A 113779-nucleotide genomic window follows, 5' to 3' on the forward strand; every position below is an offset into this window, starting at 1 on the left:
ATCATAGCGCCACGTATTTATCGATCATGACTTCGGAAGAACTCCCGCAATGACCACCCCTCCTCGCCGCCTGGCATCCGCATTGTTTCCGATCGGCCTGCTATTGATCGCCATGGCGTCCATCCAATCCGGTGCGTCATTGGCCAAAAGCATGTTTCCTATTGTTGGCGCACAAGGCACCACTGCTCTGCGTTTGATTTTCGCCAGTGTGATCATGCTGGTGCTATTACGCCCATGGCGCGCCACGCTGACGGCCAAGTCCTTACGCACGGTGATCATTTACGGGATGGCGCTGGGCGGCATGAACTTCCTCTTCTATATGTCCCTTCGTACCGTACCGCTGGGGATTGCAGTAGCACTCGAATTCACAGGCCCGCTTGCCGTCGCTATCTATGCCTCGCGCAGAGCTGTCGACTTCCTGTGGATTGCCCTGGCGATCATCGGCCTGCTGCTGTTAATTCCGATGGGCGAGGCCAGTAGCGGTATCGACTGGGTCGGCGCGGCTTACGCACTGGGCGCAGGCGGATGCTGGGCCCTCTATATTTTATTCGGCCAAAAGGCTGGGAACGACAATGGTGTTCAGACCGCTGCACTCGGCGTGATGATTGCGGCCCTGTTCGTCGCACCGATCGGCATCGTGCATGCGGGCGCCGCGCTGCTGACGCCCGCCCTGATCCCTGTCGCCATTGGCGTCGCAATTCTGTCCACCGCCTTGCCCTACACCTTGGAGATGGTCGCACTGACTCGCCTTCCCGCTCGCACATTCGGCACGTTGATGAGTATCGAACCGGCGTTCGGCGCCCTCTCCGGCCTGTTCTTTCTGCATGAGCATTTATCCCTGGCCCAATGGCTGGCCATCACCTGCATTATCCTGGCTAGCGTAGGCGCGACGTTGACGATGCGCAACGAATCCAAACCACTGGTGCCTGCCGACTGATCATCTTTAAAGCCAGCTCTGGTATTTGCCGCTCATTTAGGCCATGTTTAGGCCGTAACCGAATGTCATTCATGGAGAATTTCGACACGGACAGCATGAACGCTTCGCTCGAGAGCGAGTAAAGCGGCTCTGTTCTTTTGCAGGGCGGCTATTAAGGATGGGAATGAAACGAATTTTGATACTGTTGCTGGTTGTGGGCATCGCTGGCTGTGCTGCAACCACAAAAACAGAAGTGAAACGGGGTAAAAAAGGGCTGCATATCAACTGTTCAGGCCTGTCCTCCTCCTGGGACCAGTGCTACACCAGTGCAGCCAACTCATGCGGTGCCAAGGGCTACCGGGTGATAGCCAAATCCGGCGATAACTCCGAAGAGCCTGGGGACTATCCCTTCGGCCTCAACCCAGCTGGCTATACCAGCCGCAGTATGATCGTCATCTGCAAATAGCTGCCCGAGCAGTCTTTCCTGACTGCTCATCTTAAATTCAGGCCAGTTGCGGCCCGAAGGCTAAACTCCTGCTCGACCATCGAGCCAATGGAGTTCCCATGCCGCACAACAAGAAAATCGTATTAGTAGTGGGTGCCGGTGACGCGACCGGTGGCGCCATAGCCAAACGCTTTGCCCGCGAAGGCTACATCGCCTGCGTCACCCGTCGCAGCGCCGACAAACTGCAGCCCCTGGTAGACAGCATTCAGTTGGCGGGCGGTGAAGCCCATGGTTTTGCCTGTGATGCACGTAAAGAAGAGGACGTGATCGCTCTGGTCGAGCAAATCGAAACCGAGCTGGGACCTATTGAAGCGTTCGTCTTCAACATCGGCGCCAATGTGCCTTGCAGCATTCTGGAAGAAACCGCACGCAAGTACTTCAAGATCTGGGAGATGGCGTGCTTCTCCGGCTTCCTGAACGCACGGGAAGTCGCCAAGCGGATGGTCACGCGTAACCGCGGCACTATCCTGTTCACCGGAGCCACCGCCGGCTTGCGCGGAAGCGCGGGGTTTGCCGCCTTCGCCGGCGCCAAGCATGGGATACGCGCCCTGGCACAAAGCATGGCGCGGGAGTTAGGCCCGATGAACATCCATGTCGCCCATGTGGTGGTGGACGGTGCCATCGATACCGACTTCATTCGCGAGAACTTCCCGCAAAAATACGCACTCAAGGATCAGGACGCCCTCCTCAACCCTGACCATATTGCCGACAACTACTGGTTCCTGCATCGCCAGCCACGGGACGCCTGGACGTTCGAACTGGACCTGCGCCCCTGGAATGAAACCTGGTGACTCCCTCTATAACAATAAGCAGTGAGTACAGACCATGAGTAAAACCCTGGAGTTCTTCTTTGATCTCGGCAGCCCCGCCACTTACCTGGCCTATACCCAGTTGCCGGCGCTGTGCGCTAAAACCGGCGCACAGGTGGTGTATCAACCGATGCTGTTGGGCGGTGTATTCAAGGCCACGGGCAATGCCTCGCCGATCATGGTGCCCGCCAAGGGGCGCTATATGCTCGATGACCTGGCGCGTTACGCCAAACGCTACAACGTGCCGCTCAGGTTCAACCCGCACTTTCCCATCAATACCTTGGTGCTGATGCGCGCCGTCACCGGCATTCAAATCCACCAGCCTGAGCGCTTCCTCGACTTCATCGACTGCCTGTTCCGCGCACTCTGGGTGGAAGGCCGTCACCTGGGCGACCCAGAGGTCGTGGCCAATGTGCTCACCGAACAGGGGTTCGATCCCGAGCAGGTACTGGCCCTGTCCAATGATGCAGCCGTCAAGGACGCTCTCAAGGACAAAACCGAACAAGCCATTAAGCGCGGCGTGTTCGGCGCTCCCAGTTTCTTTGTAGGAAACCAGCTGTTCTTCGGCCAGGATCGCCTGGACTTTGTGCGTGAAGCCCTCAGCTAGGTGTTGATTGCAGCCGGCAATGCCTTGGCTGCAACCGATCAAATCGCCGCAGTGCGCACCTGCAACCATTCAAGCGCTGCACCATTGAGCAGCGGGCTCAAACGCTCACGCACCTGGGCGTGATACGCGTTGAACCATTCACGCTCATCCGCCGTGAGCAACGACGGCACCAGGCAGCGGGTATCAATTGGGCACAGGGTCAGGGTTTCGAACTTGAGGAATTCGCCAAACTCGGTCTTGCCCGCTTCACGGTTCAACACCAGGTTCTCAATGCGCACGCCCCAACGGCCAGGGCGATAAGTACCCGGTTCAATTGAAGTAATCATCCCTGGCTGCATCGCCGTTTGTGGCGCCGCAGCAGCCTGATAGGCAATGACCTGCGGACCTTCATGTACGTTGAGGAAATAACCCACGCCGTGGCCTGTGCCGTGACCGTAGTCCACGCCTTCTGCCCATATCGGCGCGCGGGCAATGGCATCCAGCAACGGTGAAAGAATGCCCTTGGGGAACTGCGCACGGGACAGAGCAATCACCCCCTTGAGCACCCGCGTGCAATCGCGTTTCTGCTCCTCACTCGGTGTACCGATAGGCACCATCCGCGTGATGTCCGTGGTTCCGCCCAGGTATTGGCCGCCCGAGTCGATCAACAGCAAGCCATCACCTTCGATCAGCGCATGCTCTTCTTCGGTGGCGTGGTAATGCGGCATCGCGCCGTTGGCGTTGAAGGCGGCAATGGTGTTGAAACTTAGCGATACATAGCCTGGGCGGCGAGTACGTGCAGCGGTCAGGTGTTCGTCAATCGTCAGTTCGGTAATGCGCTCGCGACCCAGGGCGCTGTCGAGCCAGGCAAAGAATTCGCACAGCGCCGCACCATCCTGCTCCATGGCTTGGCGGATATGTTCCGCATCCGCCAGGCTCTTGCGGGATTTAGCCAGTGTGGTGGGGTTGAGGCCTTCAACCAGCTTGACGCCCGCGTCGAGGTTTTCCAGCAAGCCGGCGGTGACGCGGGCAGGGTCTACTTGCAAACTTGCGCCCGCCGGTACCGCTCGCAGCGCTTGCGCCACCTCGCTGTAATCACGCAGGGTCACGCCATCCTGCTCAAGCACCGCCCGCAGTTGCGCATCGACCTTGCCCAACGCCACAAACAAAGTGGCCTGTTGCTGATTGATCAAGGCAAAGGACACAAACACCGGATTGAACGACACATCAGCGCCGCGCAGGTTGAATAGCCAGGCGATGTCATCCAGCGTCGCGATGAAATGCCAATCGGCGCCCTTGTCTTTCAAACTGGCACGCAAGGCGGCCAGTTTCTCGCCACGACTGACGGTGGCTTGGGGCGGCAGATGCTGATAGATCGGCTGGTTCGGCAACGCTGGGCGGTCTTGCCAGACTTCATCGAGCACATCGATATCGGTACGCAGACGCGCGCCACGCTCGGCCAATTTGCCACCCAGGGTACGTGCCGAGGCCACGGCCATGACCGCACCGTCCACCGCCACCACGCCACCCTCAGGGGTTTGCTCGGCCAGCCACTCCAGCGGCCCGGGCTGACCCGGTTGCAGCTTCACCAGCTCGATACCGCTGCCCTTGAGCTCCTTGGTCGCCTGTTCCCAATAACGGCTATCCGCCCAGACCCCGGCGAACTCCGCCGTGACGATCAGAGTGCCCACCGAGCCATGAAAACCGGACAACCACTGGCGCCCTTGCCAGTAACCCGGCAAATATTCGGACAAATGCGGGTCCGCCGATGGCACCAGCAAGGCATGAATGCCTTCGCGGCGCATCAGTTCACGGGTGTGCGCCAGGCGCTGGGGAACCGTTCCATGGGTCAAAGGCTGCGTACTCATTGTGTCTCCTGCTAACCACTAATAATTGTTATGTATTGCGATGATAAATCAGACTGCCCAGAACGCTGGCGCACTCGCCAATGCGGCCTTGATCAACTGCGCGGCCTGGTCGATATCCTGTTCGGTGGTAAACCTGCCCAGGCTCAAGCGAATAGTGCGAGCGGCACTGCGAGCGTCATGCCCCAAGGCCAGAAGCACATGGGACGGCGCATTGCTGGCCGAATTGCACGCTGAAGTCGCGGAAAAGGCAATGCCTGCACTCAATGCGGCTGAATTGAATTCGCCTTCGCTGAAGGTAAGGCTCAATGTGTGTGGAATACGCTGGGTTGAGCTGCCATTAAGACGCAAGCCGGCAACCGACGCCAATTGATCCAGCAAGCGCTGGCGCAGCGCGACAATCGTGGCCTTCTCATCCTCGAAAGACGTCGCCGCCAGAGCAAACGCCGCGCCCATGCCGGCAATCTGATGAGTCGCCAGGGTGCCGGAGCGCAAACCGCCTTCGTGGCCCCCCCCGTGAATCTGCGCCAATACCTTCTGCTGCGCCCGAGGCCCGACATATAACGCGCCGATACCCTTGGGCCCATACAGCTTGTGAGCAGAGAACGACATCAAGTCCACCGGCCACCGGGCCAGGTCGATAGCCACTTTGCCTGCCCCTTGCGCCGCGTCCACATGGAACAACGCGCCGTGCTCACGTACCCGCGCACCAATGGCCGGGATATCGTTGAGGGTGCCCAGTTCGTTGTTGACCAGCATCAGCGAGACAAGAAAGGTATCCTCGCGCAAGGCTTCGCTGACCGCTTCGACGCTGATCAAGCCGTCTGCATCCGGTACCAGGTAAGTCACTGCCACTCCGGCTTCCTGCAATTGCCGCGCGGTGTCCAGCGTGGCCTTGTGTTCGATCTGGCTGGTGATGATATGCCCACCCGCCACACCACGGGCCTGGGCCACGCCCTTGAGCGCAAGGTTGTTGGATTCCGTGGCACCGGAGGTCCAGACTATCTGCTCGGGCTCGGCCACCACCAACTCGGCTACCTGGCGACGCGCCTGTTCAACCTTCTGCCGGGCCGCTTGGCCGAATGCATGGGAACTGGACGCAGGGTTGCCGAAGTGGGCGTTGAAACCCAGACACTCGACCATCACCTGGATAACTCGCTCATCCACCGGCGTGGTGGCGGCGTAGTCGAAATACAGCGGACGTTTATTCATGAGGTTAAAACTCGCAGAGCGTATTCCCAAGAACAGCGTCTCGGGGGGCATCGACCAGAACAGAGGTCGTCAGGTTTAACCGATCGAATGCCATTAAAGAAGGTAACTTTATTTAAATGTGCGTAGGAACGCTCCTGGAATTGAGCTTAACAGGCTGAAGTAGCCCCATGGCAAACAAAAAGCCCGAGGTTCCTTGTGGGAAACCTCGGGCTTTTTGCTGCATGAAGCGCGCTCAACTGGGCCGACCATGCAAAACCACGCTGCGCTCGGCGTTCATTTCACCCTGGTGATCAAAGCCGAAGGGCTTTGGCTGGCCAAGCAACGCGGCGCGTTGGCGTTGATAGTCGTCAAACGACAAGCCGCGACGGCCCAGGGCCTCCAAAGCCAACTGCTTGGTTTCCTCGGCCGTATAAGGGCGCATTTCCGGGGATGGCTGGGTCGCACACCCCGCAAGGACAGAGGTGACAAGTAAAAGGGAAACAGCGAGGAAACGGTTCATGGCGATGGCCCTGCGAAGATGGTTTCGAGTCAATGAACACAGGCTACTCCCGCCCCTTCTCGCTGAAAAATCATCGTCCGTGATAGTCGCTATCACGCGTATCGGCGTCCACAGGGGGAACGCCTTTATATTCATTTAAGTTCTATAAATATAGAAACACCTTCATTTACGAATTAAGACGATACCTCTATAAAGACCTTGCGCGCAGCCCACTGTCCACCCGGCAACAGCCCTTCAACAAAGCTTGAATTCCCATGAGAGGTCACCATGCAGCTGTTCACCCTGCCGCCCTCGCCTGCCCTCGCGACCTCGATCCGCGCCACAGCCCAGGTCTTCGAAGACCCAAAGTCCCAGGCCCTGCTCGACCATATCCAGCAAGTGGCCCCCAGCGAGGCCAGCGTGCTGATCATCGGCGAAACCGGCACCGGCAAAGAGCTTGTTGCGCGGCATATCCACCACCTCAGTACGCGGCGAAATCGGCCCTTCGTGGCAGTGAACTGCGGGGCTTTTTCGCAAGCACTAGTGGAAGCCGAGTTGTTCGGCCATGAGAAAGGCGCCTTTACCGGTGCCCTCAGCGCCAAGGCCGGCTGGTTCGAAGAGGCTGACGGCGGCACCTTGTTTCTGGATGAGATCGGCGATTTGCCGATGGCCATCCAGGTCAAACTGCTGCGGGTGCTACAGGAGCGTGAGGTGGTGCGCCTGGGTTCGCGCAAAAGCATTGCAATCGATGTGCGAGTCCTGGCCGCCACCAATGTACAACTGGAACAGGCCATCAACGCCGGGCATTTCCGTGAAGACCTCTACTACCGCCTCAATGTAGTCAGCCTGGAACTGAGCCCGCTGCGCGAACGTACCGGCGATATCCTGCCGCTGACCCGGCACTTCATCCAAACCTACAGCCAGCGCCTGGGCTACGGTCCGATCAGCGTGAGCCACGAGGCCGAGCACAAGCTCAAGCGCTACAGCTGGCCGGGTAATATCCGTGAGCTGGAAAACGTGATTCATCACACCCTGCTGGTCTGCCGCAACGCTGTGATCGAACCCGACGACCTGCGCCTGTCGAACCTGCGCATCGAACGCCAGAACGACAGCGACACCGATACCTGTGCAGAAGCCCTGCTGGCGCGGGCGTTTCAAAGGCTCTTCGAGGAACAGTCCGGCGCCCTGCATGAAAAGGTCGAGGACGCCTTATTGCGCGCTGCTTATCACTTCAGCCACTACAACCAGGTACACACCGCCACCTTGCTGGGACTGAGCCGCAACGTCGCTCGCGCTCGCCTGATCAAGATCGGCGAACTGGCGGTCAACAAGCGCAGGCCCGGGAAAAATGCGCAAGGCGAACGGATGCTGCACCTATCCATTTAGTCGGCAGTGCAAGGCATCGTCCTGACTGCGCTCAAAACTGCGCAGTACCTGGAATGCGCCAAAGGTCACGGCCGTGGCCCGGTGGGCGCGGATCAGCGTCCAGAAATCTTCGCCGCCCTGCTCAAAACATTTGAAGGCCGCCTCACCCTCTTCCCGCGATTGCCATTGCAAGTAATTGAGCACCCTGCGTCCGTCATCGCTGACCTGTACGCTGGCACTCAAGAAGCCGCCATGGCGCACGGCCAGACGCTCGCTCTGGGTGGTCAAGGCGGCCACCAGGGCGGATTGCTGACGGGGTTCGATGTGAAACTCGATCAGCTGAGTGAAGCTGCGACTCTTCTCTGATACCTGCATGAAAACCCCCTCTCTCTGTAGGAAGAATCTTGCGATTCGATGCCACGCAGGGTAAAACCTCTAGTTAAGTCGAGGTCAAGCACTGTTTGGGAGCCTTACATGCTCAGCAACGAACTCAGCGTCGGTCAGTTGGCCGCTCGCAGCGGCGTGGCGGTCACCGCGCTGCACTTCTACGAATCCAAAGGGCTGATCAAGAGCAATCGCAATGCCGGCAATCAACGACGATATCCACGGGATGTACTGCGCCGGGTGGTGCTGATCAAAATCGCCCAACGTCTGGGCATTCCGCTGGCGACCATTGGCGAGGCCTTGCGGGCCCTGCCCGATGGGCGCACACCGAACGCTCACGACTGGGAACGGCTGTCGGCGTTGTGGCGTGAAGATCTGGATGAGCGCATCAACAAACTGATGCTGCTGCGCGACAAGCTCAATGGTTGCATCGGGTGCGGGTGCCTGTCGATGGAGGCGTGCCCGCTGCGCAATCACGATGACCAGCTGGGTGAGCGTGGCCCTGGTGCGCAGTTGCTGGAGCCCACGCCTGATGCTGATCGGTAAAGCCAGTTGCGCAATGCAACGTGACCTATAGTGAAAAGGCTGTAACCCCATAACCACAATCAAAGGAGAACGTTATGAGCGTTAAACCTATTCCCGAGGGTTATCACGGCATTACCCCCTATCTGGGCATCAACGAGGCCGCAAAGGCGATCGAGTTCTACAAGAAGGCCTTTGGCGCCTCAGTGTTCATGCGCCTGGACATGCCCGACGGCAGGGTCGGCCATGCGGAGCTGCGTATTGGCGAAGCAGTGATCATGCTGGGCACGCCCTGCGACGAAACAGCCCTGCGCAATCCGGACGCACACCCCAGTGTCGGCCTGCACCTGTATGTGAATGACGTGGACGAACAATTCAAACAGGCGGTTGATGCCGGCGCCAACATAGTGTCTACGCCGCAGGATCAGTTCTATGGGGATCGCTCGGCGAGTGTGACGGATCCGTTCGGGCACCTGTGGTTCCTGGCCACCCATAAGGAGGACCTGACCGAGGAGCAAATCCGCCAGCGTGCCATGGAGATGTTCAAGCAACATTAACCCTGTGGGCGTGAGCTTGCTCGCGCCTGCAACACGCCACGCCTTGCCCCAGGTTCCAACCGGCCTGCTCCGGCAAAGTAAAGGCCTGCGTGGCGTTTGGAACACTTCAAGGGTTTGTCGATCTGACACCCCGGTAGGCATTGCGCCCCAGCCATATCGTCATGACCAACAAGGCGGTCAATGGCAGCCCATGGAACAACACGATCACCTGGGCCGGCGTCCACGTCACATAGAACGGCCCGACCACCAGCATGCCCACGCCAAAACCGGCCATCTGGATCAGGGTCAAGAGGCTGAACAGCGGCAAGCGCAAGCTATCGGGCTCGCTTTGCGCACGGGAGATCAACGCCACCTCGGACAATCCATCGCCCAGCCCCGCCCACACCACCAGCAACAGCGCCAGCCACAGTTCGGTCTGCTGGAATGTCAGGATAAAGCCGCTGGACATCAACGCCACACCGAGCATGAACAAGCGCTCCATGCCTTGGGTGCCACGACCTTTCAACACTGCACTGGCGATGCGCGCGCCAACAAACTTGCCACAGGCCCACACGGCCAGCAGATAGCCCATGACCGTTTTGGCCGTGTCCGGTGAAATGTACTGCGACAGCACTGGCCAACCGACGTTATGGGCCGCGCTGCCGAGGGTGTCTAACATGCTGATCAGCAACATCGCAGCCAGCACCGGCGCACCGCGCAACCCCTTGGTCAGCTCATGCCATTCGGCGGCGAGTCCGCGACGCGCGGCAACAGCAACGCTAAACAACGCGCGCAAGGGCAAGACCAGGCAAGCGGCAATCACATAGGTGCCGATGTTGACCGCAAACACCGCTTCAAATCCGCCCGTGGCGATCAGCAAGCCGGAGAGCAAACTGCCGAAGACCGCGCCGGTGGCGGCCGCCGAGGTGATCCATGCGTTGGTATTCACCCGCTGCTCAAGCGCGACCCAAGTGGGCAACTGACTGTTGAGGCCAATGGCAAACAGCGAATTGCACAGGCCGATACCGAAGGCGATAAAGGGAAGAAGGGTAAGTTGATGGGCCGGTAACAACACCAGCAGCGGCATCAGCAACAGCGCCCGGGCCAGGTCCAACCCCGCCAACGTCCCACGCCCGGCAAACCGCCGGAAAAACGGAATGCCAAACAGGCTCGCGACAATCCCGCCGGTGACCCGGCACGCCAGGAAGATGCTGACAAACACCACGCTCTGGCTGAGCCAGTACACATAAGTGGACAACGCCACCATGTTAAGGAATGCGCCAAAATCCGACACACCGCGGGCAAAGATGATCAGGCGAGCGTTGCGGGTCGACAGATTCAGTTGTTGATCGTGACTCATGCAGGCTGTGCCCCCTCGACACTGCGCAGGCTTACCAAGAGCACATCGCGCCAGGCCGGGTCCGTCTCTACCCGCGGTCGCACCTCCCCGGCCCGATGATAGAACCCACGGTCGTTGATCACGATAGTCTCCAGAAATTTCTCCATCGGCAGTTTCAGTAGCCGGCTGTGCTCCGTTTCGTCGGCAAACACCTCCGACACCACCGGCACCGTGTTGCATTCGCCAATAAAGTGCATGAACACCCAATCCAGGCCGTCCTGGTGAATCCCCGATGTGGTCGGGCTGCTCGATGACACGTCCGCCCGCACCCGGAACTGATGGATATCGATCGTATAGGTCTGTTCGCCCAGGTGCGGGGCAATCACCGCGAGGTCCGTCGCCAGCAGCTTGTGCATGAGGGGATGCTCGATAAAGCCCTCCTCGCTATAGCTCAGGTGATTCACGCCCTGGCGATAGTTCACCGCGTAGGTGACCGGCGATTTGAACGCCGTATTCCTGTCGATCTGCAATTGCCGTGACGGTAACAGACGATAGCGCAAGATGCGCCGTTCGCGGTGGGTGTAAGTCCTGAACGCCTCGTCGCGCACCAGGTTATCCCAATACGCGCGAAAGCTTTGTTCCTCACCGGGTTCAACGTTGACCAGTTCGCGAAAGTCCGGGCGATGACAGAAGTGATGTTCGCGCAAAAGCGCCGAGATCTGAGGGATGTCCATATCGCTATCCTGCAACCGGTGGATCGATGAGGATGCGCAGATGTTGCTGCAACGCATCGTGCAAGGCATGGGCGTCGGCGGCATTGCCAACCTGGGCCCAGCATTTGAGCAAATAATGCTCCTCGATATCCGCGTCAATGTAGTGGCCGGGGTCCTGCGGGGCGTATTCCAGCACCGAGCGGTGTTGGTCGAGGAACTGCAGGCCGTCAATGCCCCTGAAAAGGCCACTGTGCTGCGGATAAATCGCCAGCATCGCGTAGTGTTGCCCCGCATCGGCAACCTTATGTGCGCCAGCCTCCAACTGTGCATTGATGCCCTTCTCGCCCAACAACAATCCCATGTACAGCTGATAAGGATCGATACCGGCCAGGTCGCGGAACGCCGAGTTCACATACAGTCCGCCCAGACGCGGGTTGATCTCGATGGCCACCGGCCCTGCGTCCGTCATACGAAACTCGAAATGCACCACAGCGTTGGTCAGGCCCACCGCGTGCAGGCAGTCCACCGCGTACTGGCGGATCTGCTCGCACTGGGCCTGGCTGAACGACGTCGGCGGGGAAATCAGCAGGTTCTCCAGGACCGTGCCGCTGCGCTCGGTCAGCAGCAGTTTTTCATTGATCAGCAGCGGATGGACACGCTCGCCGACAATCACACATTCCACACTGCCTTCGATGCCAGGAATATAACCTTCCAGCAGAATGCTGTGGCCTGGCAAGTATTCACGCCGCAGCCCATCCTCAAGCGGCAGGGCGTGCGCACAGCCGTAGAAGTCCGCATAAGCGGCGGCGCCATGATCACTTACGAAATGCCAATAGTGGCTGCGTAGCTCCTCCCAGCTCGAGCATTTTTTGATAAACGCCGAAGCCCCCCCAAAGGGCGGTTTGGCGATCAGTGGATAACCCACGCGCTCGGCGCCTTGCTGGAGTTCCTGTTCGTTGTTGCACAGCACGAACGGTACCGAACGCAATTGATGCTGTTTCAACACGCGGCGCATCAAGAACTTGTTATTGCACGCGGCAATCGCCTCCGGGTGGCTGTAGACCAAGCCCAACCGCTGACACGCCTGCGCGACGATACAGCCCACCTCCCCTTGTGCGGACGGGTGCCCGGCCTGGCAGAAAATCCCACGCACCTGATAACGCCCGTCCAACTGTCCGACCAACTCCAGGACAGACTGCTCACTGAGCGTTTCGAGCAGGAACACTTCGTCACTGTCGTCCCTGAGACGTTGCAGGTGCTTGCGCCCCGCCACGGCGGCCGTCAAACACGCCAAACCGTGGGCGCGGGCCACCGTGAAATGCGGTTCCCGGTAGCGGTAGCGAGCGCAAGCACTGTCATCTACATCAATAAACAGAATCGCACCCTGTTTCATACCGCATCCTGCCAACTGCACCATTGGCCCTCCCAGTTGCGAAAACGGTAAGTCCGCTGCCCATCGCGGACTTCAAAATGCGGTAAGTCTTCAGGCTTTTCAAAGTCCAACAATGGCACGGTGAACTTGCCTTGTGCATGAGGCAGTACATACTCGGGCAGGGCAATATTCGATACACGGCGTTTGAGCCGATCCATGATGGCGATGGCTTGGCTGATCGACGCCTTATACTCTGAAGCACCGGGTGAAAACGGCATGAAGTGATATAAGTAATATGGCTTTACGCCCAAACGATAAAGATCAATGAATAATTTATGCAACGTCGCTTCATCATCATTCACGCCACGCAACAGCGGCATGTTAGAGAATACAATCGGGACCACACCCTGAATCCGTTTAACCGCGACGGCAAAATCAGCACTGAGCTCAAGCGGGTGGCAGACATGCACACCAAATGCATTGACCTTGTACTTCTCCAGCATCGCCACCAACTCATCGGTCACGCGAAACGGGTTGAAACTCAAGGCCCGCGAATGGATGCGTATCAGCAGATCATCACGAATGCCGCGCAATGCGGCCAGCATCTCCTCAAGCTTGCGGTCGGCCAGCATCAGTGGGTCACCGCCGCTGAGAATCACCTCTTCAATCGCTGGGTTACCGCGGATGTACTCCACCGAATCCTTGAACGAGTCAGTGTTGGCGTTAGCTTTGTCGGTGCCCACCTGCAGCGTGCGCAGCGCCTCGAAACAGAACTGGCAATAGGCATTGCACGTGTTGGTGGTGCGCAGGATCACGCGGTTGTCGTACTTGTGCTGGCAGATGGGCGTCTTCATCTCATGATTGAGTTCCCAGTTTTCGGAACTGCCGTCGTAGTCGCCCTGCACCTGTTCGCTCCAATACGGTACTACCTGGCGCCACAGGGGGTGGTCCATCACCTCTGCGCTGGTGAGTGAACGCTTGATTAAATCAATGTAATAAGGCGTGATCTGCATCTTGCGATCTTGCAAGTTGTGCTCGATATGCGCCGTTGTGGCCTCGTCCCATCCACCGCAGGCATTGCGCAGTGCAGGTTCATCGCGGATGGCATTCTTCTGCTGCCAACGCCAGTCTTGCCATTGAACTGAACGATGCATGGCTTGATCAAAAATCGACATGAGTTTGAACTCTCTGTTAAGGCATAGGGACGCGTACTTTTCCAGCACAGGAAAAGTATGATTCGCAACAATGACAATCGACGGGCAGGCGACAGACCACAATCAAGTAACTAACTTGATCACCGGCACCAGAGAGATATAACGGTTCACCACGTGATGGCGCGAATAAACGACTAGCACGGTCATGCGATTAACTTCCTTTTTATACTATTGCGACTTCCAAGTCCGCACTCACTAAAGCCGATGCCCGCCACTGTGTCAATACAATAACCTTGTCACTCCTCTGGAATTAACCTGCACCCGCGCCAACACCCCGTAATGACAAGGGGCGCTTTCGTTCAAGCCCAGCTATTTGAAAAACAAATAATACTGAAAGCAACACGCTCAGTGAGTATAGAGAGCGTTATTTCTACTTATATAACTACGTAGCCGCACTTCAGCTGAGCCAGGGGTTGGCCGCGAGGAAGTGGCGCTCAGATGCGTGGCTGCTGACGACATCACACAGCGGCATGATCACGTCCTTGGAGGTCTGCCCCGGCCTAACGCAAGCCGCTGAACGCCTGCGGGCTGGCGTACTGCGTGTTCGATCAGCGCATAAATGCGGCCTGAATGTGAACCTGAAACATTTTCTTTCATATCCACCTTAGGGATTTCTCATGCTCATCCGTCTTAACTTAGATACAGCCTGTCGCGTCAGCAAAAGCTACGACTGGCCTTTTCCGGGCCTCTATTGCCCCCTCCGATCAAGACCCTCATTCATATGTCGAAGAAGTCACGCTCCAAACTCTGGTTTCTCGTCCATAGCTGGCTGGCGTTGCCCATCTGGTTCTTTGTACTGATCGTCTGCGTCACCGGCACGCTGGCCGTGGTGAGCCAGGAAATCGTGTGGCTGGCCAACCCGGATATCCGCGCCAGCAAGCCGTCGGATGACGCTCAGCCGCTGAGCTTTGACCAGGTGATCGCGGCCATCAAGCACGATGAGCCCAAGGCCATCGTCCAGTCCATCATCCGCCCGGATGAATCGCACTTCGCGCTAAGCGTCGGCCTCAGCTACCCGGACGGGCGCTCCGTGGAGGTGTATGCCAATCCCTACACCGGCGCGCTCCAGGGCATCAGCCCCTCATTCAACTTCCAGCAATTCACCCGCGCCCTGCATGGTTGGTGGCTGGTGCCGTTCACCAATGGGTACAGCTGGGGCTGGTACCTGGTGTCTGCGTTGGGCTTGCCGCTGCTGGCTTCACTGGTCACCGGGCTGGTGGTGTACAAGCGCTTCTGGAAAGGCTTCCTGCGCCCTACCCTGCGCATCCGCCACGGTGCGCGGATCTTCTGGGGCGACTTTCACCGCCTGAGTGGCATCTGGTCGATCTGGTTTATCGCGGTCATTTCTATCACCGGCACCTGGTTCCTGATCGAGGCTGTCCTGGGCGACAACCAGATATCCATTTCCAGTGAACCCATCGTGCCAGTGATCGCACGGGATAAGGTGCCGCTGTCGGCGCCGGGCGTGCCGGCACCGATGATCCCTATCGACAAGGCGATCGACATCGCCGCCGAGCGGATCCCCGGCCTGGACGCCAGCTTTGTGTTCATGCCAAGCAACGCCTACAGCCACCTGCAGATCGGCGGGCGTGGCTGGTACCCGTTGATGTTCCAGACCGCACAGCTGAACCCCTATGACGGTGAAGTCGCGGTCTCGAACCTGTTGTCCGACCGTACCCCGCTGGAATTCGTCACCGAGTCGATGCGCCCACTGCACACCGGGGACTTTGGCGGTTTGTGGATCAAGCTGATCTGGGCATTCTTCGGCCTGGTGCTGAGCATGATGGTATTGAGCGGCTTGCTGATCTGGACCAAGCGCACCGCTCTGGCCACCCTCAACGCCCTCAAGCGCGAGGCCAAGACACAACGTCAGCACGCGCCCATCCCGACCATGCACGCCGACACCTCGGAGGCCCAGCGATGAGCAAGGTTGCAACCGTACCGCCGTCCCCGCTGCGCGCCTTTTGGCTGAAATGGCGTTTCCATATCAACATCCTGCTGTTGCTGGTGCCGCTGGGGTTCATGCCCAAATACTTTGCCGACGCCGCGTTGTTTCGCGGGGATACCGGCATCGGCGAGCGCGTGGCCGGGCAGGTGCAAGTCGGTCCCTGGAGCCTGACGCTGGCTGAGTTTCGCAACGAAGGCCCGAGCCCGAACCCGGCTGGCCCGATGAAGTTCTTCAACGCTGCCCTGTGCGATACCTGTGCCGAGCAGGTCAAGGCCACTTACCTGCGTATCGGCAAACCCCGCAGCCTGCGCGCCGCCGGAGTGATCTTCTTCGGCACGCCGTACCGCATGGGCGCCGCCCTGCCGATCCCAGAACGCACCCCGGCGGACGCCGAAATATGGGTGACCATGGAAGGGTGGGACGGCAGCATGCACCAGGGTTCCATCCCGCTGAGCCAGGCCTCGCCTGCCACCATTGCCTGGCTGAACAAGCAAGGAGTCAAACCATGACGTTCAAGCGCTTCACCCGCGCCGCGCTGTTGCTGTGCGCCGGCCTGAGCACCACCGCCTTCGCCCACAACCCGATGTGCGAATGCAAGGAAATCCCCGGCGAGCAGATCCAGTGCAAAGGCGGCTTCTCCGACGGCAGTGGCGCCCCCGGCGTAACCCTGGATGTGATCGGCTACGACGAAACCATCCTGGTGCCGGGCAAGCTCGGCGAAGATTCGACCCTGACCTTCAAGAAGCCCGCCGCCGAGTTCTACGTGCTGTTCGATGCCGGCCCCGGCCACGTGGTGGAAATCGACCAAGCGGATATCCCGTCGCAATGAGTACCACACAGGTTGTACGCCCCGCGGGCGCGGGCCATGAAACCCTTTATGTGTTGCTGTTGTGCCTGATCATCCTCGCGGTGGCGGGCACGGTCGTGGCGCTGCACGGGGAAACCCAGGAAGTCGCGGCAGTGCCCAGCCACCAGCTGGACGCCCGCCGCGACCTGAGCGCCGCCGAGCAAGGCATCTACGCCGACCTGCGGGTGACCCTGGATGAAATCCACCTGTTGCAGCAGGAACACAGCGCCCTGCCGACGCCTGAGCAACTGGCCGAAGAAGGCTTCGCGCCCTTTGCCCAGGATGCCAGTTCGGTCAGCCGTGGCGGCCATCGCTGGCAGCTGCTGGCACCCGCCGCCTACCTGGGCTTGAGCCAGGCGCCGGCCACCAGCGGTTCGCTGCTGATGCGCGTGCAAGGCAGTGAGCCGGATATCTGGCTCAACCGCAGCGCCAACCTTGCCGCCCCTTCCGACCTCACTGACCAGGCGCTGATCGCGGCCGGCTGGCAGCAGGTGGTCGCGCAATTCGATGCTGGCGTCACCCGCCAGCACCGTCACTGAACGAGAAGACCGATTGCCCATGTCCATGTCATCGCCCCTGTTGCGCCTTTTACTGGTTGGCCTGTTCAGCCTGATGCTCACCCCCCTTGCCAATGCCGAGGCGGCCAAGCGCCTGCGTATCGGCATTACCTTGCACCCCTATTACAGCTACGTGGCCAATATCGTGGGCGACAAGGCCGAGGTGGTGCCGCTGATTCCCGCCGGTTTCAACCCGCACGCCTACGAGCCGCGCGCCGAAGACATCAAGCGCATCGGCACCCTGGATGTGATCGTGCTCAACGGCGTCGGCCATGACGACTTCGCCGACCGCATGATCGCCACCAGCGAGCGCCCGGACATCCCGGTGATCGAAGCCAACGCCAACGTGCCGCTGCTCGCCGCTACAGGTAACGCGGCACGCGGTGCGGGCAAGGTGGTCAACCCGCACACCTTTCTGTCGATCAGCGCGTCGATTGCCCAGGTCAATAACATTGCCCGTGAGTTGGGCAAGCTCGACCCGGACAACGCCAAAACCTACACCCAGAACGCTCGCGCCTACGGCAAGCGCTTGCGCCAGATGCGCGCCGACGCCCTGGCCAAGCTGACCAGCGCGCCCAACCCCGACCTGCGTGTCGCCACCGTACACGCGGCCTACGACTACCTGTTGCGCGAGTTTGGCCTGGAAGTCACCGCCGTGGTCGAGCCGGCCCACGGTATCGAGCCAAGCCCCAGCCAGCTGAAAAAGACCATCGATGAACTGCGTGCTCTGGATGTGAAAGTGATCTTCTCGGAGATGGATTTCCCGTCCACCTACGTCGATACCATCCAGCGTGAATCCGGGGTCAAGCTGTACCCGCTGTCGCATATTTCCTACGGCGAATACAGCGCAGAGAAGTACGAAGTGGAGATGACCGGCAACCTCAACACCGTGGTACGGGCGATTCAGGAGTCGGGAGCATGACCGCCGCGCAGCACCTGAACGCCGTCAACGTCGGCCCCACCCTGAACTTCGACCAGGTCTCGCTGACCCTGGGGCGCACCGCAATCCTCGATGGCGTGAGTTTCCAGGTACAACCGGGCAGCATCCACGCACTGGTAGGTCCCAACGGCGGCGGTAAAAGCTCGCTGATCAAGACCCTGCTGGGGCAGACGCCGCACCAGGGGCGTTTGAGCCTGGAATGGCCAACCACACCCGGCACCATCGGTTACGTGCCTCAGGCGCTGGAATTTGACCGCGGCTTGCCGATGACCGTGGACGATTTCATGGCTGCCATGTGCCAGCGTCGCCCGGCGTTTCTGGGCCTTTCCAGGCATTACGCAGCGGCGATTGGCGATGCCCTTGAGCGCGTTGGCATGCAAGACAAGCGCAAGCGCCGCATGGGCGCGTTGTCCGGCGGTGAGCGCCAGCGCGTACTGCTGGCCCAGGGGCTGATTCCGGCGCCGCAGTTGCTGGTGCTGGATGAACCGATGTCGGCCCTCGACGAGGCGGGTATCCAGGTGTTCGAACGGCTGTTGAACGACTGGCGCCTGGCCGGGATTACGGTGCTGTGGATCGAGCACGACCTGGAGGCCGTGGGCCGCCTGGCCGACCGCGTCACCGGTCTTAACCGCCGCGTGCTGTTCGACGCCACACCGAAAGAGGCGTTGACCCCGGACCGCCTGCTCACTCTGTTCTCCACCCACCCTCGGAGCCCGGCGCCATGAGTTATGAAGCCTTTCGCTTGATGGTCCAGGGCTGGGCCTCTGCCGGTTACCTGCCCGAAGCCCTGGCCTACGGGTTTGTGGTCAACGCCCTGCTCGCCGGCTTGTTGATCGGCCCGGTACTCGGCGGCCTGGGTACGCTGGTGGTGGTCAAGCGCTTTGCGTTTTTCTCCGAAGCGGTCGGCCATGCCGCGCTGACCGGCGTGGCCGTGGGCATTCTGCTGGGCGAACCCTATACCGGGCCTTATGGCAGCCTGTTTGGCTACTGCCTGCTGTTCGGCATCCTGCTCAATTACCTGCGTAACCGCACCGGCCTGGCGCCCGATACCTTGATCGGCGTGTTCCTGTCCGTGTCCCTGGCACTGGGGGCAAGCCTGCTGCTGATCCTGGCCGGCAAGATCAACGTGCACATTCTCGAGAACGTGCTGTTTGGCTCGGTGCTGACGGTCAACGGCAACGACCTGCTGGTACTGGCCATTGTCGGCTCGCTGGTGATGGCCCTGGCATTGCCGCTGTACAACCGCATCATGCTGGCCAGTTTCAACCCGCAATTGGCAGCAGTGCGCGGGGTGGCGGTGAAAAGCCTGGACTACCTGTTCGTGATCCTGGTGACCCTGATCACCGTGGCCGCGGTCAAGGTCATCGGCGCAATCCTGGTCGGTGCCTTGCTGGTGATTCCTGCCGCTGCGGCGCGCCTGTTGAGCCAGTCACTCAAAGGGTTTTTCTGGATCTCGGTGCTGATCGCCACCGTCAGCACCCTGTGCGGCATCCTGCTGCCGATCATCTTCGACCTGCCCATCCCATCCGGCGCCGCCATCATTCTGGTTGCCGGTATCGCCTTCGCCTTCGCGGCCATCGCCCGTGGCGTTGTGCCCAGCCTCAAAGGGAATCTTGGATAATGCGCCCTGTCTTTCGCCCACTGGCCCTGGCCATCGCTTGCTTGATGAGTACGTCGGCACTGGCCGTCGACGGTTTCGACGCCAAGGACTTCAAAGTCAACCAGGGCCTCGGTCACGCAGCCCTGACCAAGACCAAGCCGCCGGTCAAGGTGCTGGCGTCGCTGCCGATTACCTACGGCTTGGCCGAGGCGCTGCTCACAGGCACCAACGTAGCGCTTGAACGCGCCGCACCGGCCAATCTGCCGGGTTCGCGGCAGGTGTCCTACTTCACCGGCCGCGGTGCTGCGGCATTGAACAAGTTGGCGCTGGACGCCGACGCGGCCATCGGCCTGCGCTCGCTGTGGGCCGATGACCCGCTGTACCCCGTGGCGCGACGCAGCAATATCCGTATCGTCGAAGTCGATGCCGCACGCCCGGTGGACGGCGGCTTGCCGGGTATCGCAGTACAACCGGGGGTCACCGATGGCTTGAACAGCCAACCCTGGCAATCGAGCAACAATATGGGGCGCATGGCCGACGTGATGGCCGCCGACCTGAGCCGCCTGGCGCCGGCTGCCAAACCCAGGATCGACGCTAACCTGGCCGCGCTCAAACAGCGTTTACTCAAGCTCACCGCCGACAGCGAGGCGCGCTTGGCCAAGGCCGACAACCTGAGTGTGCTCAGCTTGAGCGATCACTTCGCGTACCTGGTCAGCAGCCTGAACCTGGAAGTGCTCAGCACCGATGCACGGCCCGACGCCGAGTGGACGCCCGAGGCGCTGCAAAAACTTAGCAGCGCGTTGAAGGACAACGCTGTGGCGGTGGTGCTGCATCACCGTCAACCCAGCGATGCAGTCAAAACCGCCGTCACTGCCGGCGGCTCCAGACTGTTGGTGTTGAATGTGGACGGCGCCGACCCGGTAACGGAGTTGGAAACCAATGTAGACCAAGTGATCAAGGCACTCACACCCTAGGCAAGCCACCGATCCGTCAGAGAAAAACTCGGTTCAATGTGGGAGCTGGCTTGCCTGCGATGCGGACGCCTCGGTTTATCAGGCGCACCGAGTCGATGCCATCGCAGGCAAGCCAGCTCCCACATGGGTTCGCGGTGCACCAGCCGCTACACCACATCCACACCCACATGAATCGCATCATGCCGCCAGAACTCCAGGTCGCAGTCGATCAGGCGTTGATGCTGGTCGTAATTGACCCGGGCGATGCGCAAGCCCGGGCTGCCTGCCGAGACGCGTAGTGCAGCGGCCGCTTCCACCGGTAGCGAGGTGGGCACAATCTCGAAACGCACCCGCCCGTAGTGCAAGTCATATTTGCTGGCATACAGCTCAGTCATCGACTGATTCAAATCGCACGCCAGGATCCCCGGAAAATACTGCGGGTTCAGATAGTGCTCCACATACAACACCAGGCGCCCGTCAATCCTGCGCCCCCGGCAAATCTGGATCACGCTCGACAACGCCGGCAACTGCAACCACGCGCACACCGCCGCCGACGCCGGTTGCAAGCGTGCTGAGATGACCTGCGTGGAAGCCTCGCGCCCCTGGTCGCTGACCATGGCGTGAAAGTGGCTGCGCTGCATCAGGTTATAGGCCAGCCGTGGCGGCGAGACGAACCATCCCCGACGCTCTTCGCGGTAGATCTGCCCTTGAGCCTCCAGTTGTAACAAGGCTTCCCGCACGGTAATCCGAGTGGTACCAAACAACTCGCTGAGCTTGCGTTCGGCGGGCAGTTTGCTGGCAGGCGGCAACAGGCCGTGGTCGATCTGCTCCTGCAGCGCCAGGCCGATGGAAGTTACCGCCTTGATTGCCTCATCACGCATCAACGTTACCTATCTGGACTAGACCAGCACCGTTCAGGTGCATAAAACGCGCTCTATCTGGGCTTTTGCTGCTGGGTGCCAGCCTAGGCACTCCAGATGACCGACAGATGACAAAGGCTGTCGACTGCGTCTTCCACACCCTGCAATACATCGGCCAAGTCCAAGGCCTGCGGGCACTTGGGCATGGTCTACGCTAAGTCAGAGCTGAACGACATCAGCGCTTCAAAAACGACATCGACATGAAACTGTCATCCAGGGGGCCTAGATTGGCTCAGGTATTGCTGACCTAGACCAAACCACCGCTAACGTTCAGATAAAACGCCGCGTTGAAAACGCCCAAAGGAGCTTCGGATGAAACAGCTTTTCCTGGCATCACTGTTAGGCTCGACCATTGTCATGTGCACCGCCGCCATGGCTGCTGATACCGATCTAAAAACCTTGGAAGCCGCCGCCAAAGCGGAAGGCGCCGTCAACAGCGTCGGCATGCCCGATGACTGGGCCAACTGGAAAGGCACCTGGGAAGACCTGGCCAAAACCTACGGCCTCAAGCACATCGACACCGACATGAGCTCGGCCCAGGAAATCGCCAAGTTCAAAGCCGAAAAGGACAACGCCAGCGCCGATATCGGTGACGTGGGCGCGGCCTTCGGCCCGATCGCGGTAAAGCAAGAAGTGACCCAGCCGTACAAACCATCCACCTGGGCACAGGTGCCGGATTGGGCGAAAGACAAGGACGGTCACTGGGCCCTGGCTTACACCGGTACCATTGCCTTTATCGTCAACAAGAAGCTGCTGCACGGCTCCGAAGTGCCCACCACCTGGGCTGACCTGCAAACCGGTAAATACAAGGTATCGGTGGGTGACGTGAGCACCGCCGCCCAGGCTTCGAACGCAGTACTCGCCGCGGCCATCGCCAACAAAGGCGACGAGAAAAACATCGCGCCGGGCCTGCAATTTTTCACCAAGATCGCCCAGCAAGGTCGCCTCTCGCTGTCCAACCCGACCATCGCTACCATGGAAAAAGGCGAAGTCGAAGTGGGCCTCGTCTGGGACTTCAACGGCCTGAGCTATAAGGCCAAGATGGCCAACCCCGATGACTACGTGGTGCTGATCCCCTCGGATGGCTCGGTGAAATCCGGCTACACCACCCTCATCAACAAATACGCCAAGCATCCGAACGCCGCCAAGCTCACCCGCGAATACATCTTCAGCGATGCCGGCCAGCTCAACCTGGCACGCGGCAATGCGCGTCCGATCCGGGCTGAAACCGACTTGAAACTGCCGGCAGACGTTGCCAAAAACCTGATCCCGGGCGAGCAGTACACCAAGGCCAACCCGCAGCCGATCAAGGATGCCGATGCGTGGGAAGCGACGTCCAAGAAGCTGCCACAGATGTGGAACGAGCAAGTCATCGTAGAAATGAAGTAATCGGTCTCTCTGATCCAAAGGCGGTCAGTGTGGGAGCTGGCTTGCCTGCGATAGCGGTCTGACATTCAACATTTGTGTCCACTGATACACCGCCATCGCAGGCAAGCCATCTCCCACATTTGATCCCATTCCACGTTGATACTGAGCCATACCCTCTGTTGCGGAGCCCCAGCCCCCATGAAGCACACTGTCATCCTTGTGGTGCTCGACGGCCTCAACTTCGAGGTTGCCCGGCACGCCATGGGGCACTTGCAGGCCTATGTCGGCGCCGGACGCGCAGCCCTCTACACACTGGAATGTGAACTGCCTGCCCTGTCCCGCCCGTTGTACGAGTGCATCCTCACCGGCGTGCCGCCGATCCAAAGCGGTGTCGTGCACAACAACGTCTCGCGCCTGTCCACCCAGCGCAGCATTTTCCATTACGCCACCGACGCCGGCTTGAGCACCGCTGCGGCGGCTTACCACTGGGTCAGCGAGTTGTATAACCGCACGCCCTTTCTCGCCGCCCGCGATCGTCATACCGACGACAAGGCGCTGGCGATCCAGCATGGGCATTTCTACTGGAATGACCACTACCCCGATTCCCACCTTTTCGCCGACGCCGAAAGCCTGCGGCTCAAGCACGCGCCAAACTTTTTGCTGGTGCACCCGATGAACATCGACGACGCCGGTCACAAGCATGGCCTCGACACCGCGCAATACCGCAACAGCGCACGCTCGGCTGACATTATCCTGGCCGACTACCTGCAAGACTGGCTCGATGCCGGCTACCAGGTACTGGTCACCGCCGACCACGGCATGAACAACGACCGCTCCCACAACGGCCTGTTGCGCGAAGAACGGGAAGTGCCACTGTTTGTCATCGGTGACGCCTTCAGCCTGGACACCGACGCTGCGCCGAAACAAACCGACCTGTGCGGCACCATCTGCGAACTGCTGGGCGTGCCCCACAACAAGCCTGTGTGCCGGGAGCTGCTCAAGTGATTGCATTGACCCGCGGCAAATGGCTGGCCCTGCTATGCCTGCTGCCCTTCGCACTGTTCTTTATCGTGTTCGAGATCGCGCCGCTGGTGTGGGTGCTGATCAGCAGCCTGCAAACCGAAGAGTCCGGCTGGAGCCTGGAAAACTTCACCCGCATCTTCACCTCGAAGTTCTACCGGCAGGCCATCCAGTTCAGCCTGGAGATCAGTTTCTACTCCAGCATCTTCGGCATCATCATCGCCACCCTGGGCAGCTACTCATTGCGCCGAGTGGATTCGCCGCTGCGCAACTTCGTCACCGCATTCGCCAACATGACCAGCAACTTCGCCGGAGTCCCCCTGGCCTTCGCGTTCATCATCCTGCTGGGGTTCAACGGCAGTATCACCCTCATGCTCAAGCAGGCCGGAATCATTGAGGACTTCAACCTGTACTCGAAAACCGGCTTGATCATCCTCTATACCTACTTCCAGATTCCCCTCGGCGTACTGCTGCTCTACCCGGCCTTCGACGCATTGCGCGAAGACTGGCGCGAGTCGGCCGCCCTGCTCGGTGCGAATGGCTGGCAGTTCTGGCGGCATATCGGCCTGCCGGTGCTCACCCCGGCGCTGCTCGGTACCTTTGTGATCCTGTTGGCCAACGCCCTCGGCGCCTATGCCACGGTCTATGCACTGACCACCGGCAACTTCAACGTACTGCCGATTCGCATTGCCGGCCTGGTCTCCGGCGATGTGTCGCTGGACCCGAACATGGCCAGCGCCCTGGCCGTGGTGCTGGTGGCGCTGATGACCGTGGTCACGGTGGTGCATCAACTGCTGCTCAAGAGGAGCTACCATGTCTCGCGCTGAAGCCGGCTCGGCCTCCCTCTACCATCGGGTAGTGGTGTACCTGTTGTTCCTGATCCTGGTGCTGCCTTTGGTAGGCACCTTTGTCTACTCGATTTCCAGCAGTTGGTCGGCAACCATCCTGCCCGCCGGCTTCAGCGTGAAATGGTATGTACAGCTGTGGAGCGACCCGCGCTTTCTGATGGCCTTCGGGCAATCGTTGCTGGTGTGCGTGGGCGCACTGATCCTTTCGGTGGTGTTGATTTTGCCGCTGCTGTTCGTGGTGCACTACCACTTTCCCAAGCTCGACGCGTTGATGAACATCCTGATCCTGCTGCCCTTTGCGGTGCCGCCGGTGGTGTCCTCGGTGGGTCTGCTGCAACTGTACGGGTCCGGGCCGCTGGCGATGGTGGGCACGCCGTGGATTTTGATCGGCTGCTACTTCACCGTCGCGCTGCCGTTCATGTACCGCGCGATCACCAACAACCTGCAAGCCATCAACCTGCGCGACCTGATGGACGCTTCGCAACTGCTCGGCGCCAGCACCTGGCAGGCCGCGATCCTGGTGGTGCTGCCCAACCTGCGCAAGGGCCTGATGGTGGCGCTGCTGCTGTCGTTCTCGTTCCTGTTCGGCGAGTTCGTGTTCGCCAACATCCTCGTCGGCACCCGGTACGAAACCCTGCAGGTGTACCTCAACAACATGCGCAACAGCAGTGGCCATTTCACCAGCGCCGTGGTGATCTCTTATTTCTTCTTTGTGCTGGTACTGACCTGGGCCGCCACTCTCTTGAACAAGGACAAAAGCCAATGAGCTTCGTCAGCGTCCAACACCTGCAAAAAAGCTACGCCGGCACCCCGGTGTTCAGCGATATCAATTGCGAGGTCGCCAAAGGCGAGTTCGTCACCCTGCTCGGCCCGTCCGGTTGCGGCAAATCCACTTTGCTGCGCTGCATCGCCGGGCTTACGCCGGTAGACAGTGGCCAGATCCTCCTGGATGGCCAGGACATCGTGCCCCTGAGCCCACAGAAACGCCAGATCGGCATGGTGTTCCAGAGCTACGCGCTGTTCCCCAACATGACCGTGGCACAGAACGTCGCCTTCGGCCTGCGCATGCAAAAGGTCAACGCCGACGACAGCAACAAGCGCGTGCAAGAAGTGCTGCAACTGGTGGAGCTCAAGGACCTGGCCGGCCGTTATCCGCACCAGATGTCCGGTGGCCAGTGCCAGCGCGTCGCCCTTGCCCGCTCCCTGGTGACCCGCCCGCGCCTGCTGCTGCTGGATGAACCGCTGTCGGCATTGGATGCACGGATTCGCAAGCACTTGCGCGAGCAGATCCGCCAGATCCAGCGCGAGCTGGGGCTGACCACGATCTTCGTGACCCATGACCAGGAAGAAGCGCTGACCATGTCCGACCGCATCTTCTTGATGAACCAGGGCAAGATCGTGCAGAGCGGTGATGCCGAAACCCTCTATACCGCGCCGGTGGATGTGTTCGCTGCCGGGTTTATCGGCAACTACAACCTGCTCGATGCCGACAAGGCCAGCCAACTGCTGCAGCGGCCGATCAGCGGGCGCATCGCGATTCGCCCCGAGGCCATCGAGTTGAGCCGCAGCGGCGAGCTCGATGCGTTGGTGCGTAGCCACAGCCTGCTGGGTAACGTGATTCGCTACCGCATCGAAGCCCGTGGCGTCGAGCTGGTGGTGGACGTGCTCAATCGTTCGGCCGACGACCTGCACCCGGATGGCCAGCGCCTGGCACTTTCCATCGACCCCAGCGCACTGTGTGAAGTAGCCTGACAGGCAGCGACCTATTGAGAGAGAGCATCACCGATGGCATTGGTAATTTTTGATCTGGACGACACCCTGATCCACGGCGACTGCGCCACGCTGTGGAGCGAACAGATGGGCCGCCTTGGCTGGGTGGACCCTGAGTCGTTCATGCGCAGGAACAACGAGCTGATGGATGCCTACAGCCAGGGCAAGCTGCGGATGGAAGATTTCATGGATTTCAGCCTGGAGCCGATGATCGGCCGTACCCCGGAAGAAATCGAGCACTTGGTGGAGCCGTGGGTCGAGGACGTCATCGAGCCGCTGATCTACAGCGACGCCACCAAGACCATCGCCCGCCACCGCGCGAATGGCGACCGGATCCTGGTGATTTCCGCTTCGGGCACTCACCTGGTCACGCCGATTGCTGCGCGTATCGGTATCGAGGAAGTGCTGGGGATTAACCTGAGCGTCAGCCATGGGGTATACGACGGCAAGACAGAGGGTGTACTGACTTACCGTGAAGGCAAGATCACGCGGTTGCTGGAATGGCTGGAGCAGGAAGGCGAAACCCTTGAAGGTGCCTATTTCTATTCGGACTCGCGCAATGATTTACCGCTGCTGCTCAAGGTGGATCACCCGCAGGTGGTGAACCCGGACCCGGTGTTGCGCGCCCATGCCGAACAGGCCGGCTGGCCGATCCACCACTGGACCTGAATCAATAGACATCAACCTGTGGGAGCTGGCTTGCCTGCGATAGCGGTGCGCCAGATGAAGAATTCTTCACTGTTGCACCGCTATCGCAGGCAAGCCAGCTCCCACACTGACTGCATTTCAATCTAGGATTCGGTCAGGCTATTGGCAATATGGACTACACCGGACGTAGGACGAGGTTGTTCTAGCCCCCCACATCACCGTCAACGCCTTGCAATGCTTTCACAGTGCCTCCATAGTGAGTCTGGACTGAGCCCGGTGCTGTAGCGCCGGGCTTTTTGCATTATGCGACCGGACCATATGGAACCGGCTCCCTCAAAGACGGCCTAATATGCGTTATCAATTGCCCCCGCGTCGAATCAGCATGAAGTATCTGTTCCCCAGCACCGCCCTCGCTTTTTTCATTGGTCTCGGCTTCGCGTCGATGTCGACCAATACGTTCGCAGCCAATAGCTGGGACAACCTTCAGCCTGATCGCGATGAGGTGATTGCCAGCCTTAACGTCGTCGAGTTGCTCAAGCGCCATCACTACAGCAAGCCGCCGCTGGACGACGCTCGCTCAGTGATCATCTACGACAGCTACCTCAAGCTGCTGGACCCCTCGCGTAGCTACTTCCTGGCCAGCGATATCGCTGAGTTCGACAAGTGGAAGACCCAATTCGACGACTTCCTCAAGAGCGGCGACCTGCAGCCCGGCTTCACCATCTACAAGCGTTACCTGGACCGCGTCAAAGCGCGTCTGGATTTCGCGTTGGGTGAGCTGAACAAAGGTATCGACAAGCTCGATTTCACACAGAAAGAAACCCTTCTGGTGGACCGCAAGGACGCTCCTTGGCTGACCAGTACCGCGGCGCTGGACGACCTGTGGCGCAAACGCGTCAAGGACGAAGTGCTGCGCTTGAAGATCGCCGGCAAAGAGCCCAAGGCCATTCAAGAACTGCTGACCAAGCGCTACAAGAACCAGCTGGCACGCCTGGATCAGACCCGTGCCGAGGATATCTTCCAGGCCTACATCAACACCTTTGCGATGTCCTACGACCCGCACACCAATTATCTGTCGCCAGATAACGCGGAAAATTTCGATATCAATATGAGTCTGTCCCTGGAAGGCATCGGTGCCGTCCTGCAAAGCGACAATGACCAGGTGAAGATCGTACGTTTGGTGCCGGCAGGCCCTGCTGACAAAACCAAGCAAGTGGCACCGGCCGACAAGATCATCGGCGTGGCCCAGGCCGACAAAGAGATGGTCGATGTGGTCGGCTGGCGCCTGGACGAAGTGGTCAAGCTGATCCGTGGGCCTAAAGGCAGCGTGGTGCGCCTGGAAGTGATTCCGCACACCAATGCACCGAACGACCAGACCAGCAAGATCGTGTCCATCACCCGTGAAGCGGTGAAGCTCGAAGACCAGGCCGTGCAGAAGAAAGTCCTCAACCTCAAGCAGGATGGCAAGGACTACAAGCTGGGCGTGATCGAGATCCCGGCCTTCTATCTGGACTTCAAGGCGTTCCGTGCCGGTGATCCGGACTACAAGTCCACCACCCGCGACGTGAAGAAAATCCTGACAGAACTGCAGAAAGAGAAAGTCGACGGCGTGGTCATCGACCTGCGCAACAACGGCGGCGGCTCCCTGCAGGAAGCCACCGAGCTGACCAGCCTGTTTATCGACAAGGGCCCGACCGTGTTGGTACGCAACGCTGACGGCCGTGTCGACGTGCTCGAAGACGAGAACCCAGGGGCCTTCTACAAAGGGCCGATGGCGCTGCTGGTCAACCGCCTCTCGGCCTCGGCCTCGGAGATTTTCGCCGGCGCCATGCAGGACTACCACCGTGCATTGATCATCGGCGGCCAGACCTTCGGCAAGGGCACCGTGCAGACCATCCAGCCGCTGAATCATGGCGAGCTTAAACTGACACTGGCCAAGTTCTACCGGGTATCCGGGCAGAGCACCCAGCATCAAGGCGTACTGCCGGATATCGATTTCCCGTCGATCATCGACACCAAGGAAATCGGCGAAAGCGCCCTGCCTGAAGCCATGCCGTGGGACACCATCCGCCCTGCGATCAAGCCGGCGTCGGATCCGTTCAAGCCCTTCCTGGCGCAGTTGAAGGCTGATCATGACACCCGCTCCGCCAAGGATGCCGAGTTCGTGTTTATCCGCGACAAGCTGGCCCTGGCCAAGAAGCTGATGGAAGAGAAGACCGTCAGCCTCAACGAAGCGGATCGCCGTGCACAGCATTCCAGCATCGAGAATCAGCAACTGGTACTGGAAAACACCCGCCGCAAGGCCAAGGGTGAAGACCCGCTCAAAGAGCTGAAGAAAGAAGATGAAGACGCGCTGCCGACCGAGGCGGATAAAACCAAGCCGGAAGACGACGCTTACTTGGCCGAGACTGGCCGGATCCTGCTGGATTACCTGAAAATCACCAAGCAGGTGGCCAAGCAGTAAATGATGGCGATTTAATGTGATCGCTCCTCGGAGTGTCATCATATAGACATCATTCTGTCGTGAAATAAAAGGACCGCAGGTTTACGCCTGCGGTCCTTTTTTTTGATCGAGACCGCCATGACCATGACCGAACAGCTGAATGCATTGGGCTCAATCCTGGCTCAAGGCAGTTTGCACAGCCTGTTCCAACCGATCATCTGCCTGTCGGAGCGGCGCATCCTCGGTTATGAAGCCCTCAGTCGTGGCCCGTCCAACAGCCCGCTGCACTCCCCCGTTGCGCTGTTCTCGGTGGCCAGCCATGCCGGGCGCCTGAGCGAACTGGACATGGCGTGTCGAGAGAGTGCGTGCCGGCGCTTCAGCGAGCAGAAACTGCCCGGCAAGCTGTTCCTCAATATCTCGCCGGAATCCTTGATGGAGCACGCACATCAGCCAGGGCGCACCCTGCAACTGTTGCGCGACTTCGGTATTTCTCCCAGCCAAGTGGTGATCGAGCTCACCGAGCAAGCGCCCACCGACGATTTCGCGCTGTTGCAAACTGCCTTGCACCACTACCGCGACATGGGTTTTGCCATCGCACTGGATGACTTGGGCGCCGGTTATTCCAGTTTGCGGTTGTGGTCGGAACTGCGCCCGGACTACGTGAAGATCGACCGGCACTTTATCGACGGCATTCACCAGGACGCCCTCAAGCGCGAGTTTGTCGGCTCGATCCTGCAGATCGCCAGGGCATCCCGCGCCCAAGTGATTGCCGAGGGCATCGAACTGCCAGAAGAACTGGCGGTGTTGACCGAGATGGGCGTCGACCTGGTCCAGGGCTACCTGCTCTGCCGCCCTCAGGAAAAGCCGCCACAGGAAGCGCGCCTGATGCTGCCCAAGCCGGATAGCGCCACGCTGGCCCTCAATGACGAAGGCAGTGACCTGAGCGCACTGCTCAATGAGCAACCCGCCGTGGATCAAGACACCGCCACCGCCCAAGTGCTGGAATCGTTCCGCCGCCAGGCCAACCTCAACTCGCTGGCGGTGTTAGACGGCCGTGGTTGCCCGGTCGGCATTGTGCACCGGCACTCGTTGTCGGACGCGTTGCTCAAGCCGTTCGCGACCGATCTGTTTGCACGTAAACCCATCAGTCGCTTGATGAGCGATGATTTTTTGGCGGTGGAACTGAGCCAGTCCTTGCAACAGGTCAGCCGCTTATTGACCAGCCGCGCGCGGCAACGCATCGAAGAGGATTTCATCATCACCCTGAACGGTGATTACCTGGGGCTGGGTCGGGTCATTGACGTGCTCAAGTTGATCACGGAGCTGAAAATCCAGCAGGCCCGCTACGCCAACCCGTTGACCTTGTTGCCTGGCAATGTGCCGATCCAGCAATGCCTCACCCGGCTGCTGCAGCAACAGCGCGAGTCGGTGATCTGCTATGTGGATATCGACAGTTTCAAACCGTTCAACGACATCTACGGCTACGGGCGCGGGGATGAAGTGCTGCTGTGCCTGGCGCAGTGCCTCAACGACCGGGTAGACCCCAGCCGCGACTTTGTCGGGCACATTGGCGGCGATGACTTTCTGCTGGTGCTGGGCCCGCAGGACTGGCGCAAGCGGCTCAACCAACTGCTGGACGATTTCCACACCCAATGCCGACGCTTCTACCGCGCTGAACACCTTGAGGCTGGGTGCTTCGTGGCCCTCAATCGCCAGGGCGCGCGCCAGGAGTTTGCGTTGCTGTCGCTGTCCATCGGTGTAGTGCATTTGTATCCTCAGGCCTGCGCACAACTCGATGCCAGCCAGTTGGCAGAGCTGGCTTCACAAGCCAAGCACCATGCCAAGGATGTTGCGGGCTACAGCATCCACGTGATCGACAGCATGGACACCTGCGCCCAGGCGCTTTAGGCCTCGGCGGATTCCGGGTACTCGTACTCGAACACCCGCACCACTTCGGATGCATGCCAGGACGCGGCGGCCACACCATCGGAAGGCCCGCTGAACCGCCCCAGGCGCTCAACACACTCAAAAAAACCGGTGCGCGGCAGGCGGCTGGCACCCTGGCTGATCACCAGGGAACTGCGCAGCGGTTGCTCCGCCTTGGCATCCAGTGCCGCCAGGTGCTCCAGGGCCGCAGCCAGGGTCTGCATGGCCGGCGTCGGGAATTGCAGGCGCTCAAGCAGCGCACGGTAGGTGAGCAAATGGCGCTGGCGCCGCGCCTGATCCAGTTCGTTGAGCAACCCATCCCAGTGTTGACGACTAATACGTAAGCTCAAGACTCATCCCTCCAACCTGCAACGCCCAATTCCCAGGCCAGGCTGCGGCGAATGGCGGCATCCGGCTGGCGTTCACCACTTTCTATCAATCCAAGATACGAAGGGCTGATGCCCACGGTACGCGCCAGGGCCTCGATTGCCAGGCCCTTGGCCTCACGCAGGCCGCGCAGGGCTGCAAGCGGACGCAGGTCCTGCTCGATAGCGGTGGGTGCAACAGAAGGAGAAGCGCGTGTTGGTTGCAATTGACCGGCAGCTTTTAGCAGCGCCTGGTACTGGTCCCATGGCAACACCGCGTATTCGGGTGCGCCATCGCGTGAAATGATCTGGATATCCATGACTGCCCCGTAGGATAAAAACACTTACTAAGTAAGTTATTTCCTTAGGAGTGTAATCCTAACAGCCACAAAGGTCGCAGGGGATACCGGGCAACATTAGTTTTTTTGCGGGTTTTCCCGGGCCAGCAGCTCAGGCGTCGCTGGCAGGCGCTCAACCACCGCAAGTTTTTCCGGGCGCTGCCCATCGCGCCAGGCACGAAACGCGCTCAGTTCGCCGCTCAGGGTCTTCATGACCCATGCCAGCACGGCGATGTCATCGAGCATGCCGAACATAGGGAGGAAGTCCGGAATGGCATCAATCGGGCTGAGAAAGTACATCAGCCCCGCTACCACCGAAATCAGCGCCTTGGGGCTGATAGCACGGTATTCGCCACGCCAGTAAGCCAGGCAAAGGGCCTGAAGCAATTTGAGATCGTCCTTGAGCTGGCCGAGTCGATTGCCTTGGCTTGAACCTTTGGCAGCGACGGCAAACAGCAAGGTTGGCAAACGCCCCCGACCGAGCAAGCGTGCGGCCATAGGCAGGAAACGGGTGAAATTGAACGGTGGTTTCATAGGGCACTCCAGTTCCAGGCGACATAAAAGGTTATCCACACAAATTGTGGATAACCTTGTGAACAGAGCCTGTTTTATCGGCTGAAAGCCACGGACTACAAGGCCTACAGTCAGATCGGGCGTTTTTTGCGCACATAAAAAAAACCCAAGAATTCATTGACTTGGCATGTATGTGCGGCTACCCGTGCTCGAGTCTTATATCAGACTGTGTCCGGTTGCAGACGTTCGTTTGGATTTGCAGAGGCTTCAACGTAGGGGCTGGCTGGCGTGCGATAGCCATAGACATCTACACGACCCGGTACGACGTGGCAGCCTGCCAGCCGATGCCTATCTCCCAGACACCCCCGGCTCCAAATGTGGGAGCTGGCTTGCCTGCGATTGCCTTAGGCATCAACACAACTTTACAGGCTGTAGCAGCCAACGCTAACCACGATGCGAAGCGAGCCGCTCTTGATCTTGATCTGCTTTTGATCTTAGGCGCCCCGTTAAACCACGCTGGCCGGAATTCGACAGGGATTTGGGGGGTAAACCGGCAGGGATGCCGGTTTAGCCGCCCCGCGCCATGGATGGCGCGTGGCGGCGGCCCCCAAATCACTGGCGGATTACGGGCACACCGAGCCTAGGCGAGGTGCCGAGTGGTGGGGCAAGAGCGTTTTGCTTACTTTGCCGCTCTTGCAAAGTGAGCCGCCGTCAGGGCGGAACCCTATGTGGCCGTTACCGCAGCAATGGATATGTACACAATCCAACTATGTTGACTGCCAGGCCGCCTTCGCGAGCAAGCCCGCTCCCACAGGTTGATCGTGGTGTGTCAGTTAGTAGGTGTAGGCTGGCAGGCCGTCATCGCAGGCAAGCCAGCTCCCACATTTGGAGTGCTGAGCGTCTGGCGGTCATCACAGCGATGCGGCAACCCGACAAGCCAGCGCCCACAGAAGATTTTTGCATCCTTTGATACACACCCGAAAACAACAACGCCCCGTCGAGACGGGGCGTTGTGTGTTCAGGCGCCGATTACTTCTTGGCGGCTGGTGCAGCAGGTGCGTCAGCCGCTTCTGCCTTGGCTGGATCCTTGATGGCCAGCAGTTCCAGGTCGAATACCAGCACCGAGTTGGCCGGGATCGCCGGGCTCGGGCTCTGGGCGCCGTAGGCCAGGTCGGACGGGATGTACAGCTCGACCTTCTCGCCAACGTGCATCAGTTGCAGGCCTTCGACCCAACCCGGGATCACGCCGCTGACCGGCAGGTCGATCGGGCTACCGCGATCTACGGAGCTGTCAAAGGTAGTGCCGTTGGTGAGCTTGCCGGTGTAGTGAACAGTCACCACGTCGGTCGGCTTAGGCTGGGCGCCGTCGGCCTTCTTCACGATCTTGTACTGCAGGCCGGAAGCGGTGGTGACAACACCGTCTTTCTTGGCGTTGTCTTCGAGGAATTTCTTGCCAGCGGCTGCCGACTCTTCGCTCATTTTGGTCATGCGCTCTTCAGCACGCTTTTGCAGTGCGGCAAACGCTTCAACCAGCTCATCGTCCTTGAGCTTCTGCTCTTTCTTGCCGACGGCATCTTCGATGCCCTGGGCAACAGCTTTGGAGTCCAGGTCGTCCATGCCTTCTTGGGCAAGGCTCTTGCCCATGTTCAGGCCGATGCCGTAGGAAGCTTTCTGCGCCGGGGTTTTCAGCTCTACGCTGGTCTGCGAATCACAACCCGCAAGTACCAGGCTAACCAGGGCCACCGCCGCCGCCAACCGATGCTGTTTCATGCTATTTCCTTGTTCATGCGCCATAAGGGCATTCGAATAAAGTCGCGAGCTTATCAGGCGGCCACGACCAATGGCTACCGGCATGTGAGCAGGAAACTTCTGATAAGTTCACGTGTTTAAAAGCATTTCCATTTATCATGGGGCCCCGCGACGGATCGCGGAACCGCCTGATAGCGGGCCAATTGCTACTTGCCGCACCTGTGGCGCAGTGGCATAACAACGCGACAATTCGACAAGGATAGTTATCTTGCGCATTTTTTCCCGTGTTTTACTCCTGATACTGATCGCACTGGGCCTGATTCTGGCCGTGGTGCTCTACTACACCCTCAACCCCAAGCTGCCGGACTACGTGCCAGTAAAGCAGGTGCACTACCAGGAGCAATGGAGTGCCGACGACCGCCAGACCTACTACTTCACGCCCCAGGGCACCCAAGTAAAAGGCCTGCACTACGACTGGTTCACCGCCCTGGAACTGCCGTTTTCCGAGCAACGCTTTGCCGCGCCGGAGTACCTGGCGCGCTTTGGCTTCCTGGTCGACCCCAAGCAGACGCCCACCGCGCAAAACCCTGGCAACCTGCCAGTAGGGTTCGCCCGGCACCAGAACGCCGACAGCAGGGCTCAGTACCTGGATATCACCTGTGCGGCCTGCCACACCGGCGAATTGCACTACAAGGGCCAGGCCCTGCGCATCGACGGTGGCTCGGCGCAACACGTACTGCCCTCCAGCGTTCCCACGTTGCGCGGTGGCAGTTTCGGCCAGGCCCTGGTCGCGAGCCTGGCCGCTACCTATTACAACCCATGGAAGTTTGAGCGCTTTGCTCACAAGGTGCTGGGGGATCAGTACGATACCCAGCGCGATCAACTGCGCAAGGACTTCAAGCAATCGCTGAACCAGTTCCTCAAAGTCGCCTGGAATGACACCCACCGTGGCCTTTACCCCACCGAAGAAGGTCCGGGCCGTACTGACGCCTTTGGACGCATCGCCAACGCCAGTTTTGGCGACGCCATTTCCCCCGACAATTATCGCGTCGCCAATGCGCCGGTTGACTACCCGCAGCTGTGGGATATCTGGACCTTCGACTGGGTGCAGTGGAATGGCTCGGCACAGCAGCCCATGGCGCGCAACATCGGCGAAGCCCTTGGCGTAGGCGCGACTCTGGCGTTCTTCGACGCAGCCGGGCAACCGCTCAAGGGCGATGCCCGCTACCCATCCAGCGTACGGGTGCGCGACCTGCACCTGATCGAAGAAACCCTGCAACGGCTCAAGCCGCCGACCTGGCCGCAAGACTTGTTCGGTGCCATCGACAAACCCCTCGCCGCCCAGGGCCGCGCACTCTTTGCCGAGAACTGCGCCGGCTGCCACCTGCCCACCGTTACCGAAGAAAACGGCCGACCGGTGCAGCAGTTGAAAATGCTGCCGGTGGACTACATCGGCACCGACCCCGGCACAGCCAACAACATTGCCGACCAACGCTATGACCTCAGCGCGCTGCAATGGGACCCGGCCGAACTGGCCCGGCTCAATGTCGAACTGCACCCCACCCCCACCGCGCCGCTGGACCTGAAAAAAATGTCGGTGGCCCAAGGCCTGGCCTATGTCACCGCCTTCGTCGAAGAGCATGCCTACCGTGCGGCGGGCGTGACCCCGGCCGAGCGCCCGGGCCTGGACGGGTTCGGCCTGCCCATCGGCGTACGCGAGTTGCGTGCCTACAAGGCGCGGCCACTGGCAGGCGTATGGGCCACCCCACCGTTCCTGCACAACGGTTCGGTGCCGACGATCTACCAACTGCTCTCGCCCCAGGACGAACGCAGCACCACTTTCTATAAAGGCACCTTCAACTACGACCCGCGTCACCTGGGGTTTGAGACCACCGCCTTCAAGAACGCCTTCCTGTTCGATACCAGAGTCACCGGCAACCACAACAGCGGCCACGAATTCCGTGCCGGCGAACGTGGCAATGGCGTTATCGGCCGTGGCCTGCTGCCGCAGGAACGCTGGGCGCTGCTCGAATACCTCAAAGTGCTGGGCGGCCCGCTGGAGCAACAACTGCCATGATTATCCGATCGCAAAACAAGGACCGCTCCATGCTTGCTCGTCTCTGGCTGCGCCTTGGCGCCTTTGTGGGCAAAACCCTGCTGTGGCTGCTGGGCCTGGGCCTGCTGGGCTGGGTGTTGGCCACGGCCTGGTTCGCCTGGCAGCACAGGGGCCCGGTGTCGGTGAAGGAACAGATCCCGCCGGGTGAGGCGGCGATGACCCAAGGCATCATCCAGACCGCCGTGCGCATCGTTGACCAGCATCGCGAAGGCACTCGCTACCTGCGTGATGCCCATGCCAAGGCCCATGGGTGCGTGAAAGCCGAGGTCAGCGTTCTGGCGGATCTCGACCCGGCCTTGCGCCAGGGTGTGTTCGCCGAGCCGGGCAAGACCTGGCAGGCGACGATGCGCCTGTCCAACGGCAACGCCTACCCGCAATTCGATAGCATCCGCGATGCCCGCGGCTTGGCGATCAAGCTGTTGGATGTGCCGGGCAAGCAACTGATGGCCGACCAGCAAGCGCGCACCGAGCAGGATTTCGTGATGTTCAGCCATCCGAACTTCTTTGTCAGCGATGTCGCGGAATACGCGCAGAACATCGGTGCGCAAGCGGATGGCAAGAAGGTCCTGGCGTTCTTTCCCAAGCTCGATCCGCGCAGCTGGCAAGTGCGTCACTTGTTTATCGCCCTGGCAACCCTGGCGCCCGCCCCGGCCAGCCCGACGCAGACGACTTACTTTTCAGTGTCGCCTTATAAGTTTGGCGCGGCCAACGCCAAGTTTCGCGTGGCGCCCGACCCGCAAAGCTGCCCGGATTATGTGTTGCCCAAACAGAACCAGGACCTGCCCAACTTCCTGCGCAGCGCGCTCAACCAGCAACTGTCCACCGACCGCGTAGACGCGTGTTTTGTGCTGCAGATCCAGCGGCAAAACCCGCAGGCCTTCATGCCCATCGAAGACACCAGCATCGAGTGGAAGGAAAGCGACGCGCCGTATGAAACGGTGGCCAAGGTCAGGATTCCCGCCCAGGACTTCGACACGCCGGCGCAGAACCTGGCGTGCGATAACCAGTCGTTCAACCCCTGGTTCGGTTTGGAAGCGCACCGCCCCATCGGCGGGATCAACCGACTACGCAAAGCGGTGTACGAAGCCGTGAGCGATTACCGCCACAGCCGCAACGCGCCGTAAGGTGCGTTAAATCGCAGGCGAAAAAAAACCCGCTCAATGAGCGGGTTTCTTATGGCTACCTGGCGTTCAGCGTTCCAGGTGACCGAATATGGCGCAGCGGACGGGACTCGAACCCGCGACCCCCGGCGTGACAGGCCGGTATTCTAACCGACTGAACTACCGCTGCGCGTAACACTTGAAGCGAATGGTGGGTGATGACGGGATCGAACCGCCGACCCTCTGCTTGTAAGGCAGATGCTCTCCCAGCTGAGCTAATCACCCTTCGTTTCGGTGTGGGCGCATCATACACCAAAAAATCGTAATGTCTTGATTTAAATGCAATTTATTTAAAAAAAGTTTAGCGCACGATTTTTTGCCATATTTCGGACAGAAAAAAGCCCGCTCGATGAGCGGGCTTTCTTTGGCTACCTGGCGTTCAGCGTTCCAGGTGACCGAATATGGCGCAGCGGACGGGACTCGAACCCGCGACCCCCGGCGTGACAGGCCGGTATTCTAACCGACTGAACTACCGCTGCGCGTAACACTGAAGCGAATGGTGGGTGATGACGGGATCGAACCGCCGACCCTCTGCTTGTAAGGCAGATGCTCTCCCAGCTGAGCTAATCACCCTTCGTTTCGGTGTGGCGCGCATTCTACGGAGCGACCCTAAGTCTGGCAAGCACTTTCTTAAATCTTTTTTTTCAGCCCTTCCAATGGCTTAGGCAGGGTTGGCCTGCGGCGTGATCAAGAGAATAATGCCCCCCTTTGTATAGAGGAGAGACTCACCCCATGTGGTTCAAGAACCTGCTTATCTATCGCCTGACCCAAGATCTGCCTGTTGATGCCGAGGCGTTGGAAGCGGCCATGGCCACCAAGCTGGCGCGCCCTTGTGCAAGCCAGGAGTTGACCACTTACGGTTTCGTCGCACCTTTCGGTAAAGGTGAAGATGCTCCCCTGGTTCACGTCAGTGGAGATTTCCTGCTGATCGCCGCCCGCAAGGAAGAACGCATCCTGCCGGGCAGCGTGGTGCGTGATGCACTTAAAGAGAAAGTCGAAGAGATCGAAGCCGAGCAGATGCGCAAGGTCTACAAGAAGGAGCGCGACCAGATCAAGGATGAAATCATCCAGGCCTTCCTGCCGCGTGCCTTTATCCGTCGCTCGTCGACCTTCGCTGCAATCGCGCCGAAACAGGGCCTGATCCTGGTCAACTCGGCCAGCCCCAAGCGTGCCGAAGACCTGCTGTCGACCCTGCGTGAAGTGATCGGCACCCTGCCCGTCCGCCCTCTGACGGTAAAAACCGCACCAACTGCAATCATGACTGACTGGGTCACCACCCAGAAACCGGCTGATGACTTCTTCGTCCTCGACGAATGCGAACTGCGCGACACCCACGAAGACGGCGGCATCGTGCGCTGCAAACGCCAGGACCTGACCGGCGAAGAGATCCAGCTGCACCTGACCACCGGCAAGGTCGTGACCCAACTGTCCCTGGCGTGGCAGGACAAGCTGTCCTTCATGCTCGATGACAAGATGACCGTCAAGCGCCTGAAGTTCGAAGACCTGCTGCAAGACCAGGCGGAACAGGACGGCGGCGACGAAGCCCTGGGCCAACTGGATGCCAGCTTTACCTTGATGATGCTGACCTTCGGCGATTTCCTGCCGGCGCTGGTCGAGGCACTGGGCGGCGAAGAGACACCACAGGGCATCTAAGCAACACCGATCCAATGCGGGCACGGTCAGTGTGGGAGCTGGCTTGCCTGCGATAAAGGAGTGTCAGCCAGAGGAGTGCCGACTGACACTCCGCTATCGCAGGCAAGCCAGCTCCCACATTTGATTGCATCGACAACTCAGAAATCGAATAAAAAAGGACATCCCCATGCGCGCACTCGCCGCCTTGAGCCGCTTCGTCGGCAACACCTTTGCCTACTGGGTGTTGATCTTTGCCGTTGTCGCCTTTCTCCAACCCAGCTGGTTCATCGGCCTGAAAAGCGCCATCGTCCCACTGCTGGGCCTGGTGATGTTCGGCATGGGGTTGACCTTGAAACTGGAAGACTTCGCCGAAGTCGCTCGCCACCCCTGGCGCGTAGCGTTGGGCGTGGTCGCGCATTTCGTGATCATGCCGGGCGTGGCATGGTTGCTGTGCCAGGCGTTCCATTTGCCGGCGGAAATTGCCGTTGGCGTGATCCTGGTCGGCTGTTGCCCAAGTGGCACGTCGTCCAACGTGATGACCTGGCTGGCCCGGGGTGATCTGGCCTTATCGGTAGCGATTGCCGCCGTCACCACCCTCCTCGCCCCGCTGCTCACACCGGCGTTGATCTGGCTGCTGGCCTCGGCCTGGCTGCCCGTATCGTTCATGGAGCTGTTCTGGTCGATCCTGCAAGTGGTGCTGCTGCCGATCGTGCTCGGCGTGGTCGCGCAACGGGTGCTGGGAGAGCGGGTTCGTCATGCGGTGGAGGTGCTGCCACTGGTGTCGGTGGTCAGTATTGTGATCATCGTCGCGGCCGTGGTGGCCGCAAGCCAGGCGAAGATCGCCGAATCGGGCCTGCTGATCATGGCCGTGGTGATGCTGCATAACAGCTTCGGTTACCTGTTGGGCTACTTCACCGGGCGCCTGTTCAAGTTGCCACTGGCGCAACGCAAGTCGTTGGCGCTGGAAGTCGGTATGCAGAACTCCGGGCTGGGTGCCGCGCTGGCCAGTGCACACTTTTCACCGCTGGCGGCAGTGCCCAGTGCGCTCTTCAGCGTCTGGCACAATATTTCCGGAGCATTGCTGTCGACGTATTTCCGCCGTATGAGCGAAAAGGAAGACCGCCGCACGCTGGAAGCCGCGCCGTAACCTTGATCGCCTCAGCCGTTTTCGGCACTCTACCAAGCTTCGCGAGGACGACCTCGCGACGCTATCAAGCGCTTACCCGGGGACGACCCCACTTTGATAGAAGCGAGGTCATCATGTCCTGGATCATTCTGTTTTTTGCCGGGTTGTTTGAAGTGGGCTGGGCCGTCGGCCTGAAGTACACCGACGGTTTCAGCAAGCCACTGCCCACCGCCCTGACGATTGCCGCCATGGCTGTCAGCCTGGGGTTGCTGGGGCTGGCCATGAAGGAGTTGCCGCTGGGCACCGCCTATGCCATCTGGACCGGCGTGGGCGCCGTGGGCACCGTAATCGCCGGGATTATCCTGTTTGGGGAGTCCATGGCGTTGTTTCGGTTGGCAAGTGTGGCGTTGATTATTTGTGGGTTGATAGGCCTCAAGATCAGCGCCTGAGTCATTGGTCGCTCCCGGCATTGGGAGCGACTTCCTTTAATCAGCGAGCAAAGTACCGCTCACGCAACGAAGTTCCCAGCTCGTCAGCAAGGCCATTCTCAGTGGCCCATGCCGGGTTTGTATTCGTAGGTGGCGTTGAAGGATCGTTGTCGAAGTCGAAAGGTGGCGCATTAGTCGGCTGGCCTACTGCCTGCCGCTCCCTGTTTGACTCAAATTGCGGCCGGTCAGGATCAGCTTGATCAGCCCCTACAAAAGTTTCACCAGCCAATGCGGTGCCATTGACACCGTTATAGGCATGCCCCATCTCGTGAAACAGCGGAATAATGGGCGGCCGCTTATGCTCTTCCACCACAAATGAAGGGTCGAATAGAATCGTTGCGTCATCTGCCGGAGCGCCCGGGATACCGTCATTGATATAACCATGAGCCCAATCATTCGGTGGTTCTTGACGAGGGTCACCCGCGTCGACCCCTTTACGCCCATAGTTATAAAAAGCGCCCTCCCCTTCGGGCTGTTGCACAACCTTGATTCGCTCAGGCGTTTTATCCAATGCACCCAACATTTTCTGTCCCGTTGGAGAACTTTGCAAAAATTCAAGGTCGTCGTTAAAACGCTGCTTGAATTCCTCAGTCCCCTCGACATTAAAGGCCTTACTGCCGACTTCTGTTGGAGACACTATCTTCAACTGCGAACCGAACGTTCGCTTGATACCGTCGCCGTCTTTCGCATAGATAGAATCGACATCCGATACTGAGTTGATCGTGTCAAGCCCTCTACCGCTGTAAAAGATGTTACGCCCCTTCCCACCAATGAGAACATCATCATCCCTGCCACCGTGCATGACGTTATGTCCGGAGCCGCCCTCTAATAGATCATTTCCGCGCCCCCCATCCATGTAACTGCCGCCGCTCCCGCCACGTAGTTTGTCGTTGCCGTTACCCCCATACATGACGCTGTAACCTAGGCCTGCAGTAATGGAGTCATCACCGTCATCACCTTCGGCATAAGCAACCCCTGCGCCCAGCGTCAGCGTATCGTTACCTGCGCCGCCATATACATTGGTCCTGCCCCCGCCGGCTTTGAATCTGTCATTACCATCGCCCAGCTTGACGCTCACCGGCAGCTCAAGATCATCGGCAACAGACACGTCATCGTCTCCGCCATTGGTGTGGATTTCAATCTTTTGACGACTTCTTTCATCCTGATAAAGTGGAATCTCATAGGACTTGCCGTTAATGTCAGCAATCAGCCCTCCATCGTTAGATTTTTTTATATGGACTTTATCGGCTGCATTTCCCGTCGTGATGACCAAATTCTCTTCTTTTGGTGGCCCGAAAAATCCTTTGCCACCTCTAACATTCAGCTCTATCTGTATTCCATCCTCACTGAAAGGCATATTTGGAATGATCTTCACGGGTGCCGACGTCACGCCAGATTTACTTTGAGATTTATCAATACCCGTCAAATAATTTAGCTGGCCCGTAACGGTCCCTTGGGCTGGAGAGTGGTGAAGAGACGGAGAACCAACAGGCATATTCATAGAAAGTCATCCTTAGCATTAATTAGCTGCGATGACTATGTGGCGGGCCTGACGAAACCGTTCCGTCAGCTGAATGACTTTTTACCCTATGCAGTAAGTTTCGAGAATTTTCCGACAGCAACATTCACATTTCTCAGGGCCTTACTTGAAGCATTACAACAGGCCCTGAGCGTGCAGATCATGCGCAATGGTACTGATGACTATTCGAAATACCTAGGCCGTATCGGCAAACCGAATTCCGCCAGCAGCGCATTTTCATTATAGGGCCATGGGTTGTAAGTGGTGGCTGGCAGCCCAGGCCCGTTGAAGTGATAAGGTGAATGGTTGGACGGGAGTCCGACCGCCTGGCGCTCGTTATTGGCCTCGTAGGCAAATCTTGGATTAGAGTGGCCGATATAAGTGTTCCCTGACAGAAAGGTGCCTTCGCCACCATTGATCGCATGAGCCAATTCATGATGAAGCACAACGGCTGGAGGCCGCCCGGTTCCAGGCGTAATGAAATTACGCTGATGAGTCACCAATGGGTTTGTCGCCGGCGTACCCGCAACACCGCCTGATATATAGCCGTCTGCAAGTCCTATACGGCGATTCTCATCATCGCGCGCATTCCCACTGCCGGGATCACTGTAATGATAGAAACTGCCATTGAACCCCTCCCGGATAACGAGAGGTGCGGGAAGCGAATCAATCTTTGCTAGCGTATACTGCCCTACCGGTGAGCTGCGGTAAAACTCCAAGGTGTCTTCAATGTTTTGCTTGAACGCTTCGCTCCCCTCGATTCTGATACGGCCACCGTCATTTGAAATGGGCAGATGACGAACGCTCGCAGGTGAGCGCACACGGCTCAAATCATCAGTTCCGACTTGCCCGTATACGGTGTCGGACTGGCTATTAGTCTCGACAGTATCTTCTCCTCTGCCCGTGTAGATAGTATTGCTGTCACCACCAAAGATGAAATCGTCATCGCGCCCGCCATGCAAAATATTGCGCCCTCTCCCGCCGAATATTGAATCTCTCCCGTTTCCGCCATCCACGTAGCTCACTTTTGTGTCCGAGCCACCGCCCGCACGCAATTCATCACTACCATTGCCACCAAAAATAACCGTATTGCCGGTACCGCCCGTAATAAAGTCATTCCCGTCATTACCCTCTGCGTAGCTGTCACCGCTTCCCAAATTAATGATGTCAGAGCCATCGCTCCCAAACACACTCGTTCGGCCTGACCCGCCATAAAAAGAATCGTTACCCCGCCCGAGATCGACAATCGTGTCCTGGTCGCCGCCATAATCGATATTGACGGCATCCTTCCCATCGCCGGTACTGATGAGAACGCGTTGTTGATTAGCGGAGTTCTCAATGAACGGTATCTGGTATGACTGTCCATTGACGTGCGCAAGAATCCCGCCATCGCTGCTTCTTTCAACACTGACGTTGTCGTCACCCTGACCGGTAGATATTTGCAGAATTTCATTACGCTTGAGACGGGCGTTCGGGTCATTGGCTGAGACCGAGGAGAAATCAATACGAACATTGCCGTCCTGATAGTGAGGGGTGGTGATGGGAGTCGGCGGCTGCCCATCAAAGTTTATGGGACCTTGCTGGCCGCGGGCAGCGGCTCTAACCTGGTCTCGACTGGGAGCATTCCGGTTGTATGGCTCATCCTGCGACGCATCGGATTGCCTTGGCTGCCTCTGAAGCTCGTTATCGCCACCATAGGTCACCGGCCCCACCCGGGCAGAGCTGGTCTCTACCCGGGAAGCATCATGCTCATTGCTGTACATAAAGGGCACACTGGCCGTGTTCGGAGCAGCCTGAGCACCCTGCGCTGCAGGGTCAGCCGCCTGTCGATAGCCTGCGTCGTTTTTTTCATCTTCGCTGGAGCGTGAAGCAGTCGATGGTGCAACAGGCGACGTTTCCATCACTAACCTCCGAACATGCATTTGGGATTACGACGGTTAGGTGGTGCTACGGACCGAAAACGTTCCTGAAACCGAGTGGAAATTTACCGACGCCTGTGCAGAAGATACTCATCAAGCACCAGACCAGCGCACAATCCGGATCGTTGATGAGCCTCCATTACCGACGAAAAACTACCTTAAACTTCCGCGTAATTTTCCAACCAATGCGTGCAAAGCATTCGGTGTCACCGTCTCACTTTCCACCGGCTCACCCGCCACCAACACCACCCGCGACCAGATCCGATGGAAAAAGCCCTTGTTCGGATCGCGGCTGAAGAAACTCCCCCACAACCCCTGCAACGCCATGGGGATCACCGGCACCGGCGTCTCCTCCAGGATGCGTGTCACCCCGCCACGAAACTCATTCATCTCGCCATCGGCTGTCAGCTTGCCTTCCGGGAAGATGCACACCAACTCGCCATCCTTGAGGTACTGAGCAATGCGCGCGAACGCCTGTTCGTAGATCTGAATGTCTTCATGGCGCCCCGCAATCGGAATCGCACCAGCGGTGCGGAAGATAAAATTGAGCACCGGCAAGCGGTAGATCTTGTAGTACATGACAAAGCGAATCGGCCGACGTACTGCACCGCCAATCAACAGCGCATCGACAAACGACACATGGTTACACACCAGCAACGCCGCGCCTTCATCCGGGATGGCTTGCAGGTTGCGATGCTCCACGCGGTACATGGAATGGCTGAGCAGCCAGATCATGAAGCGCATGGTGAACTCGGGGACGATTTTGAAGATGTAAGTGTTAACTGCGATGTTGAGCAGCGACACCACCAGGAACAACTCGGGGATCGACAGCTTGGCCACGCTCAACAGCAGGATGGACACGATGGCCGAGACCACCATGAACAGTGCATTGAGAATGTTGTTGGCCGCGATCACCCGAGCCCGTTCGTTCTCGGCGGTACGCGACTGGATCAGCGCATACAGCGGCACGATGTAAAAGCCGCCGAACACACCCAGGCCGAGGATATCGAACAGCACCCACCAGGCTTGGCCGTAGCTGAGCACCGCGAGCCAATCGTTGGCTTGCACGTTCTGCGGGAAGCCGCCGGAGTGCCACCACAGCAGCAGGCCGAACACGGTCAGGCCAAACGAACCAAACGGCACCAGGCCGATTTCCACCTTACGCCCGGAGAGTTTTTCGCACAGCATCGAGCCCAGGGCGATGCCCACCGAGAACACCGTGAGGATCAAGGTCACCACGGTTTCGTCGCCGTACAGCCATTCCTTGGCATAGGCCGGGATTTGCGTGAGGTAGATCGCGCCGACAAACCAGAACCATGAGTTGCCGACAATCGAGCGCGACACCGCCGGCGTCTGCCCCAGGCCCATGCGCAACGTCGCCCACGACTGAGTGAAGATATTCCAGTCCAGGCGCAGCTGCGGTGTCGACGCCGCTGCGCGCGGGATGCTGCGGCTGGCCAGGTAGCCCAGCACCGCCACGGCCACAATCGCCACCGCCACCACCGGCGCGTAATGGGTGGAAGACATCATGATCCCGGCACCGATGGTGCCCGCCAAAATTGCCAGGAACGTGCCCATCTCCACCAGGCCGTTGCCGCCCACCAACTCATCGTCGTGCAAGGCCTGGGGCATGATCGAGTACTTCACCGGGCCGAACAGCGCCGAGTGAGTGCCCATGGCAAACAGCGCCAGCAGCATCAGTTCAAGATGATTGGTCAGAAAACCCGTCGCGCCCACCGCCATGATCACGATCTCGCCGATCTTGATCGCGCGGATCAACGCGTCCTTGTTGAATTTCTCGCCAAACTGCCCGGCCAACGCCGAGAACAGGAAGAACGGCAGGATAAACAACAAAGCACACAGGTTGACCCAGATGGAGCGGTCACCCTCGATGGTGAGCTTGTAAAGGATGGCCAGAATCAGCGACTGCTTGAAGATGTTGTCGTTGAACGCGCCCAGCAACTGGGTAATGAAAAACGGCAAGAAGCGCCGCGTGCGCAGCAAGGTAAATTGGGAAGGATGGCTCATCGTCGTCCGTGTTCCTGCGTGGCCTTTATTTATCAGGCCACGACTTTACCTAATCCTGCTTACTTATTCGCTAGCCCGGCAATACAAGGCGAAACAAAAAGCTCGCCTTTATAAGCGCCCTGCACGGTGCGCTTGGCCACGATCAGCCACATCAGCGCCAGCGCAACCACCAGCACACTGCCAAACACGCTGAAAAACGCCAGCTGTAACAGGCTCGCCAATTTAAGCGTGGCCAAGGCGTAAACCCCCAATGGGAAGGTAAAACCCCACCAGCCCAGGTTGAACGGGATACCGGCGCGCAGGTAACGCAGGGTGATCAACACCGCAATCAACATCCACCACAAACCGAAGCCCCACAGGGTAATGCCCGCAATCAGGCCCAGGCCGTGGGCCATTTCACCGACACTGGCCAGGCCATTGGCGGCGAAGATCCCAGGGGCATCCGTACCGAGCAGCAACATGCCCAAGGCACCGGTACCGATCGGGCCCAGGGCCAACCAGCTCGACGCTGCCATATTGGCGTGAGGCAACTTATGCAAGGCCATGCGCAGCATCAGGATGGTCAGAATGCTGAACGCTACCGGCAGGGAAAACGCCCACAGCACGTAGCTGGTCACCAACATCACCAGTTGCGAATGGGCACCGGCCAAGTGCGGCGCGAGCAAGCCACCGCTGGCCGCTGCCACTTCGGCCGCCACCACGGGCAACAGCCAGACGGCGGTCATCTGGTCGATGCTGTGCTCCTGGCGGGTGAACATCATGAACGGGATCAGCACGCCGCAGGCCAGGGACATGGCCACGTCCAGCCACCACAAGGCTTCGGCCAACGGGATCACATCACCGCCCCAGCGCGGCAGGCCGAACAGCAGCAAGCCGTTGAGAATAGTCGCCAGCCCCATGGGGATGGTGCCGAAAAACATCGAGACCGTTGAGTGCCCGAAGATGCGCCGCGCCTCGTGGAAAAACATCACCCAGCGGGCGGCATACAGCACGCTGAACAGCACAAACAGGCCAATGGTGAACAGCCACAGGCCCTCGGCGACGGCATGCAGGCCTGGCAGGCTGACTGGCAGCTGGGCCAAGGCCAGCGCCAGCACACCGGTGCCCATGGTCGCGGCAAACCAGTTCGGGGTGAACTGGCGAATCACTTCCCGGGGACGGGCCAAGTGACTGAAGGGTTTGTAGCGGTGAGTGGTCGAGCAGCTCATGGGTTAATCCTCTTCCTCATTTGAGGTTGGGGCCATGATAGAACCTGATCGAATATCTATATAACGGGTAATATCTCTAACTGTTATCTATTTCACCTATATTAATCGTAATCATGCGCTGGCCCTTGCCTGCGCCGTGTCCCGCCACAACAACCCAACAAGCGCGCCGAGAGACAGCAAGATAAGCACCGCACCGTAGCCGTCCGTGGTCGCGATCAGGCCAAAGACGCGGCTCAGGTTACCCGCCAACAGCGCCGGCACGCAGAACGCCAGGTAGCTCAATACATAGAACGCCGACATCAGGCCCGCCCGCTCATGGGGCAACGCCAGGCCCACGATACTGCGCACACTGCCCATGAAACCGCCGCCGAAGCCCAGGCCTGCGATCACACTGGCGACAAAGAACAGCCACAGGCTGGCGGTGTTTACGGCAACCAGCAGCAACCCCACGCCCACGGCCAGCAGTGCAGCCGACAAGCGCATCACCCTGTCAGCCGCGTGATTGCGCAGGCTGTAGATCATCACCGCGCCGCTCAAGGTCACCACCGCCACCAGCCCGCCGCCGATCAAGTGCGAGGTCGACCCGGTGGCGACGCGCACCAACGACGGCGCCAACGAGGAAAAGAACCCACCCAGCGCCCACACGGCCACATTCAATGGCATCGCCAGCCACAAGGCGCGGCGCGCCTGCGGCGGCACATGCAGGGTTGGCGCCAGGGACTGCAAGGCGCCGGGTATACGACTGACCGTTTCAGGCAGGCGCCATACATAGAGAGCCTGCAACACTATCAAGCCCAGCAGGGTGTAATAGATCAATTGGGTTGGCCATGGCGCGTACTCCACCAGTAACCCGCTGCCCAGGCCACCACTGGCCATGCCGAGCATCGGTGCAAGGCTGTTGAGCATCGGGCCGCGGACGCGGTCGGTATCGAGCAGCGTCGCACTCAATACCGCTGTGGCAGTGCCAGTCGCGAAGCCCTGTAACGCGCGGGCGGCCAGCAGGCAGGCGGTGCTCTCAGCGTGGATAAACAGCAGCATCGCCACACTATTGAGCAGCAGCGCGGCGAAGATCACCGGCTTGCGCCCCAGGTAATCCGAGAGCGACCCCACCGTCAGCAGGGCCGCCAGCAGGCTCACGGCATAGACACCAAAGATGGCCGTGAGCATGGCCGCCGAAAAATGCAGGTGGTCTTGGTACACCTGGTACAAGGGCGTCGGCGCGCTGGAGGCGGCGAGAAAGGTCAGCACCATGATCACTAGAAACGCCAGGCTGGACCGCTGAGAGATGACACTGGACATGGGCACGCTCCGCTAAAGCTAATATTTTGCTTTTGTGCAGTGTGCTATTCGCTGGCGCTTAAAGCAAATTCTTTGTGTTAAGGTCTTGCCCATGGCGATCAAAGAAGGCCTCCGCCCGGGGGGCCGCAGTGCCCGGGTACAAGAATCCGTCCACAGAGCGGTGCGCGAATTGCTGGAAGCCCATGAGCGTTCCAGTGTCACCGTGCCGATGATTGCGGCATGTGCAGGCGTCACGCCGTCGACCATTTACCGGCGCTGGGGCGATCTGTCAGTACTGCTCGCCGACGTCGCCCTGGCCCGAATGCGCCCCGATACCGAACCGGCCAACACCGGCAGCCTGCGTGGCGACCTGCAAGCCTGGGCCGAGCAATACCTGGATGAGATGAGTTCGGACGTAGGCCGCAACATGATGCGCGACGTGCAAAGCAGCCCGACGCCAGGGTATTGCGTGAGCATCCTGAGTGGGCAGTTGCAGGTGATTGTTGACCGCTACCCGCAGGAACAGCCACCGAGCGTTGACCATCTGATCAACCTGCTCGCCGCACCTACGGTGTTTCGTATTCTGTTTTCGGCAGAGCCTTTGGCGGTAGAAGAACTGCATGCCCTGATCGAGCTGGCACTGAAAAACTGAAGCGCGTGCGCCGACACAAAATGTGGGAGCTGGCTTGCCTGCGATGCAGACACCTCGGTACACCCGTCAAGCGAAGTCGATACCATCGCAGGCAAGCCAGCTCCCACATTTGTTCGGTGTGCATCCAATAAAAAACGGCCTCTGATGAGGCCGTTTTGTTATTTCCAATCCCACATCATGTACGCATCCCACGCCCACTCACCAGCAACCGCGCACAACCGATATACAGCACCACGGTCGCAACGATCATAAAGGTGATCGCCACACTGATCTTGATATCCGACACGCCCAGAATGCCGTAGCGGAAGGCGTTGACCATGTGCAGCACCGGGTTGGCCAGGGATACCGTCTGCCAGAACGGCGGCAGCAAGGTGATGGAGTAAAACACCCCGCCCAGGTAGGTCAGCGGCGTCAGCACGAAGGTCGGGATAATGGAAATATCATCGAAGTTGCGTGCGAACACGGCGTTGATAAAGCCCAGCAGCGAGAAGATCGTCGCCGTCAGCACGACCACCAGAATGGTGACCCCCAGGTGATGCACCTGCAGGTGGGTAAAGAACAGCGACAGCAGCGTCACGATCACCCCCACCATCAGGCCACGCAACACGCCGCCCAGGGTGTAGCCGATGAGGATGGTGTGCGGTGACACCGGCGAGACCATCAGCTCTTCGATGGAGCGCTGGAACTTGCTGCCAAAGAAACTCGACACCACGTTGCCGTAGGAGTTGGTGATCACCGACATCATGATCAGGCCCGGCACGATGTACTCCATGTAGGTGAAACCACCCATGTCGCCGATTTGCCGGCCGATCAGGTTACCGAAGATCACAAAGTACAGGACCATGGTGATCGCCGGCGGCAGCAGGGTCTGCGGCCAGATCCGGGTAAAGCGCTTCACTTCGCGATAGACAATGGTTTGCAGCGCGACAAGGTTGGGTTGCAGTTCGGAACTCATACCGCCACCTTCGCCAGATTTTTCTCCACCAGGGACACGAACAACTCCTCAAGGCGATTGGTTTTGTTACGCAGGCTCAACACTTCGATGTTCTGAGTCGCCAGCTGGGTGAACAGCGCGGTGATGCCCATGGCCTTATCCACCTGCACCTCCAGGGTGTGGCTGTCCACCAGCCGGCTTGGGTAGCCGAGCAACTGCGGCGCCACCGAGAGATTGTTTTTCAAGTCGAGCAGGAAGGTTTCCACATGCAACTGGCCCAGCAGGTTGCGCATGCTGGTGTTCTCGACAATGGTGCCGTGGTCGATGATGCCGATGTTGCGGCACAACTGCTCAGCCTCCTCCAGGTAGTGGGTGGTGAGGATGATGGTGATGCCCTTCTCGTTCAGTTCGGTGAGGAAGGTCCACATCGAGCGGCGCAGTTCGATGTCCACGCCGGCGGTAGGTTCGTCGAGGATCAACAGGCGCGGCTCATGCACCAGGGCACGGGCGATCATCAGGCGTCGCTTCATGCCACCGGACAGCGAGCGCGAAGGCACGTCACGCTTGTCCCACAGGCCCAGTTGGGTGAGGTACTGCTCGGCGCGTTCCTTGGCGACTTTCGCCGGAATGCCGTAGTAGCCAGCCTGGGTCACGACAATGTCGAAGGTCTTTTCGAACTGGTTGAAATTGAATTCCTGGGGCACCACGCCAATGGAGCGCTTGAGCGCCGCCGGGGATTTGTCCAGGTCATGCCCGAAGATATTCACCGTGCCGCTGGTCTTGTTGACCAGGGTGGAGAGAATACCGATGGTGGTGGATTTGCCGGCACCGTTGGGGCCCAGCAAGGCGAAGAAGTCACCTTCGGCAACGTCCAGATCGATACCACTCAGGGCCTGGAAACCGTTGCCGTAGGTTTTGGTTAGCTGCCGGATGGACAGAGCGGAACTCATATCGGAATACGCACCAAAGAAGGGAATAGAAAGAATAGATGAGGGCACACCGCAGGTAGTTCAACCGGCGATGCAATGCGAGCATGGTGCTTGCCCATGCCGCACAAGTACAGTCACCCGTATTAATAGTGTTTATTAAGTCAACGCGGTCATCACCGCCTTGCGGTAGGCCGGGCGCTGTTGCAAGCGCTGGTACCAGGCCTCCAGATTCGGCATTGCCGGGCGTTCGATGGGCATCTCGAACCAGGCGTAGATGAAGCAGCCCAAGGGAATATCGCCCATGCCGAACGCCTGGCCGGACAGGTAGGGTTGCTCGGCGAGGGCTTGTTCGACGGTTTTGAGCGCGTCGATACAGGCTTGGCGCCCGGCATTGATGCTGTCCCAGTTTTGCTGGTCAGCCGGGGTGCGCACGATGCCCCAGAACACCGCCTTGAACGGGTCGGCGAGCGTGGAAGTGGTCCAGTCCATCCACTTTTCGGCGTTGGCCCGGGCTTGCAAGTCGCTGGGGTAAAAGTCCGATGCCTGCTTGGCGCACAGGTAACGCACGATGGTGTTGGACTCCCACAGCACAAAGTCGCCATCTTCGATCACCGGCACCCGGCCATTGGGGTTCATGGCCCGGTATTGGGGGGTATCGACCACACCAAAAGCCCCGCCCGCATCAATTGCTTCATAGTCCAGGCCGAGTTCCTCGGCGCACCACAGTGCTTTCCTGACGTTTGATGAATTTTTACGACCCCAGATCTTCAGCATGACCGCGCCTTATTGTGGATGAACTTGGCTGGATGAAGGCAGCAGCATACGCCGGTTCAGCCGCGGCTTAAATCGCTCTGCATATCGCCGAGCAGGGTGGGCGCATCGTCGGCAAACAGGTGCGGGTAGCACTGACGGATATGCCCGAAGAAAAATGCTTCAGGCACGTCAGCAAATTGCCCGTGGTCCACCACGTACTCCATCGAACGCTGACCCTGGCGATTGAACGCGTGGAACACGCTGTCGTGCAGGCCATCGAATTCCAGCGGCGGCACGTCGAACACCTCGCACAGTTGCTGGTTGAACGCCGGAGTGGCCTTGACCCAGCGGCCGTTCAGGTAAAGCTCGGTATAACCGTGCATGGCGAACACGTCACTCTTGAGCAGCGCGAGCAGCCGCGGTGTGGACAAGTGGTTGCGCACGTCCGCCAGGCCAATGCGTGCGGGAATGCCGCAGTGGCGCGCGCAAGCGGCGAGCAACGTAGCTTTGGGCACACAGTAGCTTTCGCCGGCCGCCAGGGCGAAGCTGGCACTCAAGGTGTTGGGGTCACGGCTGAAGGTATAGGGGTTGTAGCGAATGGCCTCACGCACCCCGTAGTAAAGACTGACTGCCTGGTCACTTAAATCCGGGCGGGTTCCGCGATGTTTCTCGGCGAACTCCACCACCACAGGGTGGTCACTATCGATGAAGCGGCTGGGACTCAAGTACGTATTCATGAGCTTGATCTCCGAGGGGAGCCTGGAGTTTAACCACCAGGCCTGCCAGAGAGATAACGACGATTCGGCCAAATGCCGGCGCCGGCTGATGGGTTGCCCAGTACACCTTGTTACACCCTGATCACCCGGCTTGTTCGGATGCCGACTAAGCTCCCTGGTGGTTTCGCCCCTGGTTCACGGAGGATTGAATATGCTGTTGTTGTGGATACTGGTGCTGGTGGTCGGCATTGCCTACCTGGCACACCGCCGTACTGCCCCCCTGCCCGCCCTGGGCGTGGTCGCCGTCTACCTGCTGGCGATGGGCGCCTGGAGCCACGCACCGGGTTGGCTGCTGCTGATCTTCTGGGTGCTCCTGGCCGTGGTGGCCGCGCCTTTGTTGCTGCCCGACCTGCGCCGCCAATACTTCACCAAGCCGCTGTTCAGCTGGTTCCAGAAAGTGCTGCCGCCGATGTCCGAGACCGAGCGCGATGCGATCGATGCCGGTACCGTATGGTGGGATGGCGAACTGTTCAGTGGCCGCCCCGACTGGGACAAATTGCTGGCCTACCCCAAGGCGCAATTGACCGAGGAAGAGCAGGCGTTCATCGACGGCCCCACCGAAGAACTCTGCGCCATGGTCAGCGACTGGGAAATCGGCCAGGCCATGGACCTGCCGCCGCAAGCCTGGGAACACATCAAGACCCATGGTTTCTTCGCCCTGATCATTCCCAAGGAGTACGGTGGCAAGGGCTTCTCCGCCTATGCCCACTCCCAGGTCGCCATGAAGCTCGCGACCCGCAGCGGTGACCTGGCCTCCACCGTGATGGTCCCCAACTCCCTCGGCCCCGCCGAACTGCTGCTGCACTACGGCACCGACGAACAACGTAACCACTACCTGCCGCGCCTGGCCCGCGGCGACGACATTCCGTGCTTCGCCCTCACCGGCCCGCTGGCCGGCTCCGATGCGGGCGCCATGCCCGACACCGGGGTGATCTGCAAAGGGGAATGGGAAGGCAAGGAAACCCTCGGCCTGCGCCTGAACTGGGAAAAGCGCTACATCACCCTCGGCCCGGTCGCGACCTTGCTCGGTCTGGCCTTCAAGGCTTATGACCCAGACCACCTGCTGGGTGAGGAAGAGGACCTGGGCATCAGCCTCGCGTTGATTCCTACCGACACCCCTGGCGTGGAAATCGGCCGTCGTCACCTGCCGCTTGGCGCCGCCTTCATGAACGGCCCCAACTCCGGCAAGGATGTGTTTATCCCTCTGGAATACCTGATCGGTGGCCAGGAGATGCTCGGCAAGGGCTGGATGATGTTGATGAACTGCCTGTCGGTCGGCCGTTCGATCTCGCTGCCCGCCGTCGGCACTGGCGCTGCCAAGTTCACCAGCCTGGTGACCGGCCAATACGCCCAGGTGCGCGAACAGTTCAACGTACCGCTGTCGGCCTTCGAAGGGATCCAGGAAGCCCTGGCACGCATCGGTGGCAACGCCTGGCTGATGGACAGTGCGCGCATGCTCACCGCCAACGCCGTGGACCTGGGCGAGAAGCCGTCGGTGTTGTCGGCGATCCTCAAGTACCACCTGACCGAGCGTGGCCGTGAGTGCATCAGCCACGCCATGGACGTGCACGGCGGCAAGGGCATCATCATGGGCCCCAACAACTACCTGGGCCGCAACTGGCAGGGCGCACCGATCTTCATCACCGTGGAAGGCGCCAATATCCTCTCGCGTAACCTGATGATCTTCGGCCAGGGCGCCATTCGCTGCCACCCCTTCGTGCTCAAGGAAATGGCCCTGGCCGGCCGCGAAGACCATGACCAGGCGTTGAAGGAATTCGACGGCCTGCTGATGCAACACATCGGCTTTGCCGTCAGCAACGCCGCCAGCACCCTGGTGCTGAACCTGGGCTTCGGGCACTTCGAAAAAGCCCCGGGCAACCGGTTGAGCCAGGGCTACTTCCGTGCCCTGAACCGCCAGGCGGCTGCGTTTGCCCTGCTGGCCGACCTGAGCATGATGTTGCTGGGTGGCGAACTCAAGCGCCGCGAACGCCTGTCCGCCCGCCTGGGTGATGTGCTGAGCCACATGTACCTGGCCTCGGCGGCGCTCAAGCGTTATCACGACCTGGACTCGCCGGACCATCTGGAGCCGCTATTTGCGTGGGCCATGGAAGAAAGCCTGGGCGAATCGGAACGCGCACTGGATGAGCTGCTGAGCAACTTCCCGAACAAGGTGCTGGGCTGCCTGCTGCGGGTGATCGTGTTCCCATTCGGGCGTCGTCATACCGGCCCGTCCGATGCGCTGGATGCCGAAGTGGCAGCCGTGATCGGCCGCGCCAAGGGCGACCCGACCCTGGAAGAATTGCTGGCCGGCTGTTATCGCCCGCAATCAGCAGAAGATCCCGTGGGCGCCCTGCAACATGCCTACGACCTGCTCGGTGCCAGCCACCCCTTGCAGAAAAAACTCCACAGCGCGCTCAAAAGCGGCCAGGTCAAGCCGGCTGCCGGCGAGCATGCCATCGACGCGGCCCTGCAGGCCGGCGTGCTGCAACCGGCCGAGGCGCAAACCCTGCGCGATGCCGAGGCGGCGCGACGCAAGGTGATCGACGTGGATGATTTCAGCAAGGAAGAGCTGATGCAGGCAGAAGGTAAAGTCCGCTGAGTCGAGCGGTCATATAAAAACGGGCGCGAGAGGCTTATACTCTCGCGCCCGTTTTTGCTTTAGAGGCCTTATCTCGTGTCCAACGTCGTTGCCGATCATCTCGTCTTGCTCGACCACTTGCGCAGCATCCTGGTTGCCGTCGGCGAAGCCGAACAGGTACCCGAGGAAAGCCACTCGCTGTTCCTGGAGCGTTTCGACGAACTGCGCGCCCTGTTGCCAATCGACCCGATCGAAAGCCAGTACCTGGGCCAGGACCTGATGAGCCAGGTCATCCTGCGCTACCCGCAAATCGCCCACCTGGTGCCCCGCGACCTGCTGTGGTTCTTTGGCGGCGACTGCCTGCACTTCATGCCCGACGAAGAACTGGACCTGTACCAGGCCCTGGAAGAACGTCGCTATGAAGCCGAACAGAACGACGAACCGTTCGACTGGAACCAGGAAAAACAGCTGCTGGCGATGCCTCAGGACCAGAGCAAACACTGACGACTATGCTCGTTCCTACGCTCTGCGTGGGAACCTATCCTGTGACGCTCTGCGTCACCCGTGCACAGGCATAAAGGCAGGACGCGGAGCGTCCAAGGTGGCATTCCCACGCAGAGCGTGGGAACGAGCAACCGCGCTCCTACCGCCGCCGCAGCGTGGGCTCCTTGGCCATGCACTCCACCAGATAATCGATAAACACCCGCAACTTCGGCGGCAGGTACCGTGTGGGCGAATGCAGCAGCCACGCCTCGCCATGGTACGAGGCAATAAAATCCCACCCCGGCAACACCTGCACCAACTCCCCCGCTTCCAATGCACGCCGCGCGGTGAAATACGGCAAGCTGGCAATCCCGACATGCTGCAACGCCGCCTCCAGCCGCACCCCGGTGTGGTTCGCCGCATACCGGCCGCGTACGCCGACCGTTACCGCCTTGCCAGCCTGGCGAAACTTCCAGCGTGAATCTCCCGGTGTTTCACCCAGATAAATGCAACTGTGCCCAAGCAGATCATGGGGATGGCTCGGTGTACCGTGCTCGGCCAGATATTGCGGCGTCGCGCACAACAAATGTTCGATGGGCAACAGCTGGCGCCCGACCAAGCCTGGCGGTGGGCTGTCGGTGATGCGGATGCTCAAGTCGACGTTGTCGTCGATCAAATCCACATGCCTATCTTCCAGGATCAATTGCACATCCACCTTGGGATAGCGCCGCAAAAATTCCGGCATATGCGGGTGCACCACAAATCGCCCCACCGCCTTGGGCACACTGACCCGCACCAGCCCCTCGGCTTCATGGGTAAATTGCCCACTGATTTCCATCACCGAGCGCGCCGCATTGACCATCTCCTGGCAACGCTTGAACACCTCCTCGCCGCCCTCGCTCAGGCGCAGCTTGCGCGTGGTGCGTTGCAGCAGGCGCGTGGCCAGGGCTTGTTCCAGGCGCGAGATGCTGCGGCTCACCGCCGAAGGTGAAACGCTGAGTTGCCGCGCCGCTTCGGAGAAGCTGCCGGTTTCCACGACCTTGACGAAAATCGCCATTTCACCCAATAACGGTAAAGGAAGATTGATGCTCATGACGCACAGGTCCATTGATAATTGAGCGGATTATCACCCATCTGCGCACTATTTATACTGCCCACAGAACCCTGATGCGGATGTAGATGATGACCGAGCGCCTGTTTTTTACCCACGACCACCTGACGGCCGAGCTGGAAGTGCTCAGTTGCACCCCGCACGAAGAGCAATTCGCCGTGATTGTGCAGTCGACCATTTTCCACCCCCAAGGCGGCGGCCAGCCGTTCGACACCGGCTGGCTCGGCGATAGCCAGGTACTGCGGGTCGTGCAGGAAGCCGAACAGGTGGTGCACTACGTCGACCAGCCCCTGGAACCAGGACCCGCCATTGCACGAGTCGACGCACAGCGGCGCGCCTTGCACACCCGCCTGCATTCGGCGGGGCACTTAATTGGCAATGCCGGCGAACGCCTGGGCTGGATGCCGATCAAGGCTCACCACTGGCCCGGCGAAGGCAAGATCACCTTTATCCGTGGCCAGACCGCGCAAGACATGGATGCGCAGACGCTCCAGCAGTGGGTCAACACATGGATCGCCGCCGACTATCCCCGCTATATGACGCTGGAAGATGGCACCCGCGAAGTCGGCTTCGGCGAATTACCGGCTTACGCCTGTGGTGGCACTCATGTCCAAGCGCTGAGCGAACTGGGCCAGGTAACGATCCTGGCGTTGTCGGAGAAAAAAGGCGCGCTCTCGGTGCGCTATGAAATCAATGCGGGAGGAGGCTTGCCTTAATGCCATTCAGTTAAGCTCAGTTCCCCTGTGGGAGCTGGCTTGCCTGCGAAAGCGTTAGTGCAGTAGCAGATGCAGTGACTGACACACCGCTATCGGGGGCAAGCCCCCTCCCACATTGGATCGCCCCAAAGAAACAGGCTACACGGCAATTGCCCCCGCCCTGCTCGGCTCAACCACGAACGACTTCAACGTCGACACCGTCGCCGCCGGGTCACGCGGATCACTGATCGCACGAAAATTCGTCAACATGCTATTGGCCGCCAACTCCACCGACACATACCCACGCTGGCGACTGTCGAAAAACTTCACATGGGGGTTGAGCGGCATGATCTTCATGAACGCGTCATAGGGCGGGCCGTCGGAGGTCACCGACGAGCCAACAAACTCGGTGGCGACCACCGCCGAGTCCGGCCTTTCTGCGTCGGCATGCAGGTCGGTGGCCCAGAACGAATGAATATCCCCTCCCCAGAACACCGGGTTCTTCACGCGATTGCGCACGATCGACGCCAGCATCCGTGAGCGGTTCGCCATGTAGCCATCCCAGCCATCGGTCCAGCGGCCAAGCTTATGGTTGGTGAGGTCACGCTGCATCAGCGGCGCCACCAGCAGGTCTTGTGCGATCACATTCCACTGCGCTCCAGACTGGGCAAAGCCCTGGTCCAGCCAGGCTTCCTGCTGCCAGCCGAGCAACGTGCGGCCAGGGTCACGCAGGTCGCTGCAAGGGGCGGTGACAATATGCCCCTGGTGGCTGCCATTGGCCGCGATGCACGGTTGCTCGGAACGGTACTGGCGACCGTCGAGCACATGGAAACGCGCAAGCCGGCCGTAATCCAGGCGCCGGTAAATGCGCATGTCCGGCCCCTTCGGCACGCTGCTGGCACGCAGGGGCATGTGTTCGTAAAACGCCTGATAAGCCGCCGCGCGTTGTTTGAGAAACTGCGCCACCGCCACTTTCGGGTCCTGGGACCAGCGGTTGGCGTAGTCATTCTGTACTTCGTGGTCGTCCCAGGTAACGATGCTAGGGGCTGCGGCGTGCAGGGCCTGCAGGTCTGGATCAGTCTTGTAGAGTGCGTAGCGGTTGCGGTAATCACTCAGGCTTTGCGCGTTGCCGCTGCCGTGAGAACGAAACACCTTGCCCGACTCCGCCGCATAGGAGCTGTCGTAGATGTAATCACCGAGGAAAAACACCAGGTCCGGGTGCTCGGCGGCAAGGTGTCGGTAGGCGCTGAAGTAACCGCGCTCCCAATGCGAGCAGGACACAAACCCCAGCCGGGCCGAGGCCATGGCCTGCAACGGCGGCATCGTGCGCGACTGGCCCACCGGGCTCTGCGCACCGAGCCCTTCAAACTGGTACCAATACGGCCGATCTGCCGCCAGCCCCGCCACCTCGACATGCACCGCATGAGCGAAACGCGGCGTCGCCAATACTTCGCCCTGCTTCACAATGCGCGTCATCGCCGCATCGCTGGCCACCCGCCAGCGCACCGGCACCGAGCGACTCAGGCCGCCACGGCCATCCGCGGCGTTGAACAACGGCGCCAGGCGCGTCCAGATCACAAAGCCATCTGGCAACGGGTCGCCGGAAGCCACGCCGAGGGTGAACGGATAATCCACCCCGGCACTGCGCGCAAACGGGCTGAGGATGGAAAAGGCGGTAGCGACCACCAACCCGCCGAGGACCCGGCGTCGGCCGTGGTCGACGTCGCCGCTCACAAGCAGCGCTCCCAGTCATCACGCACGGTGGCAAACCCGAGCAAGTCCTCATACACGCCGTTCTTCAGGAACGCCTGGTGCATGCAGCCTTCATAGCGCAGGCCGATCTTCTCCATGACCCGCGCCGATTCCTTGTTGCGCGCGAAACACTGGCTGCCCACGCGCTGCAACCCTAGCGCCTCGAAGCCGAAATCCATCACCGCGTTCGCCGCTTCTGCCGCATACCCCTGGTTACGGCAGTGCGCCGCCACCCAGCCACCCAAGTGCCCATAGTGATGGCGAGCATTGATGCGCAGGCTGACCATGCCGACCAATTCGTCGGTGCCGCGCACATGCATCCCCAGGTTCAGCAGTTCACCAGTGCGGTACTTGTCGGCGGCCCCGGCAATAAAATCCTGGGCGGTTTCCAGGGTGTAGGGCGATGGAATGTTCGCCGTGTTGTCGGCAATTTTCGGCCCGTTGGCAAGCGTGAAAAGCACCTGCGCCTGGTGCATATGCAGGGCGCGTAACAGCAGTCGCGGGGTCGTCAATTGAGGCAGTGCAGTGGGCATGGGAGCCGGCTCTCAAGATAAATTTCTCAAGCATGGAGGCCCCGAGTGTCAGTTTCATTACGCCCGAAAACTGACCGGTAAGTTTTCTGAAAGACGCGTCCTAGAGCCTCTAAACGGTCAATTAAAGTTAACCAATCGGTCATTTTTGGCTGTTAGCGTTTTGCCCCTAATTCAATGACGGGGTAACGGAATGAGAACCTGGGACGAACCCAAGAAACGCAAGGCGCACATCGAGCTGATCCCGATGATCGACGTGATGATGTTCCTGCTGGTGTTTTTCGTACTGGTGAGCCTGAACGTGATTCCCGCGCTCGGCATGAAGACCCAATTGCCCAGCGCCAGCAGTTCGCAGCAGCTCAAGCCGCAAAACAAATTCATCCTCACCCTGGGCCTGGAAGGCCAGTTGCAACTGGACGGCAAGGACCTGACGGTGGAGGCCCTGGTGCCGGCGCTGAAGGCGGCCGAGAAGCCCGATACCAAGTCGACGATCATCGTCAACAGCGATAAAGGCGTGGAGGTTTCGCGCCTGGTGGAAGTGATGGACACCCTGCGCCTGGGTGGCTTCACCTCCGTGTCCATTGCTACGCGTAAGTCCTGACCATGTACGCTCTGTTTCGCGTGCGTCAGCTGCTGGGCAGTGTGCCGGCCCTGATCGCCTTGGTGCTGATTGCACTGGGTATCCAGTCCCAGACATTGAAGGTCGAGCCGGTGTATGACGAGTCGGCGGTCGAATTGGCCTTGGTCGAGCCGGAACCGCAAGTCATACCGGAACCGGTGGTGGAGCAAGAACCGCCGCCGCCGATGATCGAAGAGGAAGAGGCCGAGCCGGCGCCCCCGCCGCCACCGCCCAAGCCGCTGCCCAAACCCAAACCTGAACCCAAGCCAAAACCTGTGCCCAAGCCTGCCCCCGTGGTCGCCAAGCCCGTGCCGACGCCGCCACCGGTGGCCGCCAAGCCAGCCCCGGCCGTCGTCACCCAAGCGGCACCGACGCCTGCCCCACCGGCGCCACCGAAGGTCGATGGCCAGGCCCTGGAAAGCGGTTACCTCAAAGGCTTGCGCAACGAACTGGACACCTACAAGCAGTACCCCACCGGGCGCCAGGCGTCCCTCGAACGCCCGAGCGGCGAGGTGGTGGTGTGGTTGCTGGTAGACCGTCAAGGCCGTGTCCTCGACTCGGGTTTACAAACCCAGGCCTCGAGCATGCTGCTCAACCGGGCCGCCACCAATAGCTTGCGTCGCATCAAGCAAGTCAAACCGTTCCCCGAGCAAGCCTTCGGGGGGCGCAATGAGCAGCGCTTCACCGCCACCTTCAACTACAGCGTGCAATAAGCACCCGACACCAGGACGACAGTGATGAAGTTCACCCGTATTCATCTGGCACTAGTGGCCGCGACCAGCATGACCCAGGGAATGGTCATGGCAGAGACCAGCGACAGTGACGTCGGCACCATTGGGGTACAAGGCAAGGCGACCGCAGGAGGCGGTTACATGGTGCCGGAGGAAAGCATCAAGGGCCGCTCCACGGTAACCAAGGAAGCACTGGATAAACAGGCGGCCACCGGCAATGCCATCGACAAGCTCAAGTACACCCCCGGCTTGAACATCTCCAGTGAAGACAACACTGGCCTGTCGGGCTTTCGATTCACCATGCGCGGCATGAACTCCGACCAGGTGGGCATGTCGGTGGACGGCATGCCGATCAATGATTCGGGCAACTACGCGCTGTATTCCAACCTGCTGGGCGATCCGGAAAACATCGACCAGATCTTCGTCACCCAGGGCGCTGCGGAATCCGACGGCCCGCACATTGGTTCCAGCGGCGGCAACATTGGCATCGTCACGATTCGCCCGACCAAGGAAACCGGTGCCTTCGTCAAACAGGTCGTCGGCAGCAACGCCACGCGCAAGACTTTTGCCCGCCTCAACACCGGCGAAATCAACGGCCTGAGCAACTGGCTGTCGGTGTCCCACACAGAAGGTGAAATGTGGCGCGGCTCGGGCGCGGTACGCGCGGACAAGGTGGAGTGGAACAGTTTTTTCGACGCCGGCAATGGCAACACCGCCAACCTGATCCTCAAGTACCACGAGCAGGACAACAACAGTTACAGCCAGTTGACCAAGGCGCAGTTCCAGCAATATGGCCGCAAGTACGACCCTTACCCTGCCACCCCGAGCGTGGGCAGCAACGGCAAATACAACAGCTATTACGCCCTGGCGCAGAACCCGTTCCAGACCTTCACCGCCGTGCTCAACACCCAGTTCAAACTGGCCGATAACCTCGCGCTGTCCGTGATCCCGTATTACTACTGGGGCAATGGCAGCGGCGTCGGTTCATCCAGCTATGCCCTCAACCGTGGCTCCAACCAGGGCGGTGTGTTCGACCTCGGCAACCTGCCCACGGCCGCCCAATACAACGCCGACGGCACACCCAACAGCGGCGTGTACTACCGCCCTTCACGCACGCAAACCTGGCGTCCGGGTATCACCACCAAGCTGACCTGGGACCTTGGCGACCACAGCCTGCAATTCGGCTACTGGTACGAGCGCGCACGCCAGAGTCAAACCCAGCCGTTCATTCCGCTCAAGAGCAACGGCAAGCCAGTGGACACCTGGCCGGACTCCAACAGCGCCATCGTCGATGCCAACGGCAACACCGTGCAGGGCCGCGACCGTTTCACCGTGACGCCAGCGCAAAAGGTCTGGGCCCAGGACACCTGGTACATCAACCCGGACTGGACCTTCATCGCAGGCCTGGCCTACATGAACGTCGAGCGTGAAGGCACCAACCACGGCAGCCTCAACGAACGCCCGGAAAAACGTAACCAGACCTACAACAAACTGCTGCCCAACGCCGGCCTGAAATACCAGCTGGACGAGCGTGACCAGTTGTTCTACAGCGTGTCGCGCAACATGCGCGTGCCGCAGAACTACGTGCTCTACGACAAAGGCGCCGGCTCGATCGACGCCGAGCCGGAAACCAGCTGGAACCATGAACTGGGCTGGCGCTACAGCGGCGACGACATGAGCCTGGCCGCCACCCTGTTCTACATGGACTTCAAGAACCGCCAGGTGTCGTCCCGGGACATCAACGGCGACTTTGCCGACATCAACGCCGGCTCCGTGGTCAACAAAGGCCTGGAGCTGGAGTGGAGCGGCCAGTTGCCCCACCACTTCAATTACTACACCTCCTACACCTACACCAAGGCCGAGCAGCAGGATGACCTGACCGTCTACAACGCCGGCAAACCCATCGTGCTGCCCACCAGCGGCAAGCAGTTCGCCAACGTGCCCAAGAACATGCTGGCGGCCAACATCGGTTATGACGACGGGCGCTTCTACGGCACCTTCGGCGGCAAGTACACCAGCAAGCTCTACGGCGACCTGACCAACGACGAGGCGATTTCCGGTCGCACCGTGTTCAACCTCGGCGCCGGTATTTACCTGCCGGTGGACAAGAAGGTGGTCAAGGACGCGACCCTGCGCCTGAACGTCGACAACCTGTTCGACAAGAAATACCTGGACGGCGTGTACACCACCAAGACCAACGCGGCCAGCTACAGCGGCTTCCGCGATGGCGACCCGGCGTACATCGTCGGCCTGGACCGTACCGTCACGGTTTCGCTGGAAGCGAATTTCTAAGACTCACCCCAAGAGGAACACCATCATGGATATGAACCTGCTGCACGACGTCACCTTCTATGTGATGTACGCGGCGATGGCCATTGCGATCTTCATCGCCATCGAACGCGGTATCTACTTCGCCTACGTACGCCGCCAGGCACGCGCATTGATCGACGCCCTGGGCGCCAATGTGCACAGCGAGCGTGACCTGCCGGAAAACCTGACCCGTCGCGACAGCCTGCCGCTGAACATGATCTTGCCGGTGCTGGCCCAGAAGGCAACCCACGGTTCGCGCAAAGACCTGGACGACGAAATCGATACCCAGTACCTGAAGACCCGCGCCCCACTGGCCCGCAGCCTGTGGATCATCGAGACCATCACCACCGCCGCCCCGCTGCTGGGCCTGCTGGGCACCATTCTCGGCATCATCGACACCTTCAAGGCACTGGCCACCGCGGGCGTGTCGGACCCAGGGCAGATTTCCGGGGGTATCGGGACGGCGTTGTTCGCCACGGGATTAGGTATCGCCATCGCACTGTTTTGCGTGGTGTTTCACAACTTCTTCCAAGACAGCCTGGAGCGCATCAACGACCAGTTGAAGATCCTGTTGATCCGCGCCGCCACCGGTGCCCGCGCACAGGATGAAGTGACCCATCGCGTGCCCACCCCGCTGCACAGCCGCACGGCTTGACCTACAGGGCGGGCGCCTTGGGCGCTCGCCTTTTCCTTTGGTGCGATGAGACGCTTATGTCCCTTTCGATGAAGTTGCGTATCGCCGGCCTCACCGGCTTGCTCCTCAGTCCGCTGGCCCAGGCGGACTTTTCCATTCCAGGCTTTGAACTGGTGCATACCGTACCCGTGGACACCGCCCTGGGCACCGACGATCTGCGCCAGCCCGGCCCGGTATGGATCGAGCTGTTCGACGGCGCCAAAAGCCGCATTGATATCGGCCAGTTCTACGCCGCGGACCACCCTGGTTCGGTGATGAACACGGTGCTTGAACACCTGGAAGCCGCCGGCAAACGCGGCGTGAAGATTCGTTTCCTGCTCGAAGAAAAAGGCATCAAGCTGTCGGATGCCGCCACCCTGGAACGCTTGCGCGCCATTCCCAACCTGACCTTGCGCGTGCTGCCCTACGGGCAACTGAGCGGCGGCATCATCCACGCCAAGTACCTGCTGGTGGATGGCAAGCAGGCGTTTGTCGGCAGTCAGAATTTCGACTGGCGCGCCCTGGAGCATATCCACGAAACCGGGCTGCGCATCACTGACGAAACGGTGGTGGGCCAGGTGCAGGCGATCTTCGAGCAAGACTGGCAAGCCCAGGCCGCGCTGGCGGGTAAACAACCGGTGCCGCTACCCGCCAGTGGCCCGGCACCCGCACGTACCGGCAACTACTTGGTGGCCAGCCCGCAACGCTACAACCCGCCCGGCGTGGGCGACTCACAGTTGGAACTGCCGCGCCTGCTGGGCGAAGCCAAAAAAGAAGTACGCGTGCAATTGCTCGACTACGCGCCGCTGTCCTACGGACCGGATCGAACCCGGCCGTACTACGCGGTGATCGACAACGCCGTGCGCGCTGCTGCTGCCCGTGGCGTGTTGATCAAGCTGATGGTATCCAACTGGAACACCGACCCGCTGGAACTGCCTTATCTCAAGAGCCTGGCGGTACTGCCCAATGTCGAGATCAAGATCGTCACCCTGCCCGAGGCCAAGCAAGGCTTCATCCCTTATGCGCGGGTGATCCACAGCAAAACCATGGAGATCGACGGCCAAGTGGCGTGGGTCGGCACCAGCAATTGGTTGGGCGGCTACCTGGATAATTCGCGCAATCTGGAAGTGGTGATGCGCAGTGAGGCGATGGCCAAGCGCGTAGGCCAATTGCATGAACAACTGTGGGATGGGCCTTACGCTAGAGCCTTGAGCGTGACGGAGGAGTATCCCGCGGCCCATCCTGGCCAGCATTGACCTTGGGCACCTGAGTAATGGTAGTGTGTGGAAATGTTTCTGACTCTTCCGTCAGAAACCTCCTACTCACTACCTGCAAAGGAATGCCTTTAACCATGCACTTTCCACTGAAAAAACTGGTGGCTGCCACCTTGTTCGCCGCGAGCCTGTCGGCAGTTGCCACTCCCGCATCCGCTAACATCACTGCAGACCAAAGCGCAGCCATCCTGAAGCATTTCAGCGAGAACTCGGCCACCGATTTTCGCAGTTTCCTCGGCACCCTGGCCAAGAGCGAACTGGGCAAATCGGCTGACACCGACCCTGCTATCAGCGCGTTTCTGGGCAACAAACCCCTGAGCGCCGAGCAGCAGAACGAGATCAATCGCCTGCTGGGCATTTATACCCGCGTGAAGTACGGCAAAGCCGCGCTCGAAACCCTGCGCGAACTCGTGGAAATCCCGACGTTCAACGTGGACGGCCTGCCACAGTATAAAAACCCGGAATTCCTCAAGATCGCGGCGAAGATCGAGGCCTTGGCCAAGTCCTTCAACCTGAACTTCCGTAACGTCGATAATCGCGTGTACGAAATTTCCCTGGAGGGCAGCGGTGATGACGTCGTGGGTGTGCATGCCCATGCCGATGTGGTGCCCGTGACGCCGGAAAACTGGGTGCTGCAAGACGGTACCAAACTCGACCCGTTCAAGGTCACGCTGATTGGCGACCGCATGTATGGCCGCGGTACCGAGGATGACAAGAACGGCATCGTGGTGACGATGTACGCCATGAAAGTCATCAAGGAAGAAAAACTGCCATTGGCGCGCACGTTCAAGCTGCTGGTGGACACCACTGAAGAAACCGCCGGTGATGCCATTCCTTACTACTTCGAACGCAATCCCGTGCCGCAATACAACCTGGCGCTGGATGGCGGTTACCCGGTGGTGATCGCCGAGAAAGGCTCGGGTACGGTCATGGCCACCTTCCCGGTGCGCAAGGGCGAAGGCAAAGGCGCGCAAATCATCGCGATGACCGGCGGCAAGGCGAACAACCAGATTCCATCGGCCTCGGTGGCCACGCTGGTCAGCGATACGCCAGCCGAATTGGCCGCCAGCTTGCAACAGGCCGGTGACGACTATGCCAAGCGCAATGGTGGCAATTTCCAGGTGACGGCCAAGGTCGATGGCAAGGACGTCAAACTCACGGTTACCGGCGTATCCGCTCACTCCTCCGAGCCTGAAACCGGGGTCAACCCGGTGGCGCGTATGCTGGACCTGATCCACAGCCTCGACGGCAAGGTTGCCCTCCAGCACAACCACATCACCGATGCCGCGCGGTATGCCGCCGACAACTGGGGCCTGGATTACCTGGGCGGCAAATTGGGTGTGGGCTACGCGGATGATTTCATGGGGCCGTTGACCACCTCGCTGACGTTTGTGGGGCAGGATGACAAAGCCTTCAAACTGGCCGTGAACCTGCGCGCACCGAAAGGTAAAACCCCGGAGGCGCTCAAGGCGCAAATCGAGCAGAAGCTGAACACCTGGGACAAGAACGCCAAGGTCAACGTGAGCTTCACTTACTCGCTGGACACGCCGATGTACCGCAACCCTGAAGGGGAATGGGTAAAAGCCTTGCTGGCAGTGGCCACTGAAAACCTGGGCATGGCGCACAAGTTCGGCACCTCGGCCGGCGCAACCTCGGTGCACGACCTGCCCAACGGCGTGCAATTCGGCCTGGCCCGCCCGGAAGAGAAGTACACCGGGCACACTGACAGTGAGTTCAAGACGGTTGAACAGTTCTTGCTGGACCTGCAGATCGTCACCGAAATGATGGGCCGCGTCGGGCAATTGCCGAAGCTCTGACCCAGTTGAAGCCCCAGCGAGGCTGCGATGGCGGCGGCACAGGCACCCTCTTCAGCGCCTGAACCACCGCTTTCGCAGCCTCGCTAAAGCTCGGGAGATCGGCGTATGTGGAATCACGCTTTGCAGGGCCATCGAGCCAAACACAACTCCCGACAACAACACCGCCCCAATGTGGGAGCTGTCGAGCCCCGGCGAGGCTGCGATGGCGCCGGCACAGTCAACCTCTTCATCGCCTGAACCACCGCTATCGCAGCCTCGCTAAAGCTCGACAGCTCCCACAGGGGATCGGCTGTGTATGTGGAATCCCGCCTTGCAGGGCCATCGAGCCAAGCACAACTCCCGACAACAACACCGCCCCAATGTGGGAGCTGTCGAGCCCCGGCGAGGCTGCGATGGCGGCGGCACAGGCACCCTCTTCAGCGCCTGAACCACCGCTTTCGCAGCCTCGCTAAAGCTCGACAGCTCCCACAGGAGATCGGCGGTGTGGGTGAGATCTCGCTTTGCAGGGCTATCGCGCCAAGCACAACTTGGCAACATCAGCCTTGCAACATCAGCATGTCTTCAAAGAAACCACCGACCGACTCAGTGGGATGGCACAGCTGTATTTCCAGCACCCAGGCCATTTCACTCGGTGGGATCTCCAGGTCAGCCAACACTTTGCTCTCGAACAACGCATGGGGGAAATCTGCAAGGCGGTGCCCTGCCAGGTTGCGTGCCAATCTCCAGCCTTTGGACAGGGCGCTCTGCTCGGCGAAGTCGTAGAGTTCACGCCCAGTCAGGCCACGCAGCCACGCCTGGCGTGTTTCATCAAACACTTCGTGCACGGCCGTTTTGCAGGACTGGTGCAACGGCGCATCGCCGAACACAAACGTATCGCCATAGTCCCCTTCGTAGCCATCCCACACCGGGCCAAGATCGACCACGGCAATGTCATTAGCGCGCAGCCTGCGCTGACGATCAACACCCTCGCGCGGTGGGCGCACAGTGTCGGCGCCAAAACGAATGTAGGTCGGATGCCAGGTGTGCGAAGCGCCCATGGCCTGCAGTTGCCTTGCGGCCATCTCAAGGGCCTCGCCGGTGGTCATGCCGATCTTCAACTGGCTGGCAATGGCCCCCAGGGCACGCATGGATTTTTCCCGCGCAGCCAACATGCCGTCCAAGGAATAACGCGGGCCGACTTTCTCCCAGACCGGGTCGAACGACAGGGAAACCGTTTCCGCACTTGACCGACCACTGGCAACAAACGCCTCCGCGATAAACCGGTGGCTAGCCAACCCCGCTTCAAGGCAATGGGTGCGCACCTGGCTGAGCATTGCACCATTACCGCACGCATACACCTGGGCCTGCTCCCAGTGATGCCCGTGACCCGATGCAACCTCCTGCACCCTGCCCTCTGATGACCGCACGGGATGCCAGCGAAAACGGGGATGCTCAAGCATCGCGTGGTCGAGGAAGGCGCTGTCATAAAAGTCCGCCGATTGCGCGCCACCCCAATACAACGTCACTTCGACATCGCGCTTGAGCGCGGTCAGCAGGATAGGCTTGATGCCCGCGTAACCCGTGCCCGTGGCAAATAGGACCACGGGCGCCGCCTCATCGTCCTGCCAGGTACAGGCACCAAACGGCCCTTCCACGTGAAGACGCTCACCCGCGCCGAGATCACCCAGGATACCCTCGGAAAAGTACCCGCCACTCACCCTTCGAATCTGGAAGATCAACCGCCCTTCATCATCGGCGGGCAGGTTGGCAACCGAAAAGCAGCGCGTGTCACCGTCCGCCAGGCGGAACTTGAGGTATTGACCAGGCCGCACCGCCACTGGGCTTTCGGGTATCAATACCAACTCGATCACATCGGGGCCCAGCGCACGCTTGCTATGCACTTGCGCCGCCACTACCAGCGCGGGCGTATCCAGCGACCAGCCGGGAATACGCAGGCGCATGTCGCCGCAGGCGTGGCTCTGGCATAACAACATTTCATTGGCTGCCAGAGGATAAGAAGGCGCCGGCGCACCCGGCGCAAGGCGCTTGGCCCGGTACGCACCTTCGGCGACCACCACCTTGCACGAACCGCAGGCGCCACGGCGGCAGGAGAACGGCACGGCCAAGCCGCTGGCGAGCATGGCGTCGAGCAAGAGTTCATCGCCCGCTTCAAAGGTTTTCCCCGAGGGCGACAGTTCGATGACATGACGTTTATTCATAAAGACCTCGGGATAAGTAAGGCTTGATTGTTGCGCTAGACTAGGCCCATTAAAACCTCCAGATTTGGATATTTCAGATGGTCCAGATGCGTAAATGGCGTCCACTGCTCCGGCTTGAAGAAGGTGCAAGCCAGGCGACTTACCGCAAGATCGCCGAAGGCTTGGTCAATGCCATCCTCGAAGGCCGCCTGCCGCCCGGGACGTTACTGCCGGGCACGCGGGAAATGGCACACTTGCTCGACGTCAACCGCAAGACGGTGATCCTGGCCTACGAAGAAGCCATGACCAAGGGCTGGCTGATCAGCGAGCCGCGCCGTGGCACCTTCGTCAATGCGCAGTTGACACCCACGCAACTGCCCAGCGTTACACAACCGTCTTTCGCACCGCAGTTACTGGACCAACCAGCGGTACCCTATTTCACCCATAACGCCCAAGTGGTCGCGCTTGAGCATCGACACGGCGCGCTGTTTTTCGACAACGGCACCAGCGACCACCGCCTGCTGCCCCAGGCCGTTTTGCACCGTTACTATCGCCATGCATTGCGCAACAGTTTCGCCTCCAATACCGTGCGTTACGGGAGTGAGGGCACCGGCTATCATTTGCGCTGTGCCCTGGCCGAGATGCTGCGTAACAACCGTGGGCTGACGGTCACTGCCGAAAATATCTGCCTGACCCAGGGCACCCAGATGTCCCTGTACCTGAGCGCCAGCCTGCTGCTCAAGCCCGGCGACGTGGTACTGGTGGAACGCTTGAGCTACCCACCGGCCTGGGAAATTTTCCGTCAGCTCGGGGCTCAGTTGGTCACGGTCGACATCGACGATGAAGGTTGCCGCACCGACCAGGTCGAGCGCTTATGCCGTGAGCACAAGGTGCGCATGATTTACCTCACGCCCCATCACCAGTTCCCCACCACCGTGAGCCTGCATGCCGCCCGCCGGCAACACTTGCTGGCGTTGGCCGCGCTGCATGACTTGTGCATTATCGAAGAGGACTACGACCACGAATATCATTTCAGTGGCCGCCCTTACCTACCGCTGGCCAGTGACCGCGCCCAACGCCATGTGCTGTATATCGGCTCGTTGTCCAAAGTGCTGGGCTCGACGTTCCGCTGCAGCTATATCGTCGCGCCCACCTCTGTGATTGAAGCCCTGCAGCGCAATGCCGCGCTGATGTTGGGCGATGCCGACGCGGTCGCTCAAGCCATGCTGGCAGACCTGATCAATGACGGGGAGTTGAAGAAGCATGTGCGCCGCGTGTCGAAAGAATATCGGGCGCGCCGATCCGTGCTGCAGGACTGCCTGGACCAGGCGTTTGGCGCTCGCATACAGGTGCGCGAACCCGAGGGGGGCTTGGCGCTATGGGTACGTTTCGAGGAAGAAATAGACGTCGATAAGTTGGCAAGCGCCGCATTGGACCACGGCGTCGTGGTGCGCAGCGGTCGTCAGTTTTCACCCAACGACCAGCCGGTAAACGCGCTGCGCCTGGGCTTTGCCTCCCTCGACCGGGATGAAATCCAGCAAGCCACGCGGCGCCTGGCCCAGGCGATGAACGCCGTAGGCAGGCGTTGAAAAACTTACCCAGCGGCCCCCAGGAACGGCAGCGCCAGATACAATTTGATCACCACCGCATTGGCGATATCGATGAAGAACGCGCCCACCATCGGCACCACCAGAAACGCGATCTGCGAGGGCCCGAAGCGCTGCGTTACCGCCTGCATATTGGCAATCGCCGTGGGCGTTGCGCCAAGCCCGAAGCCGCAATGGCCTGCCGCCAGCACCGCCGCATCGTAGTTGCGGCCCATCACCCGGAACGTCACGAAAATCGCGAACAGCGCCATCAGCAATGCCTGTGCGGCCAGCAGAATGACAATCGGCAAAGCCAGTGCCGCCAAGTCCCAGAGCTTGAGTGACATCAGCGCCATCGCCAGGAACAACGACAAACTGACATTGCCCAGCACCGAGACTTCGCGCTCGAACACCTGATGCCAGCCGAGCATCGACAGCCCATTGCGCAGCACCACACCGACGAACAATACGCACACGAACGTCGGCAATTCGAACGCGGTGCCTTGGATGGCGGCATTCAACAAGTTGCCGCCCTGCAGACTGATCGCCACCAGCGCCAGGGTCTCGATAAACGAAAACGCGGTGATCAGGCGCTCTTCATTCGGTTGTTCGAACCCCTTGGCCAGGCTCGACTGCGGTTGCCCAATACCTGGCACCTCGACCCGCTTGATCAGAAAACGCGCCACGGGCCCGCCGATCAGGCCACCGAGCACCAGGCCAAAGGTCGCCGAGGCAATCGCCAGTTCAGACGCAGACGCCACGCCATACTGCTCACTGAACACCGCGCCCCAGGCCGCACCGGTGCCATGCCCACCGGACAGAGTCACCGAACCCGCAAGCAGGCCCATCAATGGGTCAAGCCCGAGCGCCGAGGCCAGCGCGATACCCATGGCGTTTTGCACCACCAGCAAGCCCGTTACCACCAGCAGAAACACCGCCAGGATCCGCCCGCCTTTCTTCAGGCTGGCAAAATCGGCGTTCAAACCGATGGTGGCAAAGAACGCCAGCATCAAGGGGGTTTGCAATGAAGGATCGAAGCGTACTTCGATATCGGCAAACCCGCGCAACGCCAGGAGCAGCATGGCGACCAACAGGCCACCGGCTACGGGTTCCGGAATGTTGTAGGTACGTAAGAAGCCGATGCGAGCCACAAGCCCGCGCCCCAGCAATAGCACCAGTGAAGCGGCAACGAGGGTTGAATAGAAATCGAGTTGAAGCATCCGGTCAGTTCTCTGAAGTGGACAAGGAGAATGGGTGGCCAGAGTAGAGAGCACAGGGCGAAAAGGCATCCACCCTACAAAAAACACAGACTTTCCCTACAAGCTTCACAATAATAACCTACAACCGCCTGCACCTCGCCCATCCAGAGATACGCACAGTAGACTTATCGACGACGCCTTCGCAGCAGAGGCCAGTTTGAGGCGATCTCACCCGGCTCAGCGTCACGCCCTGCGACTCGCACCAGATCTGGAAACTCAAGCAACAGGGCACGATTACCCCGGCCAATGTGCTCCATCACCGCCAGGGTAATATTTTCCCGCACCATGCCCGTCGAAACGTAGTACATGGCCCAGGCCTGTTCTGGCGTACACAGGCCGATCTGCTCTTCAATCTCTTTGTAGGCCTTGTAGTCGTCCGACTCTAAATAGCGCTGATCACCACCCTGGCGCATGCTGTCTCCCTCCCCGACCTCGTCCCCGTCACGTACCGCTTTTGACCTTGGTCCAGACCCGTGTGCGAATGCGCTCCGCCTTCAGCGGCAAGGGCTCAAGCGGAACCAGTGTGGCCATGGTCTTTTTATCGGGATAGATCCAAGGGTTATCCCGCAACTTTTGTTCGACGAACTCAGTGGCGTCTTTATTGGCGTTGGGATAGAGCATGTAGTTGGATGTCTTGGCTATCACCTGTGGCCGCAGCATGTAGTTGATGAACGCCAGAGCGGCCTTTGGGTGGCGAGCGTCCTTGAGCAACACCCAGTTTTCAGACCAGACCAAGGCGCCTTCGCGCGGCAGGCTGTAGGCAATCTTGCGGCCACTGTTGGACTTTTCATTAATCGCCTGCGCCGCCAGGGCACCATTGGCCCAGCCGACGACTGCACAGATATTGCCGTCCGCCAGGTCGGTGTCGATTCTGGACGAATCGAAATAGAGCACATAGGGGCGGATTTTCAACAGCAGCGCCTGGGCCTTCTGGTAATCCTCGGGATCAGTGCTGTTGCTGGGCAGCCCCAGGTAGTGCAAGGCAATGGAAATGATCTCGCTGGGGGAGTCGAGCATGGCCACGCCACAAGACTTGAGCTTGCTGATGTTTTCTTCTTTGAAGATCAGGTCCCAGCTGTCCACCGGGGCGTCATCGCCCAGCGCCGCCTTGACTTTATCCACGTCGTAGCCAATGCCGGTGGTGCCCCAGACATAGGGCACGGCGTAGCGGTTACCGGGGTCATTGACCGCCAGCAGGGAGAGGATGTCAGGGTCGATGTGCGAAAGGTTACTTAACTGCGCGCGGTCCAGCGGCTGCAGCACCCCGGCCTTGATCAAGCCCGGCAATACATTGGAGGTGGCCACCACCAGGTCATAGCCGGTGCGCCCAGCCATGACCTTGCTCTGCATGATTTCGGCGCTGTCGAAAGCATCCATATGCAGCTTGATGCCGGTCTCCTGCTGGAATTGCTTGGGCGTCTGCGGTTCAAGAAACCCGAACCAGTTATACAGATACACCGAAGATTCAGCGGCGGCTGCGGGCGTGCTGATTGCAGCGCCCATAAGCGAAGCTAAAAAAATAGCTCGCAAGTGTGCTCGACTCATATGACTATCCCTGTCCACACGACGCGCCCTCATGGCTATCGTAAGCTCGGGGTGAATATACCGAGCCTCGACGAATAGTAAATACCTACAAGTACTTAGCTCTGGCCTGCAAAGCCCTAACCCTAAAGGGGTAGAACATGTCGCTTGACCTTCATAGCCTGGCTTGGCACCGATCGGTTGGAAAACTGATCATGCAGCTCAATCGCCCTGAGTTCTGGAGTTCGTTGATTCGCGTATTGAATGAGTATGTGCAGATAGACAATTGGGTGGTGCTGGTTTTTGGCGACCACGCAGTGCGTGTGATCAGCCTGCCCGAAGTAGCAGACAGCGAAGAAATCGACGCCTTTATTCACCGCTATGTGAAAGGCCTGTATCTGCTGGACCCGTTTTATATCGCTGATCGAGAAAACCCACAGAGCGGGTTCTTCCATCTGCTCGACATTGCGCCGGAACACTTCCGGGAAACCGAGTACTACCAGCAATATTTCGCGCAATACATCTCGGTCGATGAGGCGCAATACAATGTAAGGCTCGATGCCGGTACAACGCTGTGCATGTCGTTTGGCAGCAACCTGCGATTCACCCAGGCGCAGATAACGGTATTGGACATGATCAAGCCGTGGGTAACGGCAATGATGCATCAACGCATGGGCTTTGAAACTGACCCGGCAAAAAATCTTGCCGAGCCGGCCCCATGGGCTGAGGCACTTACTCAGTTGGAAGCACAAGTAACGGCACGTGAAAAGGACGTACTCAAGTTACTGCTCAGTGGGTTCTCCAACAAAGAGATCGCCGGCAAGCTGTCGCTGTCGACGGAAACCATCAAGGTTCACCGCCGCAACATCTACAGCAAGCTGAATATCAAATCGCAGTCCGAACTGTTTGCGCGGTTTTTTATGCCACGGCAGGAGATTCCTTCGACGCTTTGAACGGGGGCGGTGCGCTGGCGAAGTAAATTGCGCACAAACAAAAACGCCGATCATCACTGATCGGCGTTTTCGTTAAATATGGAGCGGGAAACGAGACTCGAACTCGCGACCCCGACCTTGGCAAGGTCGTGCTCTACCAACTGAGCTATTCCCGCAAATGGCGTCCCCTAGGGGACTCGAACCCCTGTTACCGCCGTGAAAGGGCGGTGTCCTAGGCCACTAGACGAAGGGGACACGCTACTGAAACACATGGTGTGTGTTCCAGTGCCCAGAGGCCTTGTCCGAAGACTTGGTCCTGGTTTCACTCAATGCCGCCCGAAGGCCACACTGCTTGTAAATTGGAGCGGGAAACGAGACTCGAACTCGCGACCCCGACCTTGGCAAGGTCGTGCTCTACCAACTGAGCTATTCCCGCATATGGCGTCCCCTAGGGGACTCGAACCCCTGTTACCGCCGTGAAAGGGCGGTGTCCTAGGCCACTAGACGAAGGGGACACACGTACAACATTCACTCCCTACCGCGTTTCGCTGTGTGCTTTACGCTGTAAGTGGCGCGCATTCTATGGATGGATTGAAAGGTCGTCAACCCCCAAGGATAAATTTATTTAAATCAATGACTTCGCCATGGTTTCACGGCCTTCGCGGGCATTGGCACCGTCCGAGCCTTGACGCCTATATTCTGGCGGTCGACAAGACGCTATAGTTCACCCAGGCAAATGATGGCAATGTGCATCCATTCAGGGAACGCCTACTTATATAGAAGAAATCACCTGGGCAACTGGTCGATCGGTCCTATCCGCCGGATGACCCAGTCACTACACTCCACAGCAAACCCTATTAAAGAGGTCACACCAGTGACACCACTCATGATCACCCTGCTGGTAATAGCCGGGATCGTAATACTGATCGCCATTGGCTACATGAACCACGTGGTGGAAAACAACAAGCTGGAAAAGAAGCGTACCGAGATCGAGCTTAACGATCGGCTGCGTCGCTGCGGTGAAATTACCGAGACCTTCCCCGGCCAACTGATGACCCCAGCGCTCAAGCTATTGCTGGCTCGCCTGGAACTGAACGTCAACCAGCGCCTGTTGAATCTCAACAAGTCCAGCACACCGCTCAAGGCGCGTATCACCGAACTGAATGCGCTGATCGCCCAAGGCGAATCGATTCCGGTGGCCAACCCACCGGCACCGATCCAGACCGAGGCCAAGGCCAAGGACGTGCGCTTCCTGCTCGAAGCCCTGCACGGCCAAGTCACCCGCGCCGCGCAGGATGGCTTCCTGCCGACCAACGAAGCCAAGCACTGGATCAAGGAAATCCGTCATATCCTGGTGCTGCTGCACATCGAGTTTTTCAACAACCTCGGCCAGCACGCCCTGCTGCAAGGCCAACCCGGCCAGGCACGCCTGGCGTTCGAACGCGGCGTGCAGTACCTGCGCAAACAGCCGGAGCCGGTGCTCTACAGCGCCCAGTTGCAACTGCTGGAGTCCCAACTGGCGCGCGCCAACTCCACAGTGCTGACCAACAGCCAGCCTGCCGAGGACGAAGTCAACGAGTTGACCGAGGGCTTGAAAGTTGTTGACGCTGACGCCGAGTGGAAGAAGAAAGCTATTTACGATTGATGGCAACGCGAGCGCAATGCTCAAAGCAACGAAGGTCAAAGGTGGGGCTTGCCGGCGACGACGTCGGCTCAGCAAGGATTGATGTTGACTGACCCGCCGCTTTCGCGAGCAAGCCCGCACACAGTTCGATGGTGGGGTGTCAGGTAGATCAGCATCGGCTGGCAGGCCTTTATCGCAGGCAAGCCAGCTCCCACAATGGGGCCGCTAAGGAAAATCCGATTCTGCCACATGCCATTAATATGACCCTATCCCCCCGCCCCCGACTAGCGTAAAAAAGTGCCCCTCACTCCGTGAAACTAGAGGCCTGTTATGCCTGTCGCCGTGATTGATGGACAACCGCTGCACTATATCGACCAGGGCGCCGGCCCCGTCGTGCTATTGGGTTCGAGTTACCTGTGGGCCAGCGACATGTGGGCGCCGCAGATTGAAGCGCTGTCGCAGCAATACCGCGTGATCGTCCCCGAGTTGTGGGGCCACGGTGAGTCCGGGCCGTTGCCAGCACCCACCCATTCCCTGGATGACCTCGCCCGCCAGGCCCTGGCGCTGCTGGATCACCTGAGCATCGAACAAGCCAACCTGGTGGGCCTCTCGGTCGGCGGCATGTGGGGCGCACGCCTGGCGCTGCTGGCTCCCGAGCGCATCAACAGCGTGGTGCTGATGGACACCTACCTAGGGGCTGAACCCGAAGCAACGCGCCAGTACTATTTCTCGCTGTTCAAGATGATTGAAGACGCCGGGGCGATCCCCGAACCGTTGCTGGATGTGATCGCACCGATCTTCTTCCGCCCGAACATCGACCGCGAATCCGCGCTGTACCAGGACTTTCGCCAGTCACTGCAAGGCTTCCCCAAAGAACGCTTGCTGGACAGTATCGTGCCACTGGGCCGCCTGATCTTCAGCCGCAAAGACATCTTGGAGCAATTACCTGGCTTGGACGCCGACACCACCTTGGTGATGTGCGGCGAACAGGACAAACCCCGACCACCTGCAGAATCCGAGGAAATGGCCGACCTGATTGGTTGCGACCTGATCCTGATCCCCGAGGCTGGGCATATCTCAAGCCGCGAGAACCCCGACTTCGTCAACGAGGCGCTGCTGTCCTTCCTCGCCAACCACGCCTGATCGCCCTGCCCTCAGATCGCAGCGTCTACGCTGCGATCAAAGGCGGAAATGCCCCACCATCCCCTTGAGTTGCGCGCCCAACTGCGCCAACTGGATGCTCGAGGCGGCATTGCCTTGCATGCTCAACGCAGAATGATCGGCACTCGCCCGAATACTGGTGACGCTGCGGTTGATCTCTTCGGCCACCGAGCTTTGCTCCTCGGCGGCGGCGGCGATCTGTTGGTTCATCTGCTGGATCAATGAAACAGCCGCCGCAATGCTGCCCAAGGCCCCTTCGGTCTCCAGTGCATCACTGACCGCCAGTTTCACCAGCTCGCCACTCTGCTGGATCTGCTGCACCGAGGACTGCGCCGCACTGCGCAGCGTGCTGACCAGCCGTTCGATTTCCTCGGTCGATTGTTGGGTGCGCTTGGCCAGTGCCCGCACTTCATCGGCCACCACCGCAAAGCCACGCCCCTGCTCACCGGCACGCGCCGCCTCAATCGCAGCGTTCAAAGCCAGCAAGTTGGTCTGTTCGGCCACGCTCTGGATCACGCTCAAGACGGTACCTATATTCTGGATTTGCGCGCTGAGGCTTTCGATGCTGGCGCTGGCACTGTTGCTCGACGTCGCCAGCAATTCGATACGCTGAAGGCTCATGCGTACCACCTGTTGGCCGCTATCGACTTTGGCATCCGCGGTCTGCGCGGCTTGGGCCGCCTGCTCGGCATTGCGTGCCACATCGTGCACCGTGGCGGTCATCTGGTTCATCGCCGTGGCGACTTGCTCGGTTTCGTCCTTCTGGTTGCTGACTTCGGCAGTGGTTTGCTCGGTGACGCTGGACAATGAATGCGCGGAGCTGGCGAGCTGTTCGATCCCCGCCTGCAACCCGCTGACCATCTGGCTCAAGCTATTGCCCATCTGCTGCATCGCCTGCATCAACTGGCCGATTTCATCACGACGGCTGATCTCCATGCGCCCACTCAGGTCACCCGAGGCGATCTGCTGGGCCACGGCGATCACCGCGCGCAACGGCGCAACAATCAAGCGAGTGATCACCCATGCAGCGATCAAGCCCACCAGCAGCGCCAGGGCGGATGAGCCGATGATCAGCAACGTGCTGTGCTGCAACTGTGTTTGCATGGACTGGTCTTCGGCGGCATACGCCTGGTTGACCCGGCTGACCACTTGCTCGGCGCGGTCATGCAATTGCGTGTAGACCACTTTTTCCTGGGCCAGCAGCCCGGTGTATTCGCCGAGCTTTTCACTGAACGACGCGATATGCCCGGCGACTTCGTTGAGCACGGTCTGGTAGCCGGGGTCCTTGACCGTGGTTTTGAGTGTCTCGACTTCAGCCAGGGCCTGGTCGGCTTGCTCGATCTTGCCCTGCGCGGCGTCGTCTGCGTCCGCCCTGCGGCTCTGATCCAGGCGCACCCGCGCTTCGTTCATGGCCTGCAACATCAGCCGCGACACCTGGCTGACCTGCCCTGCCTGCTCGATAAACGCCGCGCCCTCCTTGCCTTGGCTTTCCTTGAGGCCATAGGCGCCGTCGTCCGCCAGCCCGGCTTGCAGCACATCCAGGTTATTGGCCACGCTGGACACCGACCAACTGGCCATTTCCAGGGCGAGGTCTTTGGTCTGGGTCAACTCGACGAACTCATCGAATGCCTGGCGATAGGCGACCAAAGCTTGCTCAACATCACCCATCACTCGCTCGTTGCTGGCGGAGCGCGCCTTGAGACGCGTGGCCTGGGCCATCAGCGCATCGACACTGGCATGCAGGGCCTCAACGGCATTGGGGTCGGCGTGCAACGCATAGTCTTGCTCGATCAAGCGCACCTTGAGCAGGTCGCTGTTGAGCGTCGACATCGACGTAAGGCCTTCGAAGCGCTGGCCGATGGTCTGCAGGGACCACACACCGATGGCCGCTACCAGGGCCGTCAACAGCAGTACCAGGGTAAAACCCAAGCCGAGTTTTTTTGCCATACCGAGGTTGGCGAAACGTCGTTGCACGCCCGAAATCATTGCACTTGATCCTCTTGCGATGGCAAATGCCATAAGCCAGGTTTACAAGCAGCGAGATTCGCAACCCCGAGGCACTGAGCACAAGCCGCTGGCGCCGGAATAATGGCAAAAAGCTACATGTGCGTCGTTTTCAGAATGGTCGAGGTCGATCTCGCTGCACCCATAGCGCGGAACAGCGTCAATGCGCGTTGATCAGCGGCGTAGGCCACATTGATGCGCAGCCATTCGCTGCGCTCACCCGTGGGGCTGAACAACGCACCCGGCGACAGCAACACACCCAGCCGCTGGGCGCAGGCTTGCAATCGCAAGGGGTCGGCCAAGCCTGGTCGTGCCCACAGGAACATCCCGCCCGCGGGTGCGGCAAATACCTGCCACTCTTCATCCTCCAGCACCTGCAGAGTGGCAGCCATCTGCGCAGTCAGGCGCTTGCGCAGGCGCTGCATCCACTTACGGTAAGTGCCGTTACTCAGCAACGTCGCCACCATGGCTTCGGCAAACCGTGAGGTGCCGATGCCTGTCAGGGTCTTGAGCTGGACCAATTGCGTGATGATCGCGGCATTGGCGCACAGGTAACCCACGCGCAGGGCACTGCTCAGTGTCTTGGAAAAGCTCGACACATAGATCACCCGCTCATCATGGGCAAGCGCCGACAAGCGTGTGCAACTGGCATGTTGCAGGTCGCCGTAAACGTCCTCTTCGATAATCAGGAAGTCGCGCTCGCGTGCCAACTCCAACAAGCGCTCCGCCACCGGACGACTCAAACTGGTCCCCGTGGGGTTGTGATACAGGCTGTTGATGAACAGGCACTTGGGCCGGTGGATGTGCAGCAGCGCTTCCAATGCCGGAATATCCGGGCCACCACGGGTGCGCGGCACTTGCAGCAGCGTAACGCCCTGAAAGGCCAGTTGGCGATAGAGATTGCCATACCCGGGTGTCTCGACCACCACCTTATCACCTGGCTTGAGCAGCGTGCGTATCAGCAGGTCCTGGGCATGGCTGGCGCCGTGGGTGGTGAGAATACGGTCCAGGCTGGTGGGCACGTGTATCTGGGTCAGGCGTTTGAGCAGTTGTTCGCGCAACGCCGGCAACCCCAAGGGTGTGCTGTAGTTGAACAGGCCGCCAGTGTCGGTACGGCTCAGTTCGCGGATCGCGTAGTTGATGTCATCGCTTTCGCGCCAGGTGTCGGGTAGCCAGCCGCAGCCCAGCTTCAGCTGGCCCAGTGGGCCATCGGTAAATGCCCCCCAGCCCTGTTCCGCACCCTCATACCAATGGTTTTCGTGGACCGTCGTGGGTGACGCCACCACAAACCCCGAGCCATGTCGGGGGGCCAGCAGCCCCTGGGCCACCAATCGTTCGAATGCCTCGATCACACTGGCCTGGCTCAGCAGGTTATCGAGGGCCAATTGGCGAATGGACGGCAAGCGTGTGCCAGGGCTCACCCCCTCCTTGCGAATCCATTCTGCCACCGCGCTGACGATCTGCTGAACAACCGGTACCAGGGCTTGTCGATCGATCCCTAAATCCATGAGCCACTCACTTCAACTGTCTGTTAACCCAAAACAGTTAAGCACAGAAGCTCAGTAAAACCGGCCGCCAACTTTTATTAAAGTATTGATTTTATTGGGTTATTTACCTAGTGAAACATATTCGGGCGCAGCCCACTGCCCGCCATGGAAACGCCCCACAGCACCTGGCTCTGTTTTCGAATGCCACGCGACCTGCCGTCCTAGATCGCTGTCGCGCCGCCGTCCACCGCCAGGGCCTGACCGGTGGTAAATGCTGCGCCATCACTGCACAGGTACAACACGGCGCTGGCGATTTCCTCAACCTTGCCAATGCGTCCGACCGGGTGCATGGCGGCGGCAAACTCAGCCTTGCGTGGGTCGGCCTCATAGGCGCGGCGAAACATGTCGGTATCAATCACGGCCGGGCAGACCGCATTCACGCGGATTTTCTTCTTCGCATACTCGATGGCCGCCGACTTCGTCAGCCCGATCACCGCATGCTTGGACGCCGCATAGATGCTCATCTTCGGTGCCGCCCCCAACCCCGCCACCGATGCGGTGTTGACGATGGCCCCACCGCCCTGGGCCAACAGCAACGGCAGCTGATACTTCATGCACAGCCACACGCCTTTGACGTTAACCCCCATGATCGCATCGAACTCATCAAGACTGCCGTCGGCCAGCTTGCCCTTCTCGATCTCGATGCCGGCGTTGTTGAAGGCGTAGTCCAGGCGTCCATAGGTGGCGACGGTCTGAGCCATCAATTGCTGCACGTCCGCGTCGAGCGTGACGTTGCAGCGCACAAATATCCCTTCGCCACCGGCCTGGTGGATCAATGCCACAGTGCCCTCACCTCCCGCCACATCAAGGTCAGCGACCACCACCTTCAAGCCTTCGGCGGCGAATGCCAGCGCGGTGGCGCGGCCAATACCAGCGGCGGCGCCGGTCACCAAGGCGACCTGGCCGGAAAACGTCATGCTCATGGGAACTGTCCTGTGGGGTTAGTAGCGATGGAGCGAGTCTAGCCAACGCCGGGAGCCGCACGTCAGCACTATCAGAAGGCCGGTTGGCGCTGCATGAATCGCAGTGATAAAGCGGACCGGCTGATTATCAATGAGGCCTATTGCCGGGCATTCGCCTGCGCCGCACACCCTTGCCCTTCTGCCACTGAGGGTCTATCACTCATGTTCCATTTCTAAAGAGTCCTTGCCATGACCGCCCAGACCAACCGCCAATTTCTGCTCGCCAAACGCCCGGTCGGTGCCGCCACGCGTGAGACCTTCACTTACCAGGAAGTACCGGTGGGCGAACCCCAGGAAGGCCAGGTGCTGGTGCGCAATGAATACCTGTCCCTCGACCCGGCCATGCGTGGCTGGATGAATGAAGGCAAGTCCTACATCCCACCAGTAGGCATCGGCGAAGTGATGCGCGCCCTGGGCGTAGGCAAGGTGATTGCCTCGAAGCATCCGAACTTCGCGGTGGGGGACTACGTGAACGGTGCACTGGGCGTGCAGGATTACTTCCTTGGCGAGCCCCGTGGTTTCTATAAGGTGGACCCCAAGCTAGCGCCCCTGCCCCGCTACCTGTCCGCCCTGGGCATGACCGGCATGACGGCGTACTTTGCCCTGCTGGACACCGGCGCACCGAAAACCGGTGACACCGTGGTGATCTCTGGTGCTGCCGGTGCCGTGGGTAGCATCGCCGGGCAGATCGCCAAGCTCAAAGGCTGTCGCGTGGTGGGGATCGCCGGTGGCGCCGAAAAGTGCAAGTTCCTGGTGGATGAGCTGGGCTTCGACGCCGCCATCGACTACAAAAACGAAGACGTGCCCGCCGCCCTCAAGCGCGAGTGCCCCAAAGGCGTGGACGTGTATTTCGATAACGTCGGCGGGGATATTCTCGACGCCGTGCTCAGCCGCCTGGCGCTCAAAGCCCGCGTAGTGATTTGCGGCGCAATCAGCCAGTACAACAACAAGGAAGCGGTCAAAGGTCCGGCCAACTACCTGTCATTGCTGGTCAATCGTGCGCGCATGGAAGGCTTTGTGGTGATGGACCACGCGGCGAACTTCGCGGCGGCGGGCCAGGAAATGGCCGGCTGGATGGCCCAGGGCAAGCTCAAGAGCAAGGAAGATATTGTCGAAGGGCTGGAGACATTCCCGGAAACGCTGATGAAGCTGTTCAATGGCGAGAACTTCGGGAAGTTGGTGCTCAAAGTCAGCTGAAACAACACAAAAACAAATGTGGGAGCTGGCTTGCCTGCGATGCAAGCAACTCGGTTTCTAAGTGATACCCAGTTGATACTATCGCAGGCAAGCCAGCTCCCACATTTTTGCTCACTCTAAAAATCAGGCGATCTCGGCGACGACCGCTGCCAACGCCTTGGCAGGATCCGCCGCCTGGCTGATCGGACGGCCAATCACCAGGTAATCCGAGCCCGCATCCAGGGCCTGGCGTGGGGTCAGGATGCGGCGTTGGTCATCCTGGGCGCTGCCGGTGGGACGGATACCCGGTGTCACCAGTTGCAACGACGGGTGAGCGTTCTTCAAGGCCTGGGCTTCCAGGGCCGAACACACCAGGCCGTCGAGGCCGGCTTTCTGCGCCAGGGCTGCCAGGCGCAACACCTGAACCTGCGGCTCGATATCCAGGCCAATACCTGCCAGGTCTTCACGCTCCATGCTGGTGAGCACGGTTACACCGATCAACAACGGTTTTGGGCCGCTGCGCTGTTCCAGCACTTCGCGGCAGGCGCTCATCATGCGCAGGCCACCGGAGCAGTGCACATTGACCATCCACACGCCCATCTCGGCCGCGGCTTTGACGGCCATCGCCGTGGTGTTGGGGATGTCATGGAATTTCAGGTCCAGGAACACTTCGAAGCCTTTGTCACGCAGGGTGCCGACGATTTCCGCCGCGCAACTGGTAAACAGTTCCTTGCCGACCTTGACCCGGCAAAGCTTGGGGTCCAACTGGTCAGCCAGCTTCAGTGCGGCGTCACGGGTGGGGTAATCCAGGGCGACGATGATAGGAGTCTGGCAGACGGACATTGGAATGGGCTCTCAGGCAAGTCGAAATCGGCGCGGATTGTAGCGCAAGCAGCGCCGTTGCGGGATCCGATGATCGGTAAATACTGATCAAGCGCCCAATACCGGCGATTCAGAGCAATTGTTTCAACCCCGATACATTCACGACACGCCCCCAATACGCCGCCCGGCTAGCCTCGCGCACATGACCGTCCGCCCAGCACTTCCAGCCCTGGAACTGGGCGCCTATGCTGACAGCCACACTCAGGCAGATGACCTCGCTATGCATACCCCTTGCGACCCTGTAAACGAAGCGCCAAAAGACGCGGTGATCGCCGAAGACAAGCGCTGGAATACTCGCGCGCTGATTGTCGACGACGACGTGCCGATCCGCGAACTGCTGATCGACTACCTGGCACGCTTCAATATTCTCGCCTCGGGCGTCACCGACGGCACCGCCATGCGCCAGGCCATGCAAGCGGAGACCTTCGATGTGGTGGTGCTCGACCTGATGCTGCCGGGCGAAGACGGGCTGACATTGTGCCGCTGGCTACGCGCCGAGTCGGATATTCCGATTTTGATGCTCACCGCCCGCTGCGAACCTACCGACCGCATTATCGGCCTGGAACTGGGCGCCGATGACTATATGTCCAAGCCGTTCGAGCCGCGGGAGTTGGTCGCGCGTATCCAGACCATCCTGCGCCGGGTGCGTGATGACCGCACCGAACAGCGGGCCAATATCCGTTTCGACACTTGGCGCCTGAACAGCGTGCTGCGCCAGCTGGTGGCCGATGATGGCCTGGTGGTGCCGTTGTCCAACGCCGAGTTTCGTTTGTTGTGGGTGTTTATCGAACGCCCCCGCCGTGTGCTGAGCCGCGAACAGCTGCTGGACGCGGCCCGTGGGCGTTCCATCGAGGCCTTTGATCGCAGCATCGACCTGCTGGTGTCGCGCCTGCGCCAGAAGCTGGGGGATGACCCCAAGGCTCCGCAATTGATCAAGACGGTACGCGGCGAAGGCTACCTGTTCGACGCCCGGGATATCGGTTGATGCGCGCGCCCTTCAACACGCTGTTCGGGCGACTGTTCGGCCTGTTGCTGGTGGCGATTGTGCTGGCCCATGTGCTGGCGTTCTTCTGGTTCCACCACTACGGCCCGCCGCCACCACCCCGCGCGGCCTTCGTCGAACAACCAGATGGCAGCCTCACGCCCTTGCGCAAGGCGCCTCGCCCCTGGTTCGGCGGCCCGGTGGTGCCCCTGACATTTCAATTTATCTCGCTGATCATCGCTGCCTGGTACGGCGCCAAACTGCTGAGCCGGCCAATCCAGCGCCTGAGCGCAGCGGCCGAGCGCCTGAGCGTCGACCTCGACAGCCCGCCCCTGGTGGAAACCGGCCCTCGCGAAGCACGCCAAGCGGCCTCGACCTTCAACCTGATGCAAAAGCGCATCCGCGAACAAGTCAGCCAGCGCGCACGCATGCTCGGCGCGGTCTCCCACGACCTGCGCACCCCGCTCTCGCGCCTCAAGTTGCGCCTGGAACAAATCGAAGACCCCAAGCTGCAAGGCCAGATGCGCCAGGACCTGGACGACATGATCGGCATGCTCGATGCCACCTTGAGCTACCTGCACGAACAGCGCACCAGCGAGACACGGCACTGGCTCGATGTACAGGCGTTGGTGGAATCCCTGAGTGAAAACGCCCAGGACCAAGGCCGCGACGTGCAGTTTGCCGGCACCTGTACACCGTTGCAGGTACAGCCGATGGCCCTGCGTTCATGCCTGAACAATTTGATCGATAACGCCCTGCGCTATGCCGGCACCGCCCGGGTGGAACTGGCCGACAGCCGCGGTGCGTTGGTAATCCGGGTGATCGACCACGGCCCGGGAATCGCCGCCGATAAGCGCGAAGCGGTGTTCGAGCCTTTCTTTCGCCTGGAAGGGTCGCGCAACCGCAATTCCGGAGGGGTCGGTTTGGGGATGACCATTGCCAGGGAGGCCGTCGAGCGACTCGGCGGCCACCTGAGCCTGGAAGATACACCGGGCGGTGGGTTGACGGCGGTGATGTGGTTGCCGAGGGGGTGAAGTATCCAATTACACAACCATGGCACGACGCCGCACCTGTGGGAGCTGGCTTGCCTGCGAAAGCGGTAGTGCAGTCACAGATGCGGCGACTGACACACCGCCTTCGCGGGCAAGCCCGCTCCCACAGGGGATCTTCGCCTAACTGACTGAAATGAGGGCAATCTCCCTTCCACAGCTACAGTGCCGCACCACAGTTAGGTACACCCATCAGTTACACGGTTTGTCTTCACGACGCACTTGCGCCTGGCTCGCGCTCCAGTCTGTCAACAGGCTGTAGGCCACCGCCAGCAACGTCGGGCCAATAAACAGGCCGATAAAGCCGAACGCTATCAACCCGCCAAATACACCCAACAACACAATCACCAACGGCAGGTTGCCGCCACGGCTGATCAGGTACGGCTTGAGCACGTTATCCACGCCGCTGATCACGAACGTGCCCCACACGCCCAGGAATACCGCGTAGGTGTAGTCGCCCTTCCACGCCAGCCACGCCGTGGCCGGGATCCACACCAGCGGCGGCCCCATGGGAATAAGGCTGAGCAGGAAAGTCACGATACCCAGCACCAGCGCGCCCGGTACGCCGGCGATCAGAAAGCCGATCAGCGCCAGCAGCGCCTGGGCCGCAGCGGTGCCGATCACACCATTGACCACTCGCTGTACCGTGCCAGCCACCAGTTCGATGTAATAGCCGGCGCGTTCGCCGATCAGGCGCTCCAACAGGCGGTGCACAAACATCGCCAGGCGCGGCCCGTCACGGTAGAAAAAGAATACGAAGACCAGGCTCAGGGTCAGCTCGAGAATGCCGCCGCCAATTTGCGCACTGCGCGCCAACAACCAATTGCCGACCTGGCCCAGGTACGGCTTGATGCTCACCATCAGCGCCGCGCCTTGTTGATCAATGCTGTCCCAGGTCGCCACCAGGCGCTCGCCTACAAAGGGGATCGACCCCAACCAGGTCGGCGCCTCGGGCAAGCCGTCGACCTGGATGTCCTTGATCAGCGCCACCGCATCACGCACATGGTCCGCCAGGTTGAACCCCAGCCATACCAATGGCACCGCCACCAGCAACATCCAGCCCAACGTCAAGATGCCAGCGGCCAGGGACTCCCGGCCGCCGAGCCAACGGGTGAGCAAACGCATCAGCGGCCAGCTGGCAAATGCCAGCACCGCGCCCCAGAACAGCGCCGACCAGAACGGCGCCATGACCCAGAAGCTGGCACCAAACAGCACCAGCAGCAGGATTTGCACCAGCAGGCGATCGTTATTGAGCATCGGGTATCTCGAGAAGAAGGCTGTAGGAAGAGAGCTTAGGCGAACGGCGCGGGTCCGTTCGCCCGTGTGATGCTTAGCGTATCAGATGCAGATGCAGTCCTTGGGTTTCACCGGCGCCGGTTTCCAGACGGGCGGTGCGCACGCCCTTCTCCACCAGCGCCTGGCGCCAGGCCTCGGTGTGCGGCCCGCTCAGGCTCACGCGCAGGGTGGTGTCGAGGTTCAAGGCACGGGATATCAAGGTCAGCCAGGTGTCATCAGGCTCGGCGCCCAGCGCGGGGAAATCCAGCTCGCCGGTGCTTTTGAGTTCACGCAGCAGGGTGGCCGAGGTGGGCAGCAGGTTGCCCAGAGGCGCGCTGGCGTCGAGTTGCTCCACATGCAGGTAGGCGCGACGGTTTCCGCGGGTAATGCCATACAGCGCGACCAGGGAATTGTCCTGCGGGGCGGCCAGGCGAAGCAGCAGGTACTCCTGTTGGCCGTCGGCGCCCACTAGCTTGGCGTTACCAAACACCTCGTTGGCCCACAGGCTGCTTTCGCCACAATCGCGGGCCTTGCACCAGAACAACAACTGCGCGCCCTTGGCCTGCAAGGCTTCGCGTGTTGCGGTAAAGGCGGCGCTGGAGCTGTGTTCGGCGGGTAGTTCATAGGTGATGGCAGTGGCTGGGCCGCGTGCGATGGCCTGGCCTTCGTAGCGCAACTGGCCGCTGATCTTGCGGATTGCGCCCATGGGGTAGATGCGTTCCTTGTCTTCAGCAGGGCGGTAATCGACGATTTGCGCATCAACCTGACGGGCTACCGCCGGTAAATCCTGGCTGCCGGGCAGATCGGCGGCAAATACCAGGGGGCTGAAACAGCAAAGGCCAAGGGCACGGATACATCCTTTACCCAGGCTCATCGGATCAATGAGCCCTGGCCAATGGTGGTCACAGCAATATTGAGTGTGTTCATGGTTGACTCCCTTTCAATCCGCCCAGCCTCGGCAGTTGACCCCGCCAAGTCAAGGCGTGGAGAAGAACCGATTGAAACAGTCTGCAACAAGAGCTGCACCGGGCTCGTCATTCAGGTGTAAATGATGGCCGCCTGGCAGCGTGGTAACCGTGAAAGGTAGCTGAGAAAGCAATTCGGAATGTTTCGCCAGCATGCCGTCAGCCGCGACCACCAACTGGGTAGGGCACCCTACCCTTCGCACGAAAGCCATGGCCTGTTCATCGGTCAGGCGCATCGGCGACGCCAGGGTCAGGCGGCTATCGCTGCGCCAAGTGTAACCGCCCGGCACCGGCATCAAACCGCGCTGGGCCAGGAGTTGCGCCGCTTCACGGCTGACCGCCACCACGCCTTTCATCCGCGCCTCAACGGCCCGATCAAGGCTGTTGTAGACGGGTTTGCGCTTGTCCTGCAGGCTCAATTGCGCCTGCAACGCCATGCCCAGGCGCTCGGCCGCGTTCTCGCCGCTGGCGGTCGGTGGGATCACGCCGTCGATCAGGCCCAGGTGTGTCACCCGCTCCGGCAAGGCCCCGGCCAACACCAGGGAGACTATGGCGCCAAGGGAGTGGCCAAGTAATGCAAAACGTTTCCAGCCCAGTTGCTCGGCCACCTGCAGCACGTCGTAGACGTAATCCCACAAGGCATAACCGGCGCCAGCCGGGCGGTGCGCCGAATGCCCATGCCCCGCCATGTCCAGGGCGACGATGCGCAACCCGTGCAACTTGGGCGCCAGGCGCGCAAAGCTGTTGGCGTTGTCCAGCCAGCCATGCAAAGCAATCACCGGCAGCCCATCCTCGGCCCCGAACAGATGCGCGGCCAATTCGATGTGCGGCAAGCTCAGGCGAACCTCTTCGACAGGCGTACTCATGCGCAACTGCGCTCGCGGGCCTGCCAGCGGGCGAACAGGTTTTTGATCAAGGCAGCGGTGTCCTGGGGGCGTTCAAGAGGGAACATATGGCCCCCGGGCATGGTGAGCATTTCGCCCATGGGCAAGCGGTCGACACCGCTGGCATGGTGACGCATCACCACCTGGCTCTGGCGGCCACGCACCACGGCCAGCGGCACCTTCAACTGGCGCACCTGGCCCGGGCTGGTGTGGGGCACGCCGCGATAGATGCTGATTTCGGTGGCTGGGTCGAACCGCAGGCGCAGGCGATCGCCCACTTGCTGCAGACCATGTTGCAGGTACGCGTCAAAGCAATCGGGGTCAAAGCCACGGAACAGGGTCTTGCCGGCGAAATAGCTGCGCGCGGTGTCCAGGTCGGTGAATTCTTCGCGCCGGCCAAGCGTGCGCCCAGCCGGGGTGAGGCGGTCGATAAAACCAAAGCGCTTGGCAGCGCGGATCACCCAGCGGTCTGCGCGGGTGAGCACCGGCGAATCCAGCATCACCACGCCCCGGTACAGGTGCGGGCAGCGCATGGCCGCGTGCAAATGCAGCACGCCTCCCAGGGAATGGCCCACGCCCCATACCGGTTCTGGCTGCTGCTCCAGATGGTGGATCAGTTCGTCCACCAGGTTCTGCCAGTTATCATCCACCGGGAACCTGGGGTCGTGACCGTGCTGCGGCAGATGTGCCACCGCATATTCCGGGGCCAGGGCGGCAAACAGCTTGCCGTAAGTGGCCGAAGGGAAGCCATTGGCGTGGGTAAAAAACACGTGCTGCGACATACAGGTTCCATCAAGAAAAACAGAGGGGGATTGTCACCATGCCCGGCCTCTACAGCAATGACTGTAACTGCCAGGAATGATGACACTCACGCCACGCCTATCGCGCCGGCGGTTGTTCACCCAGCGGCACCACGGCCATGGTCAGGCGCGAGACACAACTGGCCTTGCCCTCGTCGCTGCTCAAACGGATGTCCCACACTTGGGTAGTGCGCCCGATATGAATAGCCTTGGCCACCGCCGTCACCCGACCGCTGCGCACACCGCGCAGATGGTTGGCGTTGACCTCCAGGCCCACGCAATAGAACTTGCTTGCATCAATGCACAAGTAGGCGGCCATGGAGCCGACACTTTCGGCCAGCACCACCGAGGCCCCGCCGTGCAGCAGGCCGTAGGGCTGATGGGTGCGGTGGTCGACCACCATACTGGCGGTAAGGGATTCGTCGTCGAAGCTTTCGAAACGAATATCCAGCATTTCACCGATGGTGTTTTTCTGGATCGCGTTGAGGTGTTCGATATTCGGTTGGGTACGCCACAGGCTCATACGGTTGTCCTTGTTGGTTTTATTACGACCCTAATCCTGCCACAGAACGGTTTCGGCGCGCGCGCTCCATGCTTGCAATTGTGGCCCGTACGTCGACTCGATCACGTTGCGTTTGATCTTCAAGGTCGGCGTGAGAAAACCGTTTTCCACCGCCCAGTGGTCTTTCACCACCACCAATTGCCCCATGCGTTCGTGCTTGTCCAGGCCCGCGTTCACCTGTGCCAGCCAGCGTTCAAGACCACTGCCGAGGGCTTGGCGGTCCTCGCCGGGTGCCGACAAGACGCACAGCCCTATCGGCGCGCTGAGCCCCTCGCCGACCACACACACCTGTTCAATACGTGCATGTTCGGCCAGGCGGTTTTCAATCGGCGCCGGGGCCACGTATTTGCCTTTGCTGGTCTTGAAAATTTCCTTGAGGCGTCCGGTCAGGCGCAGGCGACCGTCCGCGTCCTGCTCGCCCTTGTCACCCGTGCGCAGGAAGCCATCTGCGGTGAGCGTATCCGCGGTTTTCTGCGGGTCCTTGAAGTAGCCCAACATGGTCGCGCCACTGTGTACCTGCACTTCGCCTGACGGGTCGATACGCACTTGCACGCCTGGGCAGGGCTGGCCGATCCAACCAAGCGTTTGCCCACCTGGGCGACACACATGGGAATAGCCGCAGTTTTCGGTCATGCCATATACCTCCAGCACATCCAGGCCCAGGCGCTGATACCAACGCAGCAACGCCTCGGGCACCGGCGCCGCGCCGGAAAGAGCGATACGCAGCGCATCCAGCCCCGGACCGGCGAGGACTTTATGGCCGACGCGCTTGCCGATAAAAGGCAGGCTTAACAGCATATCGAGCCTTTTTTCTGGGATTTTGGCGTAGACGCCCAGTTGGAATTTGGTCCAGATGCGCGGCACGCCAAACAAGGCCGTCGGCCGCGCCCTGCGCAAATCGGTCAGGAAGGTCTCCAGGCTCTCAGCAAAAAAAACGGTTTGCCCGGTATAGATCGACGCCATTTCCACAAACATTCGCTCCGCCACATGGCACAGCGGCAGGTACGACAGCAACCGGTCATCCTCTCCCAGGCCAAACAACTCAGTACCGCGCGTGGCAGCACACCCCAAGGCGCCGAAACTGTGCATCACCCCTTTGGGCAGGCCGGTCGTGCCGGAGGTGTAGATGATGGTAGCCAGGCTGTCGGCATCCGGTAGCGGGTTGTCCTGAATCGGCGAGCAGGCTTGCAGGTTCGCCCAGTTGAAATCGAAAGCCCCGTCAGGACACAGCGGCAGGCTGATAGTCGGGACACCCGCAGGGATGCCAGGCGCCATCGCCGACCAATCATCAAGCTTGCCGATCAGCGCCAACCGCGCCTGCGAGTGAGTCAGCACATGGGCGACTGAGTCCGCGGTGAGGTTGGGATAAAGCGGCACCGACACATGCCCGGCCATCCAGATCGCCAGGTCGGCGATGATCCAGTGGGCGCAGTTTTTTGAAATCAAGGCAATGTGCGAACCCTGGGGCAACTCCCGCGCGCGCAGCCAGTGCGCAGCGCAACGGACCTGGTGGCCGACATCGCCCCAGGTGAGGGCCTGCACCTCACCGCCGCCGATGGGCTGAACGAGGAAGACTTTGCGCGGGTGCCGCGCTTCACGCTCGAAGAAGACCTGCAACGGCAAACGAAAAGCGACAGGCATGGGACGCGCTCCTTTGTGATCCGAGATACAGCCGACCAAGCACTTGCTTGGTTGACGGTATAGCACAGGTAAAGGAAATGGCTTGTCGCTAACCACGATGCGAAGCGAGCCGCTCTTGATCTGCTCTTGATCTTGATCTCAGGCGCCCCGTCGAACCACGCTGGCCGGAATTCCGGGTCCTTTTCCAAAAGTGACCCGCCGTTGGGCGGAACTCTAAGTGGCCGTTACCGCAGCAGTGGATATGTACTCGGTATAACAGTGTCGCCTGTCAGGTCGTCATCGCAGGCAAGCCAGCTCCCACATTTGGATTGCGGGGTGTCATGTAGATAGGCGTCGGCTGTCAAGCCGTCATCGCAGGCAAGCCAGCTCCCACAGTTGGATCGCGGGGTGTCAGCGAGATAGGCGTCGGCGGCAGGCCGTCGCGGGAGCAAGCGCCCTCGCCACAGCGTCGCACGATGCCTAGGGATTCTTCACACCCACCAGACTCATCAACCCCGCCAACGGAAAATCACCCTCAAGCTCCGCCAGGCTGGCCGTGTACATCGGCTGTGGCTGACGCTGATGCCCATGCTGCAAAAAACTGATCAGGCTGCCCACCAGCGGTTGGTGGCTGACCAACAGCACGTCGTCATCGCTGTCGAGTTTCTCCAGCACTCGCTGAACATCCCCATCGGGCGTCAGCCACGGCACAGTACGGATTTCGGGCTGAAACCCCAGCACATCGCGCACCAACTGCGCCGTCTGTTGCGCCCTTACATAAGGGCTGGCAATGATGGCGCCCAAGGGCTGGCCAATCAGGTGCGCAGCACTGCGCAAGACTTCGGCACGCCCATGCTCGGTAAGGTTGCGCTCGGCGTCCGTGGGTGCGTGCCCTTCAGCTTCACCGTGACGCAGAATCCATACCTTCATAGCTTCGGCTCTTCATCACGCACCGGGTGCGGTGCCGGCGGTACGCTGTGGGCCGCTTCGCCTTCGGGCGCACGTGGGGTTGGCCAATCGGCGAACGGCCAGGGCTTTTGCTCGGTGTGGAAGCTGCCGAAGCGGCCAATCTGCGCCAGGAACTGGCTGAGGCTGTCGCCAAAGTTCATCAGGCCCAGGTTCGGCGCTCCGTAGACCAGCCGGTAAATCAATTGCACCACCACCAACGCGCCGAGCAGGAATTGCGCCACCTGCCACACCAGCGCAAACACCAGCATCCACAGAATGCGCAAGACAATCGACTCGTATGGGGGGGCAGCTTTGGGATCGTTCATGACGCGCTCCTCAGTTAAAACCACTGGTGGAAATGAAGTCGACATCGGTCTTGGGCTCGGCCCGCATCAGTAACTCGATGACTTGGTTCAAGGTGCGCCCTTCGAACAGGATCGCGTGCAGCCCGGCGACCAGCGGCATGTACACGCCCACTTCCTGGGCCTTGGCCTTCAAAACCTTGAGGGTGTTGACCCCTTCGGCCACTTCACCCAGGCGCGTCACCGCCTCCTCCAGGCTCAGCCCTTGGCCCAGGGCAAATCCAACCTGATAGTTGCGGCTTTTAGGCGATGAGCAGGTGACGATCAAGTCACCCACGCCCGCCAGGCCGAGGAAGGTCATGGGGTTGGCGCCCTGGTTCACCGCAAAACGCGTCATCTCGGCCAGGGCACGGGTGATCAGCATGCTCTTGGTGTTTTCGCCCATGCCCAGGGCCACGGCCATGCCGGCGATGATCGCGTAGACGTTTTTCAAGGCGCCGCCCAATTCGACGCCGAAGCGATCGGCGCTGGCGTAGACCCGGAAAGTACGGCCATGCAGCACCGCCTGGACGCGCTCGCACAAGGCCTCGTCTTCACTGGCGACCACGGTGGCGGTCAACGCGTGCTCGGCGACTTCCCGCGCAAGGTTTGGCCCGGACAGCACGCCAATGCGCGCCTGAGGGGCGATTTCGGTGAGGATTTCACTCATCAACTTGAAGGTGTGGGCTTCGATACCCTTGGTCAGGCTGACCAACAACTTGCCAGCCAGGCGTTCGGCGTGGGGCGCCAATACCGAACGCAAGGCGCTGGAAGGCAGCGCGACGAAGCACAGGTCGCAAGCCGTGAGGGTGTCCAGCAGGTCGGTCACCGGTTCGACGGCAGGATGAATCTTGATACCTTTAAGGTAACGGGGGTTTTCGCGATGCACGCGAATGGCTTCGGCCTGCTCGGGGTCGCGCATCCACTGACGCACCGCGTGGCCGTTCTCGGCCAGCAGGTTAGCCACGGCGGTACCAAAACTTCCGCCTCCCAGGACCGCAATAGGGCGCTGTTCAGTCATATGCAATCCGTTAATCCATACCAGTGGCGATGGCGGCATTATACGGGGCGCCCGGCTTGCGGCCAGCCCCCCTATCAATTCGCGGTTTTGTCAGAAAATGCCACGGGTGTGCGAAGTAAATGCAAGTCCGACGACTGGCAAATAGCCGCGCCTCGGTTAACATGGTCGGCTATCCGCAATTAACAAGGCCGTGCCGTGTATCTAGGCCCTCCTCCTCGCTCATCACTGTTATTGATGCTGGTGTGCGCTACCTGCGCACAGGCCGACGACCTGTTCCTCGACAGCCAGCCGCTGCCCCAGGTCTTGACCGCCACGCGCCTCAAGCAATCGGCCGCCGCCGTGCCCGGCAGCATGACGGTGATCGACAGCGAGCTGATCAAGGCCAGTGGTGCCCGGGACATCTCGGAACTGCTGCGGCTGGTTCCCGGGATGATGGTCGGCTACACCAGCGGCAACCAGGCCTCGGTGAACTACCACGGCACCAGCGCCAGTGATGCCCGGCGCATGCAGGTGTTGATCGACGGGCGCTCGGTCTACCGCGCTGGCCTGGCCACGGTGGACTGGAGCGATATCCCGGTGGCCATGGAGGATATCGAGCGCATCGAGGTCTTTCGCGGCCCCAACACCGTCAGCTACGGCGCCAATGCACTGATGGCGGTGGTGAATATCCTCACCCGCTCGCCGGCCAACAGCCAGGGTTCACGGATAAAGGTGGTCCGTGGCGAACGTGGCATCAATGACTTCTATGCCAGCCAGGGTGTGGGCTGGGAGACCGGCGATTTGCGCTTGTCCCTGTCCGGGCAACAGGACGATGGTTTTGACAGCGACGCAGCCGGCGCCGACCGCCGTGACGGGCGCCGTCTCAACCGTTTCAGCCTGGCGGTGAGCCAGACCTTGAATGGGCAACAAAGCCTCGATTGGCAACTGAACGTCAAGGAAGGCACGAACCAGCGCCCTTATACCTACACCCCGGTGTTTGCCGGGATTACCGAAGGCGGTAGCAATTCCGACGCCACCGCCAAAGACTATGCGGGCTCCCTGCGCTGGAACTTCGACTTCAACCCCGACCACAGCCTGTATATCCAAGGTTCGGCACAGCAATGGGACCGCAAGCAAATCTGGAAAGCCTGTGACGCCAAGGTCTCGTTCAGCCCGGAGCTGACCCAGCTATGGCAGCTCAACCCCAACTATGCCGAACAGCTGGCGCGGCACATGGACACCTACAGCCAAGGCTCCGCACCACCCGGCAGCGCCGCCGAACAGGCCTTGGCCAATCAGGTGCTGGGCCAGTGGCGCAACGGCGCCAACCAGAGCGTGTGCGGCGATATCGACCAGAGCGCCCGTGAAAGCCGCTACGACGTGGAGATTCAGGACACGCTCAGCCTTTCCGACAGCCTGCGCCTGGTCAGCGGCATGAATTACCGCTACGACCGCGCCGACTCCGAGACCTACTTCAATGGCACCCTGGACGACACCACCTGGCGTCTGTTCGGGCATCTGGAATGGCGCGCCAGCGAACACTGGCTGCTGCAAGGTGGCGCCATGTACGAAGACACGCACCTGAGCGGTAACTCGCTGACGCCCCGTGTGGCGGTCAATTACCTGATCAACCCCCGCCACGGCTTGCGCGCGGTTTACTCCGAGGCCATCCGCTCGCCGGACATGTTCGAGAACAACGTCAACTGGAGCTACCGTGTCACCAATCTCAGCTCCCCGACCTACGGGCAAAACGCCGGGCAATATTTTGTCGTGACGCGCGGCCCCGGCAACCTCGACAAAGAGTTGATGCGCTCACGCGAGCTGGGCTACAACGGCTTCTTTGCCGAGCTGGGGCTGAATGTCGACGTGAAGCTGTTCTATGACGAAATCACCGACATGATCAGCTCGCCGCTGCGCAACAACCAGTACATCGCCAGTAACGCCAACAGCTCGCGCTTCACCGGTGCCGAGTCACAGTTCGACTGGCGCGTGAGTAGCGCCGACCGCCTGCGCCTGACCTATGCTTATGTAGACGCCACCTCCAGCAACCCGCTGGACAAAGCGCAAACCGCGCGTAACAGCGGCTCGGCCGGTTGGCTGCGTGAATGGGGCCAGGGGTGGTCCAGCGCCTTGTTCTACTATGGCGACGACGCACTCAACCAATATCGCTTCCAGCGGGTCGACCTGCGGGTGGCCAAGCGCATTGCCGTAGGCAAAACCAACGTGGAGCTGGCGGGCATGTTGCAACAACGCCTGGATAACCAACCCACCACCTGGGCGGACAACAACTACGACCATCGCCACGTTCTCTACTTCAGCGCCGAGCTGGACTTCTGACATGGCCGATCAGTCACGGATGACACGCCTCCTGGTTTCACGATTGTGGCGCCGCGGCCTGCTGCTGGCGTGCCTGCTGCTGGCAGCGCCGGCCTGGAGTGCCAGCATCCTGCTCACGGCCGCCGAGGACGGTGCCGGTGTGCGCGCCTTTACTCAGGCCCTTGCCCAACAGCGCCCCAACGACCAGGTCAGCTTTACCCCCCTCAACGAGTTGCCGGCGCCCAGGGACTTGCCCGCCAGCACCCGTTTGATCCTCCTCGACCTGCCCGGCCTCGACTGGCGCCTGCAGGATGCCCAGGGGCCGCCCGCTCTGGTGTTGCGCATCAGCCGCCTCCAGGCCCGGCAACGCCTGGGCAACACGCACCCGGCGAAAATCAGCCTGCTCTGGAGCGACCCGCCGCTGGAGCGTCAGTTGCGCCTGATCGTCCATATCCTGCCCCAGGCCCAGCGCGTTGGCGTGCTTTACGATGCCGGCAGTGAGTTCCTGCTGCGCGAACTGATGCAGGCCGCCAAGCCCATCGGCCTGGAAATCGTGCCCCAGCTCTGGGACAACACCAGTGACAGCCGCCCGTTGCAAAACCTGTTCAAGAACAGCGACGTGCTACTGGGCCTGGACGATCCGAACCTGTACAACCCCAAAACCGTAAAAAACCTGTTGCTGAGCAGTTACGCCCGACAACTGCCGTTGGTGGGGCCCAATGCCGGCTTTGTGCGGGCCGGCAGCCTGGCCAGCACCTACAGCGATCAGGCCGACTGGCTCGCCGTGCTGGACCATCTGCTGGACCAGCCGCCGGCCAATTGGCCGCACACGCTCTACCCTGAACACTTCAAAGTCGTGGGCAACCCGCAAGTCGCACGCTCACTGGGCATCGAACAGGTCGATGAAGTCGCCGTTGCCGCCCGCTTGGCCGAAGGAGAACAACGTCCATGACCTTGCGTCGTCGTTGGGATATCAACACCCGCACCCAGCTCATTACCCTGGGCCCCGCGCTGCTGTTGACCCTGCTGCTCATCACCTTCTTCACCTTTGTGCGCATCCAGGATTTGCGCCAGGAACTGGACCACACCGGTCAATTGATCGCCAACCAGCTGGCGCCCGCCACTGAGTACGGCGTGATTTCCGGCAACAACGACGTGCTTGAATCCCTGCTGCGTGCAACCCTGGCCACGCCCCATGTACGCTTCCTGGAGATCCAGGACAGCGCCGAGAACATCCTGGTGTACGTGGAGCAGCCGTCCGAGCGACATGATCGCTCGCTGTCGGTGAAGGTGTTCCAGGCACCGATCCGCCTGCAACACATCCAGCTCAACAATGACTTTTTCCAGGACAACCTCAACGAACCCAAGGCCCCCCGCGCGGACTACCTGGGGCGGGTGATCGTGGGCATGTCCAATGATGCGTTCAGCCAGCGCCAGCAGGAGATCCTGTTCAAGGCCGGGATCCTGGCCTTGTTCGCCCTGCTGTTTACCTTCCTGCTGGCGCGGCGCTTGTCGGCGAGCCTGTCAAAGCCGATCAGCGCCATGGGGCATGCGGTCAAGGCCATCCAGCAAGGCGATTACAAAACGCCACTGCCCATCGTCGATGACTCGGAACTGGGCGACCTCTCGCGGCATATCAACAACCTGGCCGAGGGCCTTCACCAGGCCAGTCGCGAACAGCAACAAGCCATGGCCCAGTTGATCCAGACCCGTGAAGAAGCCGAGCGGGCGAACAACGCCAAGTCGGATTTCCTGGCGATGATGAGCCATGAACTGCGCACGCCCATGAATGGCGTGCTGGGCATGCTGCAACTGCTGGAAACCACCGAGATGACCGAGGAGCAGACCGAGTATGCGGCGCTGGCTTCGGAGTCTACCGAGCACTTGCTCAAGGTGATCAATGACATCCTCGACTTCTCACGCATTGAACGCGCCGCACTGGAGCTGGAGCATATTCCGTTCAACCTGGCGGACCTGATCAGCAGCTGCGCCCAAGCGTTCCAGCACAGTGCCCAACAGCGCGGGCTGAGCCTGGAGTTGCCCATCCCCATGGGCCTGGAAGCCCTGCGGGTGCGCGGCGACCCGACGCGGATCCGCCAGATTCTGGTAAACCTGATCGGCAATGCATTGAAATTTACCGAACATGGCAGCGTGACCGTCGAGCCCCACTGGCAAACCCTGGACCATGAGTTGCTGTGGTTCACCTGCACCGTGCGCGACAGCGGCATCGGTATTTCTGCCGAACGCCTGGATTTGATGTTCGATGCCTTCCAGCAGGCCGACAGCTCCATTTCCAGGCGTTACGGTGGCACGGGCCTGGGCCTGCCGATTGCGCGCACCCTGGCCGAACGTATGGGCGGCACCTTGCGCGCCCAGAGCGAAGAAGGTCGAGGCTCAGTGTTCACCTTGGAGATTCCGCTGGCCATTGACCAGCAGCATGTGCCGGTCGCCGCTCCTGATGCGCTTGGCAAAGCCAGCGCGGGCGATGGGCGCCACGTACTGTTGGTGGAGGACAACCCGGTCAACCGCACCGTGGTCGAAGCGATGCTGCGCAGCCTGGGCTTCGAAGTCAGCCTGGCCACGGACGGCGCCGAGGCGATCCGCAGCGCCGAGAGCTTGATTTTCACCGCCATCCTGATGGATTGCCGCCTGCCCCTGATTGATGGCTACGAGGCCACGCGGCAGATTCGCCAACTGCCTGGCTGCGCCGATCTGCCGATCATCGCCCTGACGGCCAACGCCTTGCAGGGCGATCGCGAAGCCTGCCTGGCAGCCGGAATGAACGATTACCTGGCCAAGCCGTTCAAACGCACGGATTTGCAGCAAATCCTGCAGCGCTGGGTGCAATAGCGCCGCGCCATCAGCCAACTGCGACTGGCGTGAAAGACGAAAGTGGGGCAGTCTTAGGCACCCGAACGGGCTGATAAACAGGCCCGGTTTAAAATTTCAGTGAACAAGTGTACATTGAGTGCCTTGCCGCTGTGACTTTCACTACAACGCAATAGTCTATGTGTAGGCTGCCGCTATGAGGCATGAACGCTTCATTCGGTTCGGGAAGATTTGCCCTACCCTGCCGCATGGGATTATTGAGGAGCTCGCATGACCAAACAAAACGCCTTTACTCGGGAAGACCTGCTGCGCTGCAGTCGCGGTGAGCTGTTCGGCCCAGGTAACGCGCAACTGCCCGCCCCGAACATGCTGATGGTGGATCGCATCACCCATATCAGCGAAGAGGGTGGCAAGTACGGCAAAGGTGAATTGGTCGCCGAGCTGGATATCACCCCTGACCTGTGGTTCTTCGCTTGCCACTTCGAAGGCGACCCTGTGATGCCAGGCTGCCTGGGCCTTGATGCCATGTGGCAGCTGGTCGGTTTCTACCTGGGCTGGCAAGGCCTGCCGGGCCGCGGTCGCGCCCTGGGTTCGGGCGAAGTGAAGTTCTTTGGCCAGGTACTGCCGAGCGCCAAGAAAGTCACCTACAACATTCAAATCAAGCGCGTCCTCAAGGGCAAGCTGAACCTGGCCATCGCCGACGGTTCGGTGACTGTCGACGGTCGCGAGATCTATACTGCCGAAGGCCTTCGGGTCGGCGTATTTACTTCCACTGACAACTTTTAAGGGTTATCCGCATGCGCCGCGTCGTTATCACTGGTCTGGGCATCGTTTCTTGCCTGGGCAATGACAAAGAGACCGTCACCGCTAACCTGCGTGCAAGTCGCCCTGGCATCCGCTTCAACCCGGAATATGCCGAAATGGGTCTGCGTAGCCAGGTTTCCGGCTCCATTGACCTGCCCCTCGAAGAACTGATCGATCGCAAGATCTATCGCTTCGTCGGCCACGCTGCCGCCTACGCCTACCTGGCCATGAAAGACGCGATCGCGGACTCCGGCTTGAGCGAAGACCAGGTTTCGAACGTACGCACCGGCCTGATCGCCGGCTCCGGCGGCGCATCGACCCTCAACCAGATGGAAGCGCTGGATATCCTGCGCGAAAAAGGCGTGAAGCGCGTCGGCCCTTACCGTGTCACGCGGACCATGGGCAGCACCGTTTCCGCTTGCCTGGCTACGCCATTCCAGATCAAGGGCGTGAACTACTCGATCTCCTCCGCATGCGCCACCAGCGCCCACTGCATCGGGACTGCCGTTGAGCAGATCCAACTGGGCAAGCAGGACATCGTATTTGCCGGCGGCGGTGAAGAAGAGCATTGGAGCCAGTCGTTCCTGTTCGACGCCATGGGTGCATTGTCCACCCAGTACAACGAAACCCCAGAAAAAGCCTCCCGCGCTTACGACGCCAAGCGTGACGGTTTCGTCATCGCCGGCGGTGGTGGCATGGTGGTGGTCGAGGAGCTGGAACACGCCCTGGCCCGTGGCGCGAAGATCTACGCGGAAATCGTTGGCTATGGCGCGACGTCCGACGGCTACGACATGGTTGCGCCAAGCGGTGAAGGCGCCATCCGCTGCATGCAGATGGCAATGTCCACCGTCGACACCCCAATCGACTACCTGAACACCCACGGCACCTCGACCCCGGTCGGCGATGCCAAGGAAATGGAAGGCGTGCGTGCGGTATTTGGCGACAAGGCTCCGAAAATCAGCTCCACCAAGAGCCTGTCGGGTCACTCCCTGGGCGCCGCTGGCGTTCACGAAGCGATCTATTGCCTGCTGATGATGGAAGGCAACTTCATGGCCGGCTCGGCCAACATCGACGAGATTGATCCGGTTGTGGCCGATATGCCGATCCTGACCAAGACCGTTGAAAACGCCAAGATCGACACCGTGATGAGCAACAGCTTTGGTTTTGGTGGCACCAATGCCACCTTGGTACTCAAGCGCTGGCAGGGCAAGTAAGCCCGCAGGTTGATCACACGAAAAAGCCCCGACTGGTTCGGGGCTTTTTTTTGCGTTTGATTTGAAACCGCGTCGCCTTCATCGCAGGCAAGCCAGCTCCCACATTCGACCGTGCTCACCTTGAAGAAACGCGGTCCAGTGTGGGAGCTGGCTTGCCTGCGATTGGGCCAACCCGGTTCCCCGCCCTACACCGAAAACCGCGCCACCATCGAATTCAGATCCACCGCCAACCGCGACAACTCCTGGCTCGCTGCACTGGTCTGATTGGCCCCGGTCGATGTCTGGTGCGCCAGGTCGCGGATATTCATCAAGTTACGATCCACCTCCCGCGCCACCGCCGCCTGCTGCTCCGAGGCACTGGCGATCACCAGGTTGCGTTCGTTGATCAAGGTGAATGCCGAGGCAATCTCTTCCAGGGCCATGCCCGCCGATTTGGCGATCTCCAGTGTGGAGCGCGCCCGAGTATTGCTCTGCTGCATCGAGCTGACAGCCTGGTCGGTGCCCTGCTGAATCCCGCTGATCATCTGCTCGATTTCCTGGGTCGACTGTTGCGTGCGATGGGCCAAGGCCCGCACTTCATCGGCTACCACCGCAAACCCGCGCCCGGCATCCCCCGCTCGCGCCGCTTCAATCGCCGCGTTCAGTGCCAGCAAGTTGGTTTGCTCGGCAATCGAGCGAATCACATCCAGCACTGTGCTGATGCCATAGACCTTTTGCGCCAGCGCTTCGACCTGGGTCACATTGGCGGTCACATCGGTGGCGAGGGCTTCAATCGAGACCACCGTCTGCTGCACCTGTTCACGCCCTTGCTGGGCAATACGGTCGGATTCGCGAGACGCCTGGGACGTGGCCACGGCATTGCTCGCCACCTCCTCCACCGCCACCGTCATCTGATTGACGGCCGTGGCCGCCTGTTCGATTTCCTGGTTCTGCTGGTGCAAGCCACGGGTCGCATCCTCGGTGACGCAACTGAGCTCTTCGGAAGCCGACGCCAATTGGTTCGATGATTCTGATATGCGCCGGATAGTGTCGCGCAAGCTCTCCTGCATACGCTTGAGCGCCTGTTGCAAGCGCGCTGGCTCGTCGCTGCCACTGAGCCTGATGTCGCCCGTCAAGTCGCCACTGGCAACGCCCTGGGCCACTTTCAACGACTGTGCCAACGGCAGCACGATGCTGCGTGTCAGCCACACCGCCAGGCCAATCGTGATCAACGCCGTGACGCCAATCATGACCATCACCCAGACCCGCGACTGGCTGAACACCTGCTGTGCCAGCCGGGCGGCCTCGTTGGCGCTGGACTTGTTCAGATTGACCAACTCACGCAGCGTCACGGCCATCTGGTCGGCCATCTGATTCATTTCGCCATTGACCACCGCAATGGCGTCCTCCAGCCGATTAGCCTTGGATAAGCCCACCACCTGCTCCTGGCGTTGCAGGTACTGCTGCTCCTCGACCTTGAAGCGATCAAACAGCACCCGCTCCTCAGGCAAGACGATCAATGCCTCGTACACGCCTTCAGCGTGATGCAAGCCGGTTTTGATCTCGGCGATTTTCTGCTCGTTCTGCGCCACCGCCTGGGGGTCGCGGTTGACCAGCAAGCGCAACGTCAGCGCCCGAATGCGCAACACATCCTGATTCATCTCCCCCACCGCCATGACGCTGGGCAGCCAGTTGGTCTCCACCTGGTCCGACTGCTGGCGCATATTAGCCATCTGCAACAGGGCAAAGCCGCCCAAGACGAACACCATCAACGCCAGCACACCAAAGCCCAGGCCGGCGCGAGGGGCGATATTCAAACTGCGGATATTCATGCCAGGGTTCCTTCCAAAAGTACTGCATCCACCTGCAGCGGGTCTCTTGGACGTTATCGGCACCTCAGGTCATGAGCATAAGATCAAAACGCGATATCAACGCGCGTCGCCATCGCGATGCGGCTTGGGCAGGATGGCGAGGAAGTTGTCGCGCGCAACCTTGTGGGCAACGTCTTCGGGCAACGCATCGAGGAAAGGATCGAAACGGCGCATCTCCTTGCCCAACTTATTGAAGCGCCCCACAACATCGGAGCCGAGCATGAAGCGATCCGGGAAGCGCTCCACCAGCGCAACCCATTGCGGCCGTGGCTTGCCGGCGTCATCCAGCAGATAGGGCGTGAGCATGCTCCAGGACAGGTCGATATACAGGTTGGGGTACGCCTCAAGCAGGCGCGTCAGGGTAGGCAACAAAAAGTCCATCTGCACCTGATGACGGTGAATTTCCTTGCTGGTACCGGCATGGGCCCAGATAAAACGCGTGTGCGGGTGGTTGCGTAACGGCTGCTCGACTTCCGCTAGGTACAGTGGGTTGCGCTCACGTTTGGAGGTAATGTTGGAATGCAGCATCACCGGCAGGTCGTTTTCGGCCGCCAGGTGGTAGATGCGCGTCATGGCTTCGTTATTGGCACGCGGCGTGTCGCCGGAAGTCAGCGCGGTGAGGTCATCATGGCGGGTAAACACTTCACCGATGCCCTGCCACAGCCCAGGGTTGAGGTCGAGCATGCGCTGGATGTGGGCGGCGGAGTTCTTGTCGTTGGGATTGAAACCGGCGAGGAACGGGTGAAAGTGCTGGCGTTGCGCAGGAGAAAGTTTATTCACTGCCGCCGCGACGATCACATCCGTGGCGCTGTACCAATAAGCATCGGCGTCGTCACCGGCGTAATAGCGCGGACGCTTGGGCTCGTCTTCGTGCCATTTCTTGGCCACGGGAATCCCGGAAATCATGACGTGCTCAATGCGGTTGTCCGCCATGGCCTTGAGCAGCTTGTCCATGCCGGCGCTCTCCTGAAAGAAATCCACGTAATGCAGGTGCGCGTCGCTGTAGGCATAGTCACGGGCCTGCGCGGCAAGGCTGCTGATGGCAAGCAACAAGGCAAGACTCAGGCGGGTTCCAGACACGGTAAAACCTCAATATGGGCTGATACGGGTAGACCTTGCGCCAGCCTTCAGGGTTCAGCATGGAAAAAACCGGAACACTGGAGTGCCAGCATGCTCTATAACTGCATGACCTTCATCCTGCGCCCTTATGAGGTTTGCCATGCCTGTTACCGTCAATACGCTGAACGCTGAAAACTTTCGTCACAGCGTGAATATCAATAATCACGAGCTGTTTACCGACCTGCCCAAGAGCCTGGGCGGTGACGATTCGGCGCCCTCCCCCCACGATTATTTCGATGCTGCGCTGGCGTCGTGCAAAGCTTTGACCGTGAGGCTCTACGCGCAGAAAAAAGCTATCCCGCTGACCGGCGTGACCGTGGAGGTCACTCACGACAGCGCCGAAGAGCAAAAGGGTAAATACAAGCTCAACGTCAAGCTGACCCTCAAGGGCGTACTCACCGACGCCCAGCGCGATGAACTGCACCGCGTCGCCGATAAATGCCCGGTACATAAGCTGATGACCACTGCCGAAGTCACTATCGAGACAAAATTGTCGGAAGGTGCCTTCAGCCAATAGCCCCACCTTCCCATCGAGCGGGTTATGCTCAAAGCATCTAACCCGCTCAGACTGGGATGCCCATGACCACTCTCACCGTGATTCGCCCTCGCCCCGAAGATGTAGAAGGCCAACCTATCCTGCGGCCCCTGCCCTCGCGTGAATGCCGCAGCGTCGGGCCCTTTGTGTTTTTCGACCACATGCTGCCGACCCGCTACGCACCGGGTAACGGCATGAATATCCGCCAGCATCCCCATATCGGCCTGTCCACCCTTACTTACCTGTTTGAAGGCGTCTTGCAGCATAAAGACAGCCTTGGCTCGGACCAGGTGGTGCAAGCCGGCGATGTCAGCTGGATGACCGCCGGCAGCGCGATTGCCCACGTCGAGCGCACACCTGAAGCGGTCAAGGCCAGTGGCTTCAACCTGCATGGCCTGCAGGTATGGCTGGCCTCGCCCAAGGACCACGAGACCGGGCCGGGACACTACAGCCATCACCCTGCGGCGAGCTTGCCGAAAAGCGATAACCTCGGCGTGCAGGTGCGTTTGATCGCCGGTGATGGTTTTTGCCTCAGGTCACCGGTGCCGGTACTGTCGCCGACGCTGTATGCCGAGGTACAGATGCAAACCGCCACCACCCTGTTGATTCCTGATGAACATGAGGAACGTGCGGTGTATGTGCTGGAGGGTGAGGTGCAGTTGGACGGTGAAGCCCTGGAGGTGAACAGCTTGGTGGTATTGCCGACTGGGCAGGAGATGACCCTGTATGCCGAGAGTGATTGCCACCTGATGGTATTTGGCGGGGCGCCGCTGGATGGGCCACGGCGGATCAACTGGAATTTTGTGGCGAGTGATCCGGCGGTGATCGAGCAGGCGAGACAGCGTTGGGCGGCTGGGGATTGGCCCACTGTGCCGGGGGAGTCAGAAAGAATCGAGTTGCCTGTGAAATAGCTATCGCAGGCAAGCCAGCTCCCACATTTGATGGGTATACACATTTTAGAATGTAGGAGCTGGCTTGCCTGCGATGGCGTCCGATCAGGCGCTGAGGAATCAGCCCTTGAACACTTCATCCAACAAGTTATGCATCGACTGGAAAGCCCGCGCAGCGGTCTTGGCGTCGTACATCATCTTGCCTGGCACATTGGCATGGGGGTCGGTGAAGGAATGCACCGCACCGCCGTAGCTCAGCAACTGCCAATCCACACCCGCCGCGTTCATTTCATCTTCGAACGCCGGCAGTTGCTCTTGGGGCACCAACGGGTCCGAGGCGCCATGCAGCACCAGCACTGACCCCTTGATGTTCTTCGCATCCGCCGGGTTCGGTGTATCCAGGGTGCCATGGAACGACACGGCAGCCTTCAGCGGCGCGCCGGTACGGGCCAGCTCCAGGGAGCAGCAACCGCCAAAGCAGAAGCCGAAGGTGGCCAGTTTCGAGGTGTCCACTGCTGCCTCAGTCTGGCCTTGCAGTTGCTCTAACGCTGCTTGCATGCGCTTGTTCAGCAACGGGCGATCATTCTTCAACGGCATCATCGCCGCGCCCGCTTCATCGCCATTTGAAGGACGTACGTTTTGCCCGTAGAGGTCGGCAATCAACACCACGTAGCCTTTGCCGGCAACGGCCTTCGCGATCTCTTCGGCCCCCACACTCACCCCCATCCAGTTCGGCGCCATCAGCAGTCCCGGCAACGGGCCCTTGTGGCTGGCATCGAACGCCAGACGGCTTTCATAAGACTGGCCATCAATCTGATAGACCACGGAACGTACAGTGACTTGGCTCATGATTCACTCCAGTTGAGGTGCGCACAAACGAAAAAACCCGCCGAAGCGGGTTTTTCTACAACGGTGTTAAACCGACAATTCAACCAACAGCTTGTTCAGTCGGCGCACATACGCGGCCGGGTCCTTCAAGCTGTCGCCGGCTGCCAGGGCGGCCTGGTCGAAGAGGATGTGCGACAGGTCACCAAACCGCTCTTCGCTCTGCTCGCCATCGAGTTTCTCGATCAGCGGGTGAGACGGGTTGAATTCGAAGATCGGCTTGGAATCCGGCACTTTCTGGCCGCTGGCTTCCAGGATCTGGCGCATCTGCATGCCCAGGTCCTGCTCGCCGATGGCCAGGATCGCAGGAGAGTCGGTCAAGCGGTGGGAAACCCGCACTTCACTCACCGCTTCGCCCAGGGAAGCCTTGATGCGCTCAACCAGGCCCTCTTTGGACTTGGCGACTTCTTCGGCTTCCTTCTTCTCTTCTTCGGAGTCCAGGTTCCCCAGGTCCAGGTCACCACGGGCCACGTCGACGAAGGTTTTGCCGTCGAACTCGGTGAGGTAGCTCATCAGCCACTCATCGATACGGTCGGTCAGCAGCAGCACTTCGATGCCTTTCTTGCGGAAGACTTCCAGGTGCGGGCTGTTCTTGACCTGGGCGTAGGTTTCGCCGGTCAGGTAGTAGATCTTGTCCTGACCTTCCTTGGCACGTGCCAGGTAGTCAGCCAGGGACACAACCTGCTCGCCGTCTTCACCCTGAGTCGAGGCAAAACGCAGCAAACCGGCGATTTTTTCCTTGTTGGCAAAATCTTCCGCCGGGCCTTCTTTCATGACCTGGCCGAAGTTTTTCCAGAAGCTCTTGTATTGCTCAGGCTCGTTCTTCGCCAGCTTTTCCAGCATGTCGAGTACGCGCTTGGTGAGCGCCGACTTCATGGAGTCGATGATCGGGTCTTTCTGCAGGATTTCCCGCGACACGTTCAGCGACAGGTCGTTGGAGTCGACCACACCTTTGATAAAGCGCAGGTACAGCGGCAGGAAGGATTCCGCCTGGTCCATTACGAACACGCGCTGCACGTACAGCTTCAGGCCTTTTGGCGCTTCACGCTGGTACAGGTCGAACGGAGCACGGGCCGGTACGTAGAGCAGCGAGCTGTATTCGAGCTTGCCTTCAACCTTGTTGTGGCTCCAGCTCAGCGGGTTCTCGTAGTCGTGGCCGATGTGCTTGTAGAACTCCTGGTATTCCTCGTCCTTGATCTCGGTACGCGGACGGGTCCACAGGGCGCTGGCGCGGTTGACGGTTTCCCACTCCACCGCCGGGGCTTCTTCGCCTTCGGCAACGGTCTGTTCCTTGGGCAACTCGATCGGCAACGCGATGTGGTCGGAGTACTTCTTGATGATGTTGCGCAGGCGCCAGCCATCGGCGAATTCATCTTCACCGGCTTTCAGGTGCAGCACGATGCGCGTGCCACGGTCAGCCTTGTCGATCGTGGCGATTTCAAATTCGCCCTCGCCCTTGGAAGCCCAGTGCACGCCTTCGCTGGCGTCAAGGCCGGCGCGGCGGCTGAAGACTTCAACCTTGTCGGCGACGATGAAGGCCGAATAGAAGCCCACGCCGAATTGGCCGATCAGGTGAGAGTCTTTTTTCTGGTCGCCCGACAGGTTCTTCATGAAATCTGCGGTGCCGGACTTGGCGATGGTCCCCAGGTGGGTGATCGCATCGTCACGGCTCATGCCGATACCGTTGTCTTCGAGGGTGACGGTCTTGGCGTCTTTGTCGTAGCTCACACGGATCTTGAGTTCCGCGCCGCCTTCCAGCAACTCGGGCTTGGACAGGGCTTCGAAACGTAATTTATCGACAGCGTCAGAGGCGTTCGAGATCAATTCGCGAAGGAAAATTTCCTTGTTGGAATACAGCGAATGGATCATGAGGTGCAGCAGTTGCTTCACCTCGGTCTGGAAGCCCAGGGTTTCCTTTTGAGTTTCCACACTCATGGTCATCAAACTCCAATTGGATGGCAGTGGCCGCGCCCTTGAGGGTTGGCGGCGGGTTGTCATCAAAGTTGGGGACTAAGACCAGGATTTCAAGGGCGAACCAATTCCTCAATTTTGAAATGTGCCCGGGCAGTGGCAATCGGTTCGGCCGGCGTGCTCTGCCAGGCGGTAATCGCCACGTTGGCCACGCGCCGGCCCTGGCGCCATACCTGGCACTTGGCATAGGTGTCACGAAACTGGCCGGCGCGCAGGTAATCCAGGGAGAAGTCGATGATTTTCGGCAGGCCCGGAGCGCCCGTAAACACCATCAGGTGCAGGGCGGCTGCCAACTCCATGAAGCCGGCGATCACCCCGCCATGCAGCGCCGGCAATATGGGGTTACCAATATTGTCCTGGTTGGCCGGCAGGCGAAACAGCAACTCATCCCCCAGCCGGGTGCATTCGATGCCGATCAACCTGGCATAAGGCACCAACTCGAGCAGCGCGTCACAGTCGCCACGATCGAGGGCTTGCTCCAGACGGGTCTTGAACCGATGCGTCATGCCTGCTCTCCCTTGATGACCGTGCCCAAGCCTTGGGTGCCTTTGAGGCGCTTGCCCATGCGCATGAATGTGCCCACCACATGGGCGATAGGTTGTTGCGGGTCATCCTGATAGGCAACGCCACGGGTGAAGATCACGTCGGTGGTCACCCGGTAGCATTGCGCGAAGCCATACACCGGCTTATGGGGTTCGGCGGGATGCATGTAGTCGATACGCAGGTCCAGGGTGGGGCACACCTCGAACTCGGGCAGTACGCACAGGGTTGCCATGCCGCACGCGGTGTCCATCAATGAGGTCAGCGCGCCGCCGTGGATCACCCCGCTCAGGGGGTCACCGACGATATGCGGCCCATAAGGCAGTACGAGGGTCATGCCCTCCTCGCTGGCTTCATGCACCGTCACGCCCAGCACCTGGCAATGGCGCAGGGCCGAAACGAAGCGCACGGCACGCTCTAACAAAGGGTTTTCGGTCATTGTTTTTAGACTCTTATTAGTGTGAATTCGGCGGATTGGAATGACTGGGTAAAGTTCCTGTACGAAACATGCTATATATCTGTGGGACATAAGGAACTAATGCTGGCCCCTTGGGTTCGAAAGGCCAGTAGATATCTTCAATAAGGAGAAACACCCCATGCGTAAGACATTAGCTATTTCCATGATGCTGGCCGCTGCTCTCGGTCTGGCTGCCTGCGACAAGAAATCCGAAGACAAAGCCCAAGATGCCGCTGCACACTCTGAGCAAGCACAGCAAGACATGGCTAAAGCACAGGATAAAGTGAACGACGCTGCGAAAGAAAACGCTGAAGCTGCCAAAGCTCAGGCCGAATCGAACGAAGCTGCTGCAAAAGAAGCTGCACCTGCCGCACCTGCAGAACCTGCCAAGCAGTAATCGCAGGGTTTAAAGCAGTATTGCAGCAAAAGAAAGCCCGCTGATTAAAGCGGGCTTTTTCTTTGTCTGCGATTTGCTTGCAGCGCTACTGTGCGCCGTCTTTTACAACGTCGGCTCCCGGCATATCGGTCGGGGTATACACCATCACCTGCAATACATCGGAATGGAACTCGCGGCGGTACAGCACCAGCACCACCCCGCTACTCATCAACATGAACAACCAGGGGCTGACAAACCAGGCCAGCATGGTCATGCCGAAGTAATAGGCGCGCAGGCCAAAGTTGAACTGGTTGGCCGCCATCGAAATCACTCGCGCCGCCCGCAAAGCAAACGCCTTGCGCTCCTGCTCTGACACGTGCCGTTCACCGATCATGGGCGCCGAGCCCACCAGCACCGCCGCGAAGTTGTACTGGCGCATGCACCAGCTGAAGGTGAAAAAGGCATAGACGAACACCAGTGCCAGGCACAGCAATTTGATCTCCGACATGCCCTGGGATGCCTGCTGCACCATGGGAATGTCCGCCAGCAGTGACACTGCGCGTTCCGAAGCCCCCAGCACCGTGAGAATACCGGCGAGGATGATCAAGGTGCTGGAGGCAAAGAACGAGGCATTGCGCTCCAGGTTACCGATCACACTGGCGTCGGCGATACGGTTGTCGCGCAGCAGCATGCGGCGCATCCAGTCTTCACGGTACAGGTGCAACACACTGGCCAGGCACGCCGTGTCCCGGGCTTTCCACGTTGCGTAACGGGTGTAGCCGCCCCAGCAGATGACAAACCAGAGTGCGGCGATCAAATGGATCCAATTGACTTCAACGAACGACATGCAGGTCCTTGTACACAGGATGATAGGGCCGACACAGTCCAAATGTGGGAGCTGGCTTGCCTGCGATAGCGTCTTTGCAGTCACCACCGCGCACAACCGATGTGCCGCCATCGCAGGCAAGCCAGCTCCCACACCGACCAGTGTTTTCAACTTGAGATTTTTGACGCCATTCCCAAAAAAAAGACACTGCCAGCGACTCAAAAAAAATGCCCCGTATCGTTTGATACGGGGCATTTCAGTAGAGCTCAACTGCGCGTTACGCGATGGCTTCGCTGCGCTTGCCCAGCATACGGTCAATCACCACGGCCACGACCAGCGTCATCACCGACGGCACCAGCCACGCCAGGCCTTGTTCGCTCAACGGCAGGTTTACCAGTTGCGTAGGCATCCAACCCGCCAGGCCCGCACCCTTGAGTGCGTCGATGCAGCCAAAGATGAACGACACCAGCATCACCGGGCCGACAATACGGCCCTGTTCCTGCCAGAACCCTTTGCAGAAGCTCAAGGCCACCAACACGATGCATGGCGGGTAGATCGCGGTCAGCACCGGGATAGAGAAGGCAATGAGTTTGGTCAAGCCCAGGTTGGACACAAACAGCGAGAACAGTGCCAGGATCACCACCAGGGTCTTGTAGGACAGCGGCAGGATCTTGCTGAAGTACTCGGCGCAGGCACAGGTCAGGCCCACGGCGGTCACCAGGCATGCCAGGGAAATCAGCACGGCGAGGAAACCACTGCCCAGGGAGCCGAACGTGTATTGCACATAGGCGTGCAGTACCGCCGCGCCATTGCTGGCACCCGCGGCCACGGCATGGCTGCCCGAACCCAGGCGAAACAGGCTGACGTACACCAGTGCCAGGCCCACGCCGGCAATCAGCCCGGCAATGATCGCGTAGCGGGTGATCAGCTTGGGTGACTCGACGCCACGGGAGCGAATCGCGTTGACGATCACGATGCCGAACACCAGGGCGCCCAGGGTATCCATGGTCAGGTAACCATTGATAAAGCCTTGGGAGAACGGCGCGGCAACGTATTCCGGCGTGGCAACCCCCACCTCACCGGCGGGCAAGGCAAACGCAGCGATGCCGAGAATAGCCAGGGCGATGATTTTCAGCGGCGCCAGGAAACGGCCCACGGTGTCCAGCAGTCGACCTGGGTACAGGGAGACAAAAAACACCACCAGGAAATACACCGAGCTGTAGAGGAACAGTGCCAACGGGCTCTCACCGGTCAAGGGCGCCAGGCCCACTTCAAACGATACTGTTGCGGTGCGCGGGGTCGCAAAAAGCGGGCCCACTGCCAGGTAGGCCGCTGCCGCCAGCAGGCCACCGGCGATCTTGCCAATCGGGCTGCTCAGCGCATCCATGCCACCACCGACCTTGGCCAGGGCGATCACAGTGACCACCGGCAAACCGACCGCGGTGATCAGAAAGCCCAGCGCCGCCATCCACACATGCGGCCCGGACTGCAAACCAACGATAGGCGGGAAGATGATGTTGCCGGCGCCCACGAACAGGGCAAAGGTCATAAAGCCCAGCGCCAGGATATCCTGGCTTTTCAACACTTTCATTTGAGGAAATACCACACTACTGAATCGGAATTTAGAGAGGGCTTCCCTATGGATGAGGGAAATGCTGCCGGCCCTTGTGGGGACCGACCGGTCTAGCGCGCAGCTTCCTTTTGGGACGCGGACGCATAAAGAGGCGGCTAGAGTACAGAATTAGGCTGACAAACGCACTGTTGCGGGGCGGACTGTCCGATAAGCGACATTTCAATGTCGCGTTTTCATACTTAATTGGGCAATACAGAACCCTGTGGGCGCTGGCTTGCCTGCGATGGCATCGACTCGGTTTGGCTGATGCACCCAGTTGTCTGTATCGCAGGCAAGCCAGCTCCCACATTGAACCGAGCACATTCGTCAATCTGGCTATATCCAGAAAGCACAAAGGCCACCCGAAGGTGGCCTTTGTGTGGTGAAGCGTCAGCTAAGCGCGAGGCTTACTTGACAGCCCAACCGGTCAGCTCGGCCAGGGCCTTGCCGATGTCTGCCAGCGAACGCACGGTTTTAACGCCTGCGTCTTGCAGTGCAGCGAATTTCTCGTCTGCAGTGCCTTTGCCGCCAGAGATGATTGCGCCAGCATGGCCCATGCGCTTGCCCGCAGGGGCAGTCACACCAGCGATGTAGGAAACAACCGGCTTGGTCACGTGTGCCTTGATGTAGGCAGCCGC

General features: G+C 60.0%; 104 protein-coding genes and 8 tRNA genes (1 of these 112 running past the window's edge). 53 read left to right on the forward strand and 59 right to left on the reverse strand.

All coding sequences use genetic code 11. The features are described 5' to 3' along the window. Positions 1-49: 49 nt before the first annotated feature. The 4 genes from rhtA (at position 50) to MHH62_RS06620 (ending at position 2837) form a co-directional block, all read left to right on the forward strand. On the forward strand, positions 50-937 hold the full coding sequence (rhtA, locus tag MHH62_RS06605; RefSeq protein ID WP_020301052.1) for a threonine/homoserine exporter RhtA: 888 nt from the start codon (positions 50-52) through the stop codon (positions 935-937). Between the two features lie 163 nt (positions 938-1100). Beyond that, positions 1101-1382: a hypothetical protein gene (locus MHH62_RS06610; RefSeq protein WP_003190182.1), complete on the forward strand. Its 282-nt coding sequence runs from the start codon at positions 1101-1103 to the stop codon at positions 1380-1382. A gap of 98 nt (positions 1383-1480) precedes the next feature. Then, the gene (locus MHH62_RS06615) at positions 1481-2212 is read left to right on the forward strand and encodes an SDR family oxidoreductase (RefSeq protein ID WP_014717823.1); all 732 of its coding nucleotides are present in this window, start codon (positions 1481-1483) and stop codon (positions 2210-2212) included. Between the two features lie 34 nt (positions 2213-2246). After that, positions 2247-2837, forward strand: coding sequence for a 2-hydroxychromene-2-carboxylate isomerase (locus MHH62_RS06620; protein ID WP_032901924.1), 591 nt, complete (start codon positions 2247-2249; stop codon positions 2835-2837). A 38-nt stretch (positions 2838-2875) separates the two neighbouring features. On the opposite strand, the gene MHH62_RS06625 is transcribed toward MHH62_RS06620, so the two are convergent. The 3 genes from MHH62_RS06625 to MHH62_RS06635 all read right to left on the reverse strand — a co-directional run bounded on the left by MHH62_RS06625 (position 2876) and on the right by MHH62_RS06635 (position 6392). Next, a complete protein-coding gene (locus tag MHH62_RS06625) occupies positions 2876-4684 on the reverse strand; it encodes an aminopeptidase P family protein (protein WP_020301054.1) in 1809 nt (602 codons plus the stop codon). Positions 4685-4732: 48 nt separating this feature from the next. Continuing rightward, positions 4733-5893, reverse strand: a complete 1161-nt coding sequence (locus MHH62_RS06630; RefSeq protein WP_339232714.1) for an aminotransferase class V-fold PLP-dependent enzyme — start codon at positions 5891-5893, stop codon at positions 4733-4735. A 232-nt stretch (positions 5894-6125) separates the two neighbouring features. Then, on the reverse strand, positions 6126-6392 hold the full coding sequence (locus MHH62_RS06635; RefSeq protein ID WP_032904559.1) for a lipoprotein: 267 nt from the start codon (positions 6390-6392) through the stop codon (positions 6126-6128). Between the two features lie 267 nt (positions 6393-6659). Between MHH62_RS06635 and MHH62_RS06640 the strand changes: the two genes are divergently transcribed. Beyond that, a complete protein-coding gene (locus MHH62_RS06640; RefSeq protein WP_019817255.1) occupies positions 6660-7757 on the forward strand; it encodes a sigma 54-interacting transcriptional regulator in 1098 nt (365 codons plus the stop codon). On the opposite strand, the gene MHH62_RS06645 is transcribed toward MHH62_RS06640, so the two are convergent. Then, on the reverse strand, positions 7746-8111 hold the full coding sequence (locus MHH62_RS06645; protein WP_019817256.1) for an antibiotic biosynthesis monooxygenase: 366 nt from the start codon (positions 8109-8111) through the stop codon (positions 7746-7748). The genes MHH62_RS06640 and MHH62_RS06645 overlap by 12 nt on opposite strands. A gap of 99 nt (positions 8112-8210) precedes the next feature. On the opposite strand from MHH62_RS06645, the gene soxR reads away from it, so the two are divergent. Together soxR and MHH62_RS06655 are read left to right on the forward strand one after the other, a co-directional pair. Further along, a complete protein-coding gene (gene soxR / locus MHH62_RS06650; RefSeq protein WP_014717816.1) occupies positions 8211-8666 on the forward strand; it encodes a redox-sensitive transcriptional activator SoxR in 456 nt (151 codons plus the stop codon). 74 nt (positions 8667-8740) lie between these two features. Further along, positions 8741-9199: a VOC family protein gene (locus MHH62_RS06655; RefSeq protein ID WP_020301059.1), complete on the forward strand. Its 459-nt coding sequence runs from the start codon at positions 8741-8743 to the stop codon at positions 9197-9199. 106 nt (positions 9200-9305) lie between these two features. On the opposite strand, the gene MHH62_RS06660 is transcribed toward MHH62_RS06655, so the two are convergent. From MHH62_RS06660 to MHH62_RS06675, 4 genes are read right to left on the reverse strand one after another with little or no spacing between them, the layout of a single operon-like run. Further along, on the reverse strand, positions 9306-10538 hold the full coding sequence (locus tag MHH62_RS06660) for an MFS transporter (protein WP_020301060.1): 1233 nt from the start codon (positions 10536-10538) through the stop codon (positions 9306-9308). Continuing rightward, positions 10535-11251 (reverse strand): 2OG-Fe dioxygenase family protein, encoded by a 717-nt coding sequence (locus MHH62_RS06665; RefSeq protein ID WP_020301061.1) that lies wholly within the window; start codon positions 11249-11251, stop codon positions 10535-10537. Before MHH62_RS06665 ends, MHH62_RS06660 begins: the two co-directional genes overlap by 4 nt. 4 nt (positions 11252-11255) lie before the next feature. After that, positions 11256-12623, reverse strand: a complete 1368-nt coding sequence (locus MHH62_RS06670) for an ATP-grasp domain-containing protein (protein WP_020301062.1) — start codon at positions 12621-12623, stop codon at positions 11256-11258. Next, on the reverse strand, positions 12620-13777 hold the full coding sequence (locus tag MHH62_RS06675; RefSeq protein ID WP_014717811.1) for a radical SAM protein: 1158 nt from the start codon (positions 13775-13777) through the stop codon (positions 12620-12622). The genes MHH62_RS06670 and MHH62_RS06675 overlap by 4 nt, the downstream gene beginning before the upstream one ends. Before the next feature lie 760 nt (positions 13778-14537). On the opposite strand from MHH62_RS06675, the gene MHH62_RS06680 reads away from it, so the two are divergent. The 8 genes from MHH62_RS06680 to MHH62_RS06715 are packed head-to-tail and all read left to right on the forward strand — an operon-like array spanning position 14538 to position 20682. Continuing rightward, positions 14538-15740, forward strand: a complete 1203-nt coding sequence (locus MHH62_RS06680) for a PepSY domain-containing protein (RefSeq protein ID WP_032901929.1) — start codon at positions 14538-14540, stop codon at positions 15738-15740. Beyond that, on the forward strand, positions 15737-16273 hold the full coding sequence (locus tag MHH62_RS06685; protein ID WP_019817260.1) for a hypothetical protein: 537 nt from the start codon (positions 15737-15739) through the stop codon (positions 16271-16273). Before MHH62_RS06680 ends, MHH62_RS06685 begins: the two co-directional genes overlap by 4 nt. Continuing rightward, on the forward strand, positions 16270-16593 hold the full coding sequence (locus MHH62_RS06690; protein ID WP_020301064.1) for a hypothetical protein: 324 nt from the start codon (positions 16270-16272) through the stop codon (positions 16591-16593). Before MHH62_RS06685 ends, MHH62_RS06690 begins: the two co-directional genes overlap by 4 nt. Continuing rightward, positions 16590-17150 carry a DUF6162 family protein gene (locus MHH62_RS06695; protein ID WP_014717807.1) on the forward strand — a complete coding sequence of 187 codons (561 nt, stop codon included), beginning with the start codon at positions 16590-16592 and terminating at the stop codon, positions 17148-17150. The genes MHH62_RS06690 and MHH62_RS06695 overlap by 4 nt, the downstream gene beginning before the upstream one ends. A 19-nt stretch (positions 17151-17169) precedes the next feature. Beyond that, positions 17170-18090, forward strand: coding sequence for a metal ABC transporter substrate-binding protein (locus MHH62_RS06700; RefSeq protein WP_032901958.1), 921 nt, complete (start codon positions 17170-17172; stop codon positions 18088-18090). Next, positions 18087-18833 (forward strand): metal ABC transporter ATP-binding protein, encoded by a 747-nt coding sequence (locus tag MHH62_RS06705; RefSeq protein WP_073454479.1) that lies wholly within the window; start codon positions 18087-18089, stop codon positions 18831-18833. Before MHH62_RS06700 ends, MHH62_RS06705 begins: the two co-directional genes overlap by 4 nt. Beyond that, entirely contained in the window at positions 18830-19729 is a 900-nt protein-coding gene (locus MHH62_RS06710) for a metal ABC transporter permease (protein ID WP_032901932.1), read from the forward strand. The genes MHH62_RS06705 and MHH62_RS06710 overlap by 4 nt, the downstream gene beginning before the upstream one ends. Further along, the gene (locus MHH62_RS06715) at positions 19729-20682 is read left to right on the forward strand and encodes a zinc ABC transporter substrate-binding protein (RefSeq protein WP_020301068.1); all 954 of its coding nucleotides are present in this window, start codon (positions 19729-19731) and stop codon (positions 20680-20682) included. The genes MHH62_RS06710 and MHH62_RS06715 overlap by 1 nt, the downstream gene beginning before the upstream one ends. Before the next feature lie 146 nt (positions 20683-20828). Here the strand turns inward: MHH62_RS06715 and MHH62_RS06720 are convergent, their stop codons facing one another. Continuing rightward, the gene (locus MHH62_RS06720; RefSeq protein WP_020301069.1) at positions 20829-21542 is read right to left on the reverse strand and encodes a UTRA domain-containing protein; all 714 of its coding nucleotides are present in this window, start codon (positions 21540-21542) and stop codon (positions 20829-20831) included. Positions 21543-21893: 351 nt separating this feature from the next. Here MHH62_RS06720 and MHH62_RS06725 point away from each other — a divergent pair, with 351 nt between their 5' ends. The 8 genes from MHH62_RS06725 (at position 21894) to MHH62_RS06760 (ending at position 31586) form a co-directional block, all read left to right on the forward strand. After that, positions 21894-22970 carry an ABC transporter substrate-binding protein gene (locus MHH62_RS06725; RefSeq protein WP_336827089.1) on the forward strand — a complete coding sequence of 359 codons (1077 nt, stop codon included), beginning with the start codon at positions 21894-21896 and terminating at the stop codon, positions 22968-22970. 177 nt (positions 22971-23147) lie between these two features. Next, on the forward strand, positions 23148-23954 hold the full coding sequence (locus MHH62_RS06730) for an alkaline phosphatase family protein (protein WP_014717800.1): 807 nt from the start codon (positions 23148-23150) through the stop codon (positions 23952-23954). After that, positions 23951-24796: an ABC transporter permease subunit gene (locus tag MHH62_RS06735; protein WP_032901935.1), complete on the forward strand. Its 846-nt coding sequence runs from the start codon at positions 23951-23953 to the stop codon at positions 24794-24796. The genes MHH62_RS06730 and MHH62_RS06735 overlap by 4 nt, the downstream gene beginning before the upstream one ends. After that, entirely contained in the window at positions 24783-25583 is an 801-nt protein-coding gene (locus MHH62_RS06740) for an ABC transporter permease (RefSeq protein WP_020301071.1), read from the forward strand. Before MHH62_RS06735 ends, MHH62_RS06740 begins: the two co-directional genes overlap by 14 nt. After that, complete coding sequence (locus MHH62_RS06745) at positions 25580-26569, forward strand: ABC transporter ATP-binding protein (RefSeq protein ID WP_020301072.1); 990 nt, start codon at positions 25580-25582, stop codon at positions 26567-26569. Before MHH62_RS06740 ends, MHH62_RS06745 begins: the two co-directional genes overlap by 4 nt. Positions 26570-26602: 33 nt before the next feature. Further along, positions 26603-27256, forward strand: a complete 654-nt coding sequence (locus MHH62_RS06750; RefSeq protein WP_014717797.1) for an HAD family hydrolase — start codon at positions 26603-26605, stop codon at positions 27254-27256. 361 nt (positions 27257-27617) lie between these two features. Continuing rightward, positions 27618-29699, forward strand: a complete 2082-nt coding sequence (locus tag MHH62_RS06755; RefSeq protein ID WP_339232722.1) for a carboxy terminal-processing peptidase — start codon at positions 27618-27620, stop codon at positions 29697-29699. 117 nt (positions 29700-29816) lie between these two features. Further along, on the forward strand, positions 29817-31586 hold the full coding sequence (locus MHH62_RS06760) for a bifunctional diguanylate cyclase/phosphodiesterase (protein WP_020301074.1): 1770 nt from the start codon (positions 29817-29819) through the stop codon (positions 31584-31586). On the opposite strand, the gene MHH62_RS06765 is transcribed toward MHH62_RS06760, so the two are convergent. From MHH62_RS06765 to MHH62_RS06780, 4 genes are all read right to left on the reverse strand, one after another. After that, positions 31583-31954, reverse strand: a complete 372-nt coding sequence (locus tag MHH62_RS06765) for a hypothetical protein (RefSeq protein ID WP_005786715.1) — start codon at positions 31952-31954, stop codon at positions 31583-31585. The genes MHH62_RS06760 and MHH62_RS06765 overlap by 4 nt on opposite strands. After that, positions 31951-32289, reverse strand: coding sequence for a helix-turn-helix transcriptional regulator (locus MHH62_RS06770; RefSeq protein WP_014717794.1), 339 nt, complete (start codon positions 32287-32289; stop codon positions 31951-31953). Before MHH62_RS06770 ends, MHH62_RS06765 begins: the two co-directional genes overlap by 4 nt. A gap of 96 nt (positions 32290-32385) precedes the next feature. After that, complete coding sequence (locus MHH62_RS06775; protein ID WP_020301075.1) at positions 32386-32841, reverse strand: YkvA family protein; 456 nt, start codon at positions 32839-32841, stop codon at positions 32386-32388. Positions 32842-33849: 1008 nt separating this feature from the next. Further along, complete coding sequence (locus MHH62_RS06780) at positions 33850-34590, reverse strand: FKBP-type peptidyl-prolyl cis-trans isomerase (protein ID WP_003190133.1); 741 nt, start codon at positions 34588-34590, stop codon at positions 33850-33852. A 247-nt stretch (positions 34591-34837) separates the two neighbouring features. Here MHH62_RS06780 and MHH62_RS06785 point away from each other — a divergent pair, with 247 nt between their 5' ends. Together MHH62_RS06785 and MHH62_RS06790 are read left to right on the forward strand one after the other, a co-directional pair. Next, on the forward strand, positions 34838-36646 hold the full coding sequence (locus MHH62_RS06785) for a di-heme-cytochrome C peroxidase (RefSeq protein ID WP_020301076.1): 1809 nt from the start codon (positions 34838-34840) through the stop codon (positions 36644-36646). Between the two features lie 29 nt (positions 36647-36675). Then, entirely contained in the window at positions 36676-37809 is a 1134-nt protein-coding gene (locus MHH62_RS06790; RefSeq protein WP_014717791.1) for a catalase family protein, read from the forward strand. A gap of 89 nt (positions 37810-37898) precedes the next feature. Here the strand turns inward: MHH62_RS06790 and MHH62_RS06795 are convergent. The 4 genes from MHH62_RS06795 to MHH62_RS06810 all read right to left on the reverse strand — a co-directional run bounded on the left by MHH62_RS06795 (position 37899) and on the right by MHH62_RS06810 (position 38418). Then, a tRNA-Asp gene (locus MHH62_RS06795) sits at positions 37899-37975 on the reverse strand. 19 nt (positions 37976-37994) lie between these two features. After that, positions 37995-38070 (reverse strand) — tRNA-Val (locus MHH62_RS06800). 177 nt (positions 38071-38247) lie between these two features. Next, positions 38248-38324 (reverse strand) — tRNA-Asp (locus tag MHH62_RS06805). 18 nt (positions 38325-38342) lie between these two features. Continuing rightward, positions 38343-38418 (reverse strand) — tRNA-Val (locus tag MHH62_RS06810). A gap of 159 nt (positions 38419-38577) precedes the next feature. Between MHH62_RS06810 and rdgC the strand changes: the two genes are divergently transcribed. From rdgC to sugE, 3 genes are all read left to right on the forward strand, one after another. Further along, positions 38578-39498: a recombination-associated protein RdgC gene (gene rdgC, locus MHH62_RS06815; protein ID WP_005786703.1), complete on the forward strand. Its 921-nt coding sequence runs from the start codon at positions 38578-38580 to the stop codon at positions 39496-39498. A gap of 166 nt (positions 39499-39664) precedes the next feature. Then, positions 39665-40624, forward strand: a complete 960-nt coding sequence (locus tag MHH62_RS06820) for a bile acid:sodium symporter family protein (RefSeq protein ID WP_339232727.1) — start codon at positions 39665-39667, stop codon at positions 40622-40624. A gap of 113 nt (positions 40625-40737) precedes the next feature. Continuing rightward, a complete protein-coding gene (gene sugE / locus MHH62_RS06825; RefSeq protein ID WP_003190128.1) occupies positions 40738-41052 on the forward strand; it encodes a quaternary ammonium compound efflux SMR transporter SugE in 315 nt (104 codons plus the stop codon). Between the two features lie 40 nt (positions 41053-41092). Here sugE and MHH62_RS06830 read toward each other — a convergent pair whose 3' ends face one another. The 5 genes from MHH62_RS06830 to MHH62_RS06850 all read right to left on the reverse strand — a co-directional run bounded on the left by MHH62_RS06830 (position 41093) and on the right by MHH62_RS06850 (position 49064). Continuing rightward, positions 41093-42592 (reverse strand): M91 family zinc metallopeptidase, encoded by a 1500-nt coding sequence (locus MHH62_RS06830; protein ID WP_020301081.1) that lies wholly within the window; start codon positions 42590-42592, stop codon positions 41093-41095. A gap of 200 nt (positions 42593-42792) precedes the next feature. After that, positions 42793-44511: a M91 family zinc metallopeptidase gene (locus MHH62_RS06835; protein ID WP_032901942.1), complete on the reverse strand. Its 1719-nt coding sequence runs from the start codon at positions 44509-44511 to the stop codon at positions 42793-42795. 171 nt (positions 44512-44682) lie between these two features. Beyond that, entirely contained in the window at positions 44683-46557 is a 1875-nt protein-coding gene (locus MHH62_RS06840; RefSeq protein ID WP_014717785.1) for an MFS transporter, read from the reverse strand. Between the two features lie 59 nt (positions 46558-46616). Beyond that, positions 46617-47765: a TDT family transporter gene (locus MHH62_RS06845; protein WP_014717784.1), complete on the reverse strand. Its 1149-nt coding sequence runs from the start codon at positions 47763-47765 to the stop codon at positions 46617-46619. A 111-nt stretch (positions 47766-47876) separates the two neighbouring features. After that, positions 47877-49064: an MFS transporter gene (locus MHH62_RS06850; protein WP_339232729.1), complete on the reverse strand. Its 1188-nt coding sequence runs from the start codon at positions 49062-49064 to the stop codon at positions 47877-47879. A 91-nt stretch (positions 49065-49155) separates the two neighbouring features. Here MHH62_RS06850 and MHH62_RS06855 point away from each other — a divergent pair, with 91 nt between their 5' ends. Continuing rightward, complete coding sequence (locus MHH62_RS06855) at positions 49156-49695, forward strand: TetR/AcrR family transcriptional regulator (protein WP_014717782.1); 540 nt, start codon at positions 49156-49158, stop codon at positions 49693-49695. 175 nt (positions 49696-49870) lie between these two features. Here MHH62_RS06855 and MHH62_RS06860 read toward each other — a convergent pair whose 3' ends face one another. The 4 genes from MHH62_RS06860 to MHH62_RS06875 form a co-directional block, all read right to left on the reverse strand. Then, positions 49871-50650 carry an ABC transporter permease gene (locus tag MHH62_RS06860; RefSeq protein ID WP_005786689.1) on the reverse strand — a complete coding sequence of 260 codons (780 nt, stop codon included), beginning with the start codon at positions 50648-50650 and terminating at the stop codon, positions 49871-49873. After that, positions 50647-51579, reverse strand: a complete 933-nt coding sequence (locus tag MHH62_RS06865) for an ABC transporter ATP-binding protein (RefSeq protein WP_014717781.1) — start codon at positions 51577-51579, stop codon at positions 50647-50649. The genes MHH62_RS06860 and MHH62_RS06865 overlap by 4 nt, the downstream gene beginning before the upstream one ends. A 135-nt stretch (positions 51580-51714) precedes the next feature. Then, entirely contained in the window at positions 51715-52332 is a 618-nt protein-coding gene (locus MHH62_RS06870; protein WP_003190113.1) for a glutathione S-transferase, read from the reverse strand. A 56-nt stretch (positions 52333-52388) separates the two neighbouring features. After that, positions 52389-53048, reverse strand: a complete 660-nt coding sequence (locus MHH62_RS06875) for a transglutaminase family protein (RefSeq protein WP_014717780.1) — start codon at positions 53046-53048, stop codon at positions 52389-52391. A 190-nt stretch (positions 53049-53238) separates the two neighbouring features. Between MHH62_RS06875 and MHH62_RS06880 the strand changes: the two genes are divergently transcribed. Both MHH62_RS06880 and MHH62_RS06885 read left to right on the forward strand, forming a co-directional pair. After that, complete coding sequence (locus tag MHH62_RS06880) at positions 53239-55686, forward strand: acyl-CoA dehydrogenase (protein WP_014717779.1); 2448 nt, start codon at positions 53239-53241, stop codon at positions 55684-55686. A gap of 75 nt (positions 55687-55761) precedes the next feature. Beyond that, positions 55762-56169, forward strand: coding sequence for a PA2817 family protein (locus tag MHH62_RS06885; RefSeq protein ID WP_003190109.1), 408 nt, complete (start codon positions 55762-55764; stop codon positions 56167-56169). Between the two features lie 139 nt (positions 56170-56308). Here the strand turns inward: MHH62_RS06885 and MHH62_RS06890 are convergent, their stop codons facing one another. After that, entirely contained in the window at positions 56309-57241 is a 933-nt protein-coding gene (locus MHH62_RS06890) for a LysR family transcriptional regulator (protein ID WP_122300755.1), read from the reverse strand. An 89-nt stretch (positions 57242-57330) separates the two neighbouring features. Between MHH62_RS06890 and MHH62_RS06895 the strand changes: the two genes are divergently transcribed. Continuing rightward, the gene (locus tag MHH62_RS06895) at positions 57331-57975 is read left to right on the forward strand and encodes a hypothetical protein (RefSeq protein ID WP_019817272.1); all 645 of its coding nucleotides are present in this window, start codon (positions 57331-57333) and stop codon (positions 57973-57975) included. Between the two features lie 138 nt (positions 57976-58113). Here the strand turns inward: MHH62_RS06895 and MHH62_RS06900 are convergent, their stop codons facing one another. Together MHH62_RS06900 and MHH62_RS06905 are read right to left on the reverse strand one after the other, a co-directional pair. Beyond that, positions 58114-59688, reverse strand: coding sequence for an alkaline phosphatase D family protein (locus MHH62_RS06900; RefSeq protein ID WP_020301087.1), 1575 nt, complete (start codon positions 59686-59688; stop codon positions 58114-58116). Continuing rightward, the gene (locus MHH62_RS06905; protein WP_339232730.1) at positions 59685-60239 is read right to left on the reverse strand and encodes a GNAT family protein; all 555 of its coding nucleotides are present in this window, start codon (positions 60237-60239) and stop codon (positions 59685-59687) included. The genes MHH62_RS06900 and MHH62_RS06905 overlap by 4 nt, the downstream gene beginning before the upstream one ends. Before the next feature lie 190 nt (positions 60240-60429). On the opposite strand from MHH62_RS06905, the gene MHH62_RS06910 reads away from it, so the two are divergent. The 6 genes from MHH62_RS06910 to MHH62_RS06935 all read left to right on the forward strand — a co-directional run bounded on the left by MHH62_RS06910 (position 60430) and on the right by MHH62_RS06935 (position 67660). Next, positions 60430-60837, forward strand: coding sequence for a biopolymer transporter ExbD (locus tag MHH62_RS06910; protein ID WP_014717774.1), 408 nt, complete (start codon positions 60430-60432; stop codon positions 60835-60837). Between the two features lie 2 nt (positions 60838-60839). Continuing rightward, positions 60840-61568 (forward strand): energy transducer TonB, encoded by a 729-nt coding sequence (locus tag MHH62_RS06915; RefSeq protein WP_032901949.1) that lies wholly within the window; start codon positions 60840-60842, stop codon positions 61566-61568. Between the two features lie 24 nt (positions 61569-61592). After that, entirely contained in the window at positions 61593-63878 is a 2286-nt protein-coding gene (locus MHH62_RS06920; protein WP_014717772.1) for a TonB-dependent receptor, read from the forward strand. Positions 63879-63903: 25 nt separating this feature from the next. After that, entirely contained in the window at positions 63904-64551 is a 648-nt protein-coding gene (locus MHH62_RS06925; protein WP_014717771.1) for a MotA/TolQ/ExbB proton channel family protein, read from the forward strand. Between the two features lie 56 nt (positions 64552-64607). Further along, the gene (locus MHH62_RS06930; protein WP_014717770.1) at positions 64608-65825 is read left to right on the forward strand and encodes a phospholipase D-like domain-containing protein; all 1218 of its coding nucleotides are present in this window, start codon (positions 64608-64610) and stop codon (positions 65823-65825) included. A 95-nt stretch (positions 65826-65920) separates the two neighbouring features. Then, positions 65921-67660 (forward strand): dipeptidase, encoded by a 1740-nt coding sequence (locus MHH62_RS06935; RefSeq protein WP_339232731.1) that lies wholly within the window; start codon positions 65921-65923, stop codon positions 67658-67660. 536 nt (positions 67661-68196) lie between these two features. Here MHH62_RS06935 and MHH62_RS06940 read toward each other — a convergent pair. After that, on the reverse strand, positions 68197-69858 hold the full coding sequence (locus tag MHH62_RS06940) for a M24 family metallopeptidase (protein WP_339232732.1): 1662 nt from the start codon (positions 69856-69858) through the stop codon (positions 68197-68199). A gap of 77 nt (positions 69859-69935) precedes the next feature. Between MHH62_RS06940 and MHH62_RS06945 the strand changes: the two genes are divergently transcribed. Then, positions 69936-71426, forward strand: coding sequence for a PLP-dependent aminotransferase family protein (locus MHH62_RS06945; protein ID WP_014717767.1), 1491 nt, complete (start codon positions 69936-69938; stop codon positions 71424-71426). A gap of 5 nt (positions 71427-71431) precedes the next feature. On the opposite strand, the gene gltS is transcribed toward MHH62_RS06945, so the two are convergent. The 3 genes from gltS to MHH62_RS06960 form a co-directional block, all read right to left on the reverse strand. Beyond that, on the reverse strand, positions 71432-72643 hold the full coding sequence (gene gltS / locus MHH62_RS06950; protein ID WP_014717766.1) for a sodium/glutamate symporter: 1212 nt from the start codon (positions 72641-72643) through the stop codon (positions 71432-71434). 164 nt (positions 72644-72807) lie between these two features. Beyond that, entirely contained in the window at positions 72808-73095 is a 288-nt protein-coding gene (locus MHH62_RS06955; RefSeq protein ID WP_014717765.1) for a hypothetical protein, read from the reverse strand. A gap of 28 nt (positions 73096-73123) precedes the next feature. Then, the gene (locus tag MHH62_RS06960; RefSeq protein WP_014717764.1) at positions 73124-74227 is read right to left on the reverse strand and encodes a polyamine ABC transporter substrate-binding protein; all 1104 of its coding nucleotides are present in this window, start codon (positions 74225-74227) and stop codon (positions 73124-73126) included. A 137-nt stretch (positions 74228-74364) separates the two neighbouring features. Here MHH62_RS06960 and MHH62_RS06965 point away from each other — a divergent pair, with 137 nt between their 5' ends. Then, on the forward strand, positions 74365-75156 hold the full coding sequence (locus MHH62_RS06965) for a LuxR C-terminal-related transcriptional regulator (protein WP_014717763.1): 792 nt from the start codon (positions 74365-74367) through the stop codon (positions 75154-75156). Positions 75157-75235: 79 nt separating this feature from the next. Here MHH62_RS06965 and MHH62_RS06970 read toward each other — a convergent pair. From MHH62_RS06970 to MHH62_RS06985, 4 genes are all read right to left on the reverse strand, one after another. Next, positions 75236-75311, reverse strand: a tRNA-Gly gene (locus MHH62_RS06970). 3 nt (positions 75312-75314) lie between these two features. Continuing rightward, positions 75315-75390 (reverse strand) — tRNA-Glu (locus MHH62_RS06975). Positions 75391-75495: 105 nt separating this feature from the next. After that, positions 75496-75571: transfer RNA gene (locus MHH62_RS06980), tRNA-Gly, on the reverse strand. A gap of 3 nt (positions 75572-75574) precedes the next feature. Then, a tRNA-Glu gene (locus MHH62_RS06985) sits at positions 75575-75650 on the reverse strand. Positions 75651-76009: 359 nt separating this feature from the next. Between MHH62_RS06985 and MHH62_RS06990 the strand changes: the two genes are divergently transcribed. Next, on the forward strand, positions 76010-76780 hold the full coding sequence (locus tag MHH62_RS06990) for a hypothetical protein (RefSeq protein ID WP_032872063.1): 771 nt from the start codon (positions 76010-76012) through the stop codon (positions 76778-76780). Between the two features lie 309 nt (positions 76781-77089). Continuing rightward, positions 77090-77902: an alpha/beta fold hydrolase gene (locus MHH62_RS06995; protein ID WP_020301711.1), complete on the forward strand. Its 813-nt coding sequence runs from the start codon at positions 77090-77092 to the stop codon at positions 77900-77902. Positions 77903-77938: 36 nt separating this feature from the next. On the opposite strand, the gene MHH62_RS07000 is transcribed toward MHH62_RS06995, so the two are convergent. From MHH62_RS07000 to MHH62_RS07010, 3 genes are all read right to left on the reverse strand, one after another. Beyond that, a complete protein-coding gene (locus tag MHH62_RS07000) occupies positions 77939-79906 on the reverse strand; it encodes a methyl-accepting chemotaxis protein (protein WP_339232733.1) in 1968 nt (655 codons plus the stop codon). 113 nt (positions 79907-80019) lie between these two features. Beyond that, positions 80020-81432, reverse strand: a complete 1413-nt coding sequence (locus tag MHH62_RS07005) for a PLP-dependent aminotransferase family protein (protein WP_020301709.1) — start codon at positions 81430-81432, stop codon at positions 80020-80022. 200 nt (positions 81433-81632) lie between these two features. Beyond that, positions 81633-82394 carry an SDR family oxidoreductase gene (locus MHH62_RS07010; RefSeq protein WP_014717758.1) on the reverse strand — a complete coding sequence of 254 codons (762 nt, stop codon included), beginning with the start codon at positions 82392-82394 and terminating at the stop codon, positions 81633-81635. A 228-nt stretch (positions 82395-82622) separates the two neighbouring features. On the opposite strand from MHH62_RS07010, the gene MHH62_RS07015 reads away from it, so the two are divergent. After that, complete coding sequence (locus MHH62_RS07015; RefSeq protein WP_014717757.1) at positions 82623-83630, forward strand: NADP-dependent oxidoreductase; 1008 nt, start codon at positions 82623-82625, stop codon at positions 83628-83630. Between the two features lie 123 nt (positions 83631-83753). Here MHH62_RS07015 and pyrF read toward each other — a convergent pair whose 3' ends face one another. Continuing rightward, positions 83754-84452, reverse strand: a complete 699-nt coding sequence (pyrF, locus tag MHH62_RS07020; protein WP_003190068.1) for an orotidine-5'-phosphate decarboxylase — start codon at positions 84450-84452, stop codon at positions 83754-83756. Positions 84453-84711: 259 nt separating this feature from the next. On the opposite strand from pyrF, the gene MHH62_RS07025 reads away from it, so the two are divergent. Both MHH62_RS07025 and MHH62_RS07030 read left to right on the forward strand, forming a co-directional pair. Beyond that, positions 84712-85476, forward strand: coding sequence for a response regulator (locus tag MHH62_RS07025; protein ID WP_014717756.1), 765 nt, complete (start codon positions 84712-84714; stop codon positions 85474-85476). Then, a complete protein-coding gene (locus MHH62_RS07030) occupies positions 85476-86507 on the forward strand; it encodes an ATP-binding protein (protein ID WP_032902998.1) in 1032 nt (343 codons plus the stop codon). Before MHH62_RS07025 ends, MHH62_RS07030 begins: the two co-directional genes overlap by 1 nt. 207 nt (positions 86508-86714) lie before the next feature. On the opposite strand, the gene MHH62_RS07035 is transcribed toward MHH62_RS07030, so the two are convergent. The 9 genes from MHH62_RS07035 to MHH62_RS07075 form a co-directional block, all read right to left on the reverse strand. Further along, positions 86715-87779 (reverse strand): AI-2E family transporter, encoded by a 1065-nt coding sequence (locus tag MHH62_RS07035; protein WP_003190063.1) that lies wholly within the window; start codon positions 87777-87779, stop codon positions 86715-86717. 73 nt (positions 87780-87852) lie between these two features. Next, complete coding sequence (locus MHH62_RS07040; RefSeq protein WP_019816697.1) at positions 87853-88671, reverse strand: DUF4892 domain-containing protein; 819 nt, start codon at positions 88669-88671, stop codon at positions 87853-87855. 102 nt (positions 88672-88773) lie between these two features. Further along, the gene (locus tag MHH62_RS07045) at positions 88774-89628 is read right to left on the reverse strand and encodes an alpha/beta hydrolase (protein ID WP_032902996.1); all 855 of its coding nucleotides are present in this window, start codon (positions 89626-89628) and stop codon (positions 88774-88776) included. After that, the gene (locus MHH62_RS07050) at positions 89625-90428 is read right to left on the reverse strand and encodes an alpha/beta hydrolase (RefSeq protein WP_032902995.1); all 804 of its coding nucleotides are present in this window, start codon (positions 90426-90428) and stop codon (positions 89625-89627) included. Before MHH62_RS07050 ends, MHH62_RS07045 begins: the two co-directional genes overlap by 4 nt. A 97-nt stretch (positions 90429-90525) precedes the next feature. Then, positions 90526-90969, reverse strand: a complete 444-nt coding sequence (locus MHH62_RS07055; RefSeq protein ID WP_014717751.1) for a hotdog fold thioesterase — start codon at positions 90967-90969, stop codon at positions 90526-90528. A gap of 30 nt (positions 90970-90999) precedes the next feature. Next, positions 91000-92649, reverse strand: coding sequence for an AMP-binding protein (locus MHH62_RS07060; protein WP_339232737.1), 1650 nt, complete (start codon positions 92647-92649; stop codon positions 91000-91002). 459 nt (positions 92650-93108) lie between these two features. Further along, complete coding sequence (gene sixA, locus MHH62_RS07065) at positions 93109-93558, reverse strand: phosphohistidine phosphatase SixA (protein ID WP_014717749.1); 450 nt, start codon at positions 93556-93558, stop codon at positions 93109-93111. Continuing rightward, complete coding sequence (locus MHH62_RS07070) at positions 93555-93902, reverse strand: DUF4389 domain-containing protein (protein ID WP_014717748.1); 348 nt, start codon at positions 93900-93902, stop codon at positions 93555-93557. The genes sixA and MHH62_RS07070 overlap by 4 nt, the downstream gene beginning before the upstream one ends. Before the next feature lie 10 nt (positions 93903-93912). Then, positions 93913-94938 (reverse strand): NAD(P)H-dependent glycerol-3-phosphate dehydrogenase, encoded by a 1026-nt coding sequence (locus MHH62_RS07075; RefSeq protein ID WP_014717747.1) that lies wholly within the window; start codon positions 94936-94938, stop codon positions 93913-93915. Positions 94939-95133: 195 nt separating this feature from the next. Between MHH62_RS07075 and MHH62_RS07080 the strand changes: the two genes are divergently transcribed. The 5 genes from MHH62_RS07080 (at position 95134) to fabB (ending at position 102080) form a co-directional block, all read left to right on the forward strand. Next, positions 95134-97254, forward strand: a complete 2121-nt coding sequence (locus MHH62_RS07080) for a TonB-dependent receptor (RefSeq protein ID WP_317147082.1) — start codon at positions 95134-95136, stop codon at positions 97252-97254. A 1-nt stretch (position 97255) separates the two neighbouring features. Further along, the gene (locus tag MHH62_RS07085) at positions 97256-98185 is read left to right on the forward strand and encodes an ABC transporter substrate binding protein (protein ID WP_020301703.1); all 930 of its coding nucleotides are present in this window, start codon (positions 97256-97258) and stop codon (positions 98183-98185) included. Continuing rightward, complete coding sequence (locus tag MHH62_RS07090; protein ID WP_014717744.1) at positions 98182-100083, forward strand: ATP-binding protein; 1902 nt, start codon at positions 98182-98184, stop codon at positions 100081-100083. Before MHH62_RS07085 ends, MHH62_RS07090 begins: the two co-directional genes overlap by 4 nt. Before the next feature lie 249 nt (positions 100084-100332). Then, on the forward strand, positions 100333-100848 hold the full coding sequence (fabA, locus tag MHH62_RS07095; RefSeq protein ID WP_003190035.1) for a 3-hydroxyacyl-[acyl-carrier-protein] dehydratase FabA: 516 nt from the start codon (positions 100333-100335) through the stop codon (positions 100846-100848). Positions 100849-100859: 11 nt separating this feature from the next. After that, the gene (gene fabB / locus MHH62_RS07100; RefSeq protein ID WP_003190033.1) at positions 100860-102080 is read left to right on the forward strand and encodes a beta-ketoacyl-ACP synthase I; all 1221 of its coding nucleotides are present in this window, start codon (positions 100860-100862) and stop codon (positions 102078-102080) included. Positions 102081-102265: 185 nt separating this feature from the next. Here fabB and MHH62_RS07105 read toward each other — a convergent pair whose 3' ends face one another. After that, positions 102266-103891 carry a methyl-accepting chemotaxis protein gene (locus MHH62_RS07105; RefSeq protein WP_014717743.1) on the reverse strand — a complete coding sequence of 542 codons (1626 nt, stop codon included), beginning with the start codon at positions 103889-103891 and terminating at the stop codon, positions 102266-102268. Between the two features lie 96 nt (positions 103892-103987). Continuing rightward, positions 103988-105010, reverse strand: coding sequence for an amidohydrolase family protein (locus MHH62_RS07110; RefSeq protein WP_032872068.1), 1023 nt, complete (start codon positions 105008-105010; stop codon positions 103988-103990). Positions 105011-105149: 139 nt separating this feature from the next. Between MHH62_RS07110 and MHH62_RS07115 the strand changes: the two genes are divergently transcribed. Next, complete coding sequence (locus tag MHH62_RS07115; RefSeq protein WP_014717741.1) at positions 105150-105566, forward strand: OsmC family protein; 417 nt, start codon at positions 105150-105152, stop codon at positions 105564-105566. A 62-nt stretch (positions 105567-105628) separates the two neighbouring features. After that, entirely contained in the window at positions 105629-106495 is an 867-nt protein-coding gene (locus tag MHH62_RS07120; RefSeq protein ID WP_020301699.1) for a pirin family protein, read from the forward strand. Between the two features lie 99 nt (positions 106496-106594). Here MHH62_RS07120 and MHH62_RS07125 read toward each other — a convergent pair whose 3' ends face one another. From MHH62_RS07125 to MHH62_RS07140, 4 genes are all read right to left on the reverse strand, one after another. Next, positions 106595-107323 carry a dienelactone hydrolase family protein gene (locus MHH62_RS07125; RefSeq protein ID WP_102666806.1) on the reverse strand — a complete coding sequence of 243 codons (729 nt, stop codon included), beginning with the start codon at positions 107321-107323 and terminating at the stop codon, positions 106595-106597. 66 nt (positions 107324-107389) lie between these two features. Then, entirely contained in the window at positions 107390-109294 is a 1905-nt protein-coding gene (gene htpG / locus MHH62_RS07130; protein WP_014717738.1) for a molecular chaperone HtpG, read from the reverse strand. Between the two features lie 89 nt (positions 109295-109383). After that, positions 109384-109836, reverse strand: coding sequence for a PaaI family thioesterase (locus MHH62_RS07135; protein WP_339232740.1), 453 nt, complete (start codon positions 109834-109836; stop codon positions 109384-109386). Next, positions 109833-110309, reverse strand: a complete 477-nt coding sequence (locus tag MHH62_RS07140) for a PaaI family thioesterase (protein ID WP_339232741.1) — start codon at positions 110307-110309, stop codon at positions 109833-109835. The genes MHH62_RS07135 and MHH62_RS07140 overlap by 4 nt, the downstream gene beginning before the upstream one ends. Before the next feature lie 157 nt (positions 110310-110466). On the opposite strand from MHH62_RS07140, the gene MHH62_RS07145 reads away from it, so the two are divergent. Continuing rightward, positions 110467-110724 carry a hypothetical protein gene (locus MHH62_RS07145; RefSeq protein ID WP_003190018.1) on the forward strand — a complete coding sequence of 86 codons (258 nt, stop codon included), beginning with the start codon at positions 110467-110469 and terminating at the stop codon, positions 110722-110724. A gap of 85 nt (positions 110725-110809) precedes the next feature. On the opposite strand, the gene MHH62_RS07150 is transcribed toward MHH62_RS07145, so the two are convergent. The 3 genes from MHH62_RS07150 to sucD all read right to left on the reverse strand — a co-directional run. After that, positions 110810-111550, reverse strand: coding sequence for a DUF599 family protein (locus MHH62_RS07150; protein WP_019816707.1), 741 nt, complete (start codon positions 111548-111550; stop codon positions 110810-110812). Between the two features lie 256 nt (positions 111551-111806). Continuing rightward, positions 111807-113120, reverse strand: a complete 1314-nt coding sequence (brnQ, locus tag MHH62_RS07155) for a branched-chain amino acid transport system II carrier protein (RefSeq protein WP_003190014.1) — start codon at positions 113118-113120, stop codon at positions 111807-111809. A 428-nt stretch (positions 113121-113548) separates the two neighbouring features. Next, positions 113549-113779, reverse strand: the final stretch of a protein-coding gene (gene sucD / locus MHH62_RS07160) for a succinate--CoA ligase subunit alpha (RefSeq protein ID WP_003190013.1). Its footprint extends 651 nt past the window's final position; 231 of the gene's 882 nt are visible here — the last part of the coding sequence; the start codon falls outside the window, past its right edge — the gene reads right to left on this strand; the stop codon is at positions 113549-113551.

It is taken from the genome of Pseudomonas sp. FSL L8-0168 (genome assembly GCF_037976155.1).
GTDB lineage: Bacteria > Pseudomonadota > Gammaproteobacteria > Pseudomonadales > Pseudomonadaceae > Aquipseudomonas > Aquipseudomonas paracarnis.

Excerpts from the sequence above, each read along its gene's own strand:
- MHH62_RS07085 (WP_020301703.1), top strand. The coding sequence starts at position 97,256 with ATGGCCGATCAGTCACGGATGACACGCCTCCTGGTTTCACGATTGTGG.
- MHH62_RS06850 (WP_339232729.1), bottom strand. The coding sequence starts at position 49,064 with ATGTCCAGTGTCATCTCTCAGCGGTCCAGCCTGGCGTTTCTAGTGATC.
- MHH62_RS06895 (WP_019817272.1), top strand. The coding sequence starts at position 57,331 with ATGACCGAGCGCCTGTTTTTTACCCACGACCACCTGACGGCCGAGCTG.
- MHH62_RS06725 (WP_336827089.1), top strand. The coding sequence starts at position 21,894 with ATGAAACAGCTTTTCCTGGCATCACTGTTAGGCTCGACCATTGTCATG.
- MHH62_RS06700 (WP_032901958.1), top strand. The coding sequence starts at position 17,170 with ATGTCCATGTCATCGCCCCTGTTGCGCCTTTTACTGGTTGGCCTGTTC.
- MHH62_RS06910 (WP_014717774.1), top strand. The coding sequence starts at position 60,430 with ATGAGAACCTGGGACGAACCCAAGAAACGCAAGGCGCACATCGAGCTG.
- MHH62_RS07105 (WP_014717743.1), bottom strand. The coding sequence starts at position 103,891 with ATGAATATCCGCAGTTTGAATATCGCCCCTCGCGCCGGCCTGGGCTTT.
- MHH62_RS06770 (WP_014717794.1), bottom strand. The coding sequence starts at position 32,289 with ATGGATATCCAGATCATTTCACGCGATGGCGCACCCGAATACGCGGTG.
- MHH62_RS07005 (WP_020301709.1), bottom strand. The coding sequence starts at position 81,432 with ATGGATTTAGGGATCGATCGACAAGCCCTGGTACCGGTTGTTCAGCAG.
- MHH62_RS06915 (WP_032901949.1), top strand. The coding sequence starts at position 60,840 with ATGTACGCTCTGTTTCGCGTGCGTCAGCTGCTGGGCAGTGTGCCGGCC.
- MHH62_RS06660 (WP_020301060.1), bottom strand. The coding sequence starts at position 10,538 with ATGAGTCACGATCAACAACTGAATCTGTCGACCCGCAACGCTCGCCTG.
- MHH62_RS06740 (WP_020301071.1), top strand. The coding sequence starts at position 24,783 with ATGTCTCGCGCTGAAGCCGGCTCGGCCTCCCTCTACCATCGGGTAGTG.
- MHH62_RS07055 (WP_014717751.1), bottom strand. The coding sequence starts at position 90,969 with ATGAGCCTGTGGCGTACCCAACCGAATATCGAACACCTCAACGCGATC.
- MHH62_RS06665 (WP_020301061.1), bottom strand. The coding sequence starts at position 11,251 with ATGGACATCCCTCAGATCTCGGCGCTTTTGCGCGAACATCACTTCTGT.
- MHH62_RS07010 (WP_014717758.1), bottom strand. The coding sequence starts at position 82,394 with ATGAGCATGACGTTTTCCGGCCAGGTCGCCTTGGTGACCGGCGCCGCC.
- MHH62_RS06905 (WP_339232730.1), bottom strand. The coding sequence starts at position 60,239 with ATGCCCACTGCACTGCCTCAATTGACGACCCCGCGACTGCTGTTACGC.
- MHH62_RS06960 (WP_014717764.1), bottom strand. The coding sequence starts at position 74,227 with ATGAGTCGAGCACACTTGCGAGCTATTTTTTTAGCTTCGCTTATGGGC.
- MHH62_RS06865 (WP_014717781.1), bottom strand. The coding sequence starts at position 51,579 with ATGAGTTCCGCTCTGTCCATCCGGCAGCTAACCAAAACCTACGGCAAC.
- pyrF (WP_003190068.1), bottom strand. The coding sequence starts at position 84,452 with ATGTCCGTCTGCCAGACTCCTATCATCGTCGCCCTGGATTACCCCACC.
- MHH62_RS06615 (WP_014717823.1), top strand. The coding sequence starts at position 1,481 with ATGCCGCACAACAAGAAAATCGTATTAGTAGTGGGTGCCGGTGACGCG.
- MHH62_RS07120 (WP_020301699.1), top strand. The coding sequence starts at position 105,629 with ATGACCACTCTCACCGTGATTCGCCCTCGCCCCGAAGATGTAGAAGGC.
- MHH62_RS06855 (WP_014717782.1), top strand. The coding sequence starts at position 49,156 with ATGGCGATCAAAGAAGGCCTCCGCCCGGGGGGCCGCAGTGCCCGGGTA.
- MHH62_RS06930 (WP_014717770.1), top strand. The coding sequence starts at position 64,608 with ATGTCCCTTTCGATGAAGTTGCGTATCGCCGGCCTCACCGGCTTGCTC.
- MHH62_RS06745 (WP_020301072.1), top strand. The coding sequence starts at position 25,580 with ATGAGCTTCGTCAGCGTCCAACACCTGCAAAAAAGCTACGCCGGCACC.
- MHH62_RS06840 (WP_014717785.1), bottom strand. The coding sequence starts at position 46,557 with ATGAGCCATCCTTCCCAATTTACCTTGCTGCGCACGCGGCGCTTCTTG.
- MHH62_RS06820 (WP_339232727.1), top strand. The coding sequence starts at position 39,665 with ATGCGCGCACTCGCCGCCTTGAGCCGCTTCGTCGGCAACACCTTTGCC.
- MHH62_RS06890 (WP_122300755.1), bottom strand. The coding sequence starts at position 57,241 with ATGAGCATCAATCTTCCTTTACCGTTATTGGGTGAAATGGCGATTTTC.
- MHH62_RS06670 (WP_020301062.1), bottom strand. The coding sequence starts at position 12,623 with ATGAAACAGGGTGCGATTCTGTTTATTGATGTAGATGACAGTGCTTGC.
- MHH62_RS06880 (WP_014717779.1), top strand. The coding sequence starts at position 53,239 with ATGCTGTTGTTGTGGATACTGGTGCTGGTGGTCGGCATTGCCTACCTG.
- MHH62_RS06995 (WP_020301711.1), top strand. The coding sequence starts at position 77,090 with ATGCCTGTCGCCGTGATTGATGGACAACCGCTGCACTATATCGACCAG.
- MHH62_RS06655 (WP_020301059.1), top strand. The coding sequence starts at position 8,741 with ATGAGCGTTAAACCTATTCCCGAGGGTTATCACGGCATTACCCCCTAT.
- MHH62_RS07140 (WP_339232741.1), bottom strand. The coding sequence starts at position 110,309 with ATGACCGAAAACCCTTTGTTAGAGCGTGCCGTGCGCTTCGTTTCGGCC.
- MHH62_RS07050 (WP_032902995.1), bottom strand. The coding sequence starts at position 90,428 with ATGTCGCAGCACGTGTTTTTTACCCACGCCAATGGCTTCCCTTCGGCC.
- MHH62_RS07030 (WP_032902998.1), top strand. The coding sequence starts at position 85,476 with ATGCGCGCGCCCTTCAACACGCTGTTCGGGCGACTGTTCGGCCTGTTG.
- MHH62_RS06640 (WP_019817255.1), top strand. The coding sequence starts at position 6,660 with ATGCAGCTGTTCACCCTGCCGCCCTCGCCTGCCCTCGCGACCTCGATC.
- MHH62_RS07025 (WP_014717756.1), top strand. The coding sequence starts at position 84,712 with ATGCATACCCCTTGCGACCCTGTAAACGAAGCGCCAAAAGACGCGGTG.
- MHH62_RS06685 (WP_019817260.1), top strand. The coding sequence starts at position 15,737 with ATGAGCAAGGTTGCAACCGTACCGCCGTCCCCGCTGCGCGCCTTTTGG.
- MHH62_RS06720 (WP_020301069.1), bottom strand. The coding sequence starts at position 21,542 with ATGCGTGATGAGGCAATCAAGGCGGTAACTTCCATCGGCCTGGCGCTG.
- MHH62_RS06625 (WP_020301054.1), bottom strand. The coding sequence starts at position 4,684 with ATGAGTACGCAGCCTTTGACCCATGGAACGGTTCCCCAGCGCCTGGCG.
- fabA (WP_003190035.1), top strand. The coding sequence starts at position 100,333 with ATGACCAAACAAAACGCCTTTACTCGGGAAGACCTGCTGCGCTGCAGT.
- MHH62_RS07045 (WP_032902996.1), bottom strand. The coding sequence starts at position 89,628 with ATGAGTACGCCTGTCGAAGAGGTTCGCCTGAGCTTGCCGCACATCGAA.
- MHH62_RS06935 (WP_339232731.1), top strand. The coding sequence starts at position 65,921 with ATGCACTTTCCACTGAAAAAACTGGTGGCTGCCACCTTGTTCGCCGCG.
- MHH62_RS06860 (WP_005786689.1), bottom strand. The coding sequence starts at position 50,650 with ATGAGTTCCGAACTGCAACCCAACCTTGTCGCGCTGCAAACCATTGTC.
- MHH62_RS06830 (WP_020301081.1), bottom strand. The coding sequence starts at position 42,592 with ATGAATATGCCTGTTGGTTCTCCGTCTCTTCACCACTCTCCAGCCCAA.
- MHH62_RS06695 (WP_014717807.1), top strand. The coding sequence starts at position 16,590 with ATGAGTACCACACAGGTTGTACGCCCCGCGGGCGCGGGCCATGAAACC.
- fabB (WP_003190033.1), top strand. The coding sequence starts at position 100,860 with ATGCGCCGCGTCGTTATCACTGGTCTGGGCATCGTTTCTTGCCTGGGC.
- MHH62_RS06870 (WP_003190113.1), bottom strand. The coding sequence starts at position 52,332 with ATGCTGAAGATCTGGGGTCGTAAAAATTCATCAAACGTCAGGAAAGCA.
- sixA (WP_014717749.1), bottom strand. The coding sequence starts at position 93,558 with ATGAAGGTATGGATTCTGCGTCACGGTGAAGCTGAAGGGCACGCACCC.
- MHH62_RS07125 (WP_102666806.1), bottom strand. The coding sequence starts at position 107,323 with ATGAGCCAAGTCACTGTACGTTCCGTGGTCTATCAGATTGATGGCCAG.
- soxR (WP_014717816.1), top strand. The coding sequence starts at position 8,211 with ATGCTCAGCAACGAACTCAGCGTCGGTCAGTTGGCCGCTCGCAGCGGC.
- MHH62_RS06920 (WP_014717772.1), top strand. The coding sequence starts at position 61,593 with ATGAAGTTCACCCGTATTCATCTGGCACTAGTGGCCGCGACCAGCATG.
- rhtA (WP_020301052.1), top strand. The coding sequence starts at position 50 with ATGACCACCCCTCCTCGCCGCCTGGCATCCGCATTGTTTCCGATCGGC.
- MHH62_RS06675 (WP_014717811.1), bottom strand. The coding sequence starts at position 13,777 with ATGTCGATTTTTGATCAAGCCATGCATCGTTCAGTTCAATGGCAAGAC.
- MHH62_RS06750 (WP_014717797.1), top strand. The coding sequence starts at position 26,603 with ATGGCATTGGTAATTTTTGATCTGGACGACACCCTGATCCACGGCGAC.
- MHH62_RS06775 (WP_020301075.1), bottom strand. The coding sequence starts at position 32,841 with ATGAAACCACCGTTCAATTTCACCCGTTTCCTGCCTATGGCCGCACGC.
- MHH62_RS06630 (WP_339232714.1), bottom strand. The coding sequence starts at position 5,893 with ATGAATAAACGTCCGCTGTATTTCGACTACGCCGCCACCACGCCGGTG.
- MHH62_RS06835 (WP_032901942.1), bottom strand. The coding sequence starts at position 44,511 with ATGGAAACGTCGCCTGTTGCACCATCGACTGCTTCACGCTCCAGCGAA.
- MHH62_RS07070 (WP_014717748.1), bottom strand. The coding sequence starts at position 93,902 with ATGAACGATCCCAAAGCTGCCCCCCCATACGAGTCGATTGTCTTGCGC.
- htpG (WP_014717738.1), bottom strand. The coding sequence starts at position 109,294 with ATGAGTGTGGAAACTCAAAAGGAAACCCTGGGCTTCCAGACCGAGGTG.
- MHH62_RS06845 (WP_014717784.1), bottom strand. The coding sequence starts at position 47,765 with ATGAGCTGCTCGACCACTCACCGCTACAAACCCTTCAGTCACTTGGCC.
- MHH62_RS06690 (WP_020301064.1), top strand. The coding sequence starts at position 16,270 with ATGACGTTCAAGCGCTTCACCCGCGCCGCGCTGTTGCTGTGCGCCGGC.
- MHH62_RS07135 (WP_339232740.1), bottom strand. The coding sequence starts at position 109,836 with ATGACGCATCGGTTCAAGACCCGTCTGGAGCAAGCCCTCGATCGTGGC.
- MHH62_RS07150 (WP_019816707.1), bottom strand. The coding sequence starts at position 111,550 with ATGTCGTTCGTTGAAGTCAATTGGATCCATTTGATCGCCGCACTCTGG.
- MHH62_RS06875 (WP_014717780.1), bottom strand. The coding sequence starts at position 53,048 with ATGAATACGTACTTGAGTCCCAGCCGCTTCATCGATAGTGACCACCCT.
- MHH62_RS06790 (WP_014717791.1), top strand. The coding sequence starts at position 36,676 with ATGCTTGCTCGTCTCTGGCTGCGCCTTGGCGCCTTTGTGGGCAAAACC.
- MHH62_RS06780 (WP_003190133.1), bottom strand. The coding sequence starts at position 34,590 with ATGAAACAGCATCGGTTGGCGGCGGCGGTGGCCCTGGTTAGCCTGGTA.
- MHH62_RS07145 (WP_003190018.1), top strand. The coding sequence starts at position 110,467 with ATGCGTAAGACATTAGCTATTTCCATGATGCTGGCCGCTGCTCTCGGT.
- brnQ (WP_003190014.1), bottom strand. The coding sequence starts at position 113,120 with ATGAAAGTGTTGAAAAGCCAGGATATCCTGGCGCTGGGCTTTATGACC.
- gltS (WP_014717766.1), bottom strand. The coding sequence starts at position 72,643 with ATGCTTCAACTCGATTTCTATTCAACCCTCGTTGCCGCTTCACTGGTG.
- MHH62_RS06620 (WP_032901924.1), top strand. The coding sequence starts at position 2,247 with ATGAGTAAAACCCTGGAGTTCTTCTTTGATCTCGGCAGCCCCGCCACT.
- MHH62_RS06940 (WP_339232732.1), bottom strand. The coding sequence starts at position 69,858 with ATGAATAAACGTCATGTCATCGAACTGTCGCCCTCGGGGAAAACCTTT.
- MHH62_RS06680 (WP_032901929.1), top strand. The coding sequence starts at position 14,538 with ATGTCGAAGAAGTCACGCTCCAAACTCTGGTTTCTCGTCCATAGCTGG.
- MHH62_RS06705 (WP_073454479.1), top strand. The coding sequence starts at position 18,087 with ATGACCGCCGCGCAGCACCTGAACGCCGTCAACGTCGGCCCCACCCTG.
- MHH62_RS07035 (WP_003190063.1), bottom strand. The coding sequence starts at position 87,779 with ATGCTCAATAACGATCGCCTGCTGGTGCAAATCCTGCTGCTGGTGCTG.
- MHH62_RS06760 (WP_020301074.1), top strand. The coding sequence starts at position 29,817 with ATGACCATGACCGAACAGCTGAATGCATTGGGCTCAATCCTGGCTCAA.
- MHH62_RS06645 (WP_019817256.1), bottom strand. The coding sequence starts at position 8,111 with ATGCAGGTATCAGAGAAGAGTCGCAGCTTCACTCAGCTGATCGAGTTT.
- sugE (WP_003190128.1), top strand. The coding sequence starts at position 40,738 with ATGTCCTGGATCATTCTGTTTTTTGCCGGGTTGTTTGAAGTGGGCTGG.
- MHH62_RS06610 (WP_003190182.1), top strand. The coding sequence starts at position 1,101 with ATGAAACGAATTTTGATACTGTTGCTGGTTGTGGGCATCGCTGGCTGT.
- MHH62_RS06710 (WP_032901932.1), top strand. The coding sequence starts at position 18,830 with ATGAGTTATGAAGCCTTTCGCTTGATGGTCCAGGGCTGGGCCTCTGCC.
- MHH62_RS06945 (WP_014717767.1), top strand. The coding sequence starts at position 69,936 with ATGGTCCAGATGCGTAAATGGCGTCCACTGCTCCGGCTTGAAGAAGGT.
- MHH62_RS06635 (WP_032904559.1), bottom strand. The coding sequence starts at position 6,392 with ATGAACCGTTTCCTCGCTGTTTCCCTTTTACTTGTCACCTCTGTCCTT.
- MHH62_RS07090 (WP_014717744.1), top strand. The coding sequence starts at position 98,182 with ATGACCTTGCGTCGTCGTTGGGATATCAACACCCGCACCCAGCTCATT.
- MHH62_RS06730 (WP_014717800.1), top strand. The coding sequence starts at position 23,148 with ATGAAGCACACTGTCATCCTTGTGGTGCTCGACGGCCTCAACTTCGAG.
- MHH62_RS07075 (WP_014717747.1), bottom strand. The coding sequence starts at position 94,938 with ATGACTGAACAGCGCCCTATTGCGGTCCTGGGAGGCGGAAGTTTTGGT.
- MHH62_RS06965 (WP_014717763.1), top strand. The coding sequence starts at position 74,365 with ATGTCGCTTGACCTTCATAGCCTGGCTTGGCACCGATCGGTTGGAAAA.
- MHH62_RS07000 (WP_339232733.1), bottom strand. The coding sequence starts at position 79,906 with ATGATTTCGGGCGTGCAACGACGTTTCGCCAACCTCGGTATGGCAAAA.
- MHH62_RS07040 (WP_019816697.1), bottom strand. The coding sequence starts at position 88,671 with ATGAGCCTGGGTAAAGGATGTATCCGTGCCCTTGGCCTTTGCTGTTTC.
- rdgC (WP_005786703.1), top strand. The coding sequence starts at position 38,578 with ATGTGGTTCAAGAACCTGCTTATCTATCGCCTGACCCAAGATCTGCCT.
- MHH62_RS07060 (WP_339232737.1), bottom strand. The coding sequence starts at position 92,649 with ATGCCTGTCGCTTTTCGTTTGCCGTTGCAGGTCTTCTTCGAGCGTGAA.
- MHH62_RS06715 (WP_020301068.1), top strand. The coding sequence starts at position 19,729 with ATGCGCCCTGTCTTTCGCCCACTGGCCCTGGCCATCGCTTGCTTGATG.
- MHH62_RS07015 (WP_014717757.1), top strand. The coding sequence starts at position 82,623 with ATGACCGCCCAGACCAACCGCCAATTTCTGCTCGCCAAACGCCCGGTC.
- MHH62_RS06955 (WP_014717765.1), bottom strand. The coding sequence starts at position 73,095 with ATGCGCCAGGGTGGTGATCAGCGCTATTTAGAGTCGGACGACTACAAG.
- MHH62_RS07115 (WP_014717741.1), top strand. The coding sequence starts at position 105,150 with ATGCCTGTTACCGTCAATACGCTGAACGCTGAAAACTTTCGTCACAGC.
- MHH62_RS06925 (WP_014717771.1), top strand. The coding sequence starts at position 63,904 with ATGGATATGAACCTGCTGCACGACGTCACCTTCTATGTGATGTACGCG.
- MHH62_RS06755 (WP_339232722.1), top strand. The coding sequence starts at position 27,618 with ATGAAGTATCTGTTCCCCAGCACCGCCCTCGCTTTTTTCATTGGTCTC.